Below are 111671 nucleotides of genomic sequence, written 5' to 3' on the forward strand. Positions count from 1 at the left end.
CTCCTAATCCATGTCCTGAAACATCGAGTAGATAAATGACTAGATAGTCTGGGTCGAGCCAAAAATAGTCAAAACAATCTCCCCCCAACTGGCGAGAGGGGATGAACCGGGCATCGATAGAAATCTTGCCGACCAAGGGAGCAGGGAGCAGCGATCGTACGTATTCGGCTGCCTCTGCTAATTCTGCCTCTAGAAGTTGTTTTTGGGTTTGCAGGTCACGGGTAAGCTGGTGTAATCGCAGTCCAGCCCGCACTCTTGCCTGTAGCTCGGTCAGCTCAATTGGTTTAGCGAGAAAATCATCCGCGCCTGTATCCAAACCTTGAACACGGTCAGCTGTTGCACCGCGGGCGGTTAGTAGGATAAAAAATGTTGTGGAAAGCTCTAAGTTGGACTTGACCTGCCGACAAACTTCCAGTCCATCAATTCCGGGCATCATCCAGTCACAAATAATTAACGCTGGGTGGAGGTTTTGTGCCTGCTCTAACCCAGCTTCACCATTGTCCACTGTTGTAACAGTATGCCCTTGACCTTGGAGTGATTTTCTTAAAATTAATCTAATAATAGGATCGTCATCAATGACTAATATTTGTGCCATATAGCAGTCCTAAATCAAGTGTGAGATAAGTGATTTGTGAGAAGCGCGTTTCTCAGAGGTGTGCCTCTCACAATCCATTTAGGATTGCTATAGATCATTAACGTATAGCGCTCCGAGTTGATGTTTAAGGTTTGATTTTGCAAGACTATACACATTACGAAATGCCACGTTGTCAGCATTAGACATTTTTTATATCAGGATGTTTTCAGTTGGAAGTCGTTAAACAGGCACATCTTCAAGTTAATACAGATCTTGGTGCGCTGACTCATATTCTGTCTTGGTTTGATCAGTTTAACAGCGCTATTATTCCACCCTCGATCTGGCTACAGTGCCAGTTAGCTCTAGCAGAAGGTTTTACAAATGCAGTGCGCCATGCCCATAAAAACTCTCCTCAAGAGACACCGATCGATATAGAAATTACCTTGTTTGACCAGCTACTGGAGATTCGCATCTGGGATGTTGGATCAGGGTTTGATTTAACCCAACAATTAAACCAGATGCCGCTAGAAGTCGATTCTGATGCAGAAGGAGGAAGAGGCTTAAAGTTGATGCAACAACTATCAGATTCACTTACCTATACCCAAACTGGCGATCGCCGAAACTGTTTGCTTATTGCGAAGAAGTTTAGTGCCCCTGCTTAAGGGGTAATGACCCAACTCCAGTTCAGATTTTGGCTTCGACGAAGGCTCGAATTTTGTCAAGAGACAGTTCAATTTCTGCTAGAAAACGCTCAGGGGTTTGAAGCTGTTTTTGGCGAGCCTGCTGCTCTAGATGCTCCGCAGCAGCCTGCATGATTTTGGCACCCACGTTAGCACTGGCTCCCTTAATGTGATGGGCAGCCTGTTCAGCTTGCCACAGGTCTTGATTAGCGATCGCCCCTTTCAATGTTTCAAGGTGAATTTGGCTGTCTTCAACAAAAATTTGTAGTAGCTCCAGTTCAAATTCGCGGTTGCCGTCAGAGATTTGATGCAGATGCTTCCAGTTGAGTTGAGTGTTAAGGGCATCACGCGCCGCATCGGGCGTCGTTGACTGATCTTGCAGGGCAGCTGAATCTGTCAGAATGGCTTTTCCCCAACGATCTAACATGGCGGCTAATACATCCTTACGTACAGGTTTGCTCAAGTAATCGTCCATCCCAGCGGCGATCGCTCTCTCCTGGTCTTCTTGAAGCGCATTAGCAGTAACTGCAATAATCACAGTTTGACGTTGAGTTAGCCTTTCCTGCTCCATTTTACGAATCAGGCGAGTTGCTTCGTATCCATCCAGTATGGGCATTTGGCAATCCATCAAAACGATATCGTAATCGATCTGAGCGATCGCCTCTATAGCTGTTTGACCATTAGCAGCTAAATCTGCCTTAAATCCCAAACTGTTGAGTTGTTTTAACGTTACCTTCTGATTAACAACATTGTCTTCGACTAACAAAATTTTGAGGTTAGATTCAGCAGGCAATACAGCGACTGGACGCTCTGGCGGGACCTCCTGGGTAACTTCCTGTGGATTTTCGGTGCTGGCAAGACTGTCAGAGGCAAGAGATAGAAAACATTCCAAAAGCCGTGATTGTCTCACGGGTTTTACTAGATAGGCAGAAAAATCGAGTTCTAATGCCCGATGAACACCGGATGCCAAATCAACGGAGGTCATCATCATAACCAAGTGGGTATCTGCCAAAGTAGCGTCAGCTTTAATTTGTTGCGCTAGTGATTTTGCATCTATTTCTGGCATCTGAATGTCTAAGAGTGCCAGATTGTAGGGAGCATCAGACAGAGCACCTTGACGCAACTGTTGCAGAGCGATCGCCGCACTCTCAGCCTCAGTCACTTGCATTCCCCAAACCATTGCTTGATAGCGCAAAATTTTGCGATAGGTCGCATTGTCATCAACAATCAGCAGCCTTAACCCACTCAACACTTGAATCGTTTCTTTAGCGACAGGCGGAACAGGGGGAACTGTTTGCTTATCAAACGTAAGTGAAACCCAAAACTTTGACCCTTGCCCTAAGGTACTTTCCAGTCCAATTTGTCCACCCATCAATTCCACAAGCTGCCTAGAAATTGCCAATCCCAGTCCCGTTCCGCCATATTTGCGAGTCGTTGAAGCATCGACTTGCGAAAAGGGCTGAAACAGCCTTGCCTGAGATTCTGGCGCAATGCCAATGCCACTATCAAAGACGGAAAACATGACAGTTGCCGAAGACGGTGTTTCTGTTACTAATGCCGCTTGAATAACGACCTCTCCAACATCTGTAAATTTGATTGCATTGTTAACCAAATTGGTCAAAATCTGCCGCAGGCGGTTGGCATCACCGCGTAGATAAGTTGGCACATTGCGATAAATTAAAGTTGCAACTTCAACTCCTTTTTCGTGTGCCTTGGTTGCCAAAAGTTCAGCAACTTCTTCAACACAGTTCTTTAAATCAAAATCTAAAACTTCTAACTCCATTTCTCCAGCTTCTAATTTGGAGAAATCTAGAATTTGATTAATTAACATCAGCAGACTGTCACCGCTCATTTGAATAGTTTCTACGAAATCTTGCTGTTCAGGGTTGAGCTGAGAATCTAGCAACAAACCGGTCATGCCCAGAACAGCATTCATGGGTGTACGAATTTCATGACTGACGATCGCCAGAAATGCACTTTTCATTTGAGAGGCTTGCTCTGCTTCTTTGCGAGCTTGCTCTAGCGCCAGGTTTTGTTGTGCAAGCTGCTGCCGCTGCTGCACCTCTTGAGCTAGCAACCGTGCCTGAACAATTGCGATGCCTACATGGTTAGCAAGCTGTCCTAAAAATTCCACTTCAAAGCTTTGCCATTGGCGAGGTTGACCACACTGATGGGCAATCAGCAAGCCCCAAAGCTGATGACTAGCAAGAATTGGCACCACTAGGTTTGCCCGTACCTGAAAGCGGTCTAGCAAGGCGAAGTGGCAAGGGGTCAGGTTTGCCTGCTGGATGTCGTCAGCAGCCCAAATTCGCCCTTGATGGTATTGCTCGCCCTGCCCCTCTTTAAAGCAGGTATCTTCAATCAATTCGCCTAGCGCAGCTGTCCACGGCGGTTCTACGGATTCAACCACGACCCTGCCCATCCAATCAGACTCAAAGCGATACATCAGTACCCGGTCAGCCCGAAGGAAGCGTCTGACCTCGGCTACGGTAGTGGTCAAAATCTTTTCTAGATTAAGCGACTGACGAATACGGAGGGCGATGTCTGCGAGGAGTTGCGATCGCTGATTCTGACGCTGCAGTTCTGCTTCTGCTCGTCGTCGCTCTAAAACGCCGCCAATTCCTCCTGCCAACGCTAGCAGAGTAGATTCTTCGGCTTCAGACCATTGACGCTCAGAATGGCAATCGTCTAAGCCAATAAACCCCTTGAAATTGCCGTTGACTAGAATGGGCACCACTAGAATAGACAAAACGCCCTGTGCTTTGAGTAGGGACTGTTCAGGGAATGGTAAATCTCTAACCAGAGTGGCGATCGTCTCGCCTCGGTGCAGTGTGTTGTACCAATAGCAGGACTCTTTGTAGGGCAAATTTTGTAGAGCCGGGTTGCCTAACTGAGCCAAGCTAGGATCTTGCGTCCATTCATGGCGAAGGCTGGTATGTAGCGATGATTTACCCGGTACCAGGTGGTTTTCAAAAATGCAAATCCGGTCAACCTCAGCAGCTTGTCCAAGAATCTGCAAGGCTTCGTCGAGCGCCAGGCTATAGTTTGTGCTGGTTAGAAGCTGGTTAGTGGCTCGCGCAACGCCCTGAAGCAGTTGACTCCATCGCCTCATTTCTAGTTCTGCCTGTTGGTGCTGCGTCATGCGATTAGCAAACAATTAGCAAAGTAGGCAAAAGCAACCCTTCTATACCGATAAGCTTTTTTCGAACGGGTACGAGCGTGGTTTTGCTGCTGCTTACATCAGTGATTAGGAGATTTAGATACAGATGAATTGCAATATAACGGGTCTATCCAAACCAAAACTTCACCTTTAAATCACTACTCTGATTCACCCATGCACCATGCAGCAACAACAAAGACAACACCCCAAATGAGCCACGTAGGAGGCTGAAACAAAGTTAGCAAATTTAGTGGTAAATAAGCTATTACATCTAATACCAGTAATCCCGAGAACAAGCTAAAAGCGAGCATGATTAGAGACATACAGGTTTAGCCTTCGTATTCAGTGTCAATTTCAATCTCTAGGGTGTCTTCATCGATCCGAACATAAAGAATATTGGGGCGACAACACACCTGACAGTCTTCGACATAGGACTGTTGGCTACCTGCACTTAAATCAATGAAAGTGAGGTTAGTCTCACCACAGTAGGCGCATCCATACTCTGCTGTATTCTGCATAAGGAATGATTTGATTTACCCAGAAGAATCAATTACCCGGGAAGAACGGGATCAAAAGTAACTAGTTTCAGATGATCGGGGTTCGCAATTAGTTCTTTGGCAAGTAGGTAACCAGCAATCGTCCAGGTTTGATATTTTCGTGCCTCTTTGCCGATTAGCCGTCCATCTGGTCCGTCGTAGTATTCGGGCCATTGGTCTAACACGAGTCGACGTTCTGCAATGGCGATCGCATGGTGAGCCAACTCACCTCTGTCCATCTTTTTAGCTGCCGCCGTCAGCATCCAGAGCAGCACGGGCCAACTTCCGCCATTGTGGTAGGACCAGGGGCGATTTTTAGGATCAGCACCCGTAACTATTTTCCAATCTGTGTCTTCTAACGCTGGGTAGCAGAGCTTCATCGGCATGTGGCTGACCAAATCACTCCAACGCAACTCAATCAAATTCAAAATTCTGTGAGATTGCTGTTCATCCACTAATGAAGTGATCACGGCTAGTAGATTTCCCAACGAGAAAAAGCGGCAGTCGAGTTGAGACGGACCCAGGTTACCTGCCAGATAGCCACCTGCTTCCGGTAGCCAGTTTGCCAGCCGATAAAACGGAATGGAGTCGGAGTAAATGTTGAACTGGTTGAGTGCTTCTTCGCCATATTCCTCTACCTGAAAGCGGTAGATAACGTTGAGGCGATCGGAGTCGAGCCAATAATTTTCTCGAATTTGTCTGAGCAAAGGTACCAGACGACTTTGGATCGCCTGAATCATAAATTGGTTTTCCGGGCTAGGAACCAAAAGCTCTAGGCTGGCTTGCAAGGCTGCATAAAACAGCGCTTGAATATCTAGAGGATGTCCGTAAAGCCCCATACGGCGATCGATCATGCCTGCACCATCGGGTACTAGCACCATCGGATACATATCAAACCGAGTGACAAGGCAAAGCTCCAAGCTGAGGCGAATTCCTTCTTGAAAATCGGCTTGATGGGCTAGGTCGGTGTCTTGACTGGCAATGACGTAGGCGCGGAGCAGGACAATCCACCACAGACAAGAATCTGCCGGTGCAACTCGACCGATCGCATGGTTGCCAAAGTCTGCTTTTACGTATTCTTTGCTGCCTTGGGAAGCAATTTTGAAGCTGGCTGGCATTAGCCCGCGACTGGGCTTTGAGCAGTCCAGCTGTCCTGTTTTGGGCTGCAATTTCAGAGTTTCTTCTAAGAAATTGCGAACGATGTCGGTTCTTCCTTTGATTAGAAAGACTAGCGCCGAGGAAACAAAATCTCGAATAAAGCACTGGTCGTAGTTCAACGCTGAGATGTCTGGATCGCAAGCGGCGATTGTGCCAACAGGACGACCCTGGTAATAAATAATTGAATGTTCAAGCGCGTCCCAGGCTTGTTCTACGATTAAACGATCGCTCAAGCGTTAGTCCTCTCTAAGCTACACACCAAAAAGTGCAGGCAATGCCTACTCTACAGATATACGACAAACTAAGAAGCTCATAGGTTTATGGTAAGGCGATCGCCCACTCAAATCGTTACAGACCCGGTTTAAATCGCTACAAACCAAACCTGCTATTTGTCAGGCAGGCGACAGCGCTCTTGAGTATTGCATTCAAGCCGCTTTTGGCGATCGGCAACAAGGGTAGCTAAATCTGCTCGTCCAGTCAAAGCCAATCGTTTGTCTGCCCAAATCTCATACAGCCAGTCAACCAAACGACCGACTATAGGCAACTTGGTGACCGCGTAAATCCAGCCGATTCCCAAAATTTCGTAGACTCGACGAAACACCTCAACGTTTTTGATCACCGTGCCGTCGGGCAACACAGCGTGAATGCGCCCCATTGCGGTTTCAAAGTCAACACCGCCATTAGCTTCAGGAGCATAATCATCAGCGGCAATGTCAACAAACGCGACCCGACCGCGACCCGCATCTCGCTTTTGTAAAAAGTTCACTTCTCGTAAGCACAGCGGACACTCACCGTCATACAGCAGCTTAATCTGCCACGTCGGACCAGAGGATGCAGGAGGTGCTGTGGTCACTGTTGATTTTCGGGAGTTTGACGGAGACATAGGCAAGCTTGGGGCTGACTGTTTCAATCAGGACGATAAGTATCTTTCTATAGTCTAACCTCACAAAACTTAACATTTAGCTCTAAGCAGTGCTGTTCATAACAGCGATCGTTCGCGAATTTGCGATCGCGGACTTACAGCCACTCTTTACCGTATGGAGACTGCTTCAACCAACCTAAGAATTGCGTTCGATCTTTTGCTGACATGTCTTGCAAGGCATCCATGACTCGTTCTGTGAAGGTTGCATTACCAAAATGCTCTTTCCCGATTCGGTGCAGTTCTCGCAGCAGCGTGTTCAGATGGTGTTCTTGCCAGGAGGGAATTTGTAGCGATGCTAGTGGGTCAATTGTCAATAGCTGGTTAATTGCGGCAGGCGATTCAGTTTGAGGGAAGCGCCCCTGTTGAAAGACTGCTGTAATCTCTTTCTGAAATAAGCCGACTTGTCTGGCTCCCAGCAAATCTTCGATGTCGATATACATCGCCTGCAGCAATAACAAACACGCCTGGATGAAATGCGGTGTAGTTTCATCATCGGATTGAGCATCAGGATCAACCCCAAGCTGCTCCAGACGCACTTTGCCCCACACGCTATAGCGTTCAGGTTCTTCTAATAAGACGCAGGCTTTGCCCCGATTGTCGGTTAAATCTCGCCAAAAAGCTTTGGCTTCCTCTTCCTGGGAAGCGTTAAAGACGCTAATCAGACGAAAAGTTTGCCCCTGATATTGCAGGATTGGAATTTGCTGATCCCTTTTTGGATGCTGAACGCTTGAGATTTCAACATCCTGCCTCTTTAGGATAAACATGACGCTGCCAATTTACTCCTGTCAAGACTAGGGATACGGGGTAGACGCAAAACTCATTCAGGCAAGCCCTCCAGATGGAAAGTGCCGTCTAAATTGAGCTGATCGTGAACAGCGATCGCCTCAGTTAACTTTACTATCCCATCTAAAACTGATTTGAGTTGGTTTTCAGTGTACATCTGTTGTTGAACTATTCTGCAACTAACTCCTGTGTTAGAAGCTGAGATATTAGCTGAACCAATATAACGTTTGTTTTGATACTATATATTGGTTCGCGAAAAGGTTAGTACAGAGAAGTTTGGTTTCCCAATGTGTTCAGGGCAGCCATTGCAGCACCTTGGCACCAGTGAGCCTTCTTAGCCTGATTCGCTTCAATACATGCTCCAGTAGCTCAGGTGGATAGAGCAACTGCCTTCTAAGCAGTTGGTCGCTGGTTCGAGTCCAGCCTGGGGCGTTAGATTTGGGCGTGAAGGGTAATTCCTTTACCCCACTTTTCCTTACCCATTTCCGAATTTGGCTAAACAGCGACTCGATACTCTTTTAGTGGAACTGAATCTCGCAGACTCCCGCCAGCAAGCCCAGCGGCTGATTCGGGCAGGGGAGGTGATGGTGAATCAGCAACTTGTTGACAAACCCGGAACTGAAGTGGAGGTTGCGGCTCAGATCCAGGTGAAGCAGCGATCGCCTTTTGTCTCTAGAGGCGGTGAAAAACTCGCAAGGGCACTCCAGGTTTTCCAGATTCCAATTGCAGAGCGAATTTGCCTGGATGCAGGAATTTCTACAGGAGGCTTTACAGATTGTCTGCTCCAAGCTGGTGCAAAGCAGGTATATGGTGTAGACGTCGGCTATGGACAAGTCGCTTGGAGCCTGCGTCAGGATCAACGTGTGGTGCTGCGAGAGCGAACCAATCTGCGAAACCTGAAACCCGAAGAGCTTTATATTGCCGAGCAGCCCTATCCTGATCTAGGCGTTGCAGATGTTTCGTTTATTTCTTTAACTAAAATTTTGCCTGCACTGTGGCACCTGCTTCAGGCTCCACGAGAAGTCGTGCTGCTGGTCAAACCTCAATTTGAGGTTGGGCGAGAAAAGGTTGGGAAAAAAGGTGTTGTGCGAGACTTGCAGGATCAGGCAGGGGCGATCGCCCAAGTCCTAGATTCAGCTCAAGATTTGGGTTGGCAGTATCGTGGGTTAACCTGGTCACCGCTGTTAGGACCAGCCGGCAATATTGAATATCTGTTGTGGTTGCACATGGAAAGTTCAGCAGTAGCACCTACGCTAGCAGAAATTGAGCAGGTCACTAAAATCGCTCAGCAAGAGTTGAGAAAGTAGGGCGAGAAGACACTTAAGCAATGGCGAATAATCTTATGTGGCAATAGCAAGTAATAAATAAGCAATCACAAAATCCAGAATGCTGTATTTTCTTAAAAGGGCAAACGTAGCGCTAGACTAGGAGGCGATCGCAACTTTACACGAACTTTTTAAAATGTAGAGAACCCAATTCATGCTCTACACAATTTTGTTAGTGGGAGTTAAGCGATTCAGCCGATTAGTTTTAGAACAATTGTACAGAGAATTATAGATGTAACGGATTACTCAGACATTCAGCAATGACTCCACAAGAATTCAGAGAAGCCTATTTAGAATCGCAAAACGATCTGGGCAATCATCTCCAAACTCTCACAGATTTAACCTCGCAGTTTGAAGAATTAATTTCGCTTATTTCCGCAGACTACTCAAGGATGAACGAAGTAGTTGATGAATTTATTAGTCGCCAAGAGAGCCAGCAACAAGATGGAGGTCAGGCTTAGAGCTAGCAATTTCAGCATCAATTGCTTGGGTCAACGTGTTTAGATTGATTGGTTTAGTCAAATATCGGCGTGCGCCTAAGTGCAAGGCTCTCAGCTTTTCTCTGCGGAACGTGAATGCAGAAACCACGATTACTGGAACGTTGTTCCATCCCGAATGGAGCAACTCTTCCAGTAACGCAAATCCATCTTTGTCAGGCAGCTTGAGATCGAGCAAAATAACGTGGGGTCTAAAACTTGCAATTGATTGTAGAAAGTTTGCCCCATTAGGAGAGCTAAATACGGTGTATCCGTAATGCTCAAGCATATCTTGAGTCAAGAAACGATGATCATCGTTATCTTCAATAAAAAGAATGCGTTTCTCCATAACCCGAGCTCAAGTGCTATGCCTTCACCCTAATTTACAGGTGAAACAAATAAATGGGCAAGTTGACTGATGTAATTAAGTGATCAGGCTGATGTATTGCCGAATACTTTAAACAATTCCGACGATCAAAAGAGAAACACATTCTTAATTTATCAAACTAAAGCGATCAAATCTGATCGTAATGAACTTATACCAATTCTTTGAGGACGCATATTTTGAAACGTGCCCCGCGTATGCAGGATACGTTCCAAAATATGCATCTTCATGTAGAAACGGTATTAATAGCTCTGGTTTTCTAAATCTCTTCGTTCCAAAGTCGCTCTAATTGATATTGCCAGGCTGCTAATATTTGTTCTCGTTGGGTTGCACTTTGGTCAATTTCTCCCATTACGCCTTCCTGATAAAACCGATCTAGCGTTTGCAAGGTCATCTCCAAGGATTGCCCTTGAAGTTTGGCTGCTTGAACAATCTGACGAATTTGCGTTTCGGCAAGTCGATTAAAACTGGCTGATAGTCCTTGTTGTTGCAGGGTCAACAAGCGGGCGATCGCAGCCTTAAAATCTTCTGGCGTTAAGCTCGCTCGACTGTGTTGAAATACTCCCCAAAGTACGTTCTGGTGAAGGGCGTAACGCGTCTCCTGAGTTTCGTCAAAGTTGGCTTCGAGCAATTGCTCCAGGTAGGGAAGCGCTTCTTGAGCCGGGGCAATCGAGACAAGCGATCGCAGCCAGGATTGATCCTCGGACAGCAAAACCAGCAGGCGGACATTGTCTAACTGTACCTGCCAAGATTCAGGTTCAGAGATTTCAACTGCATGACCAAATAGCGCTTTTAGAGTATCGGTGATTTCTTGAGAAGTCATTTATCTTAATTTTTATCCTGCACTTTCATCTTATAAAGAGCGCGGGTAGACGGGTTAAACCGCCAGAAGGAGGACTTGCTCCCTGCTCCCCTGGATTAGCCTCAACCATAGTGGTCAAAATGGTCTGCTGCGTGAATCGTTGCACAGTTCCAAAACAGCATTCATGCAGGAGCATGAATGCAGGAGCATGAATGCAGGAGCCCAAACAAAAAGCAAAGGATGAGAGGTAATCCCTCCCACCCTCTGTTGTCATATATGGCTAAATAAACCTATACCAGCCATTCCTGAACGGCTTCCGCTTTGGTGTTCGTGTTGCGCTCTGGAGTCTCACGAGTAAACTTCATGTGAACTGAGCGGGTCTGCTCACCGTCAGCAGCGACTGCCATAATTGGGTAGTCAATCAGCCCATCCTGGAAAGACATTTGGAAACGGAAAGTGCCATCGGGGTTGAGCTTGATGGGGCGACCACCAATGGTAACGGTTGCATCAGGCTCCGTTGCACCGTAGACGATAAGCTCCGCATCAGCAACCAACCAGAACTGGCGTGGGCGAATTGGAGGAGCCGAAGCAGAGAAGCCTACACCGGACATACCCACGCCAGACATATTCAACCCTGATGTAGTCGGAACAGCCCACATGCCAACACCCGACGGGAAGACGTAAGAGCTAATCGCCTGCTCAGGCACCTGCTGCATTGAGCCAAATAGCGATCCGGCAACTCGTTGAGCTTCGGCAGACTCAGCCATACCAAAAATCTCATCGTAAATTGCGTTGCCATTAGTCATTACCCCTGCTGCTGCTGCTGCTGCTGTTGCTGCCTGCTTGCTGGGAGGAGCAAGCTCGACGAATTGCTTGCCGCGCAGTTCCTCTTCCCAGGATACGCTGATGAACTGGTCGTCAATCCAGTCGGAGGGATAAACGGGAGGAATTCGCACGGGTGCAGAACGAGCCAGAATGAGCCAGCGGCCGTCACCTGCAATGTAGCCAATCTCAGCAACGTAGTCGCGATCGCTTACAGGGATGGGCAAATACCACTCCCGTGCCAGTTCATCACACTCGTACTGCTGCAGGCTGTGGGGTCTCTGGTAGTCCAGGTTGACATCGGTTACGTCATAAAAGCGTAATGCCAACCGATATCCACCCTGCCGACGTAGCTCCTCTTTGTGGCTACTGGGCACATCCCAATAGGTGTAAGCCCACTGGGGATCACGAGGCATCAGCACAATCCGGCTTTCGCCATAACCCTCTGGAAGATCAGCAAGTCCTTCATCTACGACTGCCAGCGAACCACCTGTGCGATCGGTCTGCCCTACGTCAAACTTTGCTGCTTCCACTTCTTCTTGTGCCTCCAAAATGCGGGGTGAACTTGGGGGATATTTAGCTTTTTGCGCTTCTTGAATTGAGGTCAACAACTGCTCTTTACGCATTCGACTGTAGCGAGATATGCCATATTCGCTAGCAATCTTGCGAAGTTGCCTTAGCGTCATTTCATCTAGTGGTAGGCGTTCATTTGCCATGATTCGATCTCCGGTAGTTTCTATATCGGGTTGATTTGACCCTGAGTTATCCGTTCTGGCGGTGAACCACCTCGTAGCCTTATGAATTCATAGACAACCGGATGTCAGGACTTTAAGTCTCAATAGGATAAGACAGGATTTTCTTCGGGATCAGGGGATCAGCCGTTAGGTTTATCTTGCAGAAAAATAATCAGGAGATCAAGGGGGGGCGATCGCCTGATTCTGGCTTGATCCACGGTTTTATAAGCCTGCGCGGGATCAAAATGTCATGATTTCATAACATCTACTCAAACGGGGGATCGTAGACGGGATCAAAAAATGTCATAAGAAATTGACTTTTGCTGTAAAGCTCCTCCAATAGCAAGGGGATCACTGCTGATGCAGAAGTTGTGCAGAGAACCATCCCCTGCTGTAAGCTGCTCTAAAGCACATCAATCAACATCTGAATCTTTGAGTGAGAAGGCACAGCAAGGTAAGAACTCGGTTCCACCTAGGCATCGCATGATTAGTAGCGTTTTGTCCCCGGCAGTACGCTTGTGGTTGCGATCGCAAGTCGAGCAGGTAGACCAGCTAGAGGTTGAAATTGAGGGGGGCGATCGCCAACTGCTCACCGGGCACATTCCTCAAGTCTCAATTTCGGCTCAGGGCGTAATTTATCAAGGGTTGCACCTTAGCTGCATTGATTTGACGGGAACAGGCATCCGAGTCAATTTGGGTCAAGTCATCAAAGGAAAACCGCTACGGCTTCTGGAAGTTGTGCCCGTTTGGGGGGAACTGTTGATGCGAGAAGCAGAGCTAAACGACTCCTTGAAAGCTCCACTCCTGGCAAATGCAGTAACCGAATTTTTGGTGAATTTGCTGCGATCGAGTGATGCGTCCGGTTTAGCGGAGGGCGGCGAAGAGCAATCCCTGAATCTGCAAAATCTCAGTATTTTAATTGGCGCAAACCAGCTAACGTTAAGCGCAGACTTAATTTCTGTTAGCGGTGAAACAACGCTTCTGGTAATTCGTACCGGATTGGAGCAAGTCAGCGAACACGAGTTACAGCTTACTCATCCTCAATGGCTGCCTCACTTGCAGGCAAAGCGAGGATTACCCTTAAACGATCTGCATGGCTTCCTAATTGACCTGGGATCAGAAGTGGATATTGAAACTCTGACTTTAGAGCCGGGACAAATTTTTTGTCAGGGCAAAATCAACGTTATTCCTTAGCGAGATATCTAACCCCACAATTCATTCACAATTCATTCAATTGGGCAACAGAGGCAGCAGCAAAGTCACGAAATAATAGACCAATGGAGCCGTAAAAACGTAGCTGTCTGCTCGATCAAGAATGCCACCATGACCGGGGATCAACTGACCCGAGTCTTTCACACCGGCATCTCGCTTCATCATCGATTCGGTTAAGTCGCCCAACAAACTGGCAATACCAATCAGTAAGCCGAGCGCCATGCCCGAGAGCGGCCATCCCGTCCAACCCAAATACCATGCTCCTACAACCGCGACACCAACACTGCCCGCCACCCCAAACACGGCTCCTTCAACTGTCTTTTTAGGGCTGATGTCGGAAAGCCGAGTTTTTCCAAACAGCTTGCCGAATACATACGCTCCGATGTCTGCTGCCCAGATGCAGCCAAAGGCCAGCAGGGTCGTGGTTAGCCCAATGGGAAGATCGTTTAGGCTTTCGAGTGAGGTGGGGAAGTAGCCACCTAGAGGTAAATTGCTGACTTCAGCGTTACCTAGCGATCGCAACCTAACCCAGTAGCTAGGCAAATAGCCGCCATAGAACAATCCCAAAATTGAAGCAGAGATATCGGCGATCGTGGCAAACTTGGGCTGAAACAGTAGATAGAAACAAATGAAAGTTCCAGCAACAGGCAAAACCGCATCAGCCAGCGTTGTGGGATAGAACGTCGAAATAATCAAGAGTGCCTGACTGACTGCCAAAGTCGTCTTTGCGGCTGGAGCGATCCCCTTAGCCCGGACGAGTTGAAAATATTCCAGCTGCCCCAGGTAAATGATGATGCCAAAACCGAGGGTAAAGTACCATCCACCCAAAACAATCATCCCCAGAGCGAGGGCGATCGCAACAATAGCACTGAGGACACGAGACAGCGGCATAAGGGTTTTCTAATTAAGACAGTTTAAGTCCTAGCCTGATAAGACTTAACCTAACAACCATGATGAAGAGAAATTCAAAACAGATTCAAGTTAAGCCTGAGAAAACTCGGATTTGTGTTGTAACTTACATCTGAATCCAAGTTCTACAAGGCGAATTATTCCTTCTTATTAAGCCTAGATTAAACTGCTTTTGGCAATCCTTAACCGATTTCTCACTTCTAACTCTTAAACGGAGAGGGGGGGATTCGAACCCCCGTAAGGTTTCCCTTAAACAGATTTCGAGTCTGCCGCATTCAACCGCTCTGCCACCTCTCCAGGTGCATGGTTATTTTGTTGTCCAAGCCTTAACTATATTATCCGGTCTATCGTATTCTCATCACAATCGATTCTGTAGTTTTGGCAAATATGGCGATCGCTATAGCTGTTATCAGAATTTCCACCTGCAGCAAGTTGAGCATCAAAGCCACTATTCATTAAGATGAGAACGGATGACAGCATAAGGGCATTCAGAAGCTAAGCCGTCGAGATTCACGTAAGGACTCACTTCACAATGGCAGAAGAAGCTAAATCAAACGCTGGAGAAAACAATTCCGAAGCAAAAACCACTGAACTTCCCGCCGATGGGAAGTCTGAAGCAGCTTTGACCGACGCAGCCGAAAAGCCAGCGGTGTCTGAAACGGCTCAGCGAGAAGAAGTTGCAAACCCTGCTGCGGGCAATGCTCATACTCCTGAAGTGGCAGAAGACAACGCACCCAGCTCAGATGAGCCAGAGGCAACTTCGCTTCCTTCTGCAAACAAGCCCGACGACGACCCAACTGGGCCAGAGCGCAAGCCGACCCCAGAGGATGCGAAAGAGAAAGCACCTGCCGGTGAACCTGCTGCTAAAGCGGCTGGGGACAAACCCTCACCCGAAGAGAGAAAAGCCAAAGCAGCAGCAGCAAAGGCAGCTAAAGAAAAAGCCGCAGACGGAGATGGGGACGCCAAACCTGCTGCTAAGGCAAAGAAAGAAAAGCCGCCTGCCTTAGAAGACAAACCTTTTGCTGAGTTTATTAATCAGCACTTTTTGCCGACCCTAAAAGAGAATCTGACCAAGCAAGGGGTTCAAGACCTAGACCTGAAGTTTGAGAAACAGAAGATACCCGTTCCTGGGCTAGATGAAAATCCTGAGTGCTGGCAGGTGATTGGACGCTTACAGAGTGGCAAGCGCCAGTTCAATGTTGGCTTTTTGAAGGAAGATATTCAGGCTTCTAAGGTGTTTACCTATTCCGATAATGGCGGCAAGGCCAGTACGCTAGAATCCTTTATGATTGACGAGCGAAGAGTTAATTTAGACTTGTTGGTGCTATACACAGTGCAGCGACTCAACGCTCAGAAGTGGCTAGTCGGAAACTAAATCTTAGGACTAGATCCGGTGGATTAAGTAAAGACCCCAATTTTCAATGAATTGGGGTCTTTATTTGTTGGAGTGGCGATCGCCCCATGTACCCATCTAAAGTTCAACAAAGTCGTAAAGCACAACTCCCGTTGTAGGGTCGTTTTCGATCGCCACATAGCCGGTTTTCGCCATTGCCCGCAGCGTGTTCTCCACGTCGGTAAAGTTGCATTCAGTATCTAGTACAGCTTGGGTCACCGACAGTTTGCCCCCTCTTGCCTCAGCCGCTTTCAGCAATTTGAGCATTAGCTGATCTTGGGTCAACAGCAAAGGTTTAGAATCAGGTGCCGATTGAACCAACGTCTCAATTGTTGGCTGGTAAGGCACCCCCATTGGCGACAAGCCCAACTTGATTCTGGCTTTGGTGTTGTGCTCGTCAACCATATTGGGAATCAGAAAAAGATCCACGAGTTGCCCCACACCAAACAAGCCCCACGTACACATCCACAGAACGCCTGTGAAGATCTTTTTGTTATAGAGCCGATGGATTCCTGCTAGTCCAAATAGCCAGATCAGCCACAGCATATAACTGGTGCCCTTGTCATTCATGCTTTCAGCCCAGATAGGTTATCAGTTCCTTCAGTTTTAATGATAGAAACAACCCAATATTTTGTGCCCAATTCCTTGCTTTAGAGTTACAAACTGAATATAGCTGTCCTAAATTCTTTGCGAAATTACCGGAAATTCTACCTGGACTGGAGAGCGATGAAACCAATCTGGAGTTTTCTAATTGCCTGTAGTGGCGCAGCCCTGCTGTGTCCTACGATGCAGGCAGCCCTTCCTGAGAAGCTTCTGGTTGAGCACCAATCTGCCGACGCGACCGTTACGCAACTCATCGACCCCATTGAGTTAGAACCGATCGCCGAATCTGCGCTACCTTCAACCGAGGCTCAAGTCGTAGAAGCTCATCCGGTTGAACAACCTGTAAAACAACCTGTAAGCAGTGATCGCGAGTCGGGAATAAGCGATCGCCTATCTCCAGCAAGCAATCCTGAGATTCCAGCTAACGAAGATGCCGTAGCACCCGACTTAGAGGTAGAAAACCCTGAACTAGAGGAGCCGGAGCTAGAGGAAGCTGAATCTGTCGAGGCTGAGCCAAAGCCCGATTTAGAGAATGGTGAAGCTCCTTCATCTACAGGTGAAGACGAGGATGCGATCGCCCCTGATTCGCCTACTGATGCTCCAAATTCACCCACCGGAGCAGAACCTGCAACGACTCTGGCTAACGAAGGTCGGCAACAGCTTTTGATCGAAGCCGATCGACTCTATCTGCAAGGGCAGTATGAACAGGCAGAATTTCTTTATCGCAAAGCAAAAGAGCCGTTTGTCGCCGAGGCAGTGCGCGATCGCCCCGCTGCAATTTCTGATCCGGCGCTGTTGTCTCCTGCGGGTCAGGTCTATTGGCGGGAAGCTAACGCCGGACGAGAAGCAGAGCTATACACCCGATTGATGGTTCCCCTAGAGCTTTTGGTGGAGGAATACCCCGAGTTTATTCCCGGTCATCTGCTCCATGCCGAAGTTTTAGCTGAGCAAGACAAGCACGAAGAGTCTCTAGCAGTCCTGGAACGGGCAACAACGCTTTATCCAGATGAGCCAGAGTTGATTCAAGCACGAGTTGAAGCGCTAGCAGCAAATGAGCGCTGGCTGGAAGCGTCGATCGCTGCCCGACAATTTGCGCTGCTAAATCCCAATCGTCCAGACGTGGCTGAGTTTCAGACATTAGCCGATCAGCATTTAGAAGAGTTTCAAGATCGAACACGGAGTCGGCTGAGGGGAAATGCGATCGCCAACTTCGTCACGGGGGCAGCCAGCTTCGTTCTCACCGGCAATCTATTTGGTCCTTTGTCGGCAATTGAAACAACCGTCTTGATGCTGCGCGGCGAGTCTGCGGTAGGTGAAAGCATCGCTAATCAAGCTACACGTCAGCTAGAGCTAGTTGAAGATGAAGCCATCGTTGCTTACGTGAATGAACTGGGACAACGGCTAGCAGAGGTTAGCGGTCGAGATGACTTTGAGTATGAATTTTACGTCGTTCAAGACGAAACGCTAAACGCTTTTGCGCTTCCTGGTGGCAAAATTTTCGTCAATGCTGGAGCCATTTTAGAAGCCAATTCTGAAGCAGAACTAGCTGGTTTGCTGGCTCATGAACTGTCTCACGCCGTTCTTTCACACGGCTTTCAGCTTGTCACCAGCGGTAACTTGACCGCCAATCTGCTGCAATTCATTCCCTATGGCGGCTATGCCGCAAACCTGGCAGTACTGAGCTACAGCCGCGACATGGAGCGTCAAGCCGATGCCCTTGGCACTCGCGTCCTGGCGACTTCGGGCTATGCGGCTGACGGATTACGCAACCTGATGATCACGCTGGAAGAAGCAGAAGAAGAAAGCCTGCCGTTTGTCTGGCTCTCGTCTCACCCTGATGCCGACGAACGAATTGAAAATATCGAAACGCAGATTGAACTCAACGGCTACAACCGCTACACCTATGAGGGCGTGGAGCGGCATCAGGCAATGCAGCGACGGGTTGAACAACTGCTCCTAGCACCCGATGAGGCTAAATAAATGAAATTTGTCTTGCCCGACCCTTCTGATTTATTAGAAACCGACAAAACTAGACTGAAAAGCTTAGGAGAAGTCACCTTCTACGAAGAGATGCCTGCAACCGAAGAAGAGGTGATTCAAAGAATCGACGGTGCAGAATTGATTGCCCTGAGTTGGATTGACATCACCGAAAACATCATCAAGAGCAATCCCAACTTAAAGTACATCGTGGTTTTAGCAGTTGGCTATGACCAGATTGATCTTCAAGCCGCAAGCGCAGCAAATATTAAAGTCATCAACTGTCCAACTCACAATGCTCTAGCAGTCGCAGAATATACGATTGGCTTAACCTTCAGCGTGACGCGTAGAATCCTGGAAGCAAATTTATTTTTGCGAGAGGGAAGCTGGGATCAGCAGCGATTTCGCGGGGTAGAGTTGCGGGGCAAAAAACTAGGGCTGATCGGCTATGGGAACAGCGGTCGAGAAGTGGAAAAGCTGGCGATCGCCCTCGGCATGGAAGTTGAGCACGCCACCTCCAAAACTTCTCCCGCCGATCTCGACCAGCTAATTGCAACCTCTGACATTCTCAGCCTGCATTTACCGTTAACGGAACAGTCCAGACATTTGATTGACGAAAGGCGGCTAAATCTGTTAAAGCCCTCAGCCTATTTGATTAACACCGCTAGAGGGGCGATCGTCGATCAGCAAGCATTAATTAAAATCTTGAATCAAAAGCGCATCGCTGGAGCTGCGCTTGACGTGTTTGAAGATGAGCCAGTTTCAGGACTGCCAACTAGAGAAATGCTAGAGCTCATCAGACTCGGTAATGTTGTTGCCACGCCTCACATTGCTTACAACAGTGAAGAAATGGCAGCAAGATTGGGAGCAGAATTAATCGCAAATATTCAGGCTTGCATCGAAGGCAAGCCGATTAATGTGGTGAATTAATATCACCTAACTCTAAATTTGTAGGTTGGGTGAGGCATGGCGGAACCCAACAACTGTGCTTGCCTAAATTGTGTTGGGTTCCGCATTCGCTCCACCCAACCTACGCAATGACGGAGATGATGCAAATTCTGAGAGGGGGCGTAACATTCGGGCAAAGATTGGGTTGAAAACCAAAAATATAGCTGCCGAATGCCACGCCCCTATGAGGTATTACACGTCTTAACCTTACTTCAATACTCTACGACTGGGCGTGATTTGCTGTTTCAATCCTTTTTTCGTGAGCGATCTGAGCAAACTTGCCGTTTACATGACCGTTGTTATTTCGCGGTTGAATCACTCCATATCCTCCATGATTCCGCTCATAGATCACATTAATTTCACCTGTTTCTAGGTTGCGGAACATGTAAAAATCATGGTCTACCAGTTCTAATTGCTCCAATGCTTCATCAAGCGTCATTGGAGGCATTGCAAAGTATTTGGTGCGAACCACTTCACCTGGAAGCTCAGGAGTGCGATCTTTAATTAGATCAGCTTCAACAGGTTGCTCGCTCACTACGTCTGCTGTCTTCACGGGAGCGTGAACTTTTGCTTGCCGTTTCTCCTTGTATTTCCGCAGTTGCCGAGCAATTTTGTTTGCAACCAGATCAATGCTCGCGTAAAGGTTTTCGCTGCTTTCTTCGGCTCGAACGACTGTACCGTTTGCGTAAATCGTGACTTCAGCGGTTTGTTTAGGGTTTATCCGAGGGTTGCGGGCTACCGATAGATGCACATCAACTTCAGTGGTTAAACTTTGAAAATGATTGACTGCCTTTTCAATCTTCTGATGTACATACTCATGAATCGAATCGGTGATTTCGATGTTTTTGCCCTGGATAACAAGCTTCATGGAGTCGCCTCCCCTAAGTGTTTAGGTTATGTTTTCACCCTAGCACTTTGTATTCTGGAGAACAGTGTCGTTTAAAATGTTTTGCATCCGTTGATAATTCTTGATTGAATTAGCGTTATTTTTAGTTGAATTTGTGTCAATTCACCCTTGATTTCAAAAATGGACTTGGGTACACTTGCGATCGCTTCATTAACTGATACCCGTTCCCGTCGGTGTTTGCTCTACAAACCGGGACTTGTACCCTACTCAACAGCTTTGTCATGGCAGCGATCGCTTGTAGCAGAGCGACGTAACCAACCTGACCTAGATGACGTACTGCTACTGCTAGAGCATCCGCCTGTCTACACATTGGGTCAAGGCGCTACTCTAAATTTTTTGAAGTTTGACCCAGACACATCAGAGGTAGAAGTTTGTCGGGTCGAGCGTGGTGGTGAAGTGACTTACCATTGCCCCGGTCAAATCGTTGGCTATCCAGTTTTGAACTTGTGCTACTACAAGCAAGACTTGCACTGGTATCTACGCCAGCTAGAGGAAGTGTTGCTCCGAGTACTTGCAGCCTACGGTCTACAGGGTGAACGAGTGCCAGGGTTAACCGGAGTATGGTTGGAAGGACGTAAGGTTGGGGCGATCGGCATTAAAGTTAGCCGTTGGATTACAATGCACGGCTTCGCGCTGAATGTGTGTCCAAACTTGCAAGGGTTTAATCAAATTGTCCCCTGCGGTATTGCCGATAGACCCGTTGGCAGCTTGGCACAGTTTCTTCCTACTGTTGACCTCGATCAGGTTCACCAGCAGGTTGCTGCCTCCTTTGCAGAGGTATTCAACGTTCAGTTTCAGGAAATGCGGATGAAAGGACTTGAACCTTCACTTCTTGCGAAACTAGAACCTAAATCTAGCGCGTCTACCAATTCCGCCACATCCGCATGAATCTAGCTTAGATATCTTAGCAAAAGAAAGCCAACGTTGCTGAACCTAAAAGGTGAATTTGGGTATGGCAACAGTTTTACTTCTTTACTTCCATGCTCAGATTGGAATTCTGGGCAGTATTTAGATTAGGAAGACGGGGAGCGCAGAATTACTTTGAGAAGCCATTAAAAAAGGGAGAGCCGTTAAAACGACTCTCCCTACCATCAGGGTGCATCTACTTAGCGTATTATGACACTAGAGGGGTGGGGGGTGTCACCCCCTAAAACGAGTTTTTCAGGAAAAGTTTTGTAAAGATCAGAAAAACCGCTGCATGGGGTGAGGGGTTTGACCCCTCATTTTAGATTTTGCCCAAAAAATTCCAGGGATGGTGGTAGTTTCCCTGGAATTTCACTAAATCTTGAGTTTACTTGAGTTTGAACAATCTAACCGTTTAATTTCTGGGTGAGAAGCTGGTTGGTCAGCTTTGGATCAGCTCTTCCACCCGTTTGTTTCATCACCTGACCGACAAAGAAGCCCAGCAGCTTAGTCTTACCACCCCGATATTTAGCCAGTTCGTCGGGATTGGCAGCGATCACAGCATCAATGGCTGCTTCAAGGGCACCTGTGTCAGAGATTTGGGTTAGCCCTTTGCTTTCTACCAGCTTCTTAGCGGAGCCGCCATTCACCAACAGTTCAGGCAGAATGTCTTTGCCAATTTTGTTGCTGATTGTGTTGCTTTCGATCAGTTCAACCAGTTCTGCCAAGGTTTCGGGCTGGAGGGGAATTTCGCTAATGCTGAGCCGCTTTTCATTCAGGTAGGCGCTGATGTCGCCCATGATCCAATTAGCAGCGAGCTTGGGATTAGCTTTGGCAGCAGTGGCAGCTTCAAAGTATTCGGCGATCGCCCGATCATCCGTCAGCACTCGCGCATCATAGGCAGACAATCCTAACTCGCTCTGATAGCGCTCCCGTTTTTTGGCAGGCAATTCAGGAAGTTGCGATCGCCATTCTTCCAACTGCTCAGCGGTCACCTCAATTGGCCCTAAATCTGGCTCAGGAAAATAGCGGTAGTCGCTTGATCCTTCCTTGATCCTCATGCTGATCGTGCGTTGGGAGCCTTCTTCCCACAGCCGCGTTTCTTGCAAAATCCGTTCGCCAGATTCGATCGCCTCGATTTGCCGCTCGATCTCGTAGTTGATCGCCCGTTCAATCGCGTTGAACGAGTTCATGTTCTTGATTTCGACCTTGGTGCCAAATTCTTCCTGCCCGACGGGACGCACAGAAATATTCACGTCGCAACGCAACGAGCCCTCCTGCATGTTGCCATCGCTCACACCTAGGTAGCGCAAAATTCGCCGCAGTTCTTGAGCATACTCAGCCGCCTCTTGCCCAGAGCGCATATCCGGCTCGGAGACGATTTCGACTAGCGGTACGCCCGTGCGGTTGTAGTCTACGAGGGAATGGGTAGAACCAGAGAGGCGATCGCTGCCGCCATGCACCAGTTTGCCTGCGTCTTCTTCCATGTGCAGGCGCGTGATGCCGATGCGCTTGCGAACTAGAGTGCCATCTTTATCTTCAACATCAACCTCTAACCAACCATGTTCGGCAATCGGCAGGTCATACTGCGAAATTTGGTAGTTTTTGGGCAGATCAGGGTAGAAGTACTGCTTTCGGTCAAATTTGCTGTAGGGCGCGATCTGGCAGTTCAACGCCAAACCCGCTTTGACGGCATATTCCAACACCCTTTGATTGAGCACAGGCAGCACCCCAGGCATTCCCATACAAATCGGACAAACATTGGTGTTAGGAGGCGTGCCAAATTCGGTAGAACAGTTGCAGAAAATTTTCGTGTCAGTTTTGAGTTGACAGTGGGTTTCTAACCCAATAACTGCTTCATATTGGGTCTTAACCGGAGCAGCAGTTGTCATGATTACTTTTTAGCTAGGCAGTGATTGGGTCTATTTTAGCCCGTAAGGGGAAGAGGGAGGGGCTAAAGAGGGGCTGGGGGCTAGGGGCTAGGGAAAGAGAAGGCAAGTGACTGAAAGGGAAGGAGAAATGATGCGATGTGCAACTAAATTCCTGGAAGCTCTAGTTTCTTGTGGAGCAGGCATCTTGCCTGCTTGGATTTGGACGGGCAAGATGCCCATCCCACAACCCTAGCCCCTAGCCCCTAACCCCTAACTTAGTTTCAATTTCTGAAAATTTACCGACAGATCTTGTAGGGACAGTTAGGCTATCGATTAACCTCTTGTCCTGCCCTTTACATTCCGTGATCTTATGGCGAAGGAACTGGCAATTCGTACTCGCGGGCTGACCAAACAGTTTGACCGTCAGGTTGCCGTAAATGACATCGATTTAGAAATTGAGGCTGGAGAAGTTTATGGACTAATCGGACCGAATGGCGCAGGGAAAACGACTCTGATTCGGATGTTGGCAACGGCAGAGGAGCCAACGACAGGAGAGATTTTGATTAATGGCGATCGCCTCCTGCGCGATAAAACCAACGCTCACATCAAGCAACGGATTGGTTACCTGCCAGATGACTTCCCGCTTTATGATGACCTGACCGTTTGGGATTATCTAGACTATTTTGCGCGAATGTATAAGCTGCGGCAGCCCCACCGCAATCGTCGTTTGCATGAAGTGCTAAACCTGGTGCAGCTTGCGCCAAAGCGAAATAGCCTGATTGCAACCCTGTCGCGAGGCATGAAACAGCGCCTTAGCCTGGCCCGCACGATTATCCACGAACCGATTTTGCTGTTGCTGGATGAGCCAGTTTCGGGGCTTGACCCGATCGCCCGGATGCAGTTTCGCGAAATCATCAAAGTGCTGCAAGAGGCGGGGATGACAATTTTGATTTCGTCCCACGTGCTGAGCGACCTGGCAGAACTTTGTACTTCAATCGGGATTATGGAGTTAGGCTATCTCGTAGAAAGTGCGCCCCTGCAAGAACTCTACCGTCGCCTGAGCCGTCAGCAAATTCTCATTTCAACGCTCGGCAAGCTGGATGCACTCCGGCAAAACTTGAGAAGCTACCCCCAGGTGGAAAATGTAGAAGTTTTGGCTGGAACCCAAACCGTTAGAGTGCAATTTTCGGGAGAGCCAAAGGAATCTGCGCTATTGCTGCGATCGCTCGTTGGGGCAGGCATTCCGATCAACGACTTTCACTGTGTTCGCGAAGACTTGGAAACTATCTTCCTCAAACTGGGGCATCAACAGGCATCGTGACACCATAAACGGACAAGAATTTTCTGCATTCACCCATGACTTAACGACGATTTAATAACCAGCTCAAGTGTCTATCCCTCACCCTTCATCTCTCATCCTTAACCTATGCGTCTTAATCTGCTAGACCAAATCGGCGACTGGAATCCTCAGCTATTTCGAGAACTTAAGGGTCGGCTCAAGTCCCGCAATGTTTTGATTGCGATCGGCTTGTCGCTGATGGCTCAGTTTCTTCTACTCAACTTTTTCAACAATCAGCTTCCTAATCTCAGTAGGACTTACAGCAAATACTGCACTGAGTATGACCCCGCCAGCTATGGATGTCTCAAACAAGGCGGGGACTATTTAATTGATTGGATGATGTGGTGGAGAGACATCTTCATCGCCTTAAACTGGGGCATCATCCTGGTGTTAATGCTGGCTGGGGTCTATCTGCTAATCAATGACCTCGACCAGGAAGAACGGCGCGGAACGCTGAATTTTATTCGTCTCAGTCCGCAGCGGAGCCGTAGCCTGCTGACAGGCAAACTGTTAGGAGTTCCGGTGTTGCTTTACCTGGCAGTCGGCGCAATTGTGCCACTGCATCTATTTGTGGGAATGCAAGCGGATGTACCGACCGTTTTTACGGCGAGCTATTACCTGATGCTGTTTGCAGGTTGTTATTTCCTGTATAGCGCTGCCCTGCTGGGTGGCTTTATGGGTAAGCTGCAAGGCGGCATTGGTGGAATTCAGATTACGACTGGAACGGCTTTTCTGGGCGTATTTCTGACCGCCTTTTTATTCATCCCAAACTACCTTCTCTGGAATGTGTTAACCGTCTGGAGTAGCTTTTCTCAATATGTTATTGGCAGCACGGGAACAAGCTCAGTGCAGTGGTTTTACATTCCGCTGGAGCAGAGTTTGATCCTTTCGCACGGGTTTACTCTGTTTGCCCTGGGCATTGGAAGTTACTGGATTTGGCAAGCGCTAGACCGCTGTTTTCATAGCCCTGGGGCAACCTTGCTGAGCAAGCGACAAAGCTATGGGCTGATGATCAGCTTTCAGGTGTTGATGCTGGGATTCTTTATACGCGATTGGGGGCAATATGCTTACGATGATTCTGGGTTTTTCATTGCTCAGGTTGCCGTAGTTTCTAGTGCCAATCTGGTGCTGTTTTTGGTGTTGATTGCCATGCTGTCAGCTCACCGTCAAACATTGCTAGATTGGGCACGCTATCGTCACTTTGAGCGAAGCAGCCTACGAATCGGGTCAGCACAAACCACGACGGGTTCCACTCGGCAACGTTCGTCGATGTGGCAAGACCTGATCTGGGGTGAAAAGAGTCCGGCTGTGGTGGCGATCGCCATCAACATGCTGATCACGGCGGCAATTCTGCTGCCCTGGATCATCTTCCACCCAGAGGGCGTGGAGAAATGGACGGTTGTGATTGGGTTGGTCATCAGCCTGAACCTGATTGCTATCTATGCATCGATCGCCCAACTGACTCTGATGATGAAAAATCAACGGCGTGGTTGGTGGGCAATGAGTGCAGTTGCGCTGGCGATCGGACTACCCCTCCTTGCAGGTGTGATCCTCTATGCCGAGTTCGGTTCAGGTACGGCAACTGCACTACTGTTGTTCTCACCTATGCACTGGGTTTGCCTGGCTCAAGGTGCGCCTGCCTTTATGCCGCTACTGGCGATTGTGGGGCAGTGGGGGGCGATCGTATTGCTCAATGCTCAGCTTGCCAAGAATCTGAAGCGGGTAGGTGCGTCAGAGTCGAAACCGCTGCTGGCTGGAGTCAAGTAGTCCACATTCTAAAACTACTGGGTTGGGGGTTAGAGGCTTGCACTCTGACCCCCAAGTTTTTATGGCTCAATCAATATTTTTGCTGAGGTTTGGCGTAGGGATTGGATGGTGGCGATCGCCACCTCAGCCGCCTGGTCAATTTCTGCTTCTGTATTGAATTTACCAATGCCAAACCGAATTGAGGCAAAGGCTAATTCCTCGGAGCGTCCTAACGCGGATAGCACATGAGAAGGTTCGATCTTGGCGGCAGAGCAAGCAGACCCTGAAGAGACGGCAATAGTAGACTGCAATCCCAATAGCAGCGCCTGCCCATCTACACCCGCGACGCTGATGTTCAGGTTTCCGGGTAAACGTTGGGTTGAATGTCCGTTGAGGTAAATGCCCGGAAGCTCACTCAGGCGCTGCCAGAGGCGATCGCGCAGTTGAATTTGCCGTTGGGATTCTGTCTCCAATTCTGCTAATGCCAACTCTACTGCTTTGGCAAAACCGACAATTTGTGGTGGGTACAGCGTTCCCGATCGCATTCCTCGCTCTTGCCCACCGCCGTGCAGTTGTGCTGCCAGTTGCACTCTCGGTTGACGGCGACGCACATATAGTGCCCCAATTCCCTTCGGTCCGTAGACTTTGTGTGCAGTCAGAGACATCAGGTCAATCTGCATTGTCTCTACGTCGAGGGGAATTTTGGCGATCGCCTGAGCCGCGTCGGTATGAAACAATACGCCTCGACTGCGGCACAGTGCCCCAATTTCTGCCAAAGGCTGCAACACCCCAATTTCGTTGTTTGCTGCCATCACCGACACCAAAATGGTGTCTGGTCGAAAAGCCTGCTCCAGTTCTTTCAGATCAATCAAACCGTTTGGCTGAACGGGCAGAAACGTTACCTCAAAGCCAAGTGACTGCAAATAGCGACAGGGGTCTAGCACTGCGCTGTGTTCAGTTTGCACAGTGATGAGGTGCCGCCCCTGCGAAAAATAGGCTTCTGCTACGCCCTTGATTGCCAAGTTGTTGGCTTCTGTTGCACCGCTGGTGAAGATGATTTCTTCGGGGGTAGCGGCGATCGCCTCAGCCAAAATTTCTCGTGACTGCTTAACCGCCGCCTCTGCTGCCCAGCCAAACAGATGAGTGGTGCTACCAGGGTTACCAAAATTCTCTGTAAAGTAAGGCAACATTGCCTCTAGCACTCGTGGATCAACCGGCGTGGTAGCGTGACAGTCTAGGTAGATGGGGCGTTGCACAATAATTCCTGCGATCGGTTTGTTATCTAATACCGATCTAAACAAATTTCAGGGCAATTGATGACAAGCAGGGCATTTCACGAAACGTCCGATCGACGATCTATCCCGATCGCAATTCGATAGGACAAACACCAGTTGCCTAATGAAAAAGTGGAGGCGCAATGCACCTCCACCTCATTTAATGCCCACTGTTAGGAATGTCTGCTATTGAAGCAAACGTTTGTTCGCTCTAATAGCGGCATGTCATTAACCTGCAACTTCTTTAGTTACGTCCGCCTGGAGTGCGTCCACCTTCATCGTTGCTGCCACCGCGAGGCTGTGAGTTGCCAGGGTCACAACCCTCTGCACCATTACCGATGCCCTGATTGCAATTCTGACGACCAGAGTTATCATCGTCGTCGTCGCGGTCATCATCGTCGCTATCGTCGTCGCTATCGTCGCCGCCATCATCACCGTCGTCATCGTCGCTGTCGTCATCGTCATCACTGTCGTTATCGCGCTCTTCGAGATCGTCGTCACTGTCATCATCGTCATCTGATGTTGTGACAACGTAAGGCGATGAAATTTCGGTAACACTGCCTGTGCTGAAGAGTGCTTGGTAGATGAAAACAGCAACCTCTGAACGGGTAGCAACACGGCTGAGGCTGAGCTGGCGAGTTTCTGGATAGTTCACCACGATGCCTTGCTCGGTCAGCGCTGCAAGCAGACTACGAGTTTCGGAGGAACTAATGATCGAAACATCGGTGTAGTAAGCCAGCGTTGTATCGACAGAACTGCTAGAGGAAAGCCGTAAACCTCTGGCGATCGCCAGCAGCACATCCGCACGAGTCAAACTCCGCGTCGGGTTAAACTCGTTATCGTCATCCAAGCTCAAAAAGCCCATCTCATAAGCTTCTTGAATTGCGGTGTAAGCCCAATAGGATGAAGATACATCCCTGAAGTTGACTGCATCCCGCACGTCCCGCAGCTCAAAAGCACGACGCAGCATTGCCGCAAACTGAGCTTTAGTGACGGGTTGGTCAGGGCGGAAGGTGCCATCGGGGAAACCTTCGATGATTTCCAGAGCAGCCAGTTCGCTAATAAACTCACTTGCCCAATAGTTGGAGGCAACATCGCGGAAGCTAACCCGTGTGCCTTGACGAGCAATCAACTGCGCCCTGCGAATTGCGGTAGCGGATTCATTCAGTAGAACAACGCTGCCCGTCTCGTTGGTGTGGTAGACCCAGACCTGCTGTTGACTGCGTGCTACAACTACCCAGCCCGGAACAAGTGCTTCGGTGCAGGCGTTGTTGCTAGGCAAGCCTAAGCAACCATCTGACCAAACTTTACGACGCACTTCGACGATCTCTAAGTTCGTGACTTCACCCGAATATTGTCGGGCGATCGCCTGCAGCACAGAAGACCGCACTGATTCTGAAAAACCAGTCTGACTTACACTAACCGCAGTCCGTTCAGTTGTGACGCTGCCAGAAGTGCCGCCCGAAACTCCAGTGACTTGTCCCTCGGTTCTCGTTTCAGTTCTTGTTTCAGTTCTCGTTTCGGTGTAGACGCTAGCCGTCCGGGTTTCGGTTGCTGCCACATCCAGAACGACAACAGAACCGGATTCATCCGTGCGGTAAACCCAGGTTTGCTCGTCAGATTCAACAACAACCCGCCATCCGGAAACGAGTGCTTGAAGGCATGAATCTGCAGGGCCACCCAATCCTAAACAACCATCCGTCCAAGTTTCCTGACGAGCTTCTACAATTCGCAGCTCAGAAATGGCTACTCCTGACTGAGTAGAGATTGCTCGGTAAACCGATTCGCGAACTGAATCAGGCAACTCACCATCAGATTCTGCGTCATCGTCGTCAGATTCATCATCATCGGATTCTGAGCCATCGTCACTGTCATCAGATTCCGAATCATCGTCATCATTGTCATTGGATTCTGAGTCATCGTTGTCAGATTCCGAATCATCATTGTCATCATCGGATTCCGACATTGCAACATCGTTGCTGACTTCTGTGAATGAACCTGCTAGCTCAAAGCTGCCTGCCTCGGTTTGAAACTTAATGGGGAAGGAGGCAAGAGAAACGCTGGGCGTTGCACCAAAGTCGCCTGCAATTTCTAAACGGAAAGAGTCTTCGCTGCTACCCGACTGTAGCCCCTGCATGATGGAGCCACCGCTACAGTTGTTGGCTGCGTAGATGCAAACATTGATGTCTTTGAAACCACCGGGAAAGTTTTGCTGGTTCTGATTGATGACGACGGTTTCAAATGTTGCGGTGTTACCCTCGATCACGCTCAAAGCAACGTCCGTCGCAGTGGGGGTGATGCCAAAGCCAAAGCTGGTAATCGCAGCCTGAAAGGAACTGGCAGTTTCGTTGTTAATGCTTACGTCTAGCACCAGGCGATTGGACGTTAGCTCAACCACTTCAAAAACTGCCGTCGCTGTAAGTTGGGGAATGTCTGCGTTAGCAGGTAGCACCCAACTTACGGGAAATCTTTGACCTACATCCGTTGCAGTTATTCCGACCTCATATAGCGATTGACCCGATGGGTTGCCTGCTGTTTCGCCAGACTGAGTTTCAAAATCAAAAGCAAGGGCAGGTGTTGGCAAGAGAGCCAGAGCAGTAAGCCCTGAGAGCACCAAAATCACCTTACTAATCGCACTGACAGCCAAAATTCGCTTTTTCGCCACGCTCACACCTCGTAAACAGGTAATGTTTGCCTAGTCGAGTGGTGTGACGAAAGCTACTGAATAGCTTGTTCCTCAGTTAAAGAATATTAAAGAAAACTTTACGACTACAGTCTCAAACAGCGAATTGCTTCCAACATTCCTCTTGCTTTATTCAGGGTTTCTTCATACTCTTTTTCCGGTTCGGAGTCAGCAACCAATCCTGCGCCTGCCTGAACGCTGACCATATGGGTGCCGTCGGACTGGCTACGAACCACCATTGTGCGAATGGCGATCGCCGTATTCAAATTTCCCTCAAAGTCGTAGTAACCATAGACTCCTGAGTAAGGACCACGCCGACACGATTCCAGGTCATGGATGATTTCCATTGCCCGAATTTTGGGTGCGCCGCTGACTGTCCCTGCCGGGAAGCAGGCTTTGAGCAAATCCCAAGCTGTTTTACCGGGTGCTAGTTCACCAATCACGTTGCTGACAATGTGCATGACGTGAGAATAGCGCTCGATTACCATCAGCTCATCAACTGTTACCGTGCCGCTGGCGCAAACTCGCCCTAGGTCATTTCGCCCCAGGTCTACCAGCATGACGTGTTCAGCAACTTCTTTAGGGTCTTGCAGCAAGTCCTGAGCCAGAGCTGCATCTTCTTCAGGAGTTTTGCCGCGAGGACGGGTTCCGGCGATCGGACGCAGGGTCGCGATCATGGGCTGGTCAGGCTGGGGCGATCGCTCTACCTTGACCATGACTTCAGGGCTAGAGCCAATAATCTGCCAGTCGTGGAAGTGAAAATACGCCATGTAAGGCGACGGATTGATCAACCGCAAAGAGCGATACAGCGCAAACGGATCGCCCCTAAACTGCGTCGAAAGCCGCTGCGAAATTACCACCTGAAAAATGTCGCCTGCCTGAATATGTGCCTTGGCTTTTTCCACGTTGGCGCAAAATTCAGCCTTTGAAACATTGCTGGCGTAGTCAAGCTGCGGACGATCTGCATCACTGGGCGGTGTCCATTCCAGAATGGTGTCTTGATGAGATAACGGCAACTGAAGCTTGTCAACAAGCTGTGTTACTCGGTTGCAGGCTTGCTGGTAAGCTTGCTGCAAATCGGTTTGCGGGTCGCGTAGGTCAGCATAGGTGATCGCCCAAATTTTGCGCTGCACCTGGTCAAAAATCAGCAGATGGTCAATCTGCATCCACAGTCCATCCGGCAAGTCAGTCTCCTCAACCGGGTAGACGGGTACTCGTGGCTCAATCCAATTGATCAGTTCGTAGCCCCAAAAGCCAAGTAATCCGCCAATTCCGGGGGGCAGTTGAGGCAAGTTAACAGGGTGGTAAGGTTCAAGGCACTGGGCAAGGGTTGCAAAAGGGTCGCCCTCGAAGGTATGGCGATCGCCCCCCCGATGAGTTTGAATTGTCTGATTGCCTCTGGTCTCCAAAATCCACAGCGGATCACAACCCAGAAGGCTGTATCGAGCCAGTTTTTCCCCACCCTCAACTGACTCCAGCAAAAAGCTGTAGGGCTGTCCTGCACAGACCTTGTACCACGCAGATACCGGAGTTTCTAAATCAGCAACCCACTCCTGGTAAACCGGAACAAAATTACCTTGCTGTGCGAGTTCAGAAAATTGAGCAAAATCAGGAAAAATCATGCGTCCCTACTGGCGATTTGAGCTGATTTGGATATCCTATCGCAACAAAACAAAGGGGCAGGTTTTACCCTGCCCCAACCAAGAAGCTATTGATCAAGTCCACAGCCAAAGACTAGCAAGACGCTACGTGTACTAGACCTCGTAGGTTTTGTTGCCGCTAAATTTGATTGAGGCAGGCTCTGGGTTGCTGCCAATGTTGCGGTCGTTCTTGCCGACGTAAGGACGACCGGGGTTCACCTTCTCAGGGAAAACGCCATCCTTAGGATGCAGATACTGAATCTCACCGCTTGGGAAAATGCGGTAGATCTTGTAGTTATCGATTTTGGGCTTGAACTTATTGCGAAGCTGCGCTCCTAGAGCGATGCAATACTCTTTACGAGCTAGATACAGCAGGTTATCTCCCTCCTGCATCGTTGCAGCGCCACCAGTTGGCATTTCAAATACCTGCGCCTTAGGGCTAGTCCAGGTAATTGCATATTTTTCTTCTACTTCAGCTTTGGTCAGCAAGCCACCTGTGCTGCCGCCAAACAGGGGAGTTTGTCCAGTAAGAGTTTCTGCCATGAATTTGTCTCTGAACATTTTTTGGCATCGTATCACCGCGAGTTCACCCAAATCTCGACTTCTTGAGGAACTGTTACAGAAGTTATGAATTATGAGTGATGGGTTATAAGTTATGAAGAGTCATGAAGTTTGAATTTATGCCGAACCCCAAGAGGTGGGAATTTGTGCCCCAACTCAAAACTCATGACCCAAAGTTCGTAACTCTTAACTTCTAACTCACTCCAACTGCGGCATCATTTCCAACGTCCCCAGTCCTAACTCTTTAGGAGAGAGCGATCGCGTTTCAAACAGCGCCATCATATCTTTGAACTCAGGCTTGCCTCTAGATGCCCCTTTTAGCCCTCTGGCAATCACCAAACCACAGAATCCCTTGGTTTTTTTGCAGCGCTGATCCCATTTTTTGCGGGCTGCGATGTGAACGGGGTCATCTTCCTCAAATTCACCAAACAGATGCATTTCACCATTTTGGGTTTTGAGGATGCCTAAATCGTAAGACTTGTCTGCCAGTGGATCTTTCCCAGGGTTAAAGCAAATAGACTCTAAGCCGCCTGCTGCTTGCAGTTGTTCAATCAGGGCGATCGCCTTGGGACGAGACGTTTGAATCAAAATTACCGGGAACCCATCGGACTTGGTGGGAAACTCCTCCTCAGCAGGCTGATGATGCTTGGCTCCCAGGCGCAGATACTCCACCACTTCCCAAGACATTGCCCCCAGGCTGAAGAAGGCATCTGACGGAATCAGGTCGTCGCGCAGGACAGGAGCTTGATTTTGCAAAACCTCATACAGGTCGTCAAAGTCAGAGTCAGTAGACATCTGAAACAGTTCTTCTGCCAAATCAGGCATCGTGGCGACGGTGACTGACACTTTGGTCTTGGAATGAGCAGAATCAGGAACGCGATAACGGCTAGAAAGAGCGGGAAACTCTCCTGTGTTGAGCGTCTTTTGGTGCTGCTGAAGAAATCGATGCAGCGCGGTCAGCGCAACTAAGACGGCGATCGCTTCTTCTTCATACAGAGAAGGGCGTAGCCCCTCCAAAGGATGCAAGTTGCCGAACGATGGACGAATGCCCATTTCGACAAACGCGCCATCCATTTCTTCGTCAGCCTCTTCAAACCCTTCTGAATCCTCAAGCTGATCAAACGTCACAAAGAAACAGTCCTGCTCCAAAAATGCTTCCTCCATGCGCTTGGGGGAATCATTGGCAAGGAGCACCTGCTGCCGAAAATGCTTCAGCGAATCCAGAGAGCGATACATCAGAATGCCATATTCGACTCCCAGCATCCCCAATATGGAAACATACAGCGTTCCGACATCGCCATAGTTCAACTCAATGGAGAGAATTTTTTCCTCATCTAGTGCCTCCCAAGGGGCATCGTTCCAGATAGCAAGCGCTGCCTCCATTAACGTTTCTGCCTGCTCCGGCGGAAGCTGCGGTTGTCTGGACGTAGCGATTTCTTGCAGCCCCCGAAAGATTTCATCAATTAGCGGCAGGGTTTGCACATAGTCAATGGTGATGCCTAAGTCTTGCAGCACTCCCCGCAAAAAAAACTGAATTTCGCGATTGCATACGACGATCTTTTGGGGACGACCCGGACTGATCGAAGCATGAGGGGTCTCCATTGCCCGGATCAGCGTTCGCACAATCGCTTCTGGGCCAGTTTCAGCAGGCACCACATCCATTGCTCTCACCATTGCCTCACTGCCATCTACCCAGAGAATGCATTCTCCTCGCATATTTGCATCTGGCTCGATACTGGCTGCTACCCGGGGGGAAATAGCGCGGCGATCGCCCTCCCACACGCTAGGAAGCTGACGTAGCTGCTGGAGGCGGCGGCGGGTAGAGCGATTGAGAGCAGTCATAGACCAACCAATTGATTGAGTGATTAGTGTGGGTTTAGATGAAACGCTAAGCCTGAAAGCAAGAATCAGTCTTAAGTGGGCTTAGCAAACCCAGGACGTGAGGGCATAGACATTCATCTTAAACATTGAATGACCTTCTCTAACCTCTTTTATCAGCGCATCTGATAGAGGGAGTTGACCTCAAGACCACCGCACCAGCCAAAGATTGCCTCAAATCCGCTACGATCAGGATAATAGATGCAGGAACATAAAGTAATTCAACCTGACTCTGCACGGTCAATTCGCAGGATTGAAAACTTTGACAGGGCACGTTTGATAGCACTAAGGAGTCTCTAATACCCATGACACAAGCAACCCAGTCTCAACAACGGGGCATTCAGATGACTGAGACAGCCCTAAACCATGTCCTGATGCTACGGGAAAGGCAAGGCAAGGATCTCTGCTTGCGAGTTGGAGTCAGGCAGGGAGGCTGCTCTGGAATGTCTTACATGATGGACTTTGAAGACGCTAGCAATATTAGAGAAAGTGATGAAGTGTACGACTACGAAGGGTTCAAAGTAGTCTGTGACCCTAAAAGTATGCTTTATCTCTATGGTTTGGTTTTAGACTACAGCGACGCAATGATCGGTGGCGGCTTCCAGTTCACTAACCCCAACGCTAATCAGACCTGCGGCTGCGGCAAGTCCTTTTCTTGACATGTGTGGCTGATTTAATTTTTGAGAGGGTGTTTATGAAAGCACCCGCCCTGAGGGCGGGTGCTTTCATAAACTACCCAGAATTGCTGTAGCGTTTAAGTTTAAAGAGTTAAATTGGGACGCTGTATGACTGAGGTTGAGGTTACAGTTGAAACGTTGTTCGATCAAGGCATTGAGCGGTATCACGCAGGCGACCCTCCTGCAACGTTGATTCCGGTCTTTAAAGAGGTGTGCGATCGCGCCCCTAAGAGTAGTCCTGCCTGGACGTGTCTAGCCTGGCTGTATTTGCTGGACAGCAAGCCGACACAGGCTTACAAAGCTGCTCAAAAGGCAGTTAAGCTGAATCCTCAAGATCCGCAGGCGCGAGTTAATTTGGCGATCGCCATGCTGGAAACAGCTCAAAAAGGAGTTCGACAGCACGTAGAAGTGGCTGAACAACTGATCATGGCTGTACCCGAACTGCGCGACGAAGTTAAACAGAATGTTGAAGAAGGGTTAAGCAGAAAACCAGACTGGAAAAGCCTGAACCGAGTTAAGGAATGGCTGTTTGGCAGCTAGTCCAAGCTTTCACAAGTAGCCTGTTGCAAAAGTAAGGCAATGTCCTTGATGCGACCTAAAAACGCCGATTAACCTCAGAGTTGGTCGGCGTTTTAGCTGTCGAAGCACAGCATTTCTGTTATTTCGAGATTGTAATCTTAAGCTCAAAATAATTTAATGATAGATCTGAAAATCTAATGATAAGATTCGATGAAGTAAACGATGAGCTGTTCTTATCGCTATTCGTTGCATCAGAGCTTTTAAAAAATTCAAGGAGTTGTTAACTATGGTCACTCACAACGTTGAAGTGAAGCCGGATACTCGTAATCACAAAGGATTTTTTGTTCAAGAAGCGTCTTACAAGTTCATGGGCATTGATCAATCAGGTTGGGCGTTGATTTGCATTGACGATGCAACTTGCCATTATGTAGATCCAGATAATCTGCAGCTTTCAGAAGAATCTAACGAATTAGTCTAAGCAGGCTTTTACAAGCTTTCATGAGTACTTTTGTTTTCTGCTTCTACTAATGTGGCTGTTCTTCTCAGAGAGTGCAGCCATATTTTTTTGCTAATCTGATGACTGGCATTGTTTTTCACTTTTAAGCAACGAACTCTTTACACTCGGTCTACTCATCTTTAAGCTCAAATTATTCACAGATTTGATGAAAGACAAACTTTTAAACTGGCTAAATCAGGCTTTAATGCTAAACATTTTTTTAGTTTTGTTTAGCTTTTTTTGGCTAGCGATCGCTGTTCTAGGACGCTCTTTAAACATCCCTCTTGGGTTAGAGCTTTGGTACAAACTGTGGGAACCTGTCTTTACACCTTCAATCGGAATCTTAATGGGAGGTGCAGTCCTCAGCGGTGTAATCAGTTGGGTCAACAAACGTTTGGATTCCCAATCTAACTGACCGATTTGCCTCAAAGAATGTTTGTGAAGTTTGATCTGCGATCCAAAAACCTGTAGGGCGTAGCGTTCAGGTCAGAACTTCTAGAACGTGCGAGGGTTCATCGGCAGGATACTAGGCTCCTCAAGAGGACGTTCGCTATTTCTCAGATTTCCTTTAAGGAAAAGTTTTTATACCCACTTTGGTAGTGTTGTGCATTTAGCAGCCTGTGATACGGTTTATGGCTGATCGTCCTGAGGACGACTCGCATTTACCGTAGTTTTTGATACTTCTCCATTTGTGGAACTTCCATTTAAGTCGGGAATTCTACAGTACTAACCACCGTTTTCACCTGGTTTTTATTCAGGTTCAGTTTTCTTATGAAGAAAAGTCTTTTAACGCTGCTAGCGGTTTCAGGTTTGCTGATTTCTCCGATCGCTTCACCTCAGCAAGCTGCCCTGGCGCAACGGGTTGTCGATGTCAGCCCCGATGTGAATAGTCAAAACGTGCCGCCTGACACTTCCATCTCTGGTCAATTTGACACGAGCAACACGCCCGCGGTTGACCTCAACTCTGTGCGAATTCTCGTCAATGGACAGGATGTCACCAATCGCAGTACGGTGACGCGGAACTTCTTTAGCTACCGTCCTACTCAACCTTTGCCTCCGGGTCAATCACGAGTGCAAATTGACTACCGTAACGCCAACGGTGAACAGCGTAGTGTCAACTGGGCATTCACCGTGCAGCAACCTCAAGCTGCGGTGCAGGTTAGCTCAGTTACGCACAATGCTGCCAGTAACCCACTTGGCCCAGGCACCACATTTTTGGCAACCATTAATGGCACGCCCGGTTCACAGGCTGCAGTTTTGTTGATTCAAGATGGACGCACTGTGCGAGAGCTACAGGCTCAGGAAGTTTCCTCTGGCGTGTATGTAGCAACGCTGAACATACAGTCGAGCGATCGCCTGAATGAAGGAATTGTCGTCGGTCGCCTGCGTCGCCAAAACCAAACCACCTTTGGAGCTGCCTCTCAACCCGTCGTATTTAACCCCAATGCTGGCGGAACGGCTGTAGTACCAGACAGCAGTGGCTCAACGGGCAACACTGGAGGTAATACCGGAGGCAACACTGGATCGGGCAACACTGGAGGTAACACCGGAGGTAACACTGGAGGCAACACGGGCAGCACAACCCAGCAGCTTCAACCCAGCTTTACCAGTCACCGTAATGGGGGTGAAGTCAGCGGCAGCGGTTTCACACTGGTGGGTCAAACTCGCCCCAATGCCACTGTCGATGTGCGGGTCACGTCCAGAGTCTCGGTGCTGGGTGTCGTTAACCTGGGCGGACAAACTCTGCTTGACGAAGAAGTTACCGCTGACCGAAATGGACGCTTTGAAGTAGAGGTTCCCGGACCTCGCATTCCTGTCCCCGGAACCCGCTACACCGTTCGTGCTGCGGCTAGCCTCAATAATGAGACAAGCCGACCTACCGAAATCACACTGACTCAGGATTGAGGGTACAAAAAGTTTAAAAGATCGAGGCGGAAGTGTAGTGCTGCTATGCTTCCCCTCGATCTTTTGGAACGTGGAGTTGTTAAGGTGACTATTTGTCCTTTGTCAATCAGAATGTTGTGGGAAATCTACGGTGCGACCACAACCTGATGGGTACCATGCGGAACGTCAATTCATCCGACATATCCCAGATTAGGAGTGACTTCCCATTTCCTCCTTCAATTCAATCTATTAAGCATTACTTCTCCGATTGAAGTAAGTATTGTTTTTTGGTAGGTGTGATTAAGGAATCGTCTGTAGTTGATTACCAGTTCAAGTCGAAGCCACACAACGATGAACTTGTGGGAAAACTTGAGTTAACTGCACCACGAAAGGAATTACCACATGAATCTTAAAGATGTTATTGAACTTGTAAATCAACCGATTGAACAACATCGTGTAAAAGTTGGAGAGCGTCCAGAGTCTACTCCAGTGGTATGGCAGAGAATTGATATGACAGTGGAAGAGGCGAAGCTGGCTGTTCGGAAACTTGAAGCTAAAAAAGTTCAATACCAGAAAGTCATGAACAACACTCAAGCAGGAGGAGAAATTACCAAATTAGCTGCTAGCGGCGCTGGGATGGCAGCTATGGTAACAGGCGCTGCTTTGATGCTATTTCCGCCTACTGCAATCGCTGGTGCAATTACACTTGTGTCAGGTATTGGTGCAGCAGGCGTCGGTAAGAGTGTTGGTGATGGCGTTGAGGATATTGGAGCAAATAGCAATACACAGGCAATTCAACAAATAGATGCCTATATTAATTCCATAAAAAATGCCATTATTGCTTCGCTTTAAGTCAGGTCAAGTTGCGTAGTCTGCCCTCTTCCTTCAACCGTGCCTTCCAAAAATAAGGTCAGACTTGCTGAAGAATCAGGAAAAACTTTTCCCGAAGGGGTTGAATGTCGCTAAAGCCAGCGAAGTAATTCCCCGGCAGGGTTATGACGAGTAGAGCGTAGAAGGTTGTGAGAGTATCAAAGCTGACTTCTCCAAGAAGCGATCGCCTCTTGAGCCGCAGTATGAGCAGGCGTATTAGCAGGAACCAATGCAGCTGTCTGTACCGCACTGTTTAACCGACCCCGCTCTGCACGAGAACGAGCCAAATCGAGAATTGCTTGGCTCCATTCACCGATCAACTGCTGTGCCTCATTATGCAAAGGCTGGTTGGCGGGAATTTGACGCGCAATGGTAATCGCCCGATTGTAAGAAGAAGCCTGGTTGCGTCGAATTAAGCTTCGTGCCTGCTGCAAAGTTTCCTGGTTGGCTTGCTGCTGCTGCCATCGGGCAATTGATTGTTGCGCGGCTGAGTAAACTTCTGGGCTACTAGACGGAACCAAACGGGCAGCAGCGATCGCAGAATTCAAATTTCCCTGTCCGGCTCTTCCTTCAGCCAGGTCTAGAATGACTTGGCTCCAAGTTGCAATACTCTGCTGGGCTTGTTGATACAAGGGTTGTCCGGGTCGAACCTGACGGGCAATAATGATCGCCTGACTAAAATCAGAAGCCTGATTGGTTGCATTCAGCGCTCTAGAGCGGCTTAACACGGCTCTCGCATTGTTCAAAACCGCTTGATTTCGCTGGCGGGCCTGGTTTAGTGCCTGTTCTGCTTCAGTTCGCAGTTGAGTGTAGTCTTCTGTGCGCTGTTCGGTTGGGATCTGGTCAAGCAGGGCGATCGCTTCCTCCTGGCGCTGATTTTGCAGAGCAGCACGAGCATTGCCTATCGTTGCAGGGGGTGTAGACTGTCCTTCCCCATTCTCAGCAGTAGGAGAGGGTTGTTCTGAGTTCGGTAACGCTTCAGCATCAGGAGACTCTGGCGCAGCCATAAACGAACTTGCTCCCTCTGACGAAGCATCAGGGGAAGGAGCAGGTGCTGGCGGAGAGGATGTTTCTGGGTCAGCAGGGCTGGAATTAACACTTGAAGTGGCAGCTTCAATTCCGTCAGATCCGTCGGAATCTTCAGAAGCCACCTCCGGAGCAGGGAAAAATGAATTTCGCAAGGCGGCCCAGTTGCTCAGCAGGACGCCCAAAAATAGCAACAGCACTGCCACACTGCCCCACAGCTGCACTCTTTGCCAAAACACATCGTCTGACTCAGACTCAACGTCTTCATAGGCTACATCGACTGAAGTAACTGAAGCAGGGCTATTTGTTCCTTTGCCATTGAGCGTTTCAGCGTTGCCGTTGAGGGTTTCGGATGTCAAAACCGGATCAAGATCATCTGCAACAGAAGGCTGTGTTGGATGAACAATTAGGCTTTGAGAAGGGCTAATCGATGAAGTGGTTGGTAAATCGCTTGCTACAAAATCAGGGCTGTAATCTGCTCCAACTTTGGCGATCGCCTGCTGCGGCAAAATCAGCTGATGTCTTTGCTCAACCGGAATGATGGCTAAGGGCTGCTGTTTGGGTCGCCAATGGTAGTCACTTAGGGCAGGCAGGCGATCGCTCAAATAATGAGCCAGTGAGTCAGACGTGATGCAGCCGCGATAGCGCAATCCTTCTAATAGCGCTGCTGTGAATAGTCCTTGACGCAGAGCCAGCGTTTCATGGGAAGTCTGCTCGGGTTGACAAGACAACAGCGTTGCGATGCCGTAAGTGTCTGCCAGTGCAATAGTTTGCTCACCAATGCCTTCGCCCGCCAGAGCATTTTTGCTGCGATTCATGTCTAGCGTTAGCAAAATTTTGTCAGTTGGTGCTGCTTTTAGCAGCTTAAACACTTCCTCAACGGCAATTCCTGTAGTGGCTACCTGCTCCGGATCGCCATCAATCGGCATCAGATAGTCTTGCCCTTCAAACTGCATCCCGTAGCCGCTGAAAAAGCACCAGAGGAAGCCACCTGCTGGCAATTGCTCCTGACACAGTTGAGTGACGTAGTCGCGAACATTCTCTCGATTGGGATAAATTGCACCCCGCTCCACCTTCGCGTCGGAGTCAATCAGCATCAAACACTGATCAGGAGCAAAACCTGCTTCACCTACCCAAAAGTCGCGCATTGCCCGTGCGTCGCGCTGGGCATAAATTAGCGGTTGGAAGAACTTATACTGATTGATGCCAATTGCGATCGCCCAGTAACTTGTCATTACAGATGCCCCAAATAAGTACTAAATAGGGTGCCCAGAAGATAACACAAATAAGTGGTTTATCGGCAAAAATCTACCTGATTTTGAGGCAAGGTCTGAGCCAAAAAATCAGAAGAGGATTAGAAGTCGTGCCGTTCACTATTGCTCTGAGTCTGGTTGCCACCTCAAGTTAGTGATGATTGATTTTAACTAGATCTGAATATAAACTTTCGCAGTTCACTAAAGTCAAGAATCTTCTTTAGGGAGCATGACTGAGCATTCTCATATCGTTATCTTCTGCATATATGGCAACGCCAAATTAGACCTGTCCCGAGAGAGCTTGCCATGACTTTTCAGCTTTGGAGGAATCTACTGTGGAATTCTTGAAGTCTGTTTCCATACAAGGGAATGTTCAAGTTAAATCCTGCTTTTGCTTGGGTTTAGGAAGGGCAATCGCCCCTGTTATGGCAACTGTTTTAGGGTTGTCCAGTGGAGTCTTGCTAGTGGAAGCGATCGCCCCCCAAGCTGTCCACGCTCAAACCAATCAAGTTAGCGTTTCCCTCCAGCGCCAACCTAACGAAAGTTTTGAAACACTGATCAACCGGGCAGAAGCCGCTGCTAGAGCAACTGCGCAGCAAAACTTTGCAAGCAGCGCAACGAGTGGTGTAGCCGTCACGGTTCTAGGTGAAAGTGCTGGTTTAGTAGCTCCCCTTCTGTCCCTAGAAGTCAACCGCGATAATTGGCGTAGTCGCCCAGACCCTCAGCAATGGGCAACCTACTACAGCGATGCCAGAACCCTACTAGGCTTCGAGAGCCTTGCTCCTGCTACCGCTGCACAGCCCACCCCAGCGGTACCAACCCAACCCACAGCAGACCCCAACAACCCAACAACACCCGAGCCAACCGCTCAAACTCCCGCAACTACTCCTGCGACAACGATTGTCATTCCACCTAATGCTCAGGTTAGTCCTACGACTCAACCCACTTCAGGAACTTCTTCACAGACACCTCCAGGCAATATCACTCCGGGTGAGCCTCAGCAGGCTCCAGGTACCCCAGGCACTCAACCCAGCAACACACTCAATCAACAACCCGCAGGACAATCTGAGAGCAATACAGGCAATTCCCAGCAGCCTGCTCTTGGAGATCCCAGCGTTGGAGAAGACACCAGCGACACCGCTCCCCCAACTCAAAACGATATTCAGCAACCTGAAATAGGAGATCCCAGCGTTGGCGATCAAAACACTACGAATGAAGCTCCTCAAACTGAAGTAGATACTCCTGGAAGCGTTCCTTCACCTGGGCCCGTCGGGGTACCCGAGGTTTACGATCCTGGACCAATTGGGGTACCTCGTTCAGGGGTTGGAAAATAGCGTGAAAAACAGACTATAATCGAAAGGTTGTAAAATTTCAGCAATCACGGTCATGGCTCAGCCTAAGAAGAAAACGTCCAAGTCTAAGCGAGACAAGCGCAAAGCGACCTGGAAGCGCAAAGCAACGTTGCAAGCTCAAAAAGCTCTCTCGCTCGGTAAGTCAATCCTGACTGGGCGCTCTGCTAGCTTTGTCTATCCCGAAAAAGAAGAAGAAGAGGAAGAATAAGCGACGGCAATTATTGCTGTTGGCTTAACTTCTAAAGGCAGTTCAATAAAGCTATTGCCGCTTAAAGAGCTGCTGCACATAAAACTACCTAGAAGGTTTGTCCCGCGCACTGCACAGGGCAAACCTTTTGATTTTTAGGAACTGGGTATTGAGTACGGTGAGTTGAGCGATCGCTCAATAGATCAAAGTCCCATAGAAGAAAGTCCTATAAAAGTTGGACAAATTCTTCAGAGGGTAACTTCAGCGGCTAATTTTGCTACACAGTTAGATAGAAGATGGAATGATTGCCTACCATCCCTATATGCCGCTACTCTAAACCACTATGCTGGGAAAATTTTTTCAAAAGCCAGGTCCCGAGCTACAAGATCGCGTACCTCCAGGACAACACCTGACCAAAGGGTTTCCCGTGCTGACCTACGGACAAACCCCGACCGTCAATTCTGAAGATTGGCAGTTTAAGGTTTGGGGACTAGCTAAACCGGTTACATTTAGCTGGTCAGACTTCATGCAGATGCCTCAAAGTGACTTCACGGCTGACTTTCACTGCGTCACCACCTGGTCAAAGCTAGACGTGCAGTGGACTGGAGTAAAAGTAACAGATTTTATCAAGCATATAGAAGTTGACCCCAAAGCTGCCCACATCCTGGAGCACTGCTACGGCGGATACACCACCAACATTGCCCTTGACGATTTTCTGCGAGAAGAAAATTTCTTTGCTCACACGCTTTTCGGTGAACCACTTCCCCCAGACCACGGCGGGCCGATGCGGCTGGTGGTGCCTCACCTATATGCCTGGAAGAGCGCCAAGTGGATCAATGGCTTAGAGTTTCTTGATCACGAAGAACTGGGATTTTGGGAGCGAAATGGCTACCATCGCCGAGGTGAACCCTGGGCCGAAGAGCGCTACAGTGGGCGATTCTCTTAGTTCTGAATGCACCAGGACAGTAGTTTTACTCTCTTCCTGTTTAAAGATCAGGTACTAAAAGATTCAGGAATACACCCCTGAATCTTTTAATGGGAAAGGAGTAGGAGCAGGTTATCTGGGAGAGCTTGACTTAAGGCAAATGCCAAAATGGCGCTGCCAACGGGGACAGTCAGGTTATCAATGCCAAATTTGGAGAAAGCTTCTAAGCCTGTCGCGGTAAGGGCGATCGCCCCTGCAATTAGCCAGGTTTGCCAGACATTTCCTTGAACACTGAGCAAAATTAAGCTACTGACGAGATAGCTGGCGATCGCCATCGTCAGCGACCCCTCCCAGCTTTTTTCAATTCCCCACAGTTTGTAGCGATGCTGTCCCCAGCGTTGCCCCACCAGTGCTGCCAGTCCATCTCCCCAGGTCATGACCAGAATGCCTATCACTGCATACTGGGGTTGCTGCTGCCAAAAAACGGCAATCAGAACGCCAATGCTAACTGCATAGAAGAACGTTCCCAAACTTTTACGCCCAACGCTGTTAAGGCTGGGCAGGAGAGAAACTCGGTAGGAGAGGAGCGTCACTGCACTGAACAATATCGACGCAGCAATTCCTACCCATGCTGGAATTTGGAGCCACCAAGCCAGCAGAATAACATTGCCCGTGCCGATGTGAATGACCTTTCGGACTGCCTCTGGCTCTGCCCATCTTGAGCGATTTAGGGCTTCTGCCAACAGCAAAACAACCCCTAACCAGACTGCGACGATCAGTAGTTGCAGCCAGAGAGCTGGCGCAGATTCTAACCAGGAAGTTGAACTCACCAAAAGCTGAAGCGTTAGAACAAGAAAAGATTGCTGTTTTTCACTTTAATGGATTTGGCGTGATGCGGGTCATTCTCAATCCAGAGTTATTCCCTCTCAGCCTCCGTTATACTGATTCTTAAGCTTTGTTTAATTTTATGTCTGCCCAAACTCCCTCTATCCAGTTTTTTGAAGGCGTTCCTGAAACACTTAGTGATGTCAGCCTCCGAAAAAACCGCACTTCTGGCATTCGCAGTGTGCTGCTGGTGTTTCAAGAACTGAAATCACTGGAAAGATTCAGGAGCTACACCAAAAGGTTCACAAACTCTGTTCGCTTAACCGATGAGGAAGGCGAAATTAACATAGAACCGTCCTCTGTACAGTTTATTTTTGGCGGACCAGAAGGGGATGATTTAAAGCGGTTAGAGTGCAAGTTTGAGATCGATCGAGAAGACCACTGGGAGCGGTTTATGCGCTTTATGCACCGCTACGCAGAGGCAAACGGTATGGTTTATGGGGAAGTTTAATGAAAGTAGCAGTGACGGGTGCAACCGGATTTGTCGGCACTCGATTGGTAGAGCGACTCAACGCCGAAGGACACACAGTTGTAGTGCTGACCCGCAGTCTCGAGCGAGGCAAGCAAGTCTTTCCCGCTACAGCATTTCCAAATGTGGAAGTGTTTGCTTACGCACCCTTAGAGTCGGGAGAGTGGCAAGCCGTGATTTCGGGCTGTGATGGCGTGGTCAATTTGGCAGGAGAGCCGATCGCCGAAGGACGCTGGACGCTACAGCGCAAGCAAATTATTCTCGACAGCCGCAAGGTCGGAACTGAGAAGATTGTAGAAGCGATCGCCCGAGCAAATCCTAAACCCTCAGTGCTGGTCAACTCCTCAGCAGTCGGCTACTACGGCACTAGCGAAACAGCAACCTTTGATGAGAGCAGCCCGGCAGCGGATGATTTTCTGGCGCAGGTCTGTCAAGCCTGGGAAGCTTCTGCTAGCAAAGTGAAAGAAAGTGGCACACGGCTAGTCATTTTACGCACAGGCATTGTGCTGGGAATGGGCGGAGCGATCGCCAAAATGCTGCCACCCTTTCAACTCTTTGCAGGCGGTCCGCTTGGCAGTGGTCGCCAGTGGGTTTCCTGGATTCATCGAGAAGATTTGGTGAACCTCATTCTGAGTGCTTTGACTCAACCAAACATGGAAGGAACATTCAACGCCACCGCACCTAACCCGGTTCACATGTCTGAACTTTGCAATACCTTGGGGGAAGTGCTAAATCGTCCTTCCTGGCTCCCCGTACCTGACTTTGCGCTAGAAGCTCTGCTGGGAGACGCTGCCATTGTGGTACTAGAAGGTCAGAAGGTTTTGCCCAAGCAAACACAGGCTTCTGGCTTCAAATATCAGTACCCTTTAGTGAAACAGGCAGTACAGGAAATTGTTCAAAAGGTTTAGCACTACTGCTGACCAACAAAATTCGCGACTAGAGAAACCCGTTTAAACGGGTTTCTCTTTTATGGCTGTAGTTTAACCACTACGCTAAGCTCAAATGATTTGCCTTCGCCTGTTGGATCGCTTAATCTTCGATTTGCTTAGCAGAAACTTCTACCGCCTCAACGTCAACTGTGCCAGGAGGGGTAAGGCGATGAAAGTGCCGCTTCTCCATCTTTAGAGGTTCACTGCAGTTAGGACAACGCAACTGCATTCCGTTGATGGCAGTGAAACTGTAACTACACACCGGGCAATTGTCTTCAACTAGATTGCGCTGCAACCACCAGCGGAAGCCCAAGAAAGCGATCGCCGGAGTAATCAAAAGCAACCCAATCAGGATCACAAAAGATTTGACTAGCCAGCCCAGCCCAATTGCACCCAATAGCCAGACAACTGCAAATATAGTGAGCCAAAAGCTAAAGCCAGATAGGTTTAGCTGTAGGTTTCTGTAGCTGTTTTGGTTCACAGTAATCTCCTTCAATCAGCCAGACTAGCTAGATTTTGCATTTGCTCCGTTCCAAGGTGGCAACCTCGACAAGAATCAAACGCTCTCCAGACCTTCCTTCAGGATAGGATATCTGGCTGACCAATGACAGGAAGAATCTTGTCAGTCAAGCTAACTCCTCAAAAGCTGGACTGCAAGAGATGATGGAGTTTGTGAGTCAAAGCATCTCGACCAAACAGGGCGATCGCCTGCTCCCTTAGCCACGCGCCATCACAACGGCGATCGGAGAGCTCACCATTCACCTGTTCGCAGCCTTTGAGCATTTCAATACAGGCATGAGCAACTGCCTCCGGATTTCGGTGGGGTACCTGCCAGCCCAGTTTGCCATCCTGGAGCGGATCAGCAGAGCCATCTGCATCACCCGACAGCACAGGTACACCGCAAGCCATCGCTTCCAGATACACAATGCCAAAGCCTTCTTGTGACGGCATCACATAAGCATCTGCAAGCCGATAATGCTCCACCAATGCTTCAGTTGGCACAAATCCGGCAAAAACAACTTGATCTTCAACTCCCAGATCCTTCGCTAGCTGAGCCAATCGAGGTTGGTCATCGCCGCGTCCAATCACTAGATACTTGACTTCTGGAAAAACCTGGGCGATCGCAGGCAGTGCCCGAATCGTCACATCTACACCTTTGTAAATGTCTCCAGACCACAGCCGCGCTACGGTCATCAGCACCTTGTGATCGACCAAATCATACTGCTTTAGCAGCGCTTCAGATTTAGCTCCAGGTGTAAAGTAATCCCCATTGACAATGCAAGGTAAAAATTTCACCTTGTTTGGGTTAAGTCCGTTTGCCTCGCAAGCGCGATCGCGGCTGTAGCGACTGATTGTCCAAATCTGGTCAGCATGGTGCAGTGCTTCACGATCTCGCTTAGGTAAGGTTGTCCATACCTCTTTGCCGTAGGTCAGCACCGTGTAGGGAATGCCCAAAGGACGACACAGCCATTGCACCAGCGGAGCTAGATTCACATGACCACAAAATACTCGCTGCGGTCGGTGTTGCACCAGATAAACGAGTAGGGCGACCGCCAGCCGAATGCGTCCTAACCTCGGGGACTTTGTTCTCAGGTATCTAAACCTGAAAAACCGCGTAGCAAAAGGATTTGAGCAATCCTGTCCATCTCGCAGGAGAAATACGTCAGCTTCAGGAACGTCAGTTAGCTCTGAATAGCTGCGAAAGATATCCTTGACGTAAGACTGAATGCCACCCTCTCGCGCAAAAATTTCTAGAAAAATAAACAGATAGGGAGCAGCAGCGATCGCAGGGCTGGGTTCTTTGAGAGAGTTGCGCTGAGTCACAGGTGGGTTCGTCAAATTGCTTATAGTGGTTAGGGAGCAGCAGGAGTAACTGCACCTGATTTCAGGCGCTCCAGATCCTTCAAAACCATTTCTTGAATTAGTGCCTCAAAGCTGACTTGAGGTTGCCAGTTCAAGTTCTGTTTGGCTTTAGCAGGATTGGCGACTAAGTGAAAATGCTCGTCGGTACGAATCAGCTTCGGATCGACGTTGACATATTCTGCCCAATTTAGGTCTACACAAGCAAAAGCCGCCGCCGCAAGTTGCTCGACGCTATGCAGTTGCCCTGTACCAATCACATAGTCTTCGGGTGTTTTGGCTTGCAGCATCCGCCACATTGCCTCAACGTGATCTCCGGCATAGCCCCAGTCACGCTTAGCTTGTAGGTTACCCATCTCCAGGCGATCGCTTAAACCCAACTTGATTGATGCGACAGCTAGAGCAACTTTACGCGTAACAAAATTGGGAGGACGGAGCGGAGACTCATGGTTATACAAAATGCCGCTACAGGCAAACAAACCATATCGCTGGCGATGATGCACCATTGTCCAATGGGCGTGTACCTTTGCTGCCGCATAGGGGTTCATCGGACGGAAGGGCGTGTTTTCGTCCTGGGGCGACTGATCAACCTGCCCAAACATCTCTGAACTGCTTGCCTGGTAAAACCGCGTAGCTAAGCCAACCTGTCGCACGGCTGACAGCAGGCGAGTTGCAGTGCCTGTGACCAAGTCCAGCGTCCCTAACGGATCAGACCAGGAAGCAGGGACAAAGCTAGGAGCCGCTAAATTGTAAATCTCGTCGGGTCGAAGCTGCTCGACAGCTTCCAGGAGAGCTGCACTGTCAGTTAAAGCAACAGAGTACACTTCTACCTGCCCTGCCAGGTCGCCCAACTTAGCTAAATTACTTTGCCGCTGCGGAGGAATTAGCCCCACTACACGATAGCCGTGCTTTAAAAGCAAACGGCTCAAGTAATAACCATCTTGACCCGTGATTCCTGTGATTAGAGCTGTCTTCGACATGCGTTCACTTTATCTCCATCACGCCGCCCGCACGACCAGCAATGATTTAGATGGGTGAATCTCTTTAGCAGAAGCGATCGCTGGTAGCTGCTAAATCGTAGCAAACTCCCCCTCAAACTCAATCCCAAAACCTACTGGATTAACCGAATCTTTGTATCCAACCGAGAAAAATATCGCTAAAGCTTTATCAGCCCGTTATATCTGGTTAGCCCTTGTCAGGCACAGTTTGTTCTTTGGTTGCGTGTTTGACGATTAATAAGCAATTTCTATTGTCTGGCGATCGCTCATAAACTACATAATCAGCCAACCGCCTGAGCAAAAACCAGCCATAGCCCCCCTGCCGCAAAGTACCAGGTTCAGGCTCTTCTAAAACATCCGGGTTGAAAGGCTTGCCCTGATCCCAAATGCGAATCTCCATCCGGTCATTCCAGAGACACAAATCGATCTCAATTGTCGTTTCTGAAGGAAGCTCGTGATGAGCGTGACGCACCGCATTCGTAAATCCTTCAGTCAAAGCCAGATTCATCGGATAATGCTGCTCTTTGAGCCAAAACGACTTGGCAGCATATCGCAGACAAAACTGGTCGAACCACTCCTGGATGTGCGTCAAGACGCTCAAATCACTCTTAACGATTAAATGATCGTGCTGCAACATGCCCACACTCAGCCAGGACTCAAATTCCACTGAGCTTAAGTAGCCAATTTTTTGATTAGTTGCCTACTTAGCCGCATTGTTAGCAATAAAATGATGTCTTAGTCAACAGGTTAGAACACATCTTTTAGTTAAAAGCTGCAGGTTCAAAACGCATAACGCCTGCGTTGCCCTACTGGAGATGCACCCACATCCCAATAAACCAACACAGGCGTAAAAGAGCATTCTAAACAACTTTAGAACCAGAAAATCTGGAAAGCCCAGCTTTCTCTTAGAACAGTCCCCAAGTTAGGGATTTGTCAATTGGGAAAGTTGCACCCACTCCCAGCCAAATCGTGACGAGCGTACCAAACAGAAACACGCTGGTCGCGATTGGACGACGGAAAGGATTCTGAAACTTGTTAACACTCTCAACGAAAGGAACAAGGATCATGCCCAATGGGACAGATGCCATCGCCGCAACACCCAACAGCTTGTTAGGCAGAATACGGAGAATCTGGAATACGGGGTAGAGATACCACTCTGGCAGAATTTCCAGAGGAGTTGCGAAGGGATTAGCAGGCTCTCCAGTCAGGGCTGGGTCCAGGACAGCTAGGGCGACGCAGCAAGCAATCGTTCCCAGAATTACAACGGGGAAGATGTAGAGCAGGTCGTTTGGCCAAGCGGGTTCACCATAATAGTTGTGACCCATGCCCTTCTTGAGTTTTTCGCGCAATGCGGGATCGCTAAGATCCGGCTTTTTAACAGTTGCCATAGCCTATGGTGTTCTCCTTTGGGTCTGAGACAGGAAGTAAAGAAAGGTTAAGCAGTGCCGTTCAACAATTACAGCCTAGTTTACCGAAATCAGAGAATCAACATCTGCCACCCAAGGATACAATTTGCCAACCTTGCGAGGTCTGAAACCTACAAGGGGCCAGAAATACCCTGCTTGCGGATCATCAAGAAGTGCAACAGCATGAAGACTGCAATCAGCCAGGGTAAAACAAAGGTGTGAGCGCTGTAGTAGCGGGTTAGCGTTGCTTGTCCCACACTGGAGCCACCCCGTAACATATCAGCAATCAATGTACCTACAACAGGAATCGCTTCGGGAACACCAGAGACGATTTTGACTGCCCAGTACCCAATTTGATCCCAGGGCAGGGAGTAGCCGGTTACACCGAAGGAGACAGTGATTACAGCGAGAATAACGCCGGTTACCCAAGTCAACTCACGGGGTTTCTTGAAACCACCCGTCAGATAAACCCGGAAGGTGTGCAGGATCATCATCAGCACCATCATGCTGGCAGACCAGCGGTGAATGGAGCGAATCAGCCAACCAAAGCTAACGTCGGTCATCAAATACTGAACTGACTCGAACGCCTCTGCTACAGTCGGACGGTAATAAAAGGTCATTGCAAATCCAGTCGCAAACTGGATTAGGAAACAGGTCAGGGTAATTCCACCCAGGCAATAGAAGATATTAACGTGGGGAGGGACATATTTGCTGCTGATGTCATCAGCCAGTGCCTGAATTTCCAGGCGCTCCTCAAACCACTGGTAAGCTTTCGAGTCGGTTACCTGCTTAGTAAACATGAAGCAAGAGTTCCAAAAAATGTGTTGCTGTCAATAGAAAATGTAACATAGCCGTTGGGTAGATTTCACGGTCGAAACCTTCTCTTGGGCAGAGGTTAGGCGATTTTAGGTTCAGACTTGCTACTATCTTGCTACTATGTTCTCTTTAACTTTCGTAGCTGAGGCTTAAGGATAGGGATCAGACGTTTCGAGATTTGCGCTGACTCAGTCAGCTTGTGGCAACAAGTCTTTACCTAAGTTTAAGATCTGCTTTATGAGAAAACAGTTTTTTCGAATCGGGCTGCTTTTAGCATTGTCGGTTTTGATAGTGTTGGGCAGTTGGATTCCAGTCGCAAATGCTTTTACTGAAGAGCAGAAGTTGCTCAGTGAGGTCTGGCGGATTGTAGACCGAGCCTACGTAGATGACACGTTTAACCACCAAAACTGGTGGTTTGTACGGCAGCGGGCGCTGAAGCAACCTTTAGAGAACCGGGAGCAAACTTATACTGCTATTCAGCAGATGCTAGCGAGTTTGAACGACCCGTTTACTCGGTTGCTTAAGCCTGACCAATATCGCAGCTTGCAAACCAATACGTCTGGAGAATTGACGGGCGTAGGCTTACAAATTGCCCAAGATGGGGAAACTGGTGAACTACGGGTAATTGCACCGATTGAAGGATCTCCGGCGGATCAAGCGGGAATTCAACCTCGCGATCGCATCCTCGAAATTGACGGGTCCTCGACTGCAACTTTGACGCTAGACGAGGCGGCAGCGCGAATGCGGGGACCGATTGGCAGTGAGGTCACCCTGAAGGTAGGGCGATCGGAATCTGAATCAATAGAGGTAAAGCTAGTACGCGATCGCATCAGTTTGAACCCAGTGTATGCAGAGTTGCGTTCCCAATCAGAAGGAAAGGCGATCGGCTACATTCGGCTGAACCAATTCAATGCCAATGCAACGGCTGAACTTGCCCATGCAGTGAGCCACTTGGAAGCAGAAGGAGCAGAAGGCTACATTCTAGATTTACGCAACAATCCGGGTGGGCTGTTGCAGGCAGGCATCGAAATCGCTCGACTCTGGCTAGAGCAGGGAACTGTTGTGTACACGGTCAACCGTCAGGGAATTCAAGACAGTTTCGACGCGACTGGGCAGGCAATTACCGATGACCCACTGGTCGTTCTAGTCAACCAGGGAACAGCTAGCGCCAGCGAGATTTTGGCAGGCGCATTGCAGGACAACGGACGGGCTTTGCTGGTCGGCGAAAAAACCTTTGGCAAAGGGCTGATTCAATCGCTGTTTAACCTATCGGATGGTTCCGGCCTAGCAGTGACGATCGCCAAATATGAGACTCCAAATCACCATGACATTAATCGTCAAGGCATCGTGCCGGATTTGGTTGTTTCCCTCGACCCAATTACTCGTGACCAGGTAGGTACGGCTGCCGATCGCCAGTATCAAGCTGCGGTGGACGTGTTGACTCAGCAAACGGTGGTTGCAGGTGCAGCCTAACGTGGGGCGAACCTATCACGATCCCTTACATGGGGCGATCGCCCTTGATCAGAGTGACCCAGTTGAGGCGCTGCTGATTCGGCTGATCGACACTCCAGCATTTCAACGGCTGCGCCGAATTCGGCAGCTTGGTCCAGCCAGCCTCACCTTTCACGGGGCAGAAGGGTCACGGTTTACCCATTCTTTAGGCGTGATGGCGATCGCCCGTCGCGCCTTTGACCGCATTGCTCATCACTACCCGCTGCTCAAACCTTACCGAGCAACCGTACTTTGTGCAGCCCTACTGCATGACGTAGGGCATGGGCCGTTCAGCCACACCTGCGAAGATATCTTTGGCTGTCACCACGAGCACTGGACAGGGCGAATCTTGCGGGAATCTGCTCCTGTGAGGCAGTTGTTAGATGAGTTTGAGCCTAACTTATTGAACCAGCTTCAGCAGGTTTACCAGAAACAGCATCCCGTGCCGTTGGTGTGGCAGTTGGTTTCTAGCCAGTTAGATTGCGATCGCCTGGATTATTTAATGCGCGACAGCTACTTTACTGGAGCCAACTATGGCAAGCTAGACCTCGATCGCATCCTAATGGCAATGAGCTACGACCCCGTGAGCCAGCAGCTTGTGGTTGCACGGAAAGGTATGGCGGCGATCGAGCATTACCTGATTGTGCGCTACTTTATGTACGCTCAGGTTTACAACCATCCCAAAAACGTTGCTGCGGTCTGGGTGTTAGAACACGCCTTCAAACGAGCACGAGAACAGCTAAACCTGGGTAACTTACAGGCAGATGAAGTCGTCACGGCATGGCTTCAGGAGGACTGCGACCAACTGTCCCTGACGCAGTATCTAGATGCTGATGATGGTGTGTTTGCCTATCATCTGCATCGCTGGCAGGGCCATGCAGATCCAGTTTTGGCAGACTTGTGCCGCCGCTTCTTAGATCGGGATTTACTAAAAACTTTGGATATCACGCATTTGGGAATCGCACAGCAGACTCAACTGTTGCAACGGGTGCAGAATTGGCTAGCAAAGACAAGCATTCCACCCCTTTCTCAACCCCAGTACTATGCAGGGCTTCACACGGCTCTGAGTCACGGCTATACGCTTTATCAACGTGGCATTAAGCTAGCAACAGAAACCGGATTGCAAGAAATCAGCGATCAGTCACCCTTAGTGAAAACACTGATTCAGCCCTGGCAAAGAACCTGGCTACTCTACCCGCGCGAGCTTGACCCAGCATTACTTATAACGACTTAAGAGGCTGGTACGGCACTGAGGCAACTGCCTTTGCAGAGGAATCTGAATCGTAAACTCAGCCCCCTGACCAGGGGTAGAGCGGCACTGCATCTGCCCCTGATGATTACCGACAATGACTTGATAGCTTACTGATAGCCCCAGTCCTGTGCCTTCACCGATCGCCTTGGTGGTAAAAAACGGATCAAACAGTCGCGCTTTAACCTGCTCTGAAAAACCCGTTCCGTTGTCTGAAATTTGCACAATTGCGTGATCGCCTTTCAGTAAGGTTTGAATCCAAATCTTAGGAGACTGCCATTCGCCTAGCTGACCTTCCCTCAGATGCCATTCTTCTGAAACATTCCATTTTCGTTCTAGCGCTTCGATTGCATTCAGCAGGATGTTCATAAAAACCTGATTGAGCTGCTTGGCATAGCACTCTACTAGCGGCAGGTCGCCATAATCTTTGACAACCTGAATCGCTGGATGCAGATCATTAGCTTGGAGCCGGTTTTCCAACAGCATCAGCGTACTCTCGATGCCTGCGTGAATGTTGACCGCCTTGAGGTCTGCCTCATTCAGACGGGAGAAATTGCAAAGTGACAAGATCAACTGGTGAATTCGTTCCGAGCCAACTTTCATCGACGAGAACAGCTTTGGCAGGTCTTCCAACAAAAAATCCAGGTCGGCGGACTCCGTCTTTGCCAAGATTTCGGCTGACGGTTGAGGATAGTGTTTTTGGTAGAGCCGAATCAGATTCAGCAAGTCCTGGATGTGACTATCAGCATGAGTCAAATTGCCAGAGATGAAGTTAACGGGATTATTGATTTCGTGGGCAATTCCAGCGACAAGCTGGCTCAGGCTAGATATCTTTTCGCTCTGCACAAGCTGTGCCTGAGTCTGCTGCAGTTCAGCCAGGGTGCTTTTTAGTTGTTCAGCTTGGTTGCGGTACTTTGCCTCAGATTGACGCAAAATCGCTTCCGTTTGCTTGCGTTCAGTGACATTCTCAAACATTCCCAGGATGTAGCACCCACTTCCCTGAGGGCTGTGGATGAGCGTTGCGGTGAGATTTACCCAGAGGGTTTCCTGATTTTGCTTGAGGTAGCGCTTTTCAGTTTGGTAATTGGCGATCGCTCCCGCTATCAGTTGTTCGAACAGGTGGCAGTTCTGGTTCCAGTCATCCGAGTGGGTGATTTCTTGCACTGTCTTTGCTTCTAGCTTGGCACTGGTGTAGCCCAGCATTTCACACAACGCATGGTTGACTTTCATGATTTGACCGCTGCTGATGTTAGCGATCGCCATCCCAATCGGCGCATCTTCAAACACCTTGCGAAACCGCTCTTCTTGAAGCAGCGCTTGCTCTATGCGATCGCGCTCAATAATATTAGCGGTCAGTCTACGCCACAGCAGCCAGATTACCAGCCCAAACAGCGTCCCCAAACTGAGCAGCGACAATCCTAAATAGCGCAAGCTCAGCGCCCCCTGTTGATAAATAACTCTGGGCATATCTGCCCGCAGCAGCAAGGTGGGCTGCTCCTGGATGTCTTCGATTAGAACGTAACCTGCGATCGCATCGGAGTCTAAAGGCTGTATCCAGTTGGATTGCCCATTGAATAAAGCGGTACGAGCAGCCTCAAAATCAGGGGGTAGTGATCCAGCGATCTGACGCAGGTCGAGCGAAACGCGTGTCAGCTCAGACAAACGTGATACCTCAGCCGCATCTAAGTAGCGCCCCATCACCAGAGTGCCGCGACTTGGTCCTTCCAGATTGCTAGTCAGCACCGAATGGGCCGCTATCAGCATTGGACCATCTGGCAACAGCACAATGCCAGAATGTGGTTTGCCATCAGCATGATGAAGAATGCCGCTGTCTACAACGGCATCTTGCACAGCCTGAGAAACAGAAGTGATGTCAGAGCTAATTGGATCACGCCTTTGACTGAAGACAACTTGCTCCGAAGGACGCGCCATCAAAATGAGATGAAGGTTAAAGCTTTCCCACATCGCTTGATTGAGATTTAGCTTGACATAATCTGAATCTCTATTAGTGATGAACGCGTAAGTATCATCCCAAACCGCGTAGTCTCGTACAGTAGTACCAAGGATTTCAAAATCCTGCTTCAGCGCATCTAAAGCTCGCTCCAGGTTTTGATGCATTGCCTGAGCTTCTACGCGTTCGAAGCCGTGCAACAAAATTGCAGATGAAACAGAGAACATCGTACCTGCTGCACTCAATAGCGTCATTGCAATCACCAGCGGTAGGTGCGTGCGCTGAGTCGCTTGCTTAAACTTAAAGCGATTGCGTTTTGGGGTTGGTTTAAATGAAGAACTGCCTAAGTACACAGCATTTTATAAAGTGAAGGGTTAGAAACGATTCGTTTCAGTCAGCAGAGGTGGAGCCAGCGATCTACCAAAGACAACCCACCCTATCTACTACTCTCTTGCGTTTTACGTTACCGGAGAGATGCGCCCTTCAATCAGTCAGTCATGCTATTGAAAATAACTTTACTATTTACCTATTCTGCTTACTACGTAGATCCTACTACGTCTGTTCAGCAAAGACTCCGTATATGTGCTGGAAATGTCGTGATCTAACTCAGGGAATGTGCTAACTTTTGCTCCAAAGACCTTGATTCCTATCAAATTTAGGGCTACGAGATGCTACTTATCTAGCTTCTTTGGAAGCTTTCAAACGGTTGTAGTGTATCCCTTTCAGCTAGATCAAAAATACAGGAAAGGCAAACAGGAATTCAAAAATATTCTTTCACTCCCAGGAAAATTGGAGATTAGAAATTTCGATAAAGATGGGATGAAGTTCTAATCAAGTCTTTGGTTTTAGCGATCGCTGTGGATCTATCAAAACCATCACACGCTTCTCAACCATAGCGACCTGCTCTGCTCAAAATGAGGAACAACCGTTTTGGCAGTAGAGGTTAGTAGAATGGTGGCGATCGCACTCAACTTTGGATTTGCTCTATTGGTGCTGCTGGTATTTGGACTGCTGCAATGGCTGCACATTCCAACAGGCAGCTTCCTCGACTGGATTATTGGCATTGCTGTCTTTGAATGGCTATTAGTGATTGTGACAGTGCCCTGGAACGTCCACTTCGACGCAAAGGAAGTGTTAGCTGAGGCAGACCAATCTGAAGAAAAAGGAATTGAGGTAAACGCCAAGCAAGTTGAATATGCTACAAAAGTAGCTCAAGCTTCGCTCTGGGTAGCGATCGCCCTTCACCTGATTTCTGCGGTTGGACTCTACACCCTAGCTGCCAATGGTATTAGTGCGATCGGCTACATCGGCTCTGGGGCAGCATTGTTGCTCACAGTGCTGCGTCCAGCAGTCAGAACTTACCAGTATTTAGCAATGCGGCTGACAATGATTCGCCAGCAGATAAAGTATCCCCGCGAGGACGTGCTAGAACTGCGCGATCGGGTCTTCACGCTCGAAGAAACCATCAAACGCTTGGAAGAACAGCTTAATCCTAACGAATCAACTTCCTGGGTATCGACCCAGCAGCGAGATTTAGAAGCCACCCGCCAGCAGTGCATTTGTTTAGATGCTCAACTACGAGAACTTCAGGCAACCAACCAAGCAGAGCACGAGCGAATCATGAGAGAAGCAAAGGGGGCGATCGCTCAACTCAGCACCGACGGTCAATTTCTAGAACATGTGCGCGAAATTATTCGCTTTTTTAAGACGGCCTAACTTCTATCAGGCTGTATTAACCGTGAGCTGATTTACAAATTTTTAAGTGGTGTTACCAATCGACTTGTTGTTTTTACAACTCGTTGTTGATCGATCAGAAATATCGGGAATGTTATGAACATCTCCAGAGTTTAGATGTCTTCGCCGAGCCAACTTGCTTCCGGGCGATCGCTCTCAGCTCTAGAGAAATCCCTGTCTATGTATCAGAAAGTCGGGCATTTTCGGATTCTACTAACACAACGAATTTCGTAGGTAACTAAACATGGCTGTTGAAAAAGTAAACTCCTCCTCTAGCTTGGCTGAAGTCGTTGATCGCATCCTCGACAAAGGCATCGTTGTTGACGCATGGGTTCGCGTTTCCCTCGTTGGAATCGAACTGCTAGCTATTGAAGCTCGCGTCGTGATCGCTTCCGTAGAAACCTACTTGAAGTATGCCGAAGCAGTCGGTTTGACCACTCAAGCTGCCGTTCCCGCCTCCTAGGAAATCCCCAAAGTTGGGGAGCTACTCCGGCTCCCCTCTTTCCTTTGGGTCAAATAGATTTATCTGAACTTCTCTTAATTCAATTAAACCAATCAAACCATAACCATTAATTCCTAGCCTCGCAGGAGGAGATTTTTGTGATTGCGCTCAAAGATTTATGGCAAGAACAACGGCAACAGCGTCAGCAAGAAATAGCCCAACGGCAGCAGCAGGTGCGTGAGACCCTAGCCGCATTCCAACAACAACGCCAACAAAGTGCCGCCCAACTGCGAGATGATCTGAGCCTATTTCAGCTTGGCTTGCAGCAAGAAACTCAAGTTTTTCTGGCTCACCTCAGCGATCGCCGACAAGTTCAGGCTCAAGAATTGGCTCAGGAGCTACACAACTTTCACATCGATTTGAATCAATCTGTGGCTTCTTTGCGGCAAGAGTTAAAGATTAAAGTTCAAGCCATTCAGGCAGAAGTTCAACTGTTACTAGAAACCAACCAGCAGCAACGGGCGCAAGTCCAGATGCAGTTAGCTCAAGACCTAGCCGCCTTTATGGAATCGCTCCATTCAGAAGTTCAGACCTACCTTTCTGAACTGGAATTGATGCGCCAAGACCGGGCAAATCAGCTACAGCAAGAACTTGAGCAAAATCGGGCTAAACGACTTGCCGAAATGACTGCACTACGAGCCGAATTGCGTGACTACTGCACTAGTTTGCGAACAATGATCTGGGGAAATGGTAGCTCTGACGTCAGTTCCGAACCGGGTTCTGCTGCATTAAATAGCGTTTCACCTGTTGCAGCTTCTGTGACGATCGCCCTTACTCCAGCCTTACCCACTGCACCAGTTCGACCTCAACCCGTTCAGGTCACATCAGTTCCTCAAGCGTTGAATTCGCTGCAAAAAGACCCAGTGCAGCTAGAAGAAGAAATCTACTATCACATTTACCAGGTGCAAGGGGCACGCCTCACCGAGCTTGAAACCGCATTAGGCATCAATCGCTTTCAAGCCGTGGATGCACTCCGCTCCTTGATTAAGAAAGGATTAGTAACCCAGCGCGATCGCGTCTACCTGATTCAAGAGGAAGCAAGCCTGTGACCACCGTTCTCCAAGCCCGCCCCCGTCGCTTTGTCAGCACTCCCTCAGTCGAGCGAGTGGCAACGAGAGCTTTACGCTACCTTCAGTCCGGCTTCTCTGTCCACCTGCGTGGTCCCGCTGGGACTGGCAAAACCACCCTGGCACTTCACCTGGCAGATTTGCTCACTCGTCCCATCATGCTGATTTTTGGCGACGACGAGTTCAAGACCTCCGACCTGATTGGCAACCAAACTGGCTACACCCGCAAAAAAGTAGTCGATAACTACATTCACAGTGTCGTCAAAGTTGAGGACGAACTGCGGCAAAACTGGGTTGACTCTCGCCTAACTCTTGCCTGCCGAGAAGGATTCACCCTGGTCTATGACGAGTTCAACCGCTCTCGCCCGGAAGTCAACAACGTGCTGCTGTCGGCACTAGAAGAAAAGCTGCTGGTGCTGCCTCCTAGCGGTAATCGCAACGAATACATTCGAGTTAATCCTCACTTTCGCGCCATCTTCACCTCAAATCCAGAAGAGTATTGTGGTGTTCATGAAACGCAGGATGCCTTGCTCGATCGCCTGGTAACAATCAACATGCCAGAGCCGGACGAACTGACCCAACAGGAAATTGTGGTACAGAAAACTGGCATCGATCGAGAAAGCGCTGCAATCATTGTCAGCCTGGGTAAAGCATTTCGGGTTAAGACTGGAGCGGAGAAAACTTCAGGCTTACGGTCTTGCTTAATGGTAGGCAAAGTTTGTCATGAGCATGAAATTCTGGTAATGCCCGAAAACCCTGAATTTCGGGATATTTGCCACGACGTTTTGCTCTCTCGCACAGGGCGATCGCTGACTGAATCTACTCAATTGCTCTGGGAGCTGTTCAACGAACTCATTTGCCCTGAACTTGACCCCGCTGACCTGTTAGAAGATTGCGATCTGTCACAGCCTGAAACTCTGATCTTTAGTCCTCAGCCTCAAGCACATCCAGAAGTTGAGGTGCTATCAGGTGAATTGACAAAACAGCCCGCTTTGTCCAACGTCAATAAGCAGGATGAGTCAAATCTAGAAATTGATGAATTTTCAACTCTCACTAACGCAGAGTCAAGCGTTCCGTTTGAGTGGGAAGTTTATGAGTATTTGCAAGAATTTCAAGACGCTCGAATTGCTCAAATTGAGGCAGCTTTGGGAATCAATCGCTACGAGGTTGTGACAGCGCTGCGATCGCTAACCGAACAGGGAATTCAGTTTAATTCCAGCATTGCTGAAACAATCTCTGCCTACCAAATCCACATTACCAGCGAGGATGAAGTATGACTGTAACTCAAGCTCGTCCTATGGCTGGTGGAAATAGCGGCAATCGGGCAATTGGCACGTCTACTTCAGGTTCCACTCTGGCGGATGTCCTCGAACGAGTTCTCGATAAAGGCATTGTAATTGCCGGGGATATTTCTGTCTCGGTAGGGTCTACAGAACTATTGAGCATTCGCATTCGCCTGCTGATCTCATCGGTAGACAAAGCCAAAGAAATGGGAATCAACTGGTGGGAAAATGACCCTTATCTGAGCGGGCAGTCGCGCCAATTGCTTGAAGCAAACCAACAACTTCAGGCAAGAATTGAGAGCCTGGAAACAGAACTGCGATCGCTAAAGGCGGCTGAAAACTTAGCCTGAGAACCTAGCAAGTTAAGGACTGAAAAAGATGATTACGCTTAGAACCATGAAGCAGATCGCCACTAGCCGAACGATTCCTAGCTTTCGGGCTTGTCGGTCTTTGGGGCGATCGCACCTCCTTTCTGAGCAAAGACGAATTGCTACTGCACAATCCGAAAGGCTTGATCAGGAGTCCCTTCGCCAATGGCGTAACCAGCAGTGGCAACACAAATCTCAGCAGGCACCAACCCGCCAGCGTTAAGCTTACGTCATGGCTTCTTCTGATTCTCCAATTCAACTCACACCTGAAAGCTCCCTTCCTGAGCAAAGTGGAGCCAACTCGGGTTTGGCTCCCTTGCTACTGACGGTGGTTGAGCTAGTGCGGCAACTCATGGAAGCTCAGATAATCCGCCGCATGGAAGCAAAAGAACTGAGCGACGAAGATTTAGAACGAGCCGCAGACAGCCTGCGAAAGCTAGAGGAACAAGTCGTCCAGCTTTGCGAAATTTTTGAAATTGACCCAGCAGATCTAAATATCGACTTAGGCGAGATCGGGACGTTACTTCCCAAGTCAGATGGGTACTATCCAGGTGAGGCTTCAGCGAACCCATCCATTCTGGAACTGTTAGACCGACTGCTCAATACAGGAGTGGTGGTAGAAGGAGAAGTTGACTTAGGACTGGCTCAACTCAACCTGATCCACGCCAAATTGCAGTTAGTGCTGACCTCCAAGCCAATTTAGTAAGCCAGCGCAGCTTCGTCTGTCTAAAGGAATTTTCATCATGGGAAACGGTTTATATCTCTACGGCATTTTCCCCGCTCCAGGACCAACAAATTTGCATCTAGAGGGGTTAGACCGTCAGCCTGTACAGACTCATGCAATTGACGAGTTCGTCTTCTTGTATTCAGAAGCTCAGCAAGAAAGGTATTTAGCTAGCCGTCGTAACCTGTTAGGACATGAGAAAGTGCTGGAGCAGGCAATGGAGAAGGGATATCGAACCCTGTTGCCGCTACAGTTTGGGCTGATTATTGAGAATTGGGAAACGGTCAATCAGCAGCTTATTGTGCCACAGGGTCAGGGTTTAGGCGAACTGTTTAACAAGCTAGACGGACGGCGCGAAGTCGGCGTAAAGGTATTTTGGGATGCAAGTGCTGAATTGGAGGCACTGCTCCAGGAAGATCAAGGTTTGCTGGCAGAGCGCGATCGCCTCGAAGGAAAATCCCTCAGCATGGATCAGGTCGTGCAAATCGGGCAGGCCATCGAGCAGGCGATGGCAAACCGCAAACAGAGCATCATCGAGGTTTTCCAGGGAACCCTCAATCCATTGGCGATCGATGTTGTAGAAAACGATGCAATGACCGACGCAATGATTTATAACGCCGCTTACCTGATCCCTTGGGACGAGGAAACCTACTTTAGCCAGCAGGTTGAGGCCCTCGATCAGCAGTTTGATGAGCGGCTCCGCATCCGCTACAACAGCTTCACCGCTCCGTTTAACTTTGTCCAACTTAATTGAGGCAATCCATGTTTCTTGATCTTCTCCTGACACCGATTACAGCTCCCATCAGTGGCATTGCCTGGGTCGGCAATAAAGTTCTAGAGCAGGCAAACGCAGCCCTAGATGATAAGGAAAACTTGAGCAAACAGTTGCTGTCACTCCAACTCGCATTCGACATGGGCGAAATTCCTGAAGAGGAATTTGAAATCCAGGAAGAGGAACTACTGTTGGCAATTCAAGCGCTAGAAGATGAAGCTAGAGCAGCAGAACAGGAACTTGAGTAGATAAAATTCTCGTTACGAGGCTTCGCCTTATCATGCAGCTCCAGAGGCCCTGCCTCCTATGAGGCGATCGCCGATCACGTCTCACTCCGGCTTGGGAATCGCTTCAGAGAAGCTCCAAATTCTTCAACTACCAATAGAGAAGCTAGAGCTTCCAAACCAACATTTCAAGCTGGAGATCGGAAACGAGCAAATGGACAAATCTGTTTCCCAACACGGGTAGGGGCGCAGCATTCGGCAGATAGACCTCAAAACAAACTTGAAAGCCTTTGCCCGAATGCTACGCCCTACAAGGACACTCGCTACTGTTCAAAAGTGATGCGAATCTAATATTCGAGGAATAGGGTGTTGAAGGTATCCGATGGAGAGGGGGCGAGCGCCATCTTCGCCGTTTTCACAGATGATCGAATTGTTGGTTCTGCGGCAACAGTCGGCACTTCTTCTCGCATCTGCTGCACGTTGTTTTCAAGTTCAGCAACCTGACCGTCTAAAACTGCAATTCGGTCTGAAATTTGCTGTCGCCGCTGTTCAAGGCTCTGCAATTCTTGCTGAAGTCGCTTCTTCTCAATCACCAACTTGTACAAATCAAGAAATGCGGTTGCCTCTGTTTTTGGGCGAGGCATGGTGCTGATTTTGGGGCGAATCGTGCCTTTGGCAGAAGGGCAGTGCATAGGTAATCGCAATAGCTCAATTTTCCTCTAGTGTTCCCATCGTAAAGCAGGGCTACCGCGCCCAAAGTTTTGTAACGTCGTGTTTTCAGCTACAGTTCCCTCAGCCAGACTGGCAAACAATTGGGGTTTGAATAGTTGGTGGAATTTCTGCTAACCGCAACGCCAGATTTGAATGTTGCTTTGATATGAAACCCCGAATTATTGTCTGTGGTTTAGGTCGAACTGGCTATAAAATTTTCTCCTTGTTGAAGCAGCAGGGTGCTTTAGTCGTGGGGATTAGCGACTCCCCGGTGGAAGTCTTGCGCGAACGGCTGCACGGTCTAGATGTAGATCATGAAGCCGATGTGGTAGTCGGAGATCTGCGATCGGCTGGAACGCTTGTGGCAGCAGGGGTTAAGGAAGCTCATACGCTGGTGCTGGCAACCCGCGATGATGCGTTGAATCTGGCAGTTCTGATTCAAGCAAGGGTGCTAAATCCTCGAATTCGGATTATTAGCCGTTTGTTTAATACCAGTTTGGGCGATCGCCTTGACCACACCCTACCTGACCACGCCAGCATGAGCGTCGCTGCTCTATCTGCGCCAGTATTTGCCTTTGCCGCGATGGGCAATCGGGCGATCGGGCAGTTGCGATTATTCCACCAAATCTGGCCGATTCACGAGGAGCACATCGACGAAACGCATCCCTGGAAGGGACGGAAGCTAGCCGATCTATGGGAAGACCGTTCTCGCATGTTGATTTACTACTTGCCCGTGGATAGCAGATTGGATCTAATATCTGCGGTGGTTGAGGATCAGTCTTTGCGGGTGGGCGATCGCCTGATTGTTGCAACTCAGCCCAGTGTTCGCAACTTTCGTAAAACCTTTAAGCAAAAGTTTTCGGAGTTTTTGCTTGGTCTGCGGCAGTTTCAGCAGCAGGTTCAGCCTACCGTTGTCGTGATGTTAGTGCTGCTGGCAACGATTTTTGGTGCAACCCTCACTTACACGGCAGTAAACCTGCAAACCACACCCATAGATGCCCTGTACTTTTCTGTAGGAATGATTACGGGGGCTGGGGGCAACGAAGGTGTTGTGGAACATGCTCCTGCAAGTATCAAAGTTTTTACTGTGGTCATGATGCTGGTCGGTGCGGCAGTTATTGGAATTTGCTACGCGCTGCTGAATGACCTTATTTTGGGAACCCGATTTAAGCAGCTTTGGAACACGAACCGCATTCCCCGTAGTCAGCACTACATCATTTGCGGGTTAGGTGGAGTCGGGGTACAAATCGTCAACCACCTTCACGCTAATGGCTGTGAGATTGTGGTGATTGAGCCTGACCCTAACAATCGTTTTTTGAATGTTGCCCATTCGCTCAAAATGCCGGTGATTCAGGGAGATGCTAGCGTTCTCGCGACTCTAGAATCTGCCAATGTTGCTGAAGCTGAGGCACTTCTAGCCGTTACTAGCGACGACGTTGCCAATCTAGAGATTGCCCTGACTGCCAAGGGGCTTGCTCCTAAACTACCCGTGATCGTCCGCAATCAAGATCCCCAATTTGCCCCGTTGGCTCAGCAGGTATTTGACTTTGAGGCGGTTCTAAGCCCAGCCGAACTTGCGGCTCCCTCTTTTGCAGCAGCAGCCCTGGGTGGGAGAGTCTTGGGAAATGGAATGACGGCTGACAGTCTGTGGGTAGCGCTAGCGACCATCATTACACCAGGGCATCCTTTTTGTGGTCGGCGAGTGAAAGAAGCAGCGATGACGGCTGATTTTGTACCGCTTTATCTTGAAACTCGCTGCCAAACTATTCATGGATGGGATTTGCTAGAAGTTAGTCTAGATGCAGGAGATGTTTTGTATCTAACGGTGCCCGCTACCCATTTAGAGCAGCTTTGGCGTGTCAACCCGGCTCCGTTGGCGATGCAGCTTAACTACTAATGACTAATGCTTCCTCTTCAACGGAAAAACGCCACACTCAGCAGCAACCCTGGCTTTTAACTCTCTGGACAATCCTGGTTTACGCTTTTCTATATCTGCCGATCGCCACTCTTATCTTCATCAGTTTTAATGATTCGGCAATTCTGTCGCTGCCGTTTAAGGGATTCACTGTTAACTGGTATGAGATGGCGTTTGGCGATCGCTCCCTGCGTCTCTCTCTCTGGAATTCGCTGCAAGTAGCAGCAATGGCAACCCTTTTGGCAACTGGATTTGGGCTGCTGGCTGCTTTTGCAATTTACCGCTATCAGTTCTTCGGCAAAACCAGTTTTCGGATTGCGTTAAATTTGCCCATTCTGCTGCCTGGAGTGGTCACAGGAGTGGCAATGCTGGCTTACTTTTCTAGCCTGGGGCTTGAGCTTTCCTTGTGGACAGTGATTTTAGGGCACGCCGTATTTGGGCTGCCGGTGGCGCTAGGGCCAATTTTGACGCGACTGTCTCAGTTTCCTCGGAGCCTAGAGGAAGCTGCCTACGATTTGGGAGCAAAACCAGCCCAAGTTTTTCGCGGTGTAATCTTCCCTTACATTCGCAGTGCGATCGTTTCAGGGGCGCTGCTGGCGTTCACATTATCGTTTGATGAGGTGGTCGTGACGATTTTTCTGACTGGGCGAGACAATACATTGCCCATGGAAATCTGGGGCAGATTGCGAACAGACATTACCCCAGAAATCGCCGCAGTTGCGACACTGGTATTAATAGCAAGTACGGGGATTGTGTTGCTGAGTCAGTGGGTTGTGGGAAGGGATGAGGGATGAAGAATGAGGGATGGTAGCGTTGTTTATTTGGAAGGGGTGAGTAAGATTTACCCGACGGCAGCGGGGGAAATTTTTGCAGCGCGGGATGTGACGATTGACGTGCAGCCCGGAGAGTTTTACTCACTGTTGGGGTCGAGCGGGTCTGGCAAAACAACAACTTTGCGGTTGATTGGGGGATTTGAGATTCCTGAGTATGGACGAGTTTGGATTGGCGGAGAGGAGGTGACGGAGCAGCCTCCCTATCGGCGTAATGTGCATACCGTGTTTCAAAGCTATGCCCTGTTTCCGCATTTGACGGTGGCTGAGAATATTGCTTACCCACTGCGAATTGCCAAAACTAATCGGGCTGAAGTTGCTGAGCGGGTAGAGGAATCGTTGCGGATGTTTCAGTTAAAAGGAATGGGCGATCGGCGTCCTTCGCAACTTTCTGGCGGACAACAACAGCGAGTTGCCCTGGCAAGGGCATTGATCAGCCGTCCCAAAGTGTTACTCCTGGACGAACCGCTGTCTGCCCTGGATGCCAAAATTCGGGAGGAAGTGCGTCAGGAGCTACGCGATCTGCAAAAGCAAACAAATCTTACCTTCATCTACGTGACTCACGACCAGGAGGAAGCGCTAGCGCTGTCCGATCGCATTGCCGTGATGCACAACGGTCAAGTGCAGCAAATTGACACTCCTAAGCAAATTTACGATCGCCCCACTTCGCTGTTTGTAGCTCAGTTCATTGGTAAAGCCAATTTTCTCAAAGGCACAGTTCTAGAAGCAAACGGAGAAACGGCTGCTGTTGAGGTTAGCGGAACAAAGATTTGGGCAGCTTCACCGGGGCGATCGCCCACTATTGGCGACGCTGTAACCCTGATGATTCGTCCAGAACGACTGTGCCTGGGTGAAACTGCTAAGACTGCTAAAGCAGACAATCAACTTTCTGGCAAAGTTGCTAGTGTTACCTATGTTGGTCAACTCGTTGAACTTAAGGTCGAAACGCCCATCGGATTACTCACCGTCACTCAGCTCAGCTCAACCGCAGACCTCAGCCCCGAACAGTCCCTTTCCTGGAATACTAACGACTGCATCCTTCTCCCCGGCTGACATCAACCTAATGGAATTGGCAAAGGCGTGAACCAACTCTACAAATTTTGCACTTTGAATTTTTAACTCTTCATTGATTCAAGAGGTTTTTATGGACAAGCTGATTCATTATCCAATGGTGATTGGAGAAGAACTCGTCTCTACAGGTAGCGAAGATTTGGTTGATCCTGCGACCGGGCAAGTGTTTGCAACGGTTGCTTTGGGAAGTAAGGCAGATGTTGACCAGGCGGTGGGGATCGCCAAACAAGCGCAAGTTACCTGGGCTACCCTTTCCTATGGAGAACGCAGCGCAGCACTGCTGAAACTATGTGATGCCCTGGAAGCTAAAAGCGAAGAATTAGCAAGGCTGGAAAGCCAAAATTCTGGTAAGCCGCTGAAGCTCACTGTTGAAGGCGACATTCCTTTTGCGATCGACAACTTGCGCTACTTTGCCTCAGTGCTGCGTCGGCAAGAAGGTGCTGCTGCCGGAAGCTACATCGGTGGCTACACCAGCATGATTCGGCGTGAACCCATCGGCGTAGTCGGTGCAATTACCCCCTGGAACTATCCCTTCATGATGGCAATTTGGAAGCTTGGGCCAGCCCTGGCAGCAGGCAACGCCGTTGTAATTAAGCCCGCACCCAATACGCCTGTCACTACGATTGAATTGGCTAAGATTGCCCTCGACTCTGGCTTCCCTGCCGGATTGATCAACGTCGTCACCGGGGGAGCCGAAGTTGGTGAAGCAATTTGTACCCATCCCAACACCCGCATGATCAGCTTCACGGGCAGTACTCGCACGGGTAAGCGCATCGCCGAACTCGCCAGCCCAATGGTCAAGCGCGTCACTCTGGAATTGGGCGGCAAGGCACCTTTTGTCGTCTTTGCTGATGCCGACGTTGAAGCAGCAGCGCATGGGGCAGTAGCAGCTTCCTACGTCAACAGTGGGCAAGACTGCACTGCTGCTACTCGAATTTATGTGCAAAACGAGGCATTTGACCAGTTCCTGAACCGCTTTATTGATCTGTCCAAACAGGTGAAGGTCGGTAATCCGTTTGAGGAAGGGACAGACATCGGTCCGCTGGTCAGCGAAACTCAGCGGCTCAAGGTCAAAGGCTATGTCGAAGAAGCCCGCCAGCAGGGAATTAAGGTGGCACTAGGTGGCGAACTACCGGAAAGTGAAGGTTTCTACTACCCACCAACCATCCTGGTAGATGCTCCCGAAGATTCAAACTGTGTGCGTGAGGAAATCTTTGGTCCAGTCGTGGTAGTCAATCGCTTCTCAGACGAGGCTGAGGCAATCAAGTTGGCAAACAACACTCCTTACGGCTTGGCAGGCAGCGTTTGGACGCTCAACGTGCAGCGAGCCATGCGAATGTCAGCAGCGATGGAGTGTGGTACGGTCTGGGTCAATGACCACATCCCGATCGCCAGTGAAATGCCTCATGGCGGTTTCAAGGAAAGTGGCATTGGCAAGGATATGTCCTACTACGCGCTGGAGGAATACACCGTCGTCAAGCATGTTGTGTTTGACAACACTGGAGAACAGCGCAAACCCTGGCACGCTGTTGTTTTAGGAGAAGCAAATTAGAATAATTTTCTAACTTTGCCGAAAACTTTCCTGATAGAAGGGGTGTATAGGGAATAAAGGAATGGTAGATGCACCCTGATTTAATCCCTGGCTTCGGCTGGGGATTTTCTTTTTGTAGGTTGGGTGAAGTGCAGCGGAACCCAACACCGGGATACCTGCGATTGTTAGGGTTCGCTTTGCTTCACCCAACCTACAGCTTTAAAGATGGAACCAGCCTCTAGGATAGACTTGAGGGGATGCGAGAAATAGTTTGACCTTGGGGCTGTATGACTACTCGACCAGAGGTAATCAAGCAAAGTGAGTTGCTGAATCAGCTAGTGCTTGACCGCAACAGCCTGGAAGAATTAGGACGAGTCGAAGTGCTGTGGATGCATCCTCCTAAGCATCAAGTGTTGGGGTTTGTCTGCAAGTCGGGCTTCTTGGGAGCTAAAAAGACAGCATTTAAGCTAGCCCAACTTTCAACCTTGGGTACAAACGGGGTTTTGACCCAAGGGCAGCCAGAAGAAACAGATGCCGATAAGGTACGAAAGCTGGAATCTGTGATTGGTCACGAGATTTGGAGCGATGCAGGCAACAAAATCGGCAGAATCACTGATTATTTGTTTAACCTGAAAACGGGGGCGATTACGCAATACCTGTTTATCTCCAGCGGTTGGGGCGGCATTGCAGGGGATGTGTATCAGCTTCCGCCTACACAAATTTTGAGCGTTGGCAGTAAGCGAGTGCTGGTTTCAGAAACCACGGCTCATAAATGTGCGCTGTATCGGGAAGGCATTAAGCAAAGGCTGACGAAGGCCGGGGACGTGCTGAAGGAGGATTATGTGCAGGCAACCCAGGAGTGGCGATCGCTCACCCAACGCGCCCAATCTGCTACTGGAGGAGCCAAAGAACGGCTACAAACGTTAGCAGAACAGGCAAAAGAACGTGCCCATTTCCTCTCTCAGCAGGCAAAGGAAAGGGCGCAAACGTTTGGCGAACAGATTAAGGCAGAATCTCAAACCATAGCTCAACAGGCAAAGGAAAAAAGCCAAACCCTAGCAGAGCAGCTTAAAGAAAAGACTCAAACACTAGGCAAACAGGTAGAAGAAGGTATTCAAACACTAACCGTGCAGGCTGAGGAAATCTTTGATCCGGATGTGAAACATGCTCCCAACAGTTCACCATCGGCACCAGACACAACTCCATCAGATTCAACGAGCTCTTCCCATGAGGCAAAGGCAGTAGATTCAGATTATTGGGGCGATCGCTCCGATGAACCAGATCAATCTGCTCAATTTGATCAACCTATTGATGACGATGATGAACCTTGGATCTGAAGCTGATCAGAATTGGCTGAGGGCTTTTGTGAAACACCCTGTGAAATCTAGACAAAGAAGGCGCACTGGTTCCAGTGCGCCTGTAGATTCATGCTTCAACTAAGCTTAGATGCAAGCTTTAGTAAGCTCCACTTTTATTTAGGACTGCCTGAATCGTTTTCCAGATGAGGGCAATGTCGTAGCCAATTGACCACTTTGTCTGGTAGGCGATGTCCATTTTGACGATGTCTTCAAAATCCTCGACGGTAGAGCGCCCGTTAGCCTGCCATTCCCCGGTGATTCCAGGTCTAACCAGTAGACGCTTGTAGTGATGGCGCTTGTACTTCATCACTTCATCTACGGTTGGGGGACGGGTACCAACTAAACTCATTTCCCCTTTGAGAACATTCCAAAATTGGGGCAATTCATCCAGGCTAGTACGGCGTAAGAAGCGACCGACTCTGGTGACGCGGGGGTCATTGCGGTTTTTGAAAATGCTGCCCTTTGCCTGATTGTGAACCAGGTGCTTTAGAGCATCAGCTTCGATAACCATTGAGCGAAACTTCCAAATGCGGAAGGTGTTGCCGTTCAGTCCACAACGGATTTGGCTGTAGAAGATTGGGCCAGGGTTATCAAACTGGACGGCGATCGCCACTGGGATTGCCACAAGGGCAGTGATTGCTAGACCAACCAGCGCTCCCAGGATATCAATCAGGCGCTTAGCCTTACTATTTACAGAAGGATGCACCTCTGCGGAAGAGGCAATGATCTCATTCAAGTGAGTCAGCGCAGGTGAGTGAGTTAACAAGGAAGAAGGAGGGTTGGAAGTGGTAATCACGATTCGTGGTCATCTCCTCTACAGGTCAGTCGGCTGAAAGTCAACCTTCTGTAAATATAAAAGGCAACTCTTGGATCAAGCCAGGGAAATAGGTTGCATTTGCCCAATCTTTGAACTGGATTGGAGTTTTATAAAGTTCTAATGTACTGAACTTCCGTAAAAAACTGCTTTTGCCAAGGTTAAATCTAGGGTTTGGCAAATAAAAATTGTATAAGCGCTATGGCGTAATGTCTAATCACTCCACGGCATTGCTCAACTCGCTCAGTTGGATTTGGATATAGACCTTTAGTGCGAATGGGGGCACGGCTAAGCCGCGCCCCCATTCACACTCGAAAAAATGATTCATGCAGGAAGTCTGTTTTTACGCTCAACGACACCTCCTAATCGAGGCTTATTCCTGAGTAGAAACGCTCAGCCCAACGGTGAGAGGCTCTGACAGCTTTTGGTGGGTGCTGGCTGTAATGGTGCTGAGATAACTGCGGAAGTGATTCCACTGCTGGTAATTAGGACGATAAGTCTGGCTGTCGAGCTTTTGGAACAATGGAGCTGCCAGTAGCATTTGGTAATCTGGATTTTGCTTGGATTGTTGAGCAAGCAAATCAACGTGCTTTTCAGTGGGCACCAAACCAGGAGGAAGATGCCCTTCTAGAAGAGCCAGAATGTGCAAACGGCAAGCTTGAGTATTGATGCCCCGCCGTTCTAGCATCTGCATGATCTGAGAGAGGGAGAGGGGTTGGTCAGGAAATGCTCTGAGCAATTCCATTAACAGGAAATAGTCGCTGTATTGCTGTCGGGGTAGGTTGAGTACCTGGGGGTGGAGAGGTAAGGTTGCTAGCCCATAAGCGACTCGGCTACAGGTAGGAAGGCGGCTTTCCTGGGTAGAACCAGCCCGACTGTTAGTGTAGGTGTCTTGAATGATGGTGGCATTTGGCAGCTTTTGCCTGAGCCAGCGGGCGATCGCCCCAAAGGAAGCTGTACCACCCGTACAAACCACTTGATTAATCGATTGAATTGGTACACCACTCTGAGTCAGCAAAGCATTTAATTCTCGGTTTAGCCGCTGAATGTACGGCAGGAGCACACGGCTACCCAACTCTCGGCGCATCACCGTCCACTGCTGATCGCCCAACTCTAGATTGAACCGATCTTGCTGCTGCAAAATGAGTTTCAGGTACCTTGCAGCGTCCAGTAGGCTTTGACCCATGGGTGAGCTTTCAAGCCGCTGCTGTAGCCGCTGTCGGTTGACGGGGTCTGGCTCCCCAGCAGAGGGCAGAGTTAAGTTTTCTAGTTCTAAACTTGCCCAGGTCATGGTTTCAGAATTAGATTCGGTTGGTTGCCAGTGCCAGCCATCTACAAATGCACCAGATTTAGGAGTTTGTCCTGAGCTAAGCGTGTAACCTTCAGGAGCAGTGTCAGAACGACGGGGTTGGCGTGACCAGGTAGGATACAGCAGTTGGCAAATGATGTCCTGGTCGAGCGCTTTTCCGGCATAGGGAAGGCTGCGTAAGGTGAAATCTTGGTAGGTGAGATTTTGCAGAGCGCTAGGCAAGTCAACGAGTGCCATCTCAGTCACACTTGCCCCAGCGCTAATTACCAGGGTGCTGCCTTGCCAATCGGTGTTGTAGAGGTAGGGTTTTTGAGAAAGATTGTTGGGCAGTACAACGGCTCGACCGTCTGAACTGCGTAGTCCCGATAGGAGAGTGGCGATCGCATCTTCAATAAAGAAGATTTGCTCTGGATGGGCAACCAATCTGGCTCCCAGTACTGCTTCTCGAATGTTGAAGCTGTAGGTATCTGACCAATGGGCGGGGTAGCCCATGACTACACCAGCAAGCTGCCGTAGAGCAGTCTGGAACGTTGCTGCATCTAGTCCAACGGCTGCACAGCTTAGAGCTGAGTGCGCGGGAGTAGACAAGCGATGATGACTGAGGGTCGCCAACAGCGTTTGTAACGCCTGGTGCAGCCAACTCATCTCTAGCTGATGCTGATCAGACCACTGTAAAACAGGCTCCCAGCCTGATGTTTGAGGAGAATAATGGGGAACGCCAATACTCAGATAGGGCTTAAAGTCCCGCAGCAATAGCCTCCAAGAATCTGCGTCGAAGTTTGCATCGCCAGACTGGTTGCGCTGGTTAAGGTCAAGGGCGAGAGAGCCAATTGCGACTGAGGTGACGGCAGCCTGATCCTGGTTTGGGGATGGCAGATTGGGATCTATTGGAGTGTCGCGTCCGGTTGATAGATAGGCGATCGCAGGCAACCGAAAAGACTTATCTGCGACGAAGCCGCCCTGATCTTGGGGTCGTGCCTCTGACCAATAGATGGGGTAAAGTTCGCAGGTTGAGCGGTTGAGCAAAACGGCAGAAATACCGGTTGTGCCAAAATCGATTCCTAGATACCAGTCTTTAGCAACTGGTTCTTCGGCTGATTCTCCAGATGGTGGAATTTCACCTTGCAGTCCTGACTCCAAACCTGACAGCCCAAAACCAGGATCAAGCAATGCAATATCAGGGAAGGGGTTAGCATCATCCAATCTGGCAGCAGGAAGGTCAGATGGATCAAAATCAGCAGGAAGGCGATCGCTCCAATCGTCTACTCCCTCTTCTTCCGAGATTTCGGTAGGAGCTTCAGGAATATCAATAGGCGCTTCGACTGGCAATTCAGCCGAAATGTTATCTGCCGAGGCAATTGTCGAATCAGCCAGACCATTCTCTAAGGCGAACTCAGTCTCTGCTTCGGGAGTTATCTCTGGCTCCAGTTCAGGTAACTCAAGTTCTGCTCCAGAAACTATCTCTGGCTCTAGCTCAGGCAACTCAAGCTCCGCAGACTCCTCCATAGCACTGGGGTAACTTAGGTTGTCATCTGAACTGTCATCTGGCAAGACTTCGAGCTCTGTTTCTAGCTCGGGTTCGGTGACTAAGTCCGAAGTCAGTTCTGCAAACTCTGCGTCCGCAAAATTTACATCCGTAAACTCTAAATCAGGTTCAGATACCCCCGTCAGGTCTGAATTTAGAGTTTTTTTTTCAGCGTCTTCAGGGTCTGTTGGTTCTATTCCCAAAAAATCAAGATCAGGAGAGGAAATTGCTTCAGGCTCAGAATCCACTTCAAAAGATGGCAGATCCGTTGCCGAGCCATACTCTACGTCAGGCAGATCTAATGAGTCTAAGTCGGCAGTGTATAAATCGGTTGTAGATCCATACTCGACAGGCGGAACTGCTTCTAGAAAATCAAAATCTAAATCAGTTGCAGAGCCATACTCGACGGCCGGTTCGGGTTCAGCAAAAACATTCTCTAGCGTCCAATCTTCAGAAGCAGCCTGCAGTTCTGGAGATGGCTCAAAGTCAGTAGATAGGTCAAGCTCATCAGAGGGTGCTGCGGAAGATTGTGATTCTGCTTCAGACACCTCTTCAAATAGACTATCCAGTCCTTCCAGGGTGAACGTATCAGGTTCTTCTTGGATATTTGGTTGCTCTGGTTCTAGATTTTCAAAGTCCGCAAAGTCCAACACTGCTGAGCTGGATTCATCGAGCGGATCAGACGGACTAGGAGAAACAGGCACATCGTCCGGAGCAGCAACCTCTTGAACAAAATCATTTAAGGTCAGCTCTTGGATTTCAACTGAGGGTTGGGCAGTTTCGGAACCCGGCAGGTCGAATAGCCCCTCCAGAGTTGTTTCACTCGTCCAGGAAGAATTTGGGGGTTCTGTAAACTGAAGCTCATCCTGCTCGGTCGGCACATATTCTCCCTCTGGAAGAGGTGCTGCATCGAGGTCATCTGGAGGTAGCGCAAACAAGTCTTCTAGCGCAAGGTCGTAGTCGGGCTGGGAAGATTCTGCTGAGCTTTGCTCAAGTGACGGGTCAAATACGTCAGAAGTTTCTGTCTCTGAAGGGGGGGGTGGCGGAGCCGCAGTATCGACTTCAGCGATCGCAAACAGTTCTTCTAAGGTGGTTTCTCGTTGAGACGAAGCTGGGGAAGTTAGATCTTCAAAATCATTAGCTAGCAGATCATCTTCTAGTTCTAGATCTGATTCGGTGGATAAATCAGGCTCAGGGCTAAACAGATCGGACAGGGTCGTGTTCTGATCCAGCAGTGGCAGTTCTGTACTCAATCCACCAGTAAAGGAGCCGCTAGTAAAGGTATCTAATTCTCGATCGCCAAAATCTCCTAGCTCCTCGTCCTCAAATGAGCTAATTTCCTGATCGGCGACTTCAGCAGCAAGAGCTTCTTGATAGGAAAGCAAATCCGATAAATCTGAGGTATCGGGGAAAAACAGATCGTCAATCGTGTCGGGTGTTTCAGAAGAACTAGAGGGAGTCACATCAGGGGAGACGATCGCCTCAATTGAGTCTTCGGGTAAAGGCTCAACGACAGGTTCAACTGCCTCGATCTCTGGTTCTAGGAAATCTGTATCTTCTAAAAGTGGCTCTGGAGCTAGTGCTGGAGGTGGCTCGACCGCAGGTTCTGTTTCATCCCAGTCTACGAAGGTCCAATCTGGTGACTCGGTCGTTTCTAAATCTGCTTCTAAGGCAGAAAGGTTGCTGCCCTGCAAACCTTCTAGATTAGATAGGTCAGCCGTCAACTGCTCAAGGACATCTGGATCGAGCTGAAGATCGACGCGAGGATCGGTTTGAGATTCTTCGGTCACCAGCAAGTCTTCATCGGGAGCGGCCGTGATGTAGGTATCTTCAACGGGAGCGATCGCCTCAGGCTGAACCGTAAGCTCAGGTTGCATCTCAGGCTCAACTTCAGCAGGAGTCGAGCCCAGCAAATCAGACAGATTAGCAATCGTATCTATTTCATCTGGAAGGGTGGGTTGTGACTGAGGCGGAGGCAATAATTCTTCTGTGACATCCTCAGATTCATCTTCTACAACAGGCAGAATTTCCTCATCTGCCAAAGACATCTCTGGAACTTCGGCAGAAATGCTGTCTGGTTCACTCAACAAATCAGTTTCACTCAACAGATCGGTTTCACTCAACAAATCGGTCAGTGGAAAATCTTCTAGCCCCAAGTCGAGCGGAAAGTCTTCTAAGGGTTGGTCTGTTGAAGTTTCATCCACCAGAACCTCTGGCGGAAGGGAAAGCAGTGTATCGTCGACTGACTCAGATGGATCGCCCAACCCACCAAATAGTTCATCGCTCAACTCGCTACTGAGAAACGCATCGTCTAGGGGAGCGATCGCCTGTTCACTGCTTTCATTCACCAGATCTCCAGGAATATTTGCTTCTTGCACTGGCTCTGGGGAAGTCGGCGTAGCGATCGGCTCAACGCCTAAATCAGCCGCTAATTCACTGGGAGAAAGGTCAGTTAGTCGAGCTTCAGACTGTTCAGCAGCGGCATTCTCACCTGCACCGAATATGTTCTGATAGAAATCATCAAGCTGGTTGTAAAGGTTGTCGGGTGAGGCAACAGGTGCCGCAGACATCCCCACCGAATCTGTTGGGGGCAATTCAGATTCATCTTCGTCAGGCGGTTCGGGAACAATCGCTGACTCTAAAATGGCAGGCGTTGACTCTGGCTCGTCTTCACCAGGCTCTTCATGCAGTTCAACGCTAAGCTGATTGAGCAGATCGAGGGCTGAATCTAAATCCGCAATCTGTGGTTCTGAAGCTGCGGCTGTGAGATTTGTCTCATTGGCATCAGCAGCAGGAGGCTCATCAAACGGAAACTCAAATTGATCGTTCTGAAACAGAGTAGTATTCTCTGCTGACGAAGACTCTGGAAAAGTGGATATCCCTGCTTCAGTCAGTTGAAAGTCCTCACCGACCTGGAATGCTGTAGTGTCATCAGCATCAGGGGGAACCTCCAAGGGCAAATCATCTAGCTCAAAGGTCAGCAGGTCAAGATCTTCTAGTTCGGCATCAGTAACAGGGTCAACGGAAGCCGCAGAAGCAGACATTGAGTCTTCCACATTTATTTGCTCCGAAGTCTGATCTGAAGCTGTGGAAGGAGCGATCTCATTCAGTTCATTCAATAACTTGTCAATTTCAGCATCACTCACCTGCTCAGTAGAGAGTTGATCTGCTGAAGTTAATTGGTCTTCTCCAGTTACCTGACCAGGTTGGGTTGGGGTGTCCTCGACCGTATCGGTGGGGGTTATTCCAGATGAGACTGGTTGATCGACTCCTTGTAGAGTTGGGCGCGGCTCCCAATCAGTTGTTTCAATTGAAGATTGAAGGTAAGAAGAAGCTCCTCGTCCCAATTCTCCAGCCAAGCGGCTCATCAAGGCGGCAAACATAGCCTCACCCTGCTGCCCAAAGCCGTGCATTCGCTCAAGCCCCTGCCCTAGAGATTCTTGATAGCTCTTTACACTATCCTGGAGCGAGTCAAACACAACCCTAAGCGTAGTGTCTAGCTTAAGAATCAGTTGGTCTGACTGAGACTGGATCGCTTGCAACTGTTTCAGGCGTTGAGCGGGGGTCAATAAAGACTGAGACGATACTTCTAAATCGCCCTCCTCATCCGCCGCTCCCAAAGCCATTTCTGCATTGTCAGATTCCAGGCTGGCTACCATTTGGGTCATTTGCCCAGCCAGGTCTTCTCGCAAACGTGCCCTCAAGGTTTGGAAAAACTCATCAGATTGGGGCAACGCATATTGCTGTCGCTCGGCTTCAAGCTGTTTGATCTCCTGAACTAAGCTCTCTCGCCGCTGGCTCATCTCCTCAATGTCTGAGCGCAATGGCTGCATCACGTTTGCCCGCAAATAGCTCATCTCCTCCAAGACAGCCTGCAAAACTTGCTGTGCTGATTCTACAGTTGCGCCCTGTCCTGGTTGCAGCTGAACGCCCAACGATGCTGAAGCACCATAAGCAACTAGATCACCACCCGTACTACTTGGCTCAAATTCTGGCGCAGACACCTGTTGTTGAAGAGCAATTAAATAGTTGCGAGTTTGCTCTAAAACTTGACGTTGTTGGGTTGCGTCTCCGGACATAACCCAAGGCAACCGAGGACTGGCTTTACCCAATACTCTATCGATGTCATTAATCAGTGCTTGAATTTGAGCTTTTTGAGGAGTCACAATAAAATCCCTGACTAAAATGATGCAGGTCTGTAGGAGCCAAAATAGGGCTACCGCTACTGCTTTAAATATTAGGGCTAGATCTTTCAGAAGTAGCGGGGAAGCCATTCTGAAGATACATGGACTGTCGAGTTTGCTGAAAGACTTTCAGTTTCTTCAGTCAAATTGATCAAATCAAGTTGCTGACGTAACTTGGCTTAACACTGCCTCGATTCTAAAGCGATGAAGTTTAGTCTATGAGGAGTTGCAGTCTATCGTTACTCAGTTTATATCTAGCTTCTGGAAACAGGTACTATGCGCGCGAAATGCAACACATTTTCACCTAAGGTCTGATTCATCTCACAAACTATAGCAGCCCTAAATGATTTGTGAGATGGCTTATGAGAATTTGGGCAGATCGAGCCTCTTTTATCCTCGCCAGTCTTTTGGACGTTGCTGTATGGGCGGCTATATGGCAGATGCACGGTGTTAAAGATATTAACTGATGGCTGAGTTTGTGGCATGGCGATCGCCATCTAAGTAAGTTCTATCTCTTTCTTAGGAGATCAGCCCAGTTGTTGCTCAAACAAACGCGCAACTTCTTCTAAAAAACTTATCAACTGTGGAAGTCATCTAGATCTCTGTAAAATTATGTTAACTTAACCCCACAGTTGTGATTTGCTCACCCCTTGCCCATGTCGCGTCGCCTTCTGCTCCATCTTCTCTTTGTTTGTTGCTTCACGCTCATCACGCTCGGCTTTACACCATCTGCCCTGGCTTTGGGCGGAACGCAGCCACCGCTCGACCAACCTGCCCCAGGATTTACTTTGCCAACCAACACAGGTGATGGTGAAATTTCGCTATCTGACTATCGCGGGCAGTGGGTTGTAGTTTATTTCTATCCCAAAGATTTCACGTCCGGTTGCACGTTAGAGGCACGTCGGTTTCAGCAAGATCTACCTCAGTATCAGGAAAGGAATACGCAGATTTTAGGTATCAGTGCCGATGATGTCGATTCTCATGCTGAGTTTTGTGACGCTGAGGGTCTGCGGTTCCCGCTGTTGGCTGACGTGGACGGTGCAGTTAGCAAGGCATACGGTTCCTGGCTAGGTTACGTTTCGCTGCGGCACACCTACTTGATTGACCCAGAAGGCATTTTGCGGGAGCGCTATATCGGCGTACAGCCAGCAATTCACAGCACTGAAGTGCTGACCCGACTGGACGAATTACAGGGAGTTGCTTCCAGCGCTGCATGAGCTTTAGAAGTTATTCCTTTTCTGAGTCTGACAAAAACTGAGGACGGGCGGTTTGGGTTTGGGTGAGTAGCTGCTGCACTGAATTCCAATCTGACTGCTCAATTTGGGTAATGACCTGATCAAGCTGGTGACGGTAGGCGTGGAGCGATCGCACCAGTTCATCTTGGTTGTATTCCGCCATCATTCTGCCCAATTCGGGGTTGCCGCCACCAACGCGGCTAGTATCTCGAAAGCCAGAACTAGCGATCGATTGAGCTAAAGCTAAGACTTCTGCACTGGATTCACTCAAGCAGGTAGCAATTAGGCTAGCGCTAACCATTACAGGCAAGTGAGAAATCCAGGCAACTGCCCGATCGTGAGCTTCAGGAGAACAGTGGTAAACCTGCGCTTGGAGCGATCGCACCAGTTCTGCCACAGTTTCTACAGCTTTGGCGGGTGTGCTGTTGATCGGGGTGAGTACGTAAGGTCGGTTGACGAATAAACCTGTCAGAGCCGCATCCAGTCCACTCTCGGCGGTGCCTGCCATTGGGTGTCCGCCTACGAAATTTTGCCAGTGGGGGGCGATCGCCTCGACCACCGATCCCTTGACCGAACCTACATCGGTGAGGATGGTGTTGGAGGAAAGATGAGGGAGCAGTTGCATCACGGTAGATTCGATTGCTCCCAGTGGCGTGCAAAGAAATACTACATCTGCTTTTGCCATGAGTGCCAGGTCGGAACTGGCGTGATCGACGATTTGACGGGCGATCGCCTGTTCACAAGTTTCAGGACGACGGCTGACTCCAAAAATTGTGTGCTGATGCCGCAAATCTAACGCTAGCGATCCACCAATTAAACCCAGCCCAACAATCCCAATATTCATAACCAATCCATTGAGTGAGACTGATTTGATTTTTGTGTAAATGCGGGCAGAATGCCCGCATTTACACAAAAATCTGAATACACTCATTCAGTCAGGTGGACTTAATGGTAGCGGATGGCGAGTCTTAGGGTTTGTGTCACAATGAAGTTCATTCGTTAGTGGAAAAACTCCAGGCTCGTGATTGAGGTAGAAGTCCACCAGCAACTCCGCGCTTTCCTGCGAGAGCAGGGCGAACCCTATTGGCCGCACCATTTGACGATGGCTCGGCTAGTTGCCCGTGCATTGCGCTTGGGGCGGAGTGCGTTGATCCAAGCGGGGACTCCTTCTGGCTATCATGGGCGCTACCGCCTTAGCTACTTGATGCCTGCTTTGCTGTGGCAAGGCTCTGCAATTTTGGTAGTACCCGAAGCCGTACAGCAGCGGCTCCTGATGGTTGAGATTCCACGCCTGAGACAGTGGATTCCAACTCATAAGGCAATTCAGACAGGCGATCGCTGGCCCAGCAAAGATTTTGAAGGGCTGCTGCTGACGTCTCCTCAGTCCTGGTTGACCGATCGGCTGTTTGCTCAGGTCCGCTTTCCCGATGGCATTCCCACCCTTCTAGACGGCGTAGATGATTTAGAAATCTGGGCACGCGATTTGTTGACCGTCAACATTCAGCCGCAGGATTGGGATCAGCTAATGTTGGCGTGCCCTGACCAGGCAGAACTAATTCGTGATGCCAGAGTGCAGTTGACGCGCTCGATCTTTCAGCATCCTGCTAATCCTTATAATTGCTATCTGGTTGAACCGCCAGAACTGGAGATTTTGCACTCGCTACATGAAGCTTTACAAACTGCTAGTGCGGCATCTATTGGGCTGGATGGTGTGGTCGCAGAGCAGAAGGAAAAGGAGAATGAGCGGCGATCGCGCTGTCTGCCTGAAGCCTGGAATCACTTCTGGCAAGGCTTGCAGTCCGAAAACCAATTCACCTGGACAGAAATTGCTAGACGGCAAGGCCAATTTTCTCTCCACTGTGGCCCAGCCGAAGTGGAGACCGCGTTAACCCCCATCTGGACAAAACAGCCCGTTGTGCTGATCGGCGGTGCCCTGGACTTAGAGCCAGAAGCAACTATGTATCGACAGCGCGTCGGCTTAGAGGATCTGACCTGCATCAAGTTTTCGCCCGATCGCCAGAATGAGCTAATTCAGCTTTACCTTCCTGATGGGCTGCCTATGCCCAACACCCCTCATTTCCAGCCTGCGCTGATGCAGGAGATGCGAGAGCTTCTAGGACTCAGCACGGTCGGGCAAGGTCTGACCGTTGTACTGATTGGCGATGTACCGCTGAAAGCTCAGGTCGGTTCAGTATTGGCGGCCGAGTTTGGTTCACGGGTTCAAGTTGAAAAAACTTGCCTTGATGATCACGGCATTTTGGTTACAGGTTGGGAATTTTGGCGACAAAATCAAGCCGTCTTGCCTGCGCCTCATCTGCTGGTGATTGCCACATTACCGATTCCCTCTTTGGAAGAACCGCTAGTGGCGGGTCGAGTGGCTTATTACAAGAAGCATCGCCAAGACTGGTTCCGACTTTATCTCTTGCCCGAAGCGCTGAGCGAATTGCAGCGGGCGATCGCCCCTGTGCGTGAATCCCAAGGCGTTGTTGCCCTGCTCGACAACCGAGTCAACCATCGCAGTTACGGACATCAAGTGCTTTCAGCCCTGAGTCCCCTCGCCCGTATCGACTATGTCGATCCCGGATTGTTTACTCAACTAGACTATTCCATGTTTGACTAGCGTTTCAAAATAGGCAGCATTAAAGGGAATTGGCATTAACTCAAAACTTCTTTACTTTCATTCTCCCTTTACCCACAGCGATCGCTCCTGACAAAACGTTATTATCAGCATCAGACTACGTTTAATGAGACTCGATGGGATAGAGACATGGGAGACGCAAAACGCCGCAAGGAATCTCTGGGGGATAAGTACGGACAGGAAGAGAATATCCTTTCGTGGCTGCCGATCAAAAAGAGTCAAGCCCGCCAATTTGTCAACCTCAGCACCCGTGGCGCATGGGTTGGGATTGGTCTTTTGGTTGCTTACTGGGTTGTGGTTCGATTCCTTGGTCCTGGTTTGGGCTGGTGGGAAGTCAACTGAGTATGGCTCAGCGGTAATGAGTACCTGATACTAATGTCCCTAGGGCGTGTTTTAAAAGGCTGGGATGAATGCCCTAATCTTGAAGATTCCCTTAATTCCCCCTTTTCAAGGAGAACTCTGAGCGGTTTAGTTCCCTCCTTTTTAAGGAGGGTTAGGGAGAATCAAAAGGCTTTAAAACACTGCCTAATGACCACACTGCTCGATCACCCTCGATTAGTTGAGCTTCAAGTGAGTTTATGGGGATGTCTAGCAACTTTTGTGAAGTTGCAGTAAAGCTACGGATAGATGAATAAAGATTAAGTAAATTCTTGATCTCTTGGTCTTTGCTTAACCTCAATACACCTCTACTTAACCTCAACTCGATAGCTTCATGAAGGGTTCCCGCAAATTCACGGATAGGGAGAAACTTCATGACTATCTACAAGTTCATAAGACCCTCAGTTTTGACTGCGGGTGTCATTAGTCTGGTCGGTTTGCTGAGTTCTGATCCGGCGCAGGCATTTACACTGACGCTTCTGCAAAACAATGATGCTGAGTCCAAGCTTTTGCCTGCTGGCGACAATGGTGAGATTGCAGGAGCTGCCCGATTTACTACGCTGATTAATCAGCTAAGAGCAAACGCAACCACAGATGCAGTCGTCACAATTGCCTCTGGCGACAACATTCTGCCAGGAACAACTTTCAATGCCAGTCTTGAGGATGGCGTGTTTTACGACGCTGCTGTCTTAGATGCAGTTGGCTACGATGCGATCGCCCTTGGCAACCACGACTTTGATTTTGGACCAGAAATTCTGGCTGACTTCATCAGTAGCGATCAGTTCAGTACTCCTGTGCCTTTCTTAGCAGCAAACTTGGACTTCAGCGGTGAACCACAGCTTCAAGCGTTAGTTGATCAAGGACGAGTTGCTAGTAGCGTAATCGTCGAAAAAGGCGGAGAGAGAATCGGTATCATCGGAGCCATCACGCCTGAACTTCCCTTCATCTCCAGTCCTCGAAACGTAACTGTCGAAAATCCTAACGATGTTGCCGCAGAAGTGCAGGCAGAGATTGATGCTCTAGAAGCTCAAGGTGTTAATAAAATCATTTTGACGACACAGCTACAGTCCATTAACAATGACGTAGCGCTTGCCTCAGAATTGAGCGGCATTGATGTGATTGTCTCTGGGGGCGGTCAAGAACTATTGGCAAATCCTGGCGACCCTCTGTTACCTTCTGACGCTACCACGGCACCCTTTGGACCTTTCCCGCTAGAAGCAACGAATGCTGATGGTGATGCAATTCCTGTAGTCACGACGACAGGAGGATATGAGTATATTGGGCAACTTGAGATTGAATTTGACGATGCCGGGAAGGTAGTTTCCTTTAACGGTAGCCCTGTTCGTGTTTTTGCAGAAGATGGGATTGCGCCTGACTCCAGTGTACAAGCGGAGGCGATCGCGCCTGTTCAGGAATCTGTTGAAGCGTTGGCAGAAAACGTTCTGGCAACCAGCGAAGTAGACTTGAACGGGCAGCGAGGCGACTTCACTGCTGGGACACCTGGAGTAAGAACCCAAGAAACCAACTTGGGCAACCTGATTGCTGACGCCCTACTTGCAACAGGCACAGACCTGGCAGATGATTTTGGCGTTGAGGCTCCTACCATTGCTCTGCAGAACGGAGGCGGCATTCGGAACAACTCCATCATCTCAGCAGGTGATTTTACAGAGTTAGATACTTTCAGCATTCTGCCGTTTGCAAACTTCGTCAGCATCGTGCCCGATGTCAGTGCAGAGCGACTTAAACTGATTCTGGAAAATGCTGTTTCAAATGTTGAAAATACAGACGGACGGTTTGCCCAAATCTCTGGATTTAAGTTTGCCTATGATCTGACGGGTACAGCCCAGGTTACAGATGATGTAACAGGTGAGATTACAACCACTGGCACACGCGTCAAAACTGTGATTTTGAACGACGGCACTGTGATTGTGGAAGACGGGCAAGTTGTCTCTGGCGCACCCAACATTTCCATTGCAACAATCGACTTCTTAGCTAGAGGTGGGGATGAATATCCCTTTGGTGGTGCTGATTTTATCAACTTGGGCACTACCTACCAGCAAGCTCTTGAAGATTATGTAAGCAGCGTGCTGAGCGGTGAAGTTACCGCAGAAGACTATTCTGAAGATGCAAGCACTCGCATCTTTGTCGGTGAAATTCCCACGGATCAAATTCCGACTGAGCCAGGTGAACCTGGGGAACCCGGTGAACCCGGTGAACCCGGTGAACCCGGTGAACCTGGTGATCCAAGTGTCTCCGTGCCAGAACCCACTTCTGCACTGGCGATGCTAATGTTCGGAGCGCTAGGTGCAGGTTCCCTCTGGCAGCGCAAGCGCAAAGCTTAAGAGGTTTTGCAGGAATTTTTCACCTTTGTGGGGTGAGTGTCTATTCACTCTTACTAGGGCGTTGCTAGCTGCAAGGTAATTTCTTTTCTGTTCCTGATACCCGGTAATCTACCGGGTATTTCTCTTTCTGCTGGTAGAGCAGTGTTTTGGCTATCTTGAGTCCGATATGCGATCGCCTTCACAGCACAATAAATTGCCATCTCAACAAAGCTTCAGATTGCTTATCCGAGAAATATTGATTCGTCAACCGAGAACTGCTTTATACTGCGGTATTTATCAGGAAATGCCTCAGTTCCTGTTGAAGTAACTAGAACCGGGCTATCTTCAAGTCCATATTCATCCACACTCCAGAATCCACAACCAGAAGGTACGTTTTTATGAACAGATGGCTGCAACCTAAAAAACTAGGTTTCATGCTGGCGATGACGGTTGCTTTTGGCGGCTCACTACTTGCGCTACCCCGTCAAGCTCACGCTGATGAAATTTTTCGACAGCAGGGCACGATTCAACCTGCCCAAAATGAATACACTTTTTCGGGCACTGAAGGTCAAACAGTCACCATCAACCTGACTAGCGCCGATTTTGATACAACCTTAGCCCTGGTGGGTCCGAGTGAGCAAGAAATTGCCTTTAACGATGATTTCGGCGGTAGCCTAAATTCTCGAATTATTGCAACTTTACCTAGCAATGGTGAGTACCGAGTCATTGTGCGCTCTTTTGCCGGAAATGGTGGAGCGTACACGGTTACAGTGAACCCTGCGACAGAGTACGAGCAAGCTTACGCTTCAGCAACAACGCTGTATCAAGCAGGCAGCTTTACTGAGGCGATCGCCGCCTTTGGGGAAGCGATCGAGATTGACCCGGCTGAGCCCTCTGCCTACATTGATCGCGGCAATGCTTACCTCGCAACAGGAGAGAATACCGAAGCAGCGATCGCTGATTTTGAGCGGGCAGCCGACCTGTACGAAGAGCGGGGAGAAGTGGACTCAGCTCAGTCTTACCGAGACTACGTTCAGTTTCTCCAGTCGTCTCCTCCTCCTGAGCCGATGCCTTTTTAAGAGGGACTCTCTACATCCATTTCCCCTAACCATCACAAGACTCATTTGAGGCTACTTTTCATGATTGACCAACTCCGGCTCAGAAAAATCGGTGTATTAATGGCTGCTGCAACCTTGCTCAGTGGCACATTGTTGTTACCTGCGTACCCGGCTCGTGCTCAAGCTTTGCTAGAGCAGGAGGGGACGTTACGTTCGTCTGAAGGCGAACATACTTTCTCTGGAGAAGCAGGACAGTCTGTGATGATCACCGTCACCAGCCCAGACTTTGATACGACGCTGACACTGCTCGACCCCAATGGAGCAGAAATCGCCTATAACGACGACTATGCTCGCGGACTAAATTCTACAATTGTCTACACATTGCCAACCAGCGGCACCTACAAAGTGGTTGCGCGTTCTCTCTCTGGCACAGGTGGTAGCTATGAACTGGTAGTTGCTGATGCGACTGCTTATGACCAAGCTTATTACCGGGGTATCGCCGCCCGACAGGAAGGCAACTATGCAGCAGCGATCGCCGCTTTTGATGAAGCAATTCGGATTGACTCTAGCCAGCCTGCAATTCATCTAGACCGGGCAGATGTACTCCAAGCGCAAGCTCAGCAGCTTCGTCCCGAAGAGCGTGAGGCGATCGTAGAGAGCTACGAACGGGCGATCGAGCTTTATGAGCAAGCAGGTGACACAGCAAATGCCCAACTGGTTCGCGAACAACTGACGTACTTAGAGACACCACAGTACTAACCGTTCAGTTTAGTTTTCACCATTGCCTGAATTTTTTGTCCGTCAGCCCGACCTTTGAGTTGCTGCATCACGGGGCCCATCACCTTCCCCATATCTTTTGCAGAACTGGCTCCAGTTCTAGAAATTACTTCATCGATTACCTGGCTCACTTCCTCGTCTGAGAGTTGTTGAGGCAGGTATTCTTCTATGATGGTGAGTTCTTGGGCTTCTTGATCGGCTAAATCAGTTCGTCCAGCCTTTTGATATTGTTCGATCGAGTCTCGTCGCTGTTTGGCAAGCTGGGCAAGCACTTCAAGCTCTTGAGTTTCGTTTAGTTCGGTTTGCCCTTGAGGACGAACACTCACTTCTTTTTCTAGCAATACTTTTTTGATACTGCGAACCGTTTCCAGGCGAGTCTTATCTTTCGCCTTCATCGCCGTTTTGATATCTTCTGTAATTCGATCTTTTAGACTCATCGGTTTCTCGTAGTTATTCAAGTAAGCGATCTACTTCAGAGAATATATCCCTGCAAGACTAGCACAACTATATTGGACATTTGACGCGATCGCCCTTACACCTGATATCAACAATTGGCTTCGATCACGTTTCTGGCGACTTCACAAAAGCCCTCTGCTTCAGCGGCATGGGTAACAAAGGCAGGCTGATGAATCAGGCGATCGCGATAGTGCAGCACATTTGCTACACCGACCGAGAGGGGAAAGCGATCGCTATCAAACAGGCTCTCATCATTAGGACTGTCACCAATGGTTAGCACCTGCTCAGGTTGCACATCAGCAAAATAATGCTGCAAAACATGAGTGAGAGCGATCGCTTTATCTTGATGCAGCGTTTTAATGTGACATTGCACAGTGCTATAGGTAAAGCTCCAACCTTGAGCCTGACAGCGATTGCTCAAAAACTGTAATTCCGTTTCAGTGAGTTTTTGGATATCAAACGTCCAGTCGGTGAGACGAAAGCGGTTATCACTAGATTCTTGCAAATGCGGAAAGTGAGTTTGCAGGTCTGCAAAGGTTTGGGCTAGCTTTTGGCGGTGCTTAACCAGATTGGCGATGGGCACAATCATCTCGCTGATATCGGGTTGAAAGTAAGCTAAACCACCGTTCTCGGCGATCGCCCCAACTACAGGCAAATAACTCACCAACCCATTCACCCAGCCTGCCGAACGTCCCGTCACGATGAGAACTGGAATGTTGGCGATCGCCAGTTCTTGCAGGGCTTGCAGCAAGTTTGGTGTAAACTTTCCCTGCTGAGTTAGCGTACCGTCCATGTCGGTCGCAATCAGGCGAACCTGCTTTAGTTTGTTCTGGGAAGCTTGAGATAGAGGAATAAGTGGCATTTGTTCCCTATCCCTTCGCTCCAACCGCTCCCAATCCTAGCAACACTCCTTCAAACAGTTTTCTGCCGTCTGTATTGCCCAAGGCTGGGTCGGATGCTCTTTCAGGGTGAGGCATCATTCCCAGCACGTTTCCCTGACAGTTACAGATGCCAGCAATGTTGTTAAGAGAGCCGTTGCAATTGGATGCTGCGGTTACTGCACCAGAGGCATCGCAATAGCGGAATAGCACCTGTCCGTTGGCTTCTAGCGCTGACAGGGTGTCTGCATCGGCGTAGTAGCAGCCTTCACCGTGAGCAATCGGCAGGGTGATGACTTGCCCTTTTTGATATGCCTGTGTCCAGGGCAGATCGGTGCGCTCTACTTTGAGGGAGACGCGATCGCAAATAAAGTGCAAATCGCGATTTCGCATCAGCGCTCCGGGCAATAGTCCAGCTTCGGTCAACACCTGAAAGCCATTGCAAATTCCCATCACCAGCTTGCCTTGTTCTGCATGACGCACGGTAGCTTGCAGAGCGGGTGAAAAGCGGGCGATCGCCCCACAGCGCAAATAATCACCATAGCTAAAGCCACCCGGAATGATAATCACATCCAGATCGGACAGGTCGCTTTCCTCATGCCACACCATTCGGGTTGGCTGATTTAGCAAATCCCGCATCACCATGGCTACGTCGCGATCGCAATTAGAACCAGGAAAAACAATCACACCAAATTTCATAAACTCTTAGCCTCTGCCGTTTCTAGTAATTCAAACCGATAATTTTCAATCACTGGATTCGCCAGCAGTTGGTCACACATCCGATCAAGCTGCTGTTTGGCGGAGGCTTCATCTGCGGCGGTCAGGGTTAGCTCAACGTATTTGCCGATTCTGATGCGCTCAACGTTGTCGTAGCCGAGATGCTTTAGCCCCGACTGCACGGCCGTACCCGCCGGATCGAGAACTGAAGGGCGAAGCGTAACATAGATTCGAGCCTGGTAAGTTTGAGTCACAGTTTTTCTTGGAGCAACTTTGAGAAACGGGTTCTGCTAAGCATCTTAGGGCTTAACGACGACAGTTGTACCCACTGCGACCTGAGCAAACATCGCTTCAATGTCTCGGTTTAGCATTCGGACACAGCCGTGGGAAATTGCCTGTCCAATGCCGTCTTCCTGGTTGGTGCCGTGGAACCCAATTTGGCTACTATCATCTGCCCAAAAGCCAATCCAGCGCGAACCCAACGGGTTGTCTGGTCCAGGCGGAATCACCTGCTTGGTAATGGGGTGCTGCCAGTTTGGGCGAGGCTCCATGTCGGTCACGCGAAACGTGCCCGTTGGCGTTTCCCAACCTGCCTGCCCCACTGCTACGGGGTAGGTGGCGTGCAGTTTGTCCTGTTTGTAAACCGAAACTTCGCGATCGCTCAAATCGATGACTAAACGAACGGTTCTTGCTGCCGCAGTCGAAATGTTTGCATGAGCGGCAAGCATCCTTGTCTCTGATGCAGAACCGGGAAGTTTAATACTAAATGAGGCAGGCGAACCCACTTGCCACTGCGCCGCAATCAATAAACTTGCGGTGGCAAAGCTGAGAAACATAAAGCTGCGAGAGAGGAGTTCGTTCCTTGCCATTAACCCTATCCAGGTCAGTAACCCTTACCTACTAGGTTGCCTCAAAAAATAGGGTTTTGGCAAAGATCAAGGCTCAGTCTACGGGCTGAACCATTGCTCTAAAACCGCTTCTGTTTAGCATTTGGGCCGCTTCATCAGCAAGGGAGCGATCGCCAAATGCCCCTGCCTGCATCATCGTTCGACCGTTGGCATAGGTACGGAACGCACCCGGAACGACCGATCGCACTTCTGACTGCATACTCTCACTATCCGCCTCCACCAAGACTCGATAGCGCACAAACGCCGCGCCGCCGCTGTAGCTGCCACTGCCCAAGATGCTGGTGCGATTGTAAGAACTGTTTGCCGCCGATACAGTTGGCAAACTGCCGATGTTGCCAACTGGAATATTTCCACTCGGCACAGGCAACAGGTTGGCAGAACGCACCGGATTTGCTGCCCTGGGAGCTACAGGAGCCTGAGCAGGAGTCGGCGTACCGCTAGCCGGAGGGGGCACCGGAATCTCAATAGGAGCATCAGTTGCAGTTGCAGTCCGGTTGGAAGGGGCACCGGGCGATCGCTCTGGTGAACGGCTCACCACAACTTCTCGCATCGGTTGCGCTGCCGGGGCGGATGTAGAAGAACTGGAAGGCGGCAGCACGGGAATTTCAATTGGCGCATCTGTAGCAGGGACAGTTGCCGCAGTTGTCCGGGCAGGCACCTGGGGTCGGACAGCTTGCCCAGGTCGGACAGTCTGCTCAGGTCGGACAGCTGGAGCAGATTGGGTAGTTGGAGCAGATTGGGTAGTCTGTCCGGGTCGAGCAGGGGACTGGTTCCGAGCAGGGGGTGTTACTTGAGTTGATGGTGGCGGTACCGGAATTTCGACTGCATCAGCAGTGCTGGGAATAGCTACATTCGGGCGAATTGCTGCTGGAGTAGGGGGTTGGGCTGAAATGGCGGAAGGTTGGGAAGCTGAAGGTCGAGAGACAGGAGGTCGGGCAACTGAAGATTGAGAAGCTGGAGGCTGAGAAGTTGGAGGCTGAGAGAGTGTGACTGCTGGTGCAGATTCTAAATTTGGTAAGGCTGAAAAGCCTGCCTCTGAGTTAGGTGGAGCCGTTGGACGAGTGGCAACGGGGGAGGGTGCAGGTTGACTCACAGGAGCAGGAGCCGACGAGGTTGTAGAAGATGGAGTTGCAGGTGGGATCGCAGACGGCACAGGGAGGGGCTGGCGTGCAACGGGTACAGGACGGGCAGCAGGAGCAACAGGAGCAGGAGCAACGCCAGTCAAATCAACTCGTCCGGTGGTGCGATCGCTCGCTACCTGATTGCCAAATGCTGGAATTTCTTGACTGGTCGCACTAGCGTTTACGTCCTGACGGGCATTGTCACGAAATTGGTTGTTGCCTGGTTCGTTTGCTGTGCCTAAGTCAGGAAAAGATTGGGCGATCGCCACCAGTCCATCCCGTCGGTTGGACTCAATTACGTTGTCTCGCAGCGTCGGACGGGCATTTTCTTGCACCACAATGCCGTCCTGATTTTGACGAATTTGATTGCCGACGATTAGCGGCGCTGCATTCTCGTTTACGTTGATGCCAAATCCGGTTCGTTCAAACACGTTTTCTCGAATCTCCGGACGAGACGTGCCATAAACGGTGATGCCATTTGCCCCATTTTGAACAAAAGCATTGCCACGAATCACCGGAGCGCTATTTCCGGTTACTGAAATGCCGTCGTGGCTGCTGCCCGTGAAAGTATTGTTGTTCACAGTCGGGCTGCTCGACTCAATCCACAGCCCATAACCGCGAGGGTTAGGATTCATCACAGTGACTCCCGTTAACACTGCTTCGTCTTCGCCCAAAATTGTCACGTTCTGGCTAGCAGAAGTCCGGCTGAGAAACGTTCCTCCGCCCTGAATCACAATTCCTCGTCCCCTTGCTCCCGGCTCTCCTTGAATCGTCACACCGGATTTCAGCTCAAGTGGAAAGGTTTCTCCTGACTCAGCGCTGTAAGTTCCTGGTGACAGCAAAATGACTGTGTTGGATTGTGCATTCTGAAGTGCCTGGGTAATCGTTCGCAGGGCGCTTTGCTGGCTGCTGCCGTTATTGCTATCGTTGCCCAAAGTCGGGTTGACGAATAACAGATTCGCTGAGCTTGGAGCCGATGCTTGAGCAATCTCAATCGAGTTTGGTTGGGTTTGGGGAATGGTTTGGGCTTGAGTGCTGAGGGGGGCGATCGCACTCACACCCCCCATGCCAATTACAACTGCGGCAACCCACCCTAACTGCACCAGCGCTCGAACGGGCAACATCGATACGCTAAAGAACATATCTTGCGGATTGGGGCAACAAACAACGCTCATTAACTGTCCTCCCGACACCAGGAACCATCGGCACCACAACAAACGGCAGACTTACCATCTGATCACGATTGCAACAGTTTTAATACATTCAGCGCCAATCAGCTAGAGGTTTTTGTAACTTTTTTGCAACTAGAAACAATCACCATCAATTAGCAAATTCCGTTCGGCTGTTAGGATGAGTAATTAATAGGAATGTTGTGATGGGTGAGACACATAGCCAGCAAAAGCTCTCGGAGTCTGCGATCTACCGAATTTTAGATGCCAATTTAGACCGCGCCCGTGAAGGGTTGAGAATCGTTGAAGAATGGTGTCGATTTGGGTTAAATAGCACCAAATTCACCGACGAGTGTAAGCATCTACGGCAGGAGTTAGCACGCTGGCACAGTTTTGAAATTCGCACGGCACGAGACACCCCAGGCGACCCAGGAACAGAACTAACCCACCCGCAAGAAGAACAGCGTTCTAGCTTGCGAGACGTATTGGTGGCTAATTTCTGCCGTATTCAGGAAGCCCTGCGGGTGCTGGAGGAATACGGCAAGGTCTATCATGCTGACCTGTCAGCCGCCTGTAAGCAGATTCGCTATCGGGTCTATACCCTCGAAAGCGACCTGATGGGACATCAGCGACATCAGAAATTAAGGCGATCGCACCTCTACCTCGTCACCTCTCCCGTTGACAATCTCTTCTCAGTCGTTGAAGCTGCCCTTCAGGGTGGGCTAAGCCTGGTGCAGTACCGCGATAAAAACGCAGATGACACCACCCGCATTCACACCGCCGAAAAGCTGAAGCAAATCTGTCACCGTTACGACGCCCTATTCATCATGAATGATCGGGTTGACTTAGCTTTAGCTGTAGACGCAGACGGAGTGCATTTAGGGCAACAAGACATTCCCATTTCACTAGCTCGACAAATTTTAGGGCCGCAGCGACTAGTAGGACGTTCTACGACCAATCCAGATGAACTGCATCGGGCATTGCGAGAAGGCGCAGACTATGTTGGCGTTGGGCCAGTTTACGAGACTCCTACTAAAGCGGGTAAAGCTGCCGCAGGTCCGGAATACGTTCGCTACGCAGCTGAACATGCTCGAATTCCCTGGTTTGCGATCGGCGGCATTGACACTGACAACTTGAGTGAAGTGCTGTCTGCCCGTGCAGAACGAGTTGCTGTAGTTCGTTCCATCATGCAGGCAGAGCAGCCCACCTTAATCACCCAATACTTTGTCTCCCAGCTAGCCCGAATCCAAACAATTCGAGAAAGCGATACCCGTAGTCATGTTCATTGATTCAGAATTATTCAGGCATTGATTTAGTCCATGTCTAACGCTTCTAATTCAAACTCTATTTCGCTGCAAGTGAATGGGGAGCCGAAAGCCTGTGCGCCTCATACTCCGTTGCCCCAATTTTTGGAACAGTTAAACATGAATCCGCGCCTGGTAGCAGTGGAGTATAACGGCGAGATTTTGCACCGCCAGTTTTGGCAGGAAACGGAAATTCAAGAGGGCGATCGCCTTGAGATTGTCACCATCGTTGGCGGTGGCTAAATGCAAAACCAGCAAATTCTCCTAGAGATTCCTCAGCCTATACGGGTACGGTTATCCACCTAAAATCTGCCTTAAGCTTGCTTCCTGTAAGGCTTGGAAGGCGATACAGTAAAGAGGTGGTGACTTGTAACGATTGCTTAACAAGCAGTCTATTAAATAGGTCGCTCGCCCTTGGGTGGTGGAGCTGGATTCTTCCAGGTAACCGTGAACAAGAGTTTCTAGCCCGTTGCTAGTTTTCTCGATAAGTTGCGAAAACATAAAGAACATCTAAGAAAACCACTGGAAGAGCCAGAGCCAAATATAGTTTTAAATTCAGCTTGGATAGGCACAGTCTTATGTACAAGAAACTGTTTGCACTGATCAAACCCCTTCTCAAACCGTTACTCCTCGCTAGCTTAGTCATTACCCTGGTTTTCAGTCAGGCAGATGGTGCCCTAGCAGCTAGAGGTGGTCGTATTGGCGGCGGTAGCTTTAGAGCTGCACCGAGCCGCACCTATGCACCCCCTAGCCGCACCTATGCTCCTCCAGGTGGTGGATACTACCCTGGTGGCGGTTTTGGCTTCCCCTTCATCATCCCCTTCTTTGGCGTGGGCGGTGGTTTTGGCGGTTTGTTCTCAATTTTGATTTTCCTGTCAGTTGCCAGCTTCCTGGTTCGCAGCTTCCGTCAAGTTCAGGGTGGTGAAGACGGAATAGGCTATAGCAGCAGCAGTCCCTCAATCTCGGTCGCCCGAGTGCAGGTGGGTCTCCTAGCAAATGCTCGAACCCTGCAAACTGACTTCGATCGCATTGCCAGATCAGCCGACACAGGTTCCTCTGAGGGCTTAGCTCAAGTTCTTCAAGAGACAACCCTGTCTCTCATGCGCCATCCCGAATACTGGGTTTATGGTGCGGCTGAAAATCAGCAGGCACGTCTGGAAGCAGCTGAGGCCCAGTTCAATCGCTTGGCTCTGGCAGAGCGCAGCAAGTTTAGCGAGGAAACGCTCTCTAACGTTAACAACCAGCTTCGACAAGCAAGTCAAAGTGCGTTAGTTACGGCTGAACCAGGTGGCGAATTAGTTCAGGCAGCACCGGGCGAATACATCGTTGCCACCCTCCTAGTTGCTACCCAGAACAAGTTGCAGCTCCCTGCTGTGAACAACACGCAAGACCTGCGCCGTGCCTTAAGCCAGATTGGAGCGATTCCTAGTGAGCAGCTTTTGGCAGTTGAGGTTCTTTGGACTCCTCAAGACGAGAACGATACCCTCTCCTCTGAGGATCTGTTGACCGAATATCCCGACCTGAAGTTGATCTAATCTAGTTCAGGTAATGCAAAACCGGGGATTGTAGAGCTATAGCTTTCTACAATCCCCGGTTTTATATCTAGCGAGGGCGGCGATCGCCCCGATACCATCTCACAATCTTCTCCGGCGAAATTCCCAGCAAGTAAGCTGCAATGACCACCTGGTTAAGCAGCGTCGTTCTCATAACCCCTAGCTTTTCCCAGCGTCGGGCTGAGGTGAGGACCGAGGCAGGGGCGATCGCTACCTTCCCCTTTCGGCGCAATCGCCGAACTAATTCAAAATCTTCCATGATTGGTAGTTCTGGAAAGCCGCCAAAATGATGAAAGGTTTCTGCTCTAAGAAATAGCACCTGATCGCCATAGGGCATTTGGAAGTAGCGCGATCGCACATTCACCCCCCACTCCACTAGTCTGAGTCCTGGATTCTGCCCGTCAATCTTCAGCGCAAACGCCCCTGCGATCGTTTTGGGTTGAGCTAACGTTTGGCAGATCAAATCAGCGAATTCTTTGGGCAACCGAGTATCGGCATGGAGAAACAGCAAAATCTCCCCGCTTGCGGCTCTTGCCCCAGCGTTCATTTGATAGGCTCGCCCTGGTCTTGAGTGAATGACGCGATCGCCCAAAGATTTCACAATTTCAACGGTTCGATCATGACTGCCGCCATCCACAACGATGATTTCAATGATAGAACTGCGAATCTGGTCGAGGATCTGCTGAATCACATTTGCCTCATTCAGCACTGGGATAATGATGGAAATCTTGGGAGAAGAGAAACGATTCTGTGAATGCCTCACGCTTGGGTTGCCTCCCAGATGGGTAGGTCTTCTGGGTGATCAACATCGGTGAGGGGAGCGAGAGTGGCGATCGCCAATTCCTTCGCCTCTGCAGCAGTCATCGTTTGCCAAAAAACTTGGTCAGTTCCCCAATCAATTCCACTAAATAGCTCTGGAATCAAGGAACGCAGCCCAATCAAATAGTAGCCCCCATCGGTTGCTGGACCTAAGACCAAATCGTGCTCCTGCAATGCCTGAAACGCTTGTGCTAGCGTGGCAGAATCCAGTTCGGGACAATCTATCCCAATCGTCACAACATGCTTGCTACCCGTCTCAAATGCAGACTGAAACGCAAGCCGCATTCGTTCTCCTAGATCACCTGTAGCTTGGGGCTGATAGCTCCAACGAGAACCGAGCCAGTCTTGCATGAGGGAGCGATCGCCTCCCGCAAATCTAATTTCCACAGATAGAGGGGAATTTAACCTGTCCTGCTGCTGAGCTAGCTTCTCCACCCGTTTCAGAGTGAATTCTGTCATCTGCCGCTGAAGTGCAGCCGCGCCCGCTGCCCCTAAGGCTGGAATTAAGCGAGTTTTAGTTTTGCCAACTTCTGGATATCGGGTAAAAACTATCAGATGGTTTGTCTCTGTCAACTTAATCCTGATTTCATTCTTAAACAGCAGTGTATTTACCCTAGATGAGTTTTAGCTGAAAATGAGCCCTGTCTGCGCCTTTTCGCTGCTTACCCAAACAATTCTCGATGAGCAGCTTGGCGATCGCTCATGGCAAAATTTTAAGTAAACTGAAGAGCTTGCCCCTTTACTTTCCCACTTCCTTCATGACTGCAACCAACTTGCCCAGCCAATACGACCCCTCCTTGACTGAAGCTAAATGGCAACAGCACTGGGAGGAAGATCAGGTCTTTAAAGCAGACCCCAATCAACCGGGTGAGCCGTATTGCGTCGTGATTCCGCCGCCCAACGTCACAGGCAGCTTGCACATGGGTCACGCCTTTGAAAATGCCCTGATCGATACGCTGGTGCGCTATCACCGGATGATCGGGCGCAATACGCTGTGGCTACCGGGAACTGACCACGCCAGCATTGCGGTGCAGACAATTCTGGAGCGGGAGTTGCGATCGCAAGGTAAAACCCGTGACGAAGCTGGGCGCGAAGCCTTCCTGGAACGGGCTTGGGAATGGAAGAAAGAATCAGGCGGCACGATTGTAGGACAACTGCGGCGGCTAGGCGTTTCCGTAGATTGGTCACGCGAACGCTTCACGATGGACGAAGGTCTTTCTAAAGCAGTCCTGGAAGCCTTCTCGCGCCTCTACAACGAAGGGCTAATTTATCGCGGCCAATATCTGGTGAACTGGTGCCCTGCCAGCCAGTCTGCCGTGTCTGACCTGGAGGTGGAAAATCAGGAAGTCAACGGGCACCTTTGGCATTTCCGCTATCCACTGACGGACGGTTCCGGTTCCGTTGAAGTCGCAACGACGCGTCCTGAAACAATGCTGGGCGATACTGCCGTAGCGGTCAATCCCAAAGACGAGCGCTACAAGCATCTAGTGGGCAAGACGCTGACGTTGCCAATTATGGGGCGTGAAATTCCGATTATTGCAGACGAATACGTCGATTCCAGCTTTGGCACAGGCTGTGTGAAAATCACACCAGCTCATGACCCGAATGACTTTGAGATGGGCAAACGCCACAACCTGCCTTTCATCAACATCATGAACAAGGACGGGTCACTTAACGCCAACGCAGGCCCATTTGAGGGACAGGATCGGTTTGAGGCAAGGAAGAACGTGGTAAAGCGCCTGGAAGAGGAAGGCTTCCTGGTGAAAGTAGAGGACTATCGCCACACAGTGCCCTATAGCGATCGCGGCAAAGTCCCCATCGAGCCGCTGCTGTCTACCCAGTGGTTTGTCAAAATTCGCCCTATGGCAGACGGAGCGTTGGAATTTCTCGATCAGCAGGATGATCCCGTTTTCGTACCCGAACGCTGGACGAAGGTGTATCGGGATTGGTTGGTTAGCCTGAAAGACTGGTGCATTTCTCGCCAGCTCTGGTGGGGGCACCAAATTCCCGCCTGGTACGCAATCAATAGAACTGACGGTCAGATTACCGATGACACGCCCTTTGTCGTCGCCACCAGCGAAGCAAATGCTTGGGAGCAAGCACGACAGCAATTTGGCGATGACGTTCAGCTTGCTCAAGACCCTGATGTGCTGGATACCTGGTTTTCATCCGGTTTATGGCCCTTCTCAACTATGGGCTGGCCTGAGCAAACAGCCGACCTAGAGCGCTACTACCCCACCACAACGCTGGTTACAGGATTTGACATCATCTTTTTCTGGGTGGCGCGGATGACGATGATGGCAGGGCACTTTACTGGAAAGATGCCGTTCAGCACGGTTTACATTCACGGTCTGGTGCGGGATGAAAACAACAAAAAGATGTCGAAGTCAGCAAATAACGGCATTGACCCGCTGATTCTGATCGACAAATACGGCACTGATGCACTGCGCTACACGCTGATTCGAGAAGTAGCGGGTGCAGGGCAAGACATTCGCCTGGAATATAACCGCAAGACCGACGAATCGGTTTCAGTCGAGGCATCGCGCAACTTTACCAACAAGCTGTGGAATGCTTCTCGGTTTGTGATGATGAATCTGGACGGCAAAACGCCAGAGCAATTAGGCAAACCTCAGGCGGATGAGTTGGAATTGAGCGATCGCTGGATTCTCTCCCGCTACAACCAGGTAGTTCGTCAAACTCGCGACGACATCGACAACTACGGTTTAGGAGAAGCCGCCAAAGGACTGTATGAGTTCATCTGGGGCGATTTCTGCGACTGGTACATTGAGCTGGTTAAGTCCAGACTGTTCAAGGCACAGTCGGCAGAAGTCAGCTCAGCCGAACTGAAATCCAGGGAAATTGCTCAGCAGACGCTGGCCCATGTGCTAGACGGCATCCTGCGGCTGCTGCATCCGTTTATGCCGCACATCACCGAGGAAGTTTGGCATACGCTCACGCAGTCCGAAGAAAATCGGTACTTGGCACTTCAGGCTTACCCTGAAGTAGACGAAAGCCTGATTGATGCTGACCTGGAAGCGCAGTTTGACCTATTGATTGGCACCATTCGCACGGTTCGCAACTTGCGGGCTGAAGCAGACATCAAGCCAGGGGTAAAGATTCAAACGAACTTGCAGACAGAGAGCGATCGCGAACAGCAAATCCTTACCGCAGGGCAGGACTACATCAAAGACCTCGCCAAAGTTGAGAATTTGACCATTGAAGCGATCGAACGTCCTGTGGTTCCACGTCCGCTCAAATCTAGCACCCAGACACTCAGTCCGTACCGCAAACCGGCGATCGCTCTGGGATTAATTCTGGCGCTGCTGATTGTCGTCAAAGTTACACTGGGTGTGCTGGATGCTGTAGATAGCCTGCTGCTGATCTCGCCCTTCCTGGAGCTGATTGGGTTAGGGTATACCATCTGGTTTATCTACCGCTTCTTGATCCGTGCGACCGACCGTCAGGGCTTTGCCGAACAACTCGACGCAGTGACAGCGCAAGTTGCAGGCAAAATGTCGTCATCTTCCAATCCTCAAGAGCCTCTGCCACAACCCATAACTCCCACCCAAACGCTGACGGTCGAAAAGCTGCCCCAGCAGCAGATGATCGCCGGAGTCGTGGGCACGGTGCAGGTTCTCATTCCGCTGGAAGGCGTAGTGGATGTAGAAGCGCTGCAAGCTAAGCTGAAAAAGGATTTAGCGAAAGCAGAGTCCGAAAGCCAGATCCTGCGCGATCGCCTCAGCAATCCTAAATTTGTTGATAAAGCTCCGGCAGATGTGGTTCAGGCAGCCAGGAATTCACTCGCTGAGGCGGAGAAGCAGGCAGAGATTTTGCGCGATCGCATCAGCCGTCTCTAACCCTGTGATGGTTGTGGCTTTCACTGAGTAGGGTTAGTCTTCAGAAAACATCAGGCTCCCTTAATAAATTCAGTAAGCCACACCATTTAATCCGGATCAGGTCCCGCTAAGGTGTTAAAGGGTGGTTGTAAGCATCAGGTAATTCCCCTGCTTCTTATAAATGGCTTCCCTCGACTCCACTCGAATATCTTCACAGAATCGAGACATCTTTAGCTGGGTGTCAGACAAGATATGAAGATATACTGTCATTCAAGAATTGGTTAATCTTGTTGCTGAAATGCTCTATTTGGCTCAGGTGCAGGAAAAAGACGCTGTCGGCAAGACGAAACTGCAACTGCTTGCATACCAAAAAGCCGAACATGCCTGGGCAATTTTCTCTGAAGAAGATAATACTGTCTATGCAGAGGGATGTGATCTGGGTAAAGGGGCACTTTTACTGGTTCAGCTGAATGATTTGCGACAAGTTGAAAACATCCAGGATGCAGCAGACTGGCTGACTGAAATCATTCAGCAATATCTAGCAACGGGTGTAACCCCAGAAATTTTGCAGCAGGAAGTACAGCGGGCCGAACAGTGGCGACAATCACTCACGCTACAGAGCCAGGAGCTTGGGCGACGTGCTCTAGAAATGGAAGCTCGGCGTGACCAGATTCAAGAGCTAGAAGAAAACCTGAAGCGAGAAAAAAAGCAGCTTGAGCTTGAAAAAAAGCAAATTCAAGACCTGTTAGAACTAAAAGCTCAGCGTGACCAAATTCTAGAGCTTGAAGAAACTTTGAAGCAAGAAAAAAACCAACTTGAGCTTGAAAAAAAGCAGCTTGAGCTGAAAGCCGCTCAGCTCAAGACCAATACTTCAGCAAACTAAGCCTAACTAAAAGCGGCGCAAAACTCCATAAATCAGCCAGATAGCCATTGCTCGGAGATAATGGCTAGCCCGAAAAGTGCCAGCAGAGGTAATCGCTTCTGGTGTGCGAAACTGTAGGCCGTTTTCATAAACTTGCCGGACTACAGCTTCGGTAATTTGAAACGCCTCATCTTTCATATCCATCTGTACCAGGAAGGCAGCCAAGCCAAAATTGATGCCTGTCCAAACTTCTAGCGGATGAGTGTCCTTGGGATTAACGGGAGAACCATCTGGTCTGACTCCATTCGCTGCGCCAAATTTGCCATCGTGAAATTTGAGGAAGCAAGCCTCGTAAACTGCTTCTAAAGCAGACCGCACACAATCGGTAGGCACAACATCAGGCAGTTTTAGCAGGCGCGCATAAAACTGTCCGCAAAGCTGATCTGCCATCACGACATCAGAACCACTGCCACTATCGAGACGGTAGTACTGCCCGTTCCAGAGCTTCTCCTGATAGAGGGGGCGGGATTGGGTAAGCCAAGTCTGGTAGGTGGAAATTAGGGATTGGGAGTTGGGGGCTAGGGATTGGGGATTGGCTGGATCTGATTGCTGCAAGAGTTGACCAATGGCGATCGCCGCCTCTAGTGCCGCAATCCACAGTCCGCCACAGTAAGCGCTAACTCCCTGTAACCGCCAGTCATCGAAGGTTTGGTCGGGCGCACCAGAGTTTTCGGGAATGCCATCGTTATCCAGGTCAAAGGTTTTGAGGTAGGCGATCGCCCGCTCAATTGCGGGCCAGCACTCTATCAAAAATTCATAATCCATACTACCCGTTAAAACAAAATTTCGGTAAACCTGCAAAACGAAGTCACAGCCCAAATCCTTCCACAGGTTGCAGTCTTGATAGCTAGTGTAGTTAGTCTTTTCCCAAGGATGTTCGTTGGGTGCGCCCAAGTCATGGGGCGTAGCGTTTTCAGCTTTGCGAACGGCGATCGGACTTTCTGCCCCAATCGTGTAGTAGTAGCCAATCACACGCGGCGTATCGTCTGCTGCCGGAATAGCTCTCGCAAAAGCTCTCAGCACCGATTTGTCTAGCTCCGGCCAGAGCATCATTAGCGCAAAAGAACCGTAGAGCCTCACATCCAGGCTTTCATACCAACGGTAGTCAAGACATTCCAACACCGCAAACTGACCTACTGGATCGCGATCGCTTGCTGCACTCCAGAGCGTCCCGCCGCTAGTCAAGTCATAAAGCTCATTAAACAGCGCCATCTTGAACCAGTCGGGCAAATCCTGGTCATCCAAAATCGGCTGCTGCCAAGTCTGAATTTGCTGCTGCCAAGTGGGGTATAAGTCGAGAGCAGTCTGAGCGATCGCCCAGGCATTCTTGCCGCTAGTTCCAAAGAAGTCTGTGTAGCGACGAAAATAATTAATCCCAGTGGCAAACTCCGTTACTGGAAAATCCCAACTCAACACAAACGGAATTTTTCGGGTTTCACCTGGAGCCAAAGTAAAACGAACGGCGATCGCCACACCAACCTGCTCACCATCGGCAGCCGGAGTTTGATCATCTACACTTTGCAGCGAACCATCTTTAGAGAATGACTGCCAGAGTTCTGCTCCATCTCCAGCCGGGTTCCAGCGAGTATTGTAAAAGGCTTCTGCATTAGGTGTTAGGGTAGCGATCGCCCACTGTCCATCGCCTTCTTGAGGTGTTTCCTGGCGATCGGATTGATCCATCAAGCAGCATGCAAAGTGGCGATCGCTTTTCCACTGGTTAAAATTGCCGTTGCTCTCACCCAAACGCGGCTGATATTGATAAACCGGGCTACCGTCATCCCGCACCTGCACCTTGGGCGACTTGAGCATATTTGTAAACCAACCCGCCATATTTTGCCAGGTCAGCATAATGCTAAGCGTTAACGGTTGGTCGGTTGGATTGTGTGCCGTCCACTCAAAAATGGCGATCGGATAGCTCGTCTCCTGATAATTCTTTGCCCAAACTGGCGAAAACTGTTCACAAGCCAGCGTCGCCTGAAACACATTCTGATAAACAAACCAGCTTCTCGGATAAAGCGCATGATACTCTCCTGTCGTGCTGGTTCCCGCCCGATCGGGATACCACTGCCACGCGCTCAAACTTCCATCGTCAGGCAATTGAGTACAGAGCGCATAAGCCTCAGCAGTTTGACCCTCTGCTTGTTCAAACACACTGAATTGGCAAGCGGGCATCGATTGAAACACGTGCTCTCCGCCATCAATGTGCCAGAGATTAAAATCTCCTCGCGAAGAACGACCAATACAGCCAGCCCCAAACCCACCCAAAGGCATTCCATGCCAGGGACCGTCGTCCAAATTACTCTCGTAGCGAACCCTATAGGGCAATTTCCACCCCTGACCAATCGGACGCTTCCAGGAACAGGCAGGAATTTCAGCAGGCAAATGCAAATTTTTCATCCCAAAATTCTACCGCCCAACCTTCCCTTCCTCTTCAACATTGCTTAACAATTGAGTGATTTTGAACGCAAAGCTGAAAGTTTACATTCAAAATCATCCCAAGAATAAGCAAGCCTTGCTCATCCTTCATCTCTTATCTCTTCCTCTCCCCTCTCCTGCAACGATTGCCATCCCGCCAACCACAACTCCCTATCCTTAAGCTGTTTTGCATTCAGCCAAAAGCGAACCGATGGGTCACAGGCTGCAACCATCTCAGCAAACACCCAACGTCCCTCATTTTTACGATTAACCACCTGAAAGTGCCGCCAACCCCAAGTCGTTTGTTGGGCTGTCCATCTAGAACCTACAAGGTAAGGAAATTTCTGTTTCTTAGGCATCTATCTACTTAGTGTGATGTCCCCCTCAGTGACAATGCCATATTTAGAGAACGCAGGAGAGCAAGCGTCAACAGCAGACATTGACTCAAAAATTTCAAAATATGGTCATTCTAGAACCAATTAAGTCTAAAAACTATTCCGTTCCTCGACCAGAGGGAGTATGGCTACTGGGTGTTCTGCTTTCAATGACAGGTATTGTACTGATGGGTGTGGGTGGCTTCACAACCTTAACCTGTCACCGTCAAGCTTCGCTTATGGCAGACACGACTTCCGACGGAGTCTGTAAGCTAACAACCTATAGACCTCTCGCCTCTACCACTCAAGAAATAGCGCTAACCGATTTACACGAAGCAAAGCTGGCACAACTACACCGCCATCATTACCACGTTGGCTATCAAGTTGTTTTGCTTACCCATGCAGGCGAAATTCCTTTGACCAGCTCTTCCCCAACACAACGAGACTGGAAAACTGAGGTAACGGAAGATATCAACCGATTTCTCCAAACTCCTGAGCGGGTAAAGTTGCAGCTACAGCTTGAGAACCAATCCTGGGCAGGCACCTTTGGCTTTTCACTAGCTGTAATTGGGACGGGAGCCGGACTTTTTGCTAAGCAGCTTAAAGCGCTTCAACCCAGTACAGGTACGACTCAGCAGAAATAAGCTTAAGTTGAGACATTTTTGTAGACTATTGTCCTTTTTTTGCCGAGATTCATTAGAATGGCTGAATCTGGTTAGGCTATTTATCACAACAAACTCCGCCTAAAACCTCGTTAACCTTGTAAGTATCGTTTAATTTTTAGGACACCACCCTGGCTGGACTATTATGAAACGCTGACTTTTCTAGAAAGGGCGATACCAATTAGCACCTTTCGCAACAAGAATTCAGATCAAGGCGTGCAAATTTTGTGAGAAAAGCTACAATCGGAGACATCTTTGCGAAACTCGCAGGGCAAATTACATCTTGGTGCCTCTACCCGATGCTAAATGTCTTGGGAGAAGTATGCCTTGTTGATTACTGTGTGCTAAATCCAAAGCACTGGTTCTCTTGCTGATTGGTATGGGCGAGAACGAAATCCCCGCCTACACTAAATTAGAAATCTGAATAGCAAGAGTCCAATTATCGTCTAAGAAAATTCATGAACATTCCTCCATCAAAAGAGGCAGTTCATGTTATCCTTCTGTTTTTTACAAGCCTTTGACTTTTGACCTAAGGAGCATGAGGAGCGCGGCATGACCCAGGCTAACGACGTACTCGAAACCATTGACCAGCCCGAAAGCGAGCTAGAGCTTTTGATTGAGGACGGAGATGATCGAGACGAAATCTTTGATGCTCAGCCTGATGAAGAGGATGGAAAGGTCACTAAAGGAAAGACCAACCGTCGTCGGGCACAAGCAAAAAAGAAACACTACACTGAGGATTCGATCCGGCTCTATTTACAGGAAATCGGTCGAATTCGACTCCTGAGAGCAGACGAAGAAATTGAACTTGCTCGTAAGATTGCAGATTTACTTGAGCTTGAAAGAATTCGTGAGCAGCTTGTCCAGGATCTGGAGCGTGAGCCTTTCGACAAAGAATGGGCTAGCGCGGTTGATATGCCTCTCCCTGCTTTTCGGCATCGCCTGCATGTAGGTCGCCGGGCAAAGGACAAGATGGTTCAGTCAAACCTGCGATTGGTGGTTTCGATCGCCAAAAAGTACATGAACCGGGGTCTTTCCTTCCAGGACTTAATTCAGGAAGGCAGCTTAGGTTTGATTCGGGCGGCTGAAAAGTTTGACCACGAAAAGGGTTACAAGTTTTCCACCTACGCAACCTGGTGGATTCGTCAGGCAATTACACGGGCGATCGCTGATCAATCTCGTACCATTCGTCTTCCCGTCCACCTCTACGAAACCATTTCTCGAATTAAGAAAACTACAAAATTGCTTTCTCAAGAAATGGGACGGAAGCCTACCGAGGAAGAAATTGCAACTCGGATGGAAATGACGATTGAGAAACTGCGCTTTATTGCTAAGTCGGCTCAATTGCCCATCTCCCTAGAAACTCCGATCGGTAAGGAAGAAGATTCTCGCCTGGGCGACTTTATCGAGTCTGATGGTGAAACCCCTGAAGATCAAGTTTCTAAGAACTTGCTGCGGGAAGACCTGGAAAGCGTTTTGGGCACCCTGAGCCCGCGTGAGCGTGATGTGTTGCGCCTACGTTATGGTCTAGACGACGGACGGATGAAGACCCTGGAAGAAATCGGTCAAATCTTCAACGTCACCCGTGAGCGGATTCGTCAGATTGAAGCAAAAGCGCTTCGGAAGTTACGTCATCCAAACCGCAACAGCGTTTTGAAGGAATATATCCGTTAAGAACTTGTCTGGAAGTAGGGAGATGTACCTCCCTATTTGACGTTCCAAGGAATAAAAAAGTGCCCCTACATTCGTGGGGGCACTTTTCTTGTAGCTTTGCAATTACCTGACTTGCAGTGCAAGCAGCGCCTGGATAGACACTACATCAGTCCCCAAAAATGAAGCACACCTTGACCAGAGACATATTCAAGGATGACAGCAGAAGCGAAGCCGATCATCGCTAGACGACCGTTCCAAGTTTCGGCTCCACGAGTGAAGCCCCAGTTCCATGCGTTGCGGTTATCGTTCTGCATAACTTGAACTCCAATTTGCAATAGTTCGCCGACCTTTGTTAACTAATGTAACCACCAGCTTTGTAAGTCGCAACAATCTACCGGGCAGCTTCATGCATATTTCGTCTACAAGTGCTTTAGATGAAAATGCGCTTTGGTGCAGTGTGTGCAAGATCGGAGAGTGCAAAATTGGAGAACTGGATCGGGAGTAGTCTAATGGTGGGCGATCGCCTCTCCCGTCCGGGCGTCAAATACGTGGATTTTGTCGGTGGCGATCGCTAGCCATAGTTCTTCTCCCAACCTGACCCTTCGGTCTGGCTCGACTCGCGCTCTTAAAACGGTTGGCTCAGATGGAGTAGCAGATTCGATTAAATTTAAGACCAGTTGAGTCTCATTACCCAGCGCTTCAAGCCGCTCTACTCGAACGGGAATGTTTTTGGGAGCGGCAACGCTAAGGCTCAGGTGTTCGGGACGGATGCCAAGTGTGAGCGATCGCCCATCATATTGACTCAGTGCAGTTTCCCAGCTTTGAGGGAGAGTTAGCCGAAACTGCGGATGGGTTATCAGGAGCGGTGCCTTGACCTGAACGGGCAAAAAATTCATCTGCGGTGAACCGATGAACTCTGCCACAAACCGATTGGCAGGTCGGTTGTAGAGTTCTAGCGGCGCAGCAATCTGCTGAATTTGTCCAGCGTTCATCACGGCAATGCGATCGCCCATCGTCATGGCTTCAACCTGATCGTGGGTGACGTAAATGGTTGTGGTACCCAGCTTGCGCTGAAGGTTGACGATTTGGGCACGGGTTTCGGTACGGAGCTTGGCATCCAGGTTAGACAACGGCTCGTCCATCAAAAACACTTGAGGGTTTCGTGCCATTGCCCGTCCCAAAGCAACCCGCTGTTTTTGTCCGCCTGAAAGCTGTTTTGGCAGGCGATCGAGCAGCGGTTCAATTTGCAAGATTTGGGCAACGGTGCGAATTCGTCGATCAATTTCCCGCTCCTGCTGCGACCAGTAGCGCAATTGTTTTGGCAGGGGACGGGTAAGCGTGGTCAAAAAAGTTTCTGTCCAGGCAAAGCGATTGGTTTGAGCTTCGGCATTTAGAGTTTGAGATGAAGCAGAGTTGTGCACTGCCTTCGTACGGCGTAGCCCAAATGCCAGGTTGTCGTAAACCGTCATGTGGGGATAGAGCGCATAGTTTTGGAACACCATGGCGATGTCGCGTTGCTTGGGCGGCAGGTCATTGACCTGGTGATCGCCTACCCAGATATTGCCACCCGTTACTTGCTCCAATCCGGCAATCAGTCTCAGTAGAGTACTTTTGCCACAACCGGATGGTCCCACCAACACCATAAATTCGCCATCCTTGACCTCCAGGTTGATGCGTCGTAAGACATTCACCATTGAAGCGGTCGTTGGCGTTTCAGCCAGTGCTTCTTCGACAGGCGGCACGAGAGCGCCTGCCGCCACAAAGCTAGTTTGTCTGCTTTGATGCCGGAGAAAACTTTTGTAGACGTTCTCTAGAACAACCTGCGCCACAGTGAACCCACGCTTAGTGTTTAGTGTTTCAGCTTATTTTCCCCTATTGCTTCAAAAAATAGCCTTGCTGTCTGAAAAGTAGTAGCGGCATCTATCTGAATAACCTGATAAAACCTCTCTTTAGGGGGGTCAACCCTTATACACATGGCCGGACGAGTTCACCTGAATGAGTGCTTACACTGAGAGGTGATTCAGCTATTGTGAGGGTGCAACTTGATAAGGCCGGTTACGGAAAGCGTTACGAAGCGGCTGAATCTAATTTAGTTGAGTTAGTCTCACAGTTCTGGCAGGTAAAAATTGAGTCTAACGCCAGCCAAGACTTGAGCAAACCGACCACTAGTTTCATTCAAAATGCGATCGAATTCATTACGTGCTTCTACATTTTTTGCTGATCAGACGGAAATTGAGGCGGAGATTCTAAAGAATCATTCTCATTCGGCTGTTTGAGCAAAAAGCTACCGATCAGGGTGTCACTTTGGTGTTTAACATTCGCTTTTTAGGAGTGACCCATGCTTCTCATGGAAAAGAAACTGCTTACCGGCGCAAGAGCAGAGGACGAAGGTTCTGGTTTGTGTCTGGTGATTCAGCTTGGAGATGGAATTAGAGTGCAGTATGCCGTTGAGAATAAGCAAGAGGCGGTTGCCCTCTACACTTACTATTCTCAAATGCACCCGCACCTAAGCCACCAAATTTCCCAGAAGTAATGATTTCGAGCGATCGCAGCTTTAACTAGAATTTCTCATCTAGAGCTTTTCACTAAGACTCTTCAGAGTCCATGCCATCGCTTTGCTCATCAGTTCTGGACGACACAATCGTTGCGGTCACGACTTTTTCACGCTTGTTGGACTTAAAGAGGCGATCGCCCCCGCCATCTTTGCCCTGTACCGCAACCTTTGCTAAAGGCAACAGCACCAATCGATCTGCGTCTGTTAGCAGCGTCGCGTCTGTTCCCGGTAGAGCAGGGGTAATTCCGGCTAACGTATCGGTCTTAGTGGCAAACTGGATTGCCTGAAGTCCCAAATCTCCACAGTTAGCGAGCCGCAAGGCGCTAACAGGCATTCGTTTTCCATAGCCGTTAGCCGAAACCAGGAAGACTTCATCCTTGACTTGGAGTGCTACACAGCCAACCAGCCTTTCTTGCTTGCCTAATCGAATTGCGGCTGAGCCTTGTGCAGTACGGCTTTGAACTGGGATCTGCTGATCACTCACTTCAAATCGCAGCATTCGACCACCTGACGTTGCCAGAACAAGATGTTCTCCGGCTTCGACGGGAATGACGTACAGTAGCTCGTCGCCCTCTTTGAGTTTGAGAGCAGTCAGTCCACGTCCAGTCAGGTTAGCAAACTCCGAGAGAGGCAGGCGTTTGATTCTGCCTTGACGGGTCAGCATGATCAGGTCGTGATTGGCGATCGCCTCAGACACAATAAACTGATCAATGATGGTTTCTGGATCACCATGAGCTGCCGATGGCAAAAGCGTAATCAGTGGCGTTCCCTTGGAGTTTCTAGGCGTTTGGGGAATGTCGCCCACTAGAGTGGTATAAGCTTTACCGCTGCGAGTCAGGATCAGTAGTTCTTGCTTGGTCGTTGCAGTCTCTACCTTAACGGTGAAATCTCCCTCGATTAGCGTTGCGCCATTCTGAGTTTCCTGAGACTGCTGTCGCTTATAGGCTCTTGGAGTCAAGCGACGGACATAGCCTCGGTGGGTAAATTCTAGAACGACTTCTTGCTCAGTCTCGACCTCTGCAACTGTCGTTTCTGCCAGACGCTTTGATTCTTTAGCTCGTTCTGCTTCGGTTTGAATGCGGGTACGGCGTTGGTCAGTGTACTTGCGTTTGAGAGTACGCAGGTCTTTTTTTAGCGCCTTGAGCAACTCTCGCCGATTGTTGAGCAGTTCGCGTAGCTCTTGCATTCGCTGAGTCAGTTGGTCAAAATTGTCTTGCAGTTTTTGCCGCTCTAGGCCAGTGAGACGGCGCAGAGGCATGGCAAGAATCGCGTCAGCTTGGCGATCGCTAAACTCAAATCGCTCTTGAAGCGTCAGCTTAGCTGTGCTGCCGTCCGGCGCGTTCCGCAAAATTTCAATGACTGCATCCAGATTCTCCAGAGCAGTTAGCGAACCTTCCAGTAAGTGAACTTCGCTTTCAGCTTTTTGCAACTCATAGGTGTACTGACGAGTGAGCGTTTCTTCCCGAAAAGTGAGGAAGTGCTGCAGCAAGTCGCGCAGGGTCATCTGGCGAGGCTGCCCGTCCGTCAGAGCCAGCAAAATTACGCCAAAGTTGCTCTGGAGAGGCGTGAGTTTGTAGAGTTTGTCAAGAATTCGCTGTGCTTGTGCTTCACGCTTGAGCTCAATTACAACGCGCATTCCGTCGCGATCGCTCTCATCTCGAATGTCGGCGATTCCCTCGATTCTGCCTTGGTTAACTAACTCAGCAATTTTCTCAATCCAGGCAGCTTTATTCACCTGGTAGGGTAGCTCCGTGATGATGATCGCATTCCGGCGGTGCCGCCCTCGACCCACCTGCACATCCTCAAACTGAGCAATTCCTCGAATGGGAATGCTGCCTCGTCCGGTCAGGTAGGCTTCTCGAATGCCTTCAGTACCGACAATTTCCCCACCCGTGGGAAAGTCTGGTCCGGGAATCAGCGAGAGCAACTGTTCGTCAGACAAATCGGGGCGATCGATCAGCGCAATTAAACCATCAATCACCTCTCCCAAGTTGTGAGGCGGAATGTTGGTCGCCATACCTACCGCAATGCCAGAGGAGCCATTCAGTAGCAGGAAAGGCAATTGGGCTGGCAGGACGATGGGTTCTTGTTGAGAGTTGTCGAAGTTGCCAATGAAGTTAACGGTCGCTTCCCCAATTTCGGTCAGCAGCGCTTCGTTGCCAATGGAGGCAAGCCGCGTTTCGGTGTAGCGCATTGCGGCTGGCGGGTCGTTGTCTACCGAGCCAAAGTTGCCGTGACCTGCCAGCAGCGGATAGCGACTAGAGAAATCCTGCACCATTCGCACCAGGGCATCGTAAACAGCCTGGTCGCCGTGCGGGTGATATTTACCCAACACGTCTCCAACGACGCGGGCACATTTGCGGTAAGGGCGATCGGGGGTCAAACCCAGTTCGTGCATAGCGTAGAGAATGCGCCGATGTACGGGTTTAAGCCCATCTCGCACGTCGGGCAGGGCACGACCTACGATTACACTCATGGCGTATTCTAAGTACGACCGCTGCACCTCCGTATGCAGTGCGGTTGCAATTACTTGTCCTGAGGGGAGCATGTCAAGCTGCTTAGCCATGAGTTCTTTTCCTTCTGAAATTCCGAATCACTTGTCCTGTAACTGTCCTACAAGCTCAGTAAGCTAATTTAGGCGATCGCAAACAATAGGTCTGTGTAAATATCTTGCAAAGATAGAGATTAAGGTATAAAGGGTTGGCTAGTTTCACTAACTTGGCTGAGCGGTTTAAGGTAAATTTCGCAGTAGTATCAAACCGTAGGGCTTGAACATGCTTCATCCTGAGATTAACTAAAAAGGAAAGCGCCATGAAAACTGTTTTAATTGTGGAGGATGACTTGATCAATGCTCGTGTTTTCTCCAAGATTTTGACCAAACGCGGTGGATTAGCGGTTAAGCATACAGAAAACGTGGATGAAGTCATGGAAATTGCCCACGCTAGGGGAGCAGATATCATTCTGATGGATGTTTCTCTGTCTCGCAGTGTTTACCAGGGTAAACCTGTAGACGGCATTAAAATCACCCAGATGTTGAAGGCTGATCCTCAAACCGCTAGCTTACCAATCATTCTGGTCACTGCTCACGCAATGGAGGGCGATCGCGAAAACTTTTTGAAGCAGAGCGGTGCTGATGACTACATCTCCAAACCCGTAGTAGATCATCAGAAATTTGTTGATCAGATCGTGGCATTGCTACCTAACGAGTAAGTACCCTTGTACTATTTTGCCAAGATTTTGGCAACTTATTGGGGCAATTTCAGGAAACTCCAGGGCAATCGTACAAGTCAGCTTGAATAACGCAATAAACCTGAAAAAGATTTGAGAGTGAGGATGACAATTTGAACGGGTATCGTCGGCTGTGGCTGACAGTTCTCTTAGGGGTGGGACTGGCAGTGGCACTGATTGGACATTCTTTGCCCCCAGTTAGCGCTCAATCTACCCTTCCGTTCACCTCTCCCACAACAGAACTGCGCGGAGTCTGGCTAACTAACATTGACAGCGATGTTTTGTTCTCCAGAGAAAACCTGGGGCGAGCAATTCAACGATTGAAGCGGCTGAACTTTAATACGATCTATCCCACCGTTTGGAATTGGGGCTACACGCTTTACCCCAGTCGGGTGGCAGAACGAGTCGTGGGGCGATCGATTGATCCGCATCCAGGACTTGCTAGAAGAGACATGTTGGCTGAAGCCGTCATTCGGGGTCATCGGCGTGGAATGACCGTGATTCCCTGGATTGAGTTTGGGCTGATGGCACCCGCAGACTCCGATTTGGTTAGTCGTCATCCTGATTGGGTGACGAATCGGCTGGACGGCAGTCAAATCATCTACGAAGGAACTCACCCGCGAGTTTGGCTCAACCCGACTCACCCAGAAGTGCGGCAAATGCTGCTGGATCTGGTTAACGAAATTGTCACCAACTACGACGTAGACGGTATTCAGTTTGATGACCATTTTGGAATGCCCGTGGAGCTAGGGTATGACCCTTACACCGTGCGGCTTTACCAGCAGGAACACGGGGGCAGTTTGCCGCCTAATGATCCTCATGATTTAGAGTGGGTCAGATGGCGAGCAGATAAGATTACTAGCTTGATGACTGAGGTTTTCCGCACGGTCAAAGCGCGAAAGCCACGCGCTATCGTTTCTTTGTCGCCTAACCCCTGGGAATTTGCCTACGAAACATACTTGCAGGATTGGTTCACCTGGGAGCGGCGAGGGCTGATCGAAGAGCTAATCGTTCAGGTCTATCGAGATGATTTTGAGCGGTTTACGAGTGAGCTACAGCGTCCAGAAATTCAGCTTGCCAAATCTCACATTCCTGTTGGTATTGGCGTTTTGACTGGGTTGAGAAATCGTCCGGTCAGCATGGAGCAAATTCAAACTCAGGTACAGGCTGTCCGAGAGCATCAGTTTGCTGGCGTTTCGTTCTTTTTCTATGAAACGCTGGGCGATCGCGATGCTGACTTTCGTTCACTATTTCGCCAGCCTGTAACTCGTCCTAGAGTGGGCTAGTGCCTTCTTACAAAGAGAGGGCGTGGGCTTAGCCCACGCCCTC

Annotated in this window: 97 protein-coding genes, 3 tRNA genes and 1 pseudogene (1 of these 101 only partly in view); 54 read left to right on the forward strand and 47 right to left on the reverse strand. The window is 49.5% G+C overall.

Annotated features, from left to right (window positions below; genetic code table 11):
* A protein-coding gene (locus tag H6G00_RS25130) for a SpoIIE family protein phosphatase (RefSeq protein WP_190687458.1) crosses the window boundary here: on the reverse strand, positions 1-595 show its 5' portion. 536 nt of this gene lie to the left of the window's left edge; only the first 595 of its 1131 coding nucleotides appear in the window; its start codon is at positions 593-595; the stop codon falls past the left edge of the window.
* A 209-nt stretch (positions 596-804) separates the two neighbouring features.
* Between H6G00_RS25130 and H6G00_RS25135 the strand changes: the two genes are divergently transcribed.
* Positions 805-1236: an anti-sigma regulatory factor gene (locus tag H6G00_RS25135; RefSeq protein WP_190798828.1), complete on the forward strand. Its 432-nt coding sequence runs from the start codon at positions 805-807 to the stop codon at positions 1234-1236.
* A gap of 22 nt (positions 1237-1258) precedes the next feature.
* Here the strand turns inward: H6G00_RS25135 and H6G00_RS25140 are convergent, their stop codons facing one another.
* The 6 genes from H6G00_RS25140 to H6G00_RS36285 all read right to left on the reverse strand — a co-directional run bounded on the left by H6G00_RS25140 (position 1259) and on the right by H6G00_RS36285 (position 7970).
* Positions 1259-4396 (reverse strand): response regulator, encoded by a 3138-nt coding sequence (locus H6G00_RS25140; RefSeq protein ID WP_190798829.1) that lies wholly within the window; start codon positions 4394-4396, stop codon positions 1259-1261.
* Between the two features lie 347 nt (positions 4397-4743).
* Positions 4744-4932, reverse strand: a complete 189-nt coding sequence (locus H6G00_RS25145) for a CPXCG motif-containing cysteine-rich protein (RefSeq protein WP_190645119.1) — start codon at positions 4930-4932, stop codon at positions 4744-4746.
* A 32-nt stretch (positions 4933-4964) separates the two neighbouring features.
* Positions 4965-6341 carry a glycoside hydrolase 100 family protein gene (locus tag H6G00_RS25150; RefSeq protein WP_190798830.1) on the reverse strand — a complete coding sequence of 459 codons (1377 nt, stop codon included), beginning with the start codon at positions 6339-6341 and terminating at the stop codon, positions 4965-4967.
* 152 nt (positions 6342-6493) lie between these two features.
* On the reverse strand, positions 6494-6991 hold the full coding sequence (locus tag H6G00_RS25155; RefSeq protein WP_190798831.1) for a DUF393 domain-containing protein: 498 nt from the start codon (positions 6989-6991) through the stop codon (positions 6494-6496).
* 134 nt (positions 6992-7125) lie between these two features.
* Positions 7126-7794, reverse strand: a complete 669-nt coding sequence (locus H6G00_RS25160) for an Npun_F0813 family protein (protein ID WP_190645116.1) — start codon at positions 7792-7794, stop codon at positions 7126-7128.
* 53 nt (positions 7795-7847) lie between these two features.
* A complete protein-coding gene (locus H6G00_RS36285) occupies positions 7848-7970 on the reverse strand; it encodes a hypothetical protein (protein WP_277881968.1) in 123 nt (40 codons plus the stop codon).
* 201 nt (positions 7971-8171) lie between these two features.
* Here H6G00_RS36285 and H6G00_RS25165 point away from each other — a divergent pair.
* The 3 genes from H6G00_RS25165 (at position 8172) to H6G00_RS25175 (ending at position 9599) form a co-directional block, all read left to right on the forward strand.
* Positions 8172-8245, forward strand: a tRNA-Arg gene (locus H6G00_RS25165).
* A 59-nt stretch (positions 8246-8304) separates the two neighbouring features.
* Positions 8305-9120 (forward strand): TlyA family RNA methyltransferase, encoded by an 816-nt coding sequence (locus H6G00_RS25170; RefSeq protein WP_190798832.1) that lies wholly within the window; start codon positions 8305-8307, stop codon positions 9118-9120.
* A 278-nt stretch (positions 9121-9398) separates the two neighbouring features.
* Positions 9399-9599 carry a hypothetical protein gene (locus H6G00_RS25175; protein ID WP_190798833.1) on the forward strand — a complete coding sequence of 67 codons (201 nt, stop codon included), beginning with the start codon at positions 9399-9401 and terminating at the stop codon, positions 9597-9599.
* On the opposite strand, the gene H6G00_RS25180 is transcribed toward H6G00_RS25175, so the two are convergent.
* The 3 genes from H6G00_RS25180 to H6G00_RS25190 form a co-directional block, all read right to left on the reverse strand.
* Positions 9556-9963, reverse strand: a complete 408-nt coding sequence (locus H6G00_RS25180) for a response regulator (RefSeq protein ID WP_190645114.1) — start codon at positions 9961-9963, stop codon at positions 9556-9558. The two genes, H6G00_RS25175 and H6G00_RS25180, sit on opposite strands and share 44 nt — an antisense overlap.
* A gap of 295 nt (positions 9964-10258) precedes the next feature.
* Complete coding sequence (locus H6G00_RS25185) at positions 10259-10822, reverse strand: hypothetical protein (RefSeq protein ID WP_190798834.1); 564 nt, start codon at positions 10820-10822, stop codon at positions 10259-10261.
* Positions 10823-11091: 269 nt separating this feature from the next.
* The gene (locus H6G00_RS25190) at positions 11092-12339 is read right to left on the reverse strand and encodes a DUF4912 domain-containing protein (RefSeq protein WP_190798835.1); all 1248 of its coding nucleotides are present in this window, start codon (positions 12337-12339) and stop codon (positions 11092-11094) included.
* A 501-nt stretch (positions 12340-12840) separates the two neighbouring features.
* Between H6G00_RS25190 and H6G00_RS25195 the strand changes: the two genes are divergently transcribed.
* On the forward strand, positions 12841-13551 hold the full coding sequence (locus tag H6G00_RS25195) for a DUF2993 domain-containing protein (RefSeq protein ID WP_199318698.1): 711 nt from the start codon (positions 12841-12843) through the stop codon (positions 13549-13551).
* 36 nt (positions 13552-13587) lie between these two features.
* Here H6G00_RS25195 and H6G00_RS25200 read toward each other — a convergent pair whose 3' ends face one another.
* On the reverse strand, positions 13588-14460 hold the full coding sequence (locus H6G00_RS25200) for a phosphatidate cytidylyltransferase (protein WP_190645110.1): 873 nt from the start codon (positions 14458-14460) through the stop codon (positions 13588-13590).
* A 230-nt stretch (positions 14461-14690) separates the two neighbouring features.
* Positions 14691-14775: transfer RNA gene (locus H6G00_RS25205), tRNA-Ser, on the reverse strand.
* A gap of 235 nt (positions 14776-15010) precedes the next feature.
* On the opposite strand from H6G00_RS25205, the gene H6G00_RS25210 reads away from it, so the two are divergent.
* Entirely contained in the window at positions 15011-15853 is an 843-nt protein-coding gene (locus tag H6G00_RS25210) for a DUF2996 domain-containing protein (protein WP_190798837.1), read from the forward strand.
* Between the two features lie 96 nt (positions 15854-15949).
* On the opposite strand, the gene H6G00_RS25215 is transcribed toward H6G00_RS25210, so the two are convergent.
* A complete protein-coding gene (locus tag H6G00_RS25215; RefSeq protein ID WP_190798838.1) occupies positions 15950-16441 on the reverse strand; it encodes an NINE protein in 492 nt (163 codons plus the stop codon).
* 156 nt (positions 16442-16597) lie between these two features.
* On the opposite strand from H6G00_RS25215, the gene H6G00_RS25220 reads away from it, so the two are divergent.
* Together H6G00_RS25220 and H6G00_RS25225 are read left to right on the forward strand one after the other, a co-directional pair.
* Complete coding sequence (locus H6G00_RS25220; RefSeq protein WP_199318699.1) at positions 16598-18454, forward strand: M48 family metallopeptidase; 1857 nt, start codon at positions 16598-16600, stop codon at positions 18452-18454.
* The gene (locus H6G00_RS25225; protein ID WP_190798839.1) at positions 18455-19381 is read left to right on the forward strand and encodes an NAD(P)-dependent oxidoreductase; all 927 of its coding nucleotides are present in this window, start codon (positions 18455-18457) and stop codon (positions 19379-19381) included.
* A 238-nt stretch (positions 19382-19619) separates the two neighbouring features.
* Here the strand turns inward: H6G00_RS25225 and raiA are convergent, their stop codons facing one another.
* A complete protein-coding gene (gene raiA / locus H6G00_RS25230; RefSeq protein WP_190645105.1) occupies positions 19620-20267 on the reverse strand; it encodes a ribosome-associated translation inhibitor RaiA in 648 nt (215 codons plus the stop codon).
* Between the two features lie 159 nt (positions 20268-20426).
* On the opposite strand from raiA, the pseudogene lipB reads away from it, so the two are divergent.
* Positions 20427-21098: pseudogene (gene lipB / locus H6G00_RS25235) on the forward strand (lipoyl(octanoyl) transferase LipB); the annotation flags it as partial.
* Positions 21099-21108: 10 nt separating this feature from the next.
* Here lipB and H6G00_RS25240 read toward each other — a convergent pair.
* Both H6G00_RS25240 and gatB read right to left on the reverse strand, forming a co-directional pair.
* A tRNA-Leu gene (locus H6G00_RS25240) sits at positions 21109-21190 on the reverse strand.
* A 426-nt stretch (positions 21191-21616) separates the two neighbouring features.
* Positions 21617-23101 carry an Asp-tRNA(Asn)/Glu-tRNA(Gln) amidotransferase subunit GatB gene (gatB, locus tag H6G00_RS25245; protein ID WP_190645104.1) on the reverse strand — a complete coding sequence of 495 codons (1485 nt, stop codon included), beginning with the start codon at positions 23099-23101 and terminating at the stop codon, positions 21617-21619.
* 349 nt (positions 23102-23450) lie between these two features.
* On the opposite strand from gatB, the gene H6G00_RS25250 reads away from it, so the two are divergent.
* Together H6G00_RS25250 and H6G00_RS25255 are read left to right on the forward strand one after the other, a co-directional pair.
* Positions 23451-24401, forward strand: coding sequence for an ABC transporter ATP-binding protein (locus H6G00_RS25250; RefSeq protein WP_190798840.1), 951 nt, complete (start codon positions 23451-23453; stop codon positions 24399-24401).
* 105 nt (positions 24402-24506) lie between these two features.
* Positions 24507-26186 carry an ABC transporter permease gene (locus H6G00_RS25255; RefSeq protein ID WP_190798841.1) on the forward strand — a complete coding sequence of 560 codons (1680 nt, stop codon included), beginning with the start codon at positions 24507-24509 and terminating at the stop codon, positions 26184-26186.
* 59 nt (positions 26187-26245) lie between these two features.
* On the opposite strand, the gene H6G00_RS25260 is transcribed toward H6G00_RS25255, so the two are convergent.
* From H6G00_RS25260 to H6G00_RS25280, 5 genes are all read right to left on the reverse strand, one after another.
* Entirely contained in the window at positions 26246-27424 is a 1179-nt protein-coding gene (locus H6G00_RS25260) for an IscS subfamily cysteine desulfurase (RefSeq protein ID WP_190798891.1), read from the reverse strand.
* Positions 27425-27683: 259 nt separating this feature from the next.
* A complete protein-coding gene (locus H6G00_RS25265; RefSeq protein WP_190798842.1) occupies positions 27684-30104 on the reverse strand; it encodes a cistern family PEP-CTERM protein in 2421 nt (806 codons plus the stop codon).
* Between the two features lie 104 nt (positions 30105-30208).
* Complete coding sequence (gene trpE / locus H6G00_RS25270; RefSeq protein WP_190798843.1) at positions 30209-31744, reverse strand: anthranilate synthase component I; 1536 nt, start codon at positions 31742-31744, stop codon at positions 30209-30211.
* A 132-nt stretch (positions 31745-31876) separates the two neighbouring features.
* Complete coding sequence (locus H6G00_RS25275; RefSeq protein WP_190643645.1) at positions 31877-32305, reverse strand: photosystem I reaction center subunit II PsaD; 429 nt, start codon at positions 32303-32305, stop codon at positions 31877-31879.
* A gap of 216 nt (positions 32306-32521) precedes the next feature.
* Positions 32522-34165, reverse strand: a complete 1644-nt coding sequence (locus H6G00_RS25280; protein WP_190798844.1) for a hypothetical protein — start codon at positions 34163-34165, stop codon at positions 32522-32524.
* Positions 34166-34506: 341 nt separating this feature from the next.
* Here H6G00_RS25280 and H6G00_RS25285 point away from each other — a divergent pair, with 341 nt between their 5' ends.
* The 6 genes from H6G00_RS25285 (at position 34507) to H6G00_RS25310 (ending at position 38629) form a co-directional block, all read left to right on the forward strand.
* A complete protein-coding gene (locus H6G00_RS25285) occupies positions 34507-34860 on the forward strand; it encodes an iron-sulfur cluster assembly accessory protein (protein ID WP_190643643.1) in 354 nt (117 codons plus the stop codon).
* A 126-nt stretch (positions 34861-34986) separates the two neighbouring features.
* Positions 34987-35418: a tetratricopeptide repeat protein gene (locus H6G00_RS25290; RefSeq protein WP_190643642.1), complete on the forward strand. Its 432-nt coding sequence runs from the start codon at positions 34987-34989 to the stop codon at positions 35416-35418.
* A 265-nt stretch (positions 35419-35683) separates the two neighbouring features.
* Positions 35684-35875, forward strand: a complete 192-nt coding sequence (locus H6G00_RS25295; protein WP_190643641.1) for a hypothetical protein — start codon at positions 35684-35686, stop codon at positions 35873-35875.
* Between the two features lie 184 nt (positions 35876-36059).
* Positions 36060-36308 carry a hypothetical protein gene (locus H6G00_RS25300; protein WP_190798845.1) on the forward strand — a complete coding sequence of 83 codons (249 nt, stop codon included), beginning with the start codon at positions 36060-36062 and terminating at the stop codon, positions 36306-36308.
* Positions 36309-36664: 356 nt separating this feature from the next.
* Positions 36665-37798, forward strand: a complete 1134-nt coding sequence (locus tag H6G00_RS25305) for a hypothetical protein (protein ID WP_190798846.1) — start codon at positions 36665-36667, stop codon at positions 37796-37798.
* Between the two features lie 381 nt (positions 37799-38179).
* Positions 38180-38629 (forward strand): hypothetical protein, encoded by a 450-nt coding sequence (locus H6G00_RS25310; protein ID WP_190798847.1) that lies wholly within the window; start codon positions 38180-38182, stop codon positions 38627-38629.
* 176 nt (positions 38630-38805) lie between these two features.
* On the opposite strand, the gene H6G00_RS25315 is transcribed toward H6G00_RS25310, so the two are convergent.
* Positions 38806-40908, reverse strand: a complete 2103-nt coding sequence (locus H6G00_RS25315; protein WP_190798848.1) for a caspase family protein — start codon at positions 40906-40908, stop codon at positions 38806-38808.
* Positions 40909-41351: 443 nt separating this feature from the next.
* Here H6G00_RS25315 and H6G00_RS25320 point away from each other — a divergent pair, with 443 nt between their 5' ends.
* The 3 genes from H6G00_RS25320 (at position 41352) to H6G00_RS25330 (ending at position 43411) form a co-directional block, all read left to right on the forward strand.
* On the forward strand, positions 41352-42260 hold the full coding sequence (locus H6G00_RS25320) for a hypothetical protein (RefSeq protein ID WP_190798849.1): 909 nt from the start codon (positions 41352-41354) through the stop codon (positions 42258-42260).
* Positions 42261-42312: 52 nt separating this feature from the next.
* Positions 42313-42486 (forward strand): 50S ribosomal protein L32, encoded by a 174-nt coding sequence (locus tag H6G00_RS25325; protein ID WP_190643633.1) that lies wholly within the window; start codon positions 42313-42315, stop codon positions 42484-42486.
* 322 nt (positions 42487-42808) lie between these two features.
* A complete protein-coding gene (locus tag H6G00_RS25330; protein WP_190643632.1) occupies positions 42809-43411 on the forward strand; it encodes a sulfite oxidase-like oxidoreductase in 603 nt (200 codons plus the stop codon).
* Between the two features lie 86 nt (positions 43412-43497).
* Here H6G00_RS25330 and H6G00_RS25335 read toward each other — a convergent pair whose 3' ends face one another.
* On the reverse strand, positions 43498-44223 hold the full coding sequence (locus H6G00_RS25335; protein WP_190798850.1) for a diacylglycerol/polyprenol kinase family protein: 726 nt from the start codon (positions 44221-44223) through the stop codon (positions 43498-43500).
* 134 nt (positions 44224-44357) lie between these two features.
* Between H6G00_RS25335 and psb28 the strand changes: the two genes are divergently transcribed.
* A complete protein-coding gene (gene psb28 / locus H6G00_RS25340; protein WP_190798851.1) occupies positions 44358-44726 on the forward strand; it encodes a photosystem II reaction center protein Psb28 in 369 nt (122 codons plus the stop codon).
* Positions 44726-45652, forward strand: a complete 927-nt coding sequence (locus tag H6G00_RS25345; protein WP_190798852.1) for a TIGR01777 family oxidoreductase — start codon at positions 44726-44728, stop codon at positions 45650-45652. The genes psb28 and H6G00_RS25345 overlap by 1 nt, the downstream gene beginning before the upstream one ends.
* Positions 45653-45773: 121 nt before the next feature.
* Here H6G00_RS25345 and H6G00_RS25350 read toward each other — a convergent pair whose 3' ends face one another.
* The 6 genes from H6G00_RS25350 to petB form a co-directional block, all read right to left on the reverse strand.
* A complete protein-coding gene (locus tag H6G00_RS25350; RefSeq protein WP_190643628.1) occupies positions 45774-46154 on the reverse strand; it encodes a hypothetical protein in 381 nt (126 codons plus the stop codon).
* 158 nt (positions 46155-46312) lie between these two features.
* Entirely contained in the window at positions 46313-47497 is a 1185-nt protein-coding gene (locus H6G00_RS25355) for a glycosyltransferase (protein WP_190798853.1), read from the reverse strand.
* 29 nt (positions 47498-47526) lie between these two features.
* Positions 47527-48513, reverse strand: coding sequence for a GDP-mannose 4,6-dehydratase (locus tag H6G00_RS25360; protein WP_190798854.1), 987 nt, complete (start codon positions 48511-48513; stop codon positions 47527-47529).
* A gap of 205 nt (positions 48514-48718) precedes the next feature.
* Entirely contained in the window at positions 48719-49168 is a 450-nt protein-coding gene (locus H6G00_RS25365; protein ID WP_190643649.1) for an anti-sigma regulatory factor, read from the reverse strand.
* 268 nt (positions 49169-49436) lie between these two features.
* The gene (petD, locus tag H6G00_RS25370; RefSeq protein ID WP_190643625.1) at positions 49437-49919 is read right to left on the reverse strand and encodes a cytochrome b6-f complex subunit IV; all 483 of its coding nucleotides are present in this window, start codon (positions 49917-49919) and stop codon (positions 49437-49439) included.
* A gap of 149 nt (positions 49920-50068) precedes the next feature.
* Positions 50069-50737: a cytochrome b6 gene (petB, locus tag H6G00_RS25375; RefSeq protein WP_190643624.1), complete on the reverse strand. Its 669-nt coding sequence runs from the start codon at positions 50735-50737 to the stop codon at positions 50069-50071.
* Between the two features lie 253 nt (positions 50738-50990).
* Here petB and ctpA point away from each other — a divergent pair, with 253 nt between their 5' ends.
* Positions 50991-52226: a carboxyl-terminal processing protease CtpA gene (gene ctpA, locus H6G00_RS25380; RefSeq protein WP_190798855.1), complete on the forward strand. Its 1236-nt coding sequence runs from the start codon at positions 50991-50993 to the stop codon at positions 52224-52226.
* Positions 52216-53478 carry an HD domain-containing protein gene (locus tag H6G00_RS25385; protein ID WP_190798856.1) on the forward strand — a complete coding sequence of 421 codons (1263 nt, stop codon included), beginning with the start codon at positions 52216-52218 and terminating at the stop codon, positions 53476-53478. Before ctpA ends, H6G00_RS25385 begins: the two co-directional genes overlap by 11 nt.
* On the opposite strand, the gene H6G00_RS25390 is transcribed toward H6G00_RS25385, so the two are convergent.
* Complete coding sequence (locus H6G00_RS25390; RefSeq protein WP_190798857.1) at positions 53461-55797, reverse strand: CHASE4 domain-containing protein; 2337 nt, start codon at positions 55795-55797, stop codon at positions 53461-53463. The genes H6G00_RS25385 and H6G00_RS25390 overlap by 18 nt on opposite strands.
* A 598-nt stretch (positions 55798-56395) precedes the next feature.
* Here H6G00_RS25390 and H6G00_RS25395 point away from each other — a divergent pair.
* The 9 genes from H6G00_RS25395 (at position 56396) to H6G00_RS25435 (ending at position 62142) form a co-directional block, all read left to right on the forward strand.
* Positions 56396-57160: a hypothetical protein gene (locus H6G00_RS25395; protein WP_190798892.1), complete on the forward strand. Its 765-nt coding sequence runs from the start codon at positions 56396-56398 to the stop codon at positions 57158-57160.
* A 262-nt stretch (positions 57161-57422) separates the two neighbouring features.
* Positions 57423-57641: a gas vesicle structural protein GvpA gene (gene gvpA / locus H6G00_RS25400; RefSeq protein ID WP_190643620.1), complete on the forward strand. Its 219-nt coding sequence runs from the start codon at positions 57423-57425 to the stop codon at positions 57639-57641.
* A 137-nt stretch (positions 57642-57778) separates the two neighbouring features.
* A complete protein-coding gene (gene gvpC / locus H6G00_RS25405) occupies positions 57779-58729 on the forward strand; it encodes a gas vesicle protein GvpC (protein WP_190798858.1) in 951 nt (316 codons plus the stop codon).
* Positions 58726-60024, forward strand: coding sequence for a gas vesicle protein GvpN (gvpN, locus tag H6G00_RS25410; RefSeq protein WP_190798859.1), 1299 nt, complete (start codon positions 58726-58728; stop codon positions 60022-60024). The genes gvpC and gvpN overlap by 4 nt, the downstream gene beginning before the upstream one ends.
* Positions 60021-60380 (forward strand): gas vesicle protein, encoded by a 360-nt coding sequence (locus H6G00_RS25415; RefSeq protein ID WP_190687575.1) that lies wholly within the window; start codon positions 60021-60023, stop codon positions 60378-60380. The genes gvpN and H6G00_RS25415 overlap by 4 nt, the downstream gene beginning before the upstream one ends.
* Before the next feature lie 28 nt (positions 60381-60408).
* On the forward strand, positions 60409-60621 hold the full coding sequence (locus tag H6G00_RS25420; protein WP_190798860.1) for a hypothetical protein: 213 nt from the start codon (positions 60409-60411) through the stop codon (positions 60619-60621).
* 9 nt (positions 60622-60630) lie between these two features.
* Positions 60631-61101 carry a gas vesicle protein K gene (locus H6G00_RS25425; RefSeq protein WP_190798861.1) on the forward strand — a complete coding sequence of 157 codons (471 nt, stop codon included), beginning with the start codon at positions 60631-60633 and terminating at the stop codon, positions 61099-61101.
* Between the two features lie 40 nt (positions 61102-61141).
* Complete coding sequence (locus tag H6G00_RS25430; RefSeq protein WP_190798862.1) at positions 61142-61876, forward strand: GvpL/GvpF family gas vesicle protein; 735 nt, start codon at positions 61142-61144, stop codon at positions 61874-61876.
* A gap of 8 nt (positions 61877-61884) precedes the next feature.
* On the forward strand, positions 61885-62142 hold the full coding sequence (locus H6G00_RS25435; protein WP_190798863.1) for a gas vesicle protein GvpG: 258 nt from the start codon (positions 61885-61887) through the stop codon (positions 62140-62142).
* A gap of 323 nt (positions 62143-62465) precedes the next feature.
* Here the strand turns inward: H6G00_RS25435 and H6G00_RS25440 are convergent, their stop codons facing one another.
* On the reverse strand, positions 62466-62810 hold the full coding sequence (locus H6G00_RS25440; protein WP_190798864.1) for a hypothetical protein: 345 nt from the start codon (positions 62808-62810) through the stop codon (positions 62466-62468).
* Between the two features lie 185 nt (positions 62811-62995).
* Here H6G00_RS25440 and H6G00_RS25445 point away from each other — a divergent pair, with 185 nt between their 5' ends.
* The 5 genes from H6G00_RS25445 to H6G00_RS25465 all read left to right on the forward strand — a co-directional run bounded on the left by H6G00_RS25445 (position 62996) and on the right by H6G00_RS25465 (position 69513).
* Positions 62996-64726, forward strand: a complete 1731-nt coding sequence (locus H6G00_RS25445; RefSeq protein ID WP_190798865.1) for an NAD-binding protein — start codon at positions 62996-62998, stop codon at positions 64724-64726.
* Positions 64726-65538 (forward strand): ABC transporter permease, encoded by an 813-nt coding sequence (locus H6G00_RS25450; RefSeq protein WP_190798866.1) that lies wholly within the window; start codon positions 64726-64728, stop codon positions 65536-65538. The genes H6G00_RS25445 and H6G00_RS25450 overlap by 1 nt, the downstream gene beginning before the upstream one ends.
* 3 nt (positions 65539-65541) lie before the next feature.
* A complete protein-coding gene (locus H6G00_RS25455) occupies positions 65542-66627 on the forward strand; it encodes an ABC transporter ATP-binding protein (RefSeq protein ID WP_190798867.1) in 1086 nt (361 codons plus the stop codon).
* Positions 66628-66718: 91 nt separating this feature from the next.
* A complete protein-coding gene (locus H6G00_RS25460; protein ID WP_190798868.1) occupies positions 66719-68197 on the forward strand; it encodes an aminobutyraldehyde dehydrogenase in 1479 nt (492 codons plus the stop codon).
* Between the two features lie 266 nt (positions 68198-68463).
* Positions 68464-69513 carry a PRC-barrel domain-containing protein gene (locus H6G00_RS25465; RefSeq protein ID WP_190798869.1) on the forward strand — a complete coding sequence of 350 codons (1050 nt, stop codon included), beginning with the start codon at positions 68464-68466 and terminating at the stop codon, positions 69511-69513.
* 118 nt (positions 69514-69631) lie between these two features.
* On the opposite strand, the gene H6G00_RS25470 is transcribed toward H6G00_RS25465, so the two are convergent.
* Both H6G00_RS25470 and H6G00_RS25475 read right to left on the reverse strand, forming a co-directional pair.
* On the reverse strand, positions 69632-70279 hold the full coding sequence (locus H6G00_RS25470; protein WP_242042499.1) for a sugar transferase: 648 nt from the start codon (positions 70277-70279) through the stop codon (positions 69632-69634).
* Between the two features lie 442 nt (positions 70280-70721).
* Positions 70722-77348: a hypothetical protein gene (locus H6G00_RS25475; RefSeq protein WP_190798870.1), complete on the reverse strand. Its 6627-nt coding sequence runs from the start codon at positions 77346-77348 to the stop codon at positions 70722-70724.
* Between the two features lie 674 nt (positions 77349-78022).
* Here H6G00_RS25475 and H6G00_RS25480 point away from each other — a divergent pair.
* Positions 78023-78583: a peroxiredoxin gene (locus H6G00_RS25480; protein ID WP_190641412.1), complete on the forward strand. Its 561-nt coding sequence runs from the start codon at positions 78023-78025 to the stop codon at positions 78581-78583.
* Between the two features lie 10 nt (positions 78584-78593).
* On the opposite strand, the gene H6G00_RS25485 is transcribed toward H6G00_RS25480, so the two are convergent.
* Entirely contained in the window at positions 78594-79445 is an 852-nt protein-coding gene (locus H6G00_RS25485) for a prephenate/arogenate dehydrogenase (RefSeq protein WP_190798871.1), read from the reverse strand.
* Positions 79446-79622: 177 nt separating this feature from the next.
* On the opposite strand from H6G00_RS25485, the gene H6G00_RS25490 reads away from it, so the two are divergent.
* The 5 genes from H6G00_RS25490 (at position 79623) to H6G00_RS25510 (ending at position 85755) form a co-directional block, all read left to right on the forward strand.
* Positions 79623-81221 (forward strand): helicase C-terminal domain-containing protein, encoded by a 1599-nt coding sequence (locus H6G00_RS25490; protein ID WP_190798872.1) that lies wholly within the window; start codon positions 79623-79625, stop codon positions 81219-81221.
* A gap of 147 nt (positions 81222-81368) precedes the next feature.
* Positions 81369-81581, forward strand: a complete 213-nt coding sequence (locus tag H6G00_RS25495) for a DUF2839 domain-containing protein (RefSeq protein ID WP_190641409.1) — start codon at positions 81369-81371, stop codon at positions 81579-81581.
* Between the two features lie 410 nt (positions 81582-81991).
* A complete protein-coding gene (locus H6G00_RS25500) occupies positions 81992-83959 on the forward strand; it encodes a bifunctional metallophosphatase/5'-nucleotidase (RefSeq protein WP_190798873.1) in 1968 nt (655 codons plus the stop codon).
* Positions 83960-84336: 377 nt separating this feature from the next.
* A complete protein-coding gene (locus tag H6G00_RS25505; protein WP_190798874.1) occupies positions 84337-85017 on the forward strand; it encodes a tetratricopeptide repeat protein in 681 nt (226 codons plus the stop codon).
* A gap of 60 nt (positions 85018-85077) precedes the next feature.
* A complete protein-coding gene (locus H6G00_RS25510) occupies positions 85078-85755 on the forward strand; it encodes a PPC domain-containing protein (RefSeq protein ID WP_190641406.1) in 678 nt (225 codons plus the stop codon).
* On the opposite strand, the gene H6G00_RS25515 is transcribed toward H6G00_RS25510, so the two are convergent.
* The 6 genes from H6G00_RS25515 to H6G00_RS25540 all read right to left on the reverse strand — a co-directional run bounded on the left by H6G00_RS25515 (position 85752) and on the right by H6G00_RS25540 (position 91028).
* Positions 85752-86210: a GatB/YqeY domain-containing protein gene (locus H6G00_RS25515; RefSeq protein ID WP_190641405.1), complete on the reverse strand. Its 459-nt coding sequence runs from the start codon at positions 86208-86210 to the stop codon at positions 85752-85754. The genes H6G00_RS25510 and H6G00_RS25515 overlap by 4 nt on opposite strands.
* A gap of 107 nt (positions 86211-86317) precedes the next feature.
* Positions 86318-87091, reverse strand: coding sequence for an HAD family hydrolase (locus H6G00_RS25520; RefSeq protein ID WP_190798875.1), 774 nt, complete (start codon positions 87089-87091; stop codon positions 86318-86320).
* A gap of 7 nt (positions 87092-87098) precedes the next feature.
* Positions 87099-87806 carry a phosphoribosylformylglycinamidine synthase subunit PurQ gene (purQ, locus tag H6G00_RS25525; RefSeq protein ID WP_190798876.1) on the reverse strand — a complete coding sequence of 236 codons (708 nt, stop codon included), beginning with the start codon at positions 87804-87806 and terminating at the stop codon, positions 87099-87101.
* On the reverse strand, positions 87803-88078 hold the full coding sequence (gene purS, locus H6G00_RS25530) for a phosphoribosylformylglycinamidine synthase subunit PurS (RefSeq protein ID WP_190641402.1): 276 nt from the start codon (positions 88076-88078) through the stop codon (positions 87803-87805). The genes purQ and purS overlap by 4 nt, the downstream gene beginning before the upstream one ends.
* Positions 88079-88123: 45 nt before the next feature.
* Positions 88124-88693 carry a L,D-transpeptidase family protein gene (locus tag H6G00_RS25535; protein ID WP_190798877.1) on the reverse strand — a complete coding sequence of 190 codons (570 nt, stop codon included), beginning with the start codon at positions 88691-88693 and terminating at the stop codon, positions 88124-88126.
* A gap of 73 nt (positions 88694-88766) precedes the next feature.
* Positions 88767-91028: a DUF1565 domain-containing protein gene (locus tag H6G00_RS25540; RefSeq protein WP_190798878.1), complete on the reverse strand. Its 2262-nt coding sequence runs from the start codon at positions 91026-91028 to the stop codon at positions 88767-88769.
* A 200-nt stretch (positions 91029-91228) separates the two neighbouring features.
* Here H6G00_RS25540 and H6G00_RS25545 point away from each other — a divergent pair, with 200 nt between their 5' ends.
* The 3 genes from H6G00_RS25545 to H6G00_RS25555 all read left to right on the forward strand — a co-directional run bounded on the left by H6G00_RS25545 (position 91229) and on the right by H6G00_RS25555 (position 93861).
* Positions 91229-92311, forward strand: coding sequence for a thiamine phosphate synthase (locus H6G00_RS25545; protein WP_190798879.1), 1083 nt, complete (start codon positions 91229-91231; stop codon positions 92309-92311).
* A gap of 30 nt (positions 92312-92341) precedes the next feature.
* The gene (gene thiS, locus H6G00_RS25550; protein ID WP_190641399.1) at positions 92342-92569 is read left to right on the forward strand and encodes a sulfur carrier protein ThiS; all 228 of its coding nucleotides are present in this window, start codon (positions 92342-92344) and stop codon (positions 92567-92569) included.
* Positions 92570-92904: 335 nt separating this feature from the next.
* On the forward strand, positions 92905-93861 hold the full coding sequence (locus tag H6G00_RS25555; RefSeq protein ID WP_190798880.1) for a DUF1517 domain-containing protein: 957 nt from the start codon (positions 92905-92907) through the stop codon (positions 93859-93861).
* Positions 93862-93928: 67 nt separating this feature from the next.
* Here H6G00_RS25555 and H6G00_RS35720 read toward each other — a convergent pair whose 3' ends face one another.
* Both H6G00_RS35720 and H6G00_RS35725 read right to left on the reverse strand, forming a co-directional pair.
* Positions 93929-94642 carry a TIGR04283 family arsenosugar biosynthesis glycosyltransferase gene (locus tag H6G00_RS35720; protein WP_190798881.1) on the reverse strand — a complete coding sequence of 238 codons (714 nt, stop codon included), beginning with the start codon at positions 94640-94642 and terminating at the stop codon, positions 93929-93931.
* Positions 94639-95271 carry a TIGR04282 family arsenosugar biosynthesis glycosyltransferase gene (locus H6G00_RS35725; protein WP_242042490.1) on the reverse strand — a complete coding sequence of 211 codons (633 nt, stop codon included), beginning with the start codon at positions 95269-95271 and terminating at the stop codon, positions 94639-94641. Before H6G00_RS35725 ends, H6G00_RS35720 begins: the two co-directional genes overlap by 4 nt.
* A gap of 185 nt (positions 95272-95456) precedes the next feature.
* Here H6G00_RS35725 and H6G00_RS25570 point away from each other — a divergent pair, with 185 nt between their 5' ends.
* Positions 95457-98555 carry a valine--tRNA ligase gene (locus H6G00_RS25570; protein WP_190798882.1) on the forward strand — a complete coding sequence of 1033 codons (3099 nt, stop codon included), beginning with the start codon at positions 95457-95459 and terminating at the stop codon, positions 98553-98555.
* Between the two features lie 277 nt (positions 98556-98832).
* A complete protein-coding gene (locus tag H6G00_RS25575) occupies positions 98833-99417 on the forward strand; it encodes a hypothetical protein (RefSeq protein ID WP_199318704.1) in 585 nt (194 codons plus the stop codon).
* Positions 99418-99423: 6 nt separating this feature from the next.
* Here the strand turns inward: H6G00_RS25575 and H6G00_RS25580 are convergent, their stop codons facing one another.
* Positions 99424-101853: a GH116 family glycosyl hydrolase gene (locus H6G00_RS25580; RefSeq protein ID WP_190798883.1), complete on the reverse strand. Its 2430-nt coding sequence runs from the start codon at positions 101851-101853 to the stop codon at positions 99424-99426.
* 119 nt (positions 101854-101972) lie between these two features.
* The gene (locus H6G00_RS25585; protein WP_190687651.1) at positions 101973-102230 is read right to left on the reverse strand and encodes a TIGR02450 family Trp-rich protein; all 258 of its coding nucleotides are present in this window, start codon (positions 102228-102230) and stop codon (positions 101973-101975) included.
* Between the two features lie 101 nt (positions 102231-102331).
* Here H6G00_RS25585 and H6G00_RS25590 point away from each other — a divergent pair, with 101 nt between their 5' ends.
* Positions 102332-102889: a hypothetical protein gene (locus H6G00_RS25590; protein WP_190798884.1), complete on the forward strand. Its 558-nt coding sequence runs from the start codon at positions 102332-102334 to the stop codon at positions 102887-102889.
* A gap of 570 nt (positions 102890-103459) precedes the next feature.
* Positions 103460-104581 carry an RNA polymerase sigma factor RpoD gene (gene rpoD, locus H6G00_RS25595; RefSeq protein WP_190641392.1) on the forward strand — a complete coding sequence of 374 codons (1122 nt, stop codon included), beginning with the start codon at positions 103460-103462 and terminating at the stop codon, positions 104579-104581.
* A 140-nt stretch (positions 104582-104721) separates the two neighbouring features.
* On the opposite strand, the gene H6G00_RS25600 is transcribed toward rpoD, so the two are convergent.
* Together H6G00_RS25600 and H6G00_RS25605 are read right to left on the reverse strand one after the other, a co-directional pair.
* Positions 104722-104874 carry a chlorophyll a/b-binding protein gene (locus H6G00_RS25600; protein WP_190641391.1) on the reverse strand — a complete coding sequence of 51 codons (153 nt, stop codon included), beginning with the start codon at positions 104872-104874 and terminating at the stop codon, positions 104722-104724.
* Between the two features lie 192 nt (positions 104875-105066).
* The gene (locus H6G00_RS25605) at positions 105067-106389 is read right to left on the reverse strand and encodes an ABC transporter ATP-binding protein (RefSeq protein WP_347278224.1); all 1323 of its coding nucleotides are present in this window, start codon (positions 106387-106389) and stop codon (positions 105067-105069) included.
* A 518-nt stretch (positions 106390-106907) separates the two neighbouring features.
* On the opposite strand from H6G00_RS25605, the gene H6G00_RS25610 reads away from it, so the two are divergent.
* On the forward strand, positions 106908-107093 hold the full coding sequence (locus H6G00_RS25610) for a hypothetical protein (protein WP_190641390.1): 186 nt from the start codon (positions 106908-106910) through the stop codon (positions 107091-107093).
* A 52-nt stretch (positions 107094-107145) separates the two neighbouring features.
* On the opposite strand, the gene gyrA is transcribed toward H6G00_RS25610, so the two are convergent.
* Positions 107146-109680, reverse strand: coding sequence for a DNA gyrase subunit A (gene gyrA, locus H6G00_RS25615; RefSeq protein ID WP_190798885.1), 2535 nt, complete (start codon positions 109678-109680; stop codon positions 107146-107148).
* Between the two features lie 245 nt (positions 109681-109925).
* Here gyrA and H6G00_RS25620 point away from each other — a divergent pair, with 245 nt between their 5' ends.
* Both H6G00_RS25620 and H6G00_RS25625 read left to right on the forward strand, forming a co-directional pair.
* Positions 109926-110324: a response regulator gene (locus H6G00_RS25620; protein ID WP_190641388.1), complete on the forward strand. Its 399-nt coding sequence runs from the start codon at positions 109926-109928 to the stop codon at positions 110322-110324.
* 194 nt (positions 110325-110518) lie between these two features.
* Positions 110519-111628: a glycoside hydrolase family 10 protein gene (locus H6G00_RS25625; RefSeq protein WP_347278225.1), complete on the forward strand. Its 1110-nt coding sequence runs from the start codon at positions 110519-110521 to the stop codon at positions 111626-111628.
* Positions 111629-111671: the final 43 nt, after the last annotated feature.

It is taken from the genome of Leptolyngbya sp. FACHB-541 (genome assembly GCF_014695875.1).
Taxonomy (GTDB): domain Bacteria; phylum Cyanobacteriota; class Cyanobacteriia; order Elainellales; family Elainellaceae; genus JAAUTN01.

Coding starts and splice junctions, on each gene's coding strand:
- H6G00_RS25140 (WP_190798829.1), bottom strand. CDS start 4,396: ATGACGCAGCACCAACAGGCAGAACTAGAAATGAGGCGATGGAGTCAA.
- H6G00_RS25145 (WP_190645119.1), bottom strand. CDS start 4,932: ATGCAGAATACAGCAGAGTATGGATGCGCCTACTGTGGTGAGACTAAC.
- H6G00_RS25155 (WP_190798831.1), bottom strand. CDS start 6,991: ATGTCTCCGTCAAACTCCCGAAAATCAACAGTGACCACAGCACCTCCT.
- H6G00_RS25160 (WP_190645116.1), bottom strand. CDS start 7,794: ATGTTTATCCTAAAGAGGCAGGATGTTGAAATCTCAAGCGTTCAGCAT.
- H6G00_RS36285 (WP_277881968.1), bottom strand. CDS start 7,970: ATGTACACTGAAAACCAACTCAAATCAGTTTTAGATGGGATAGTAAAG.
- H6G00_RS25175 (WP_190798833.1), top strand. CDS start 9,399: ATGACTCCACAAGAATTCAGAGAAGCCTATTTAGAATCGCAAAACGAT.
- H6G00_RS25180 (WP_190645114.1), bottom strand. CDS start 9,963: ATGGAGAAACGCATTCTTTTTATTGAAGATAACGATGATCATCGTTTC.
- H6G00_RS25185 (WP_190798834.1), bottom strand. CDS start 10,822: ATGACTTCTCAAGAAATCACCGATACTCTAAAAGCGCTATTTGGTCAT.
- H6G00_RS25190 (WP_190798835.1), bottom strand. CDS start 12,339: ATGGCAAATGAACGCCTACCACTAGATGAAATGACGCTAAGGCAACTT.
- H6G00_RS25195 (WP_199318698.1), top strand. CDS start 12,841: ATGATTAGTAGCGTTTTGTCCCCGGCAGTACGCTTGTGGTTGCGATCG.
- H6G00_RS25200 (WP_190645110.1), bottom strand. CDS start 14,460: ATGCCGCTGTCTCGTGTCCTCAGTGCTATTGTTGCGATCGCCCTCGCT.
- H6G00_RS25210 (WP_190798837.1), top strand. CDS start 15,011: ATGGCAGAAGAAGCTAAATCAAACGCTGGAGAAAACAATTCCGAAGCA.
- H6G00_RS25215 (WP_190798838.1), bottom strand. CDS start 16,441: ATGAATGACAAGGGCACCAGTTATATGCTGTGGCTGATCTGGCTATTT.
- H6G00_RS25220 (WP_199318699.1), top strand. CDS start 16,598: ATGAAACCAATCTGGAGTTTTCTAATTGCCTGTAGTGGCGCAGCCCTG.
- H6G00_RS25225 (WP_190798839.1), top strand. CDS start 18,455: ATGAAATTTGTCTTGCCCGACCCTTCTGATTTATTAGAAACCGACAAA.
- raiA (WP_190645105.1), bottom strand. CDS start 20,267: ATGAAGCTTGTTATCCAGGGCAAAAACATCGAAATCACCGATTCGATT.
- gatB (WP_190645104.1), bottom strand. CDS start 23,101: ATGACAACTGCTGCTCCGGTTAAGACCCAATATGAAGCAGTTATTGGG.
- H6G00_RS25250 (WP_190798840.1), top strand. CDS start 23,451: ATGGCGAAGGAACTGGCAATTCGTACTCGCGGGCTGACCAAACAGTTT.
- H6G00_RS25255 (WP_190798841.1), top strand. CDS start 24,507: ATGCGTCTTAATCTGCTAGACCAAATCGGCGACTGGAATCCTCAGCTA.
- trpE (WP_190798843.1), bottom strand. CDS start 31,744: ATGATTTTTCCTGATTTTGCTCAATTTTCTGAACTCGCACAGCAAGGT.
- H6G00_RS25275 (WP_190643645.1), bottom strand. CDS start 32,305: ATGGCAGAAACTCTTACTGGACAAACTCCCCTGTTTGGCGGCAGCACA.
- H6G00_RS25280 (WP_190798844.1), bottom strand. CDS start 34,165: ATGACTGCTCTCAATCGCTCTACCCGCCGCCGCCTCCAGCAGCTACGT.
- H6G00_RS25285 (WP_190643643.1), top strand. CDS start 34,507: ATGACACAAGCAACCCAGTCTCAACAACGGGGCATTCAGATGACTGAG.
- H6G00_RS25290 (WP_190643642.1), top strand. CDS start 34,987: ATGACTGAGGTTGAGGTTACAGTTGAAACGTTGTTCGATCAAGGCATT.
- H6G00_RS25295 (WP_190643641.1), top strand. CDS start 35,684: ATGGTCACTCACAACGTTGAAGTGAAGCCGGATACTCGTAATCACAAA.
- H6G00_RS25300 (WP_190798845.1), top strand. CDS start 36,060: ATGAAAGACAAACTTTTAAACTGGCTAAATCAGGCTTTAATGCTAAAC.
- H6G00_RS25305 (WP_190798846.1), top strand. CDS start 36,665: ATGAAGAAAAGTCTTTTAACGCTGCTAGCGGTTTCAGGTTTGCTGATT.
- H6G00_RS25310 (WP_190798847.1), top strand. CDS start 38,180: ATGAATCTTAAAGATGTTATTGAACTTGTAAATCAACCGATTGAACAA.
- H6G00_RS25315 (WP_190798848.1), bottom strand. CDS start 40,908: ATGACAAGTTACTGGGCGATCGCAATTGGCATCAATCAGTATAAGTTC.
- H6G00_RS25320 (WP_190798849.1), top strand. CDS start 41,352: ATGGCAACTGTTTTAGGGTTGTCCAGTGGAGTCTTGCTAGTGGAAGCG.
- H6G00_RS25325 (WP_190643633.1), top strand. CDS start 42,313: ATGGCTCAGCCTAAGAAGAAAACGTCCAAGTCTAAGCGAGACAAGCGC.
- H6G00_RS25330 (WP_190643632.1), top strand. CDS start 42,809: ATGCTGGGAAAATTTTTTCAAAAGCCAGGTCCCGAGCTACAAGATCGC.
- psb28 (WP_190798851.1), top strand. CDS start 44,358: ATGTCTGCCCAAACTCCCTCTATCCAGTTTTTTGAAGGCGTTCCTGAA.
- H6G00_RS25345 (WP_190798852.1), top strand. CDS start 44,726: ATGAAAGTAGCAGTGACGGGTGCAACCGGATTTGTCGGCACTCGATTG.
- H6G00_RS25360 (WP_190798854.1), bottom strand. CDS start 48,513: ATGTCGAAGACAGCTCTAATCACAGGAATCACGGGTCAAGATGGTTAT.
- H6G00_RS25365 (WP_190643649.1), bottom strand. CDS start 49,168: ATGTTGCAGCACGATCATTTAATCGTTAAGAGTGATTTGAGCGTCTTG.
- petD (WP_190643625.1), bottom strand. CDS start 49,919: ATGGCAACTGTTAAAAAGCCGGATCTTAGCGATCCCGCATTGCGCGAA.
- petB (WP_190643624.1), bottom strand. CDS start 50,737: ATGTTTACTAAGCAGGTAACCGACTCGAAAGCTTACCAGTGGTTTGAG.
- ctpA (WP_190798855.1), top strand. CDS start 50,991: ATGAGAAAACAGTTTTTTCGAATCGGGCTGCTTTTAGCATTGTCGGTT.
- H6G00_RS25395 (WP_190798892.1), top strand. CDS start 56,396: ATGGTGGCGATCGCACTCAACTTTGGATTTGCTCTATTGGTGCTGCTG.
- gvpA (WP_190643620.1), top strand. CDS start 57,423: ATGGCTGTTGAAAAAGTAAACTCCTCCTCTAGCTTGGCTGAAGTCGTT.
- H6G00_RS25415 (WP_190687575.1), top strand. CDS start 60,021: ATGACTGTAACTCAAGCTCGTCCTATGGCTGGTGGAAATAGCGGCAAT.
- H6G00_RS25420 (WP_190798860.1), top strand. CDS start 60,409: ATGATTACGCTTAGAACCATGAAGCAGATCGCCACTAGCCGAACGATT.
- H6G00_RS25425 (WP_190798861.1), top strand. CDS start 60,631: ATGGCTTCTTCTGATTCTCCAATTCAACTCACACCTGAAAGCTCCCTT.
- H6G00_RS25430 (WP_190798862.1), top strand. CDS start 61,142: ATGGGAAACGGTTTATATCTCTACGGCATTTTCCCCGCTCCAGGACCA.
- H6G00_RS25435 (WP_190798863.1), top strand. CDS start 61,885: ATGTTTCTTGATCTTCTCCTGACACCGATTACAGCTCCCATCAGTGGC.
- H6G00_RS25440 (WP_190798864.1), bottom strand. CDS start 62,810: ATGCACTGCCCTTCTGCCAAAGGCACGATTCGCCCCAAAATCAGCACC.
- H6G00_RS25445 (WP_190798865.1), top strand. CDS start 62,996: ATGAAACCCCGAATTATTGTCTGTGGTTTAGGTCGAACTGGCTATAAA.
- H6G00_RS25450 (WP_190798866.1), top strand. CDS start 64,726: ATGACTAATGCTTCCTCTTCAACGGAAAAACGCCACACTCAGCAGCAA.
- H6G00_RS25455 (WP_190798867.1), top strand. CDS start 65,542: ATGAGGGATGGTAGCGTTGTTTATTTGGAAGGGGTGAGTAAGATTTAC.
- H6G00_RS25460 (WP_190798868.1), top strand. CDS start 66,719: ATGGACAAGCTGATTCATTATCCAATGGTGATTGGAGAAGAACTCGTC.
- H6G00_RS25465 (WP_190798869.1), top strand. CDS start 68,464: ATGACTACTCGACCAGAGGTAATCAAGCAAAGTGAGTTGCTGAATCAG.
- H6G00_RS25480 (WP_190641412.1), top strand. CDS start 78,023: ATGTCGCGTCGCCTTCTGCTCCATCTTCTCTTTGTTTGTTGCTTCACG.
- H6G00_RS25485 (WP_190798871.1), bottom strand. CDS start 79,445: ATGAATATTGGGATTGTTGGGCTGGGTTTAATTGGTGGATCGCTAGCG.
- H6G00_RS25495 (WP_190641409.1), top strand. CDS start 81,369: ATGGGAGACGCAAAACGCCGCAAGGAATCTCTGGGGGATAAGTACGGA.
- H6G00_RS25500 (WP_190798873.1), top strand. CDS start 81,992: ATGACTATCTACAAGTTCATAAGACCCTCAGTTTTGACTGCGGGTGTC.
- H6G00_RS25505 (WP_190798874.1), top strand. CDS start 84,337: ATGAACAGATGGCTGCAACCTAAAAAACTAGGTTTCATGCTGGCGATG.
- H6G00_RS25510 (WP_190641406.1), top strand. CDS start 85,078: ATGATTGACCAACTCCGGCTCAGAAAAATCGGTGTATTAATGGCTGCT.
- H6G00_RS25515 (WP_190641405.1), bottom strand. CDS start 86,210: ATGAGTCTAAAAGATCGAATTACAGAAGATATCAAAACGGCGATGAAG.
- H6G00_RS25520 (WP_190798875.1), bottom strand. CDS start 87,091: ATGCCACTTATTCCTCTATCTCAAGCTTCCCAGAACAAACTAAAGCAG.
- purQ (WP_190798876.1), bottom strand. CDS start 87,806: ATGAAATTTGGTGTGATTGTTTTTCCTGGTTCTAATTGCGATCGCGAC.
- H6G00_RS25535 (WP_190798877.1), bottom strand. CDS start 88,693: ATGGCAAGGAACGAACTCCTCTCTCGCAGCTTTATGTTTCTCAGCTTT.
- H6G00_RS25540 (WP_190798878.1), bottom strand. CDS start 91,028: ATGAGCGTTGTTTGTTGCCCCAATCCGCAAGATATGTTCTTTAGCGTA.
- H6G00_RS25545 (WP_190798879.1), top strand. CDS start 91,229: ATGGGTGAGACACATAGCCAGCAAAAGCTCTCGGAGTCTGCGATCTAC.
- thiS (WP_190641399.1), top strand. CDS start 92,342: ATGTCTAACGCTTCTAATTCAAACTCTATTTCGCTGCAAGTGAATGGG.
- H6G00_RS25555 (WP_190798880.1), top strand. CDS start 92,905: ATGTACAAGAAACTGTTTGCACTGATCAAACCCCTTCTCAAACCGTTA.
- H6G00_RS25570 (WP_190798882.1), top strand. CDS start 95,457: ATGACTGCAACCAACTTGCCCAGCCAATACGACCCCTCCTTGACTGAA.
- H6G00_RS25575 (WP_199318704.1), top strand. CDS start 98,833: ATGCTCTATTTGGCTCAGGTGCAGGAAAAAGACGCTGTCGGCAAGACG.
- H6G00_RS25580 (WP_190798883.1), bottom strand. CDS start 101,853: ATGAAAAATTTGCATTTGCCTGCTGAAATTCCTGCCTGTTCCTGGAAG.
- H6G00_RS25585 (WP_190687651.1), bottom strand. CDS start 102,230: ATGCCTAAGAAACAGAAATTTCCTTACCTTGTAGGTTCTAGATGGACA.
- H6G00_RS25590 (WP_190798884.1), top strand. CDS start 102,332: ATGGTCATTCTAGAACCAATTAAGTCTAAAAACTATTCCGTTCCTCGA.
- rpoD (WP_190641392.1), top strand. CDS start 103,460: ATGACCCAGGCTAACGACGTACTCGAAACCATTGACCAGCCCGAAAGC.
- H6G00_RS25600 (WP_190641391.1), bottom strand. CDS start 104,874: ATGCAGAACGATAACCGCAACGCATGGAACTGGGGCTTCACTCGTGGA.
- H6G00_RS25610 (WP_190641390.1), top strand. CDS start 106,908: ATGGAAAAGAAACTGCTTACCGGCGCAAGAGCAGAGGACGAAGGTTCT.
- gyrA (WP_190798885.1), bottom strand. CDS start 109,680: ATGGCTAAGCAGCTTGACATGCTCCCCTCAGGACAAGTAATTGCAACC.
- H6G00_RS25620 (WP_190641388.1), top strand. CDS start 109,926: ATGAAAACTGTTTTAATTGTGGAGGATGACTTGATCAATGCTCGTGTT.